This is a genomic window from Acinetobacter sp. V110_1 (assembly GCF_031798975.1).
GTDB lineage: Bacteria > Pseudomonadota > Gammaproteobacteria > Pseudomonadales > Moraxellaceae > Acinetobacter > Acinetobacter nosocomialis_A.
The window spans coordinates 288,358-403,700 of record NZ_JAVQNN010000012.1; the positions used below are offsets into that span (position 1 = coordinate 288,358).

Consider the following 115,343-nt stretch of genomic DNA (forward strand, 5'->3'; position numbering starts at 1 on the left):
TTATTACACCAAATCCGAAAACTTCTGGCGGTGCTCGCTGGAACTACCTTGCAGCTTGGGCTTGGGCAAAACATCAACCAGATGGTAACGATGCTAAAGCACAAGAGTATGTCCGCCAAATTTATAAGCACACTAAAGTTCTAGATTCGGGTGCACGCGGTGCAACCACGACTTTTGCTGAACGTGGCATTGGTGACGTATTACTCGCTTGGGAAAATGAAGCTCACTTAGCTGTTCGCGAGCAACCGGGCAAATTTGAAATTATTACCCCGTCTCTTTCGATTTTAGCTGAACCACCAGTTGCTGTTGTTGAGAAAAACGCTGCCAAAAAAGGCAATCTCACCATCGCTAAAGGTTACCTTAACTACTTGTACTCACCTGCTGGCCAAGAAATTGCAGCACGTAACTTCTACCGCCCTCGTAATGCAGCTGTACTCAAAAAATACAGCAATGTATTTAAGCCATTGAAACTCGTAACAATTGATAAAGAGTTTGGCGGTTGGACAAAAGTGCAAAAACAACACTTTGATAATGGTGGTGTTTTCGATCAAATCGTGAAAATCAATAGTGCAGAGAAGTAATTCTTTGTACTAACGATAAGGAGAACAGACATGACTCACTCTGTAATTGTTCCAGGTGTAGGTGGAAGTGAACATCAACATTGGCAATCTTGGTTGCAGCGTCAACTCGTGTCTAGTTCTCGTGTTGAGCAAAAAAACTGGGATAGACCCGTATTAAGTGAATGGATTGAGCAATTTGTTAAAACTGTTCAAGCAGTACAAGCACCTGTGCAAATTGTTGCGCATAGTTTCGGTTGCTTAACAAGTGTTGCTGCTTTGGCTGAGCATCCTGAGTTACAAGCGCAAGTTAAAAAACTAATTTTGGTTGCTCCTGCAAATCCGGCACGTTTTGGTGAAGCTGGTTTTGCCCGCCATAGCTTGACTGACTACAAAGATTATTTTCATCAGTTAAAAATTAATGTGCCTACAACGCTACTGATTAGTGAAAATGATCCTTGGTTAGATTTTTTTGATGCTTTACAACTTGCTAAAGCGTGGCAATTAAACCCAATTAATCTTGGCCAAGTCGGTCATATTAATGTTGCTTCTGGTTTTGGCCCATTCCCTGATTTACTGAACTATCTACTTCCTGAAGACTCGATGTGTAGCCACTCATCTATTGATCCGGTAAAGACACATTTCTCTTTGAAATTTGCTTAATACCCAGCTTTATACCGCACCGTTTATCTTTATTTATTCGCTTACTGGTTTCAGCAGGCTTTTCTCTTTGAGGAAATATCATGTCGCAGCGATCCCGAGTGCTGCCTGGGTTTGGTCTATCATTGGGCTTCACCCTCGCCTACGTTTCTTTTATTGTGCTTATTCCATTAGCCGCAGTCTTTATCAAATCATTTGGAATCGGATGGGACGGACTATGGGAAATTTTAACCTCTGAACGTATTTTAAAATCGCTTCAACTCAGCTTTAGTTCAGCTTTAATTGCAGCGTTTATTAATGTTGTTTTCGGACTACTTTTAGCTTGGTGCCTTGTCCGTTATAACTTTCCCGGAAAACGTCTGGTTGATGCTTTAGTAGACTTACCTTTTGCACTTCCAACAGCAGTTGCAGGTATTGCGCTTACTTCGCTTTATGCCCCTACAGGCTGGATTGGTCAATATTTAGAACCACTCGGTATTCATGTTGCTTATACACCGATCGGGATTACGCTAGCTTTAGTATTTATTGGTATTCCTTTTATTGTTCGAACTGTTCAACCCGTACTAAGCGATATCGAAACCGAGCTTGAAGAAGCTGCTTCTGCACTTGGAGCAAATCGCTGGCAGACGATTACTAAAATTATTTTGCCAATATTACTACCTGCTCTATTTACAGGCTTTGCTTTAGCATTTGCTCGTGGCGTGGGTGAATATGGTTCTGTAATTTTCATCGCAGGTAACCAGCCGTTTAAAACAGAAATTGCCCCGCTCATGATTATTTCTCGCCTTGAAGAATATGACTATGCAGGTGCAACCACCATTGCAGCGGTCATGTTAGTTCTCTCTTTCATTATTTTATTTGCTATTAATTTACTGCAAGCCTGGGCAAACCGTCGTACAGGGAGAAATATCACATGAACCTACATACCGACAGCAATGCACTTGCTTTGAAGCTACAGTCCCGTGATGCGACTCGTGAACCGACTTGGGTACGTTATACGCTCATTACTGTTGCACTGATTTTCTTTCTTAGTTGCTTAATGCTGCCTCTTATTCTGGTTTTTGTTGAAGCGTTTAAACAAGGCCTTGAAGTCTATGTTCAGGCTTTAATTGATCCAGATACGTTGTCAGCGGTGAAATTAACATTACTCACCGCAGCGATTGCCGTACCGATTAACGTGATATTTGGTGTTGCCGCTGCATGGGCTGTTTCCAAGTTCCAGTTTAAAGGCAAAGCAATTTTAACCACTATTATTGATATGCCTTTTTCAGTTTCACCTGTTATTGCAGGTTTAATGATTGTACTGATTTTTGGTGCTCAAGGTTGGTTAGGCGGCTGGTTAATGGACCATGACATTAAGATTTTATATGCCGTGCCCGGAATTGTTTTAGCGACCATCTTTATTACCGTTCCCTTTGTTGCACGTGAGTTAATTCCTCTTATGGAAGCTCAAGGAACAGAAGAAGAAGAAGCTGCGATTGTACTTGGTGCCTCAGGCTGGCAAACCTTTTGGAAAGTCACTCTGCCTAACATTAAGTGGGGTTTAATTTACGGCGTGATTTTATGTAACGCGCGTGCAATGGGTGAGTTCGGTGCAGTATCGGTAGTTTCTGGCCACATCCGTGGTGAAACCAATACCCTGCCACTTCATGTTGAAATTTTATATAACGAGTACACCTTTAGTGCAGCCTTTGCCGTGTCCTCATTACTTGCTTTCTTAGCCTTATTAACACTGGTATTGAAAACTTGGTTAGAACTACATCAAGACAAACCAGAACCGCATTCAACTGATTCGTAAGGAATGAAATCATGAGTATTCAAGTTAAGAATATTGAAAAACACTTTGGTGCATTCCATGCGCTTAAAAATATTTCCCTAGATTTTCCAGAGGGTGAACTGGTTGCGCTACTCGGACCATCTGGCTGCGGTAAAACGACACTACTTCGTATTATTGCTGGCTTAGAGTCAGCCGATGGCGGTCAAGTGTTACTTGAAGGCGAAGATGCAACCAATGTCCATGTTCGCGAGCGTCAAGTTGGCTTTGTATTTCAGCACTATGCTTTATTCCGTCATATGACTGTATTTGACAATATTGCTTTTGGTTTACGTGTTCGCCCTCGTGCAACCCGTCCTTCGGAAGCTGAGATTAAAAAACGTGTTACTCGTCTGCTTGACCTAGTTCAACTGGGCTTTTTAGCAGACCGCTACCCTGCTCAGCTTTCTGGTGGTCAACGTCAACGTATTGCTTTAGCTCGAGCACTCGCTGTAGAGCCTCGTGTGCTATTGCTCGATGAACCATTTGGCGCACTGGATGCCAAAGTCCGTAAAGAATTACGTCGCTGGTTACGCAACTTGCATGACGAATTGCATATCACTTCAATTTTCGTAACCCATGACCAAGAAGAAGCTCTTGAAGTGGCTGACCAGATTATTGTGATGAATAAAGGTAACGTCGAACAAATTGGTTCACCACGTGAAGTCTACGAAAAACCTGCAACACCATTTGTATTTGATTTCTTGGGTCAAGCAAATCGTTTTGAAGGTGAACATGCCGGCGGTATTATCCGTATTGGCAATGATCGTATCGAATTACCGACTACAGTTCAGGCACCGCAAGGAAAAGTGATTGCTTTTGCACGCCCGGATGAGTTACATATTCATTCGCAACCACAGGCAAATACAATTGAAGCAACTTTTGTACGTGAGGTCTGGATTGCTGGAAAAGTAGTGGCGGAATTACAAGATCGTAATGGACGTTTAATTGAGATTGCTCTGAGCAGTGAAGCTGCAAAACAACATGCATTTAAACCAAATCAAACTGTTTGGGTGAGTGCATCTCAACTTCATCTATTTGCAGATCAAGTTGCTTAAGGAATTATTTGGTGAGGAGCCATCTCGCGGAATTTAAAGCCGTTCCTCACCTCTTTCGAGGAAAAGTGTAAATGAACTTTCAACAATTAAGAATTATCCGAGAAACAGTACGCCAAAACTTTAATTTAACGGAAGCATCTGCCGCGTTATACACCTCTCAATCAGGTGTAAGTAAACATATTAAAGATTTAGAAGATGAATTAGGTGTACAACTTTTCGTTCGTAAAGGTAAACGTTTACTTGGTTTAACTGAACCGGGCCAGTCGCTACTTAGCATTGTGGAGCGTATGCTTGTAGATGCTGAAAATATTAAACGTCTTGCCGATGACTTTAATAAAGTAGATGAAGGTACGTTAACAATTGCGACAACGCATACTCAAGCACGTTATGTACTACCACCGATCGTCAATCAATTTAAAAAGCTGTTCCCTAAAGTACATTTGATTTTGCAACAAGCCAGCCCTGTAGAAATTGCAGAGATGCTTTTACAAGGTGAAGCCGATATTGGTATTGCGACAGAATCTTTAACAACTGAAGAAAACTTAGCAAGCATTCCCTACTATCAATGGCAGCACAGTATTATTACACCGCAAGAACACCCACTTGCCAAACTAGATAAGATTGATCTTGACGCTTTATCTGAATATCCACTGATTACTTATCACGGTGGTTTTACAGGTCGTTCTAAAATCGATAAAGCATTTGAAGATGCTCAAATCGATGCTGATATCGTAATGTCTGCTCTTGATGCTGATGTTATTAAAACGTATGTAGAACTTGGTATGGGCGTCGGAATTGTCAACGATGTTGCTTACGATGCAGAACGTGACTATCGTTTAAAGCAAATTAAAACTGATATCTTTGGTGTTAACACCACATGGATTGCTGTTCGTAAAGGTCATCTCTTACGTGGTTACGGTTATGAGTTTATTTCTTTATGCTCACCTGATGCCGACATTAAAGCATTGAAAAAAATTGCTTATCCAGATGAATAAAAATTAAGAACAGAATAAAAGAGCTAAATAGCTCTTTTATTTATTTTATTAAATACAAAAAAAACGAGCCGAAGCTCGTTTTTTCTTTAGGATCTTACCAGAAGAAGTTCACACCAACTTTACCCACTGGTAACCATTTGTATTTGTCATCGTTAGCAATTTTACGAGCTTCCGCATTTACTGCTTCTTCAAGTGATTGGTCACCAGTCGTAACTGCTGAACCTGTTGAAACAAGCTTAACTGTTGGGTTACCAGTATAATAAGCGCCTACTTCACCAAATACACCCCAGTTTTTATTGATTTTAGGTGCAAAACCAAAACCTACGTATGGAGCAATATCATTTTTATATGACATTTGACCATTAATTTTTACACCATCGGCACCCGCAATAAAGTCTTGGTTATTTACACGGAATGAACGAGTCGCATCAACGTTACGAGTTAAATCATAATCGTTATCAAGGTAAGCCGCCCCAGCAGCTACATATAAGCCTTGAGCCCAACGGTTAGTACTTGCACCCCATGGACGAATTTCAGCATTTAAATAAACGTTGTTATTATCCATATCAAGGTCATATGTTGAACCATTGACTTTTACATCATCAGACCAAGAAATATCACCACCGTTATAACCCAATGCTAAACCAACGTATGGGTTTGCTTGCCATAATAAAGCACCACCGTAGCCTGTAGTACCAACTTCAGCACGAGCGCCCACTGGAATTAATTGGTTTTTATCGAATGCATAACTGTCATGAACAACAGCTTCATCTGCCATTGCAGCACTAGCAGCAAGTAAAGCTGTAGTTGTCACTAAAACACGTAATACTTTCATCGTTTTCTCCTCAAGAAAAGGCTCTGTTTTTAATTTATTCAGCTTGTGACAAAAATTATATTCAAGAGCATAGATTCTTTTTTATACAAAAACTGCTAGATTTCTGTTATTTTTTGATACAAATTGAGTTAAATTTTTATTTTCAAATCATTTTTGTGTAAAAAACACTTGATTATCTAATAAGCTTTTCCACTTTAACTCTCGCTTTAAACGTAACACGTTTTTTCAAAGATTCTTGTCACAAATTAGTGTAAAATCTTTAAAATTTTTTATGGAAGGAAGATCATGTCTCAGCTTTCTACGATCATTGAGCAAGCATTTGAAGACCGCGCAAACTTTACTGCAGCAGATTGCTCAAGCGAAATTCGCCAAGCTGTTGAAGAAGCAATTGCTGGATTAGATAACGGTACACTTCGTGTTGCAGAAAAAATCAATGGTGAATGGGTTGTTCATCAATGGTTAAAAAAAGCTGTTTTATTATCATTTAAACTAAATGATAATAAACCAATCGAGTCATGTGATCTTCGTTTCTACGACAAAGTTGAAACTAAATTCTCTGGTTGGACTGAAGAGCAATTTAAAGCTGCAGGTGTTCGTGTTGTTCCTCCTGCTGTGGCTCGTCGTGGTAGTTTCCAAGCTAAAAATGTGGTGTTAATGCCATCTTATGTCAACATTGGTGCTTATGTAGATGAAGGCACAATGGTTGATACATGGGCAACTGTAGGTTCATGCGCTCAAATCGGTAAAAACGTTCACTTGTCTGGTGGTGTTGGTATCGGTGGTGTTTTAGAGCCATTACAAGCTAACCCAACTATTATTGAAGACAACTGCTTTATCGGTGCGCGTTCTGAAATCGTTGAAGGCGTTATTGTTGAAGAAGGTTCAGTCATTTCAATGGGTGTCTTCATTGGTCAATCAACCAAAATTTATGACCGTGAAACTGGCGAAATCCATTATGGTCGTGTTCCTGCTGGTTCAGTTGTTGTACCAGGTAACATCCCATCTGCTGACGGTAAATACAGCTTATACGCTGCAATTATCGTGAAAAAAGTTGATGCACAAACACGTGCAAAAACAAGTTTGAACGATTTGTTACGCGCTGACTAATTTGTTATAACTCTCTTGCGGAGCTTTAATCGCTCCTCATCTCTACGATCAAACTGATCGTAGAGATTTTATTTTTTATATAGTGTGGTATTTCTAGAATGGCTTCCTTACGTTCCTCTGCAATTCCTGTCTCTGACCCTGCGTCTGGTTTACGCATTACCGAGATTTTTTACTCGTTGCAGGGTGAAGCAAATGCCTCTGGTTTACCGACTGTATTTATTCGTCTCACAGGCTGTCCTTTACGTTGTACATATTGTGATACCACCTATTCTTTTGAAGGTGGCGAGCGTTTATCACTCGAGCACATTATTGAAACGGCTGAAAAATATCAAACGCCTTATATTTGTGTGACTGGTGGTGAACCCCTAGCACAGCCAAATTGCTTAATTTTATTACAACGTTTATGTGATGCTGGCTTTGACGTTTCTTTAGAAACCAGTGGCGCTCTTGATGTATCAAAAGTGGACCCACGTGTTTCTAAAGTTCTCGATTTAAAGACTCCAACTTCTGGTGAAGAACACCGTAATCTCATCAGTAATCTTGACTACTTAACTTCACATGACCAAATCAAATTTGTGATTTGTAATCGTGAAGACTATGAATGGTCAAAACAACAAGTTGAACAATATCAACTGCAGACCAAAGTCAGTACCGTTTGGTTCTCCCCTGCCTTTGCAGTTGAAAAAGGTGCTGTTGGCCTGCCACGTTTAGCACGTGATCTGGCACAGTGGATACTGGACGATAAACTGCCTGTACGTTTCCAGCTACAGTTACATAAACTGCTCTGGAATGATGAGTCAGGTCGTTAATCGTTCAATAAAATAAATCATTCCGAATATGGAGAAAAATATGCGCCCTCGTGCCATTGTTTTACTTTCAGGCGGCTTAGACTCAACCACTTGCCTAGCTTGGGCACAAGCGCGCTATGAATGTATCGCTATTAGCTTTATGTATGGTCAACGCTCAACCACTGAACTTGATGCAGCCAAAGCATTAGCTCAGCGTGCAGGTGTTGAACATCGTGTAATCAATATCGATTTAGCCAATTTAGGTGGATCTGCACTTACAGACCATAACATTGCTGTACCAGAACAATTACAAGAAGGCATTCCTGTAACTTATGTACCAGCACGTAACACAATTTTCCTTTCATATGCCTTAGCTGCGGCTGAAGTATTCAATGCTGAAGCGATTGTGATTGGTATCAATGCTGTTGATTATTCAGGATATCCTGATTGTCGCCCAGAATTTATTGATGCTTTTGCCAATATGGCTCGTTTAGCGACCAAAGCTGGCGTTGAAGGAAAACCACTTAAATTTGAAACACCCCTGTTACATTTATCCAAAGCGAATATTATACGTTTAGGGATTGAACATGGCGTAGACTATAGCCAAACGGTATCTTGCTACCAAGCAGATGCTCAAGGACGTGCGTGTGGCAAGTGTGACAGTTGCCGTTTGCGTAAAGAAGGCTTTATCGATGCCGGCGTTACCGATCCAACACGCTATATACCGCAATAAGTAGGTAAAATTTATGAAGTTGTTAAAATCAAATCTTATTCTTTCATCTTTATTCTCAGCAGCTGCACTTATGGCTGGTTCTGCTCAAGCAGCTGAAAACCCAGTTCAAGCAGCATATAAAAGCACTAACGTTAAAGGTGCATTAATCAACGTTTGTAAAGACCAAACTGCAAAAGGCGGTAAATTAAGTTCAGCTGAAGTTAGCAAATTCTGTAGCTGCCAAGTTGATGCTCAAGGTAAAGTGACTGAAGCACAAAAATGGGAAATCCAAAGTGCAATCAATGCGAAGAAAAGCCCAAGCTCTTTAGCTTTTGTACAACAACAAAACCGTGACCTTAAAGCATGTTTCGGTCCTCAGTTAACAACTAAGCTTGAAAAATTAACTGAAGAAGCAATGAAAGCAGCTCAACAACAAGCTCCTAAAAAATAAGCTTTTGTTGCTCCAAATTAAGCCTGCATTTATGCAGGCTTTTTTATAGCTCTGCTAAAATGAAACTGATCTCATCATTCGAAATAAACCATGCAAGAACAATGGAAAACCAACGCAACAGATAAACGATCTATTGTCTCATTTAGTGGAGGCAAAGACAGTTCTCTTGCTCTCTACCATGCTATGAAAACTGGCAAGGTAATTGGTTTAATCGTTATGTTAGAAGAGCATGGTCAACGCTCTCGTTCACATGCGATGCCACTTGATATTATTCAGGCGCAAGCACAAGCAATTGGCTTACCTGTATTTATGGCTTCGTCTAGTTGGAATGACTATGAAACTAAATTCATTAGCTTATTGAGTGAAGCTAAACAAAAAGGTGCCGAAGTACTGGTTACAGGTGATTTAGATATGCCTGAACATGGTTGTTGGCATGACCGTGTCACTCAAACAGTGGGGCTTAAATTAGGCATGCCACTCTGGCTGCGTCCGCATCGTGAAGTGGTTGAAGAGTTCATTCAACTTGGATTTAAAAGTGTAATTGTCACTGTTAATCTTAAACTAGGAATGAAAGTAGAAGATTTAGGTCAAGTTCTATCTTTAGAATATATCCAAGAGCTTGAGAACCGTGGCATTGATCCATGCGGTGAAGGCGGTGAATTTCATACCACTGTCATTGATGGTCCAATTTTTAACAAAGCTATTCCTGTAAGAAAACTCGATATTGTTTATCATGAAGAATATGCTTTTCTACCACTTGAATTAGATCAAATTTAACTTTTAAAGGATAAGAAATGTCTGAAAATATTCAACTGCCAAATCAGGTTTTCCCAACTACACACGGCGAAGTTAATTTAGCTGAAGTCGACAATGAATGGCTGATTATTTACTTCTACCCTAAAGATTCAACTCCAGGCTGTACTACACAAGCTGTCGGTTTTTCTTGTTTAAAAGACCAGTTTGATACTTTAGGTGCTCGTATTTACGGTGTTTCGCGCGACTCTGTAAAAGCCCATCAAAACTTTACAGAAAAGCAAGCACTAACCATTGATCTCATTAGTGATAAAGAAGAAGTGCTCTGTAATCACTTTGATGTGATTAAAGAAAAGAATATGTATGGAAAAAAAGTAATGGGTATTGAGCGCTCTACTTTCATTTTCCATAACAAAACTTTAGTTAAAAGCTACCGTAAAGTAAAAGCTGCCGGCCATGCAGAACAAGTTCTAGACGACTTAAAAGCATTGCAATCAGCTTAATAAACTTATGTAATCAAAAGCGAGTTTAATACTCGCTTTTTTACACGCACATAAATTGCTCATTCATTTTAATTTGGCGTATGATAAAAATATTAAAATAATTCGAATAATGGCATAGCGATGAATCTACTAAAAGTTTGTACTTTATTACCTTCTAGCCTTGTTATTGCTGCTTGCTCCGTTAACTCATCAAGCAGACCTCCTCCCCTTAACTCATCTACCCCACAAGTTCAAAAATCATCTATAGAAATAAGCTGCCAAGATTTACAAAACCCTGCCTATCAACAAGCTATTCTTAATACAATTAATCAAATTCGCCAGCAATCACGCCAGTGCGGTCAGCAATATTTTTCTGCCGCTCAACCTTTAAGTTGGAATAATAATTTATATAAAGGCGCACTTTCTCATAGCGAAGATATGGCGACACATAACTTTTTGAGTCATGTTAGCTCAACGGGTCTAGACTTAAAATCACGTTTAAAACTTTACAATACGCTTAGTAAAGCCAACGGTGAGAATGTCGCGAGTGGGCAGAAAACTTTAAATGAAGTAATGACAAAATGGCTAGCAAGCCCTCTACATTGTAGTAACCTAATGAACCCTAAGTTTACAACTTATGCAATCGCTTGTGCTTCGGATCAGTCCGCTAAACAAAAGAGTTACTGGACACAACAATTTGGTACACGTTAAAAGGAAAAAAGATGCAATCTGGTTCAATCACCCCTATTTTAAGAATTTTTGATGTCGCGTTAGCTCAATCATTTTATCTTGATTTCTTAGGCTTTCAGCTTGATTGGCAACACCAATTTGAAGATAACTTCCCGTTGTATTTACAAATCTCCAAAGATGATTGCATCATTCATCTCTCTGAGCATTTTGGAGATGCGAGTCCTCATAGTGCAATCCGTATTTATTGGGAACATATTTATGAATTACATAGTGAACTCAGTCAAAAAGATTATAAATTTTCTAAACCTCAGGTTGAAAAAACAGATTGGGAAACACTTGAACTCAGCATCACCGATCCTTTTTCCAACCGTATTATTTTTTGGGCAGATGCTTAATCATTCAGTCCGCTAATATTTGATAATGGAATACTTTCGATATGATCTTCCATTTCCCATCTTCGAACACAAATGTGAGAGCATCATAAAAATATTTAGGATGTATAACGCATTCAACATGTACTAGCGCCAACCGTTCATGAATCAAATTGATTGATCTGATTTTATCCTGTCGTGTTTGTCGCTTTGAAGCTGGAGAAATCCGACTCGCAACAATCGGAAAATATTCGACCATACTAAGCTGTAGTACGGGTTGCTCGGTTACATTGATATATATAGCATTAGGGTGAAAAACATTATTTAGAAGTTGCACATCACAAAAATACAAACCATCAAAATATTGCTCTAGTTGTTTCTGAATCTCAGTAATCGGATTATTTTGCATTTTAAGTACTCAAACTTTGTCTTTTTCGTATCTCAGAAACAGTTTCACCTGCAACACCCCAGTTATCGGTTTCAACTTCATTAATGACCACAAATGTAGTAGCCGGATCTTTATCAAGTATGCGAACCATAAGCTCCGTTGCTTCTCGAATTAACTGTTGTTTCTGCTGTAGCGAGACATTTTCTTTAGTAATTTGAATTAAGATATAAGGCATACTCACCTCCTTTTATAATTTTCTTTAATAACAAGGAGATTCTGCTGCAATAGAATCTTGAACGGTTTGACGCTCGGCAATTCTCTGCATAAAACTTGCTAAATGCATAAAGTGCTTTAGATCAAGCCCAATAAAATCAGCCCAGCGAGTAACAACAAAAAGATAAATATCAGCAATCGTAAAGTTGTTTCCTGTTAAATAATTTTGCCCCTTTAATTGTTCATCAATCTGTGAATAGTGTTTATTGAGGATGATGCTATATACACTTTTGAATTGTTCATTATAAGAGTCATTGAAAAATGGCGAATACGCTTTATGAATTTCAGAAGCAATAAAATTCATCCATGAGAGAGTCTTGTAACGATCGGTGGTATTTATTTCAGCTAATAAATCTTTTCGTGACGATTGGTCAACAAGAAATTGGCTAATTACAGCGCCTTCCGTTAACAATGAACCATCATCAAGCTGTAATAAAGGTACTTGTCCTTTTTTATTAAGTTGGTAAAAGTCTTCACCCTTTTCTGTTAAATGCTGGTGTAAATCGACTTTGATTAATTCAAATGCAAATCCCAGCTCTCTTAAAACAATATGTGGCGCTAAAGAACAGGCATTTGGTGAATAAAATAGTTTCATAAAATAACTCCATACAAGGTATGAAAATCATCTTATTGTTTACTTATATGTGCTTAAATAGCTCGGAACTCAAATCATTTTTTACATGGTGTAATAAATGGCTCAACAGCTAAAAAGAATGATGTTTAGTAGCGTAGAGCTATTTTGCTTAGTCGCAGAAAACGAAAGCTTTTCCAAAGCAGCACTTCATGCAGGTGTTAGTCCAGCAGCGGTAAGCCGTTCAATTGCCCGATTAGAAAAACATTTAGCAACACCACTTTTTATGAGAACGACTCGACAAGTACGTTTGACACCACAAGGAAAAATGTATTTTGAGGAATGTAAACAAGCATTAAATCAAATTTTAGAAGCTGAGCAACAACTTAAAAACCAAAAGCAACAACCCTCAGGTTTGATTCGCATCAGCGTACCAACACCTTATGGGCATTACCGAATATTGCCATTATTAGCAAAATTCTCACGACAATATCCTGCCATCGAAGTTGATGTTCAACTCACCAATAAAAATGTGGACTTTATTGCAGAAGGATATGACTTAGCAATTCGTGGACGACAATTTGCTGATTCGAATTTGATTGCACGTCAGCTTGAACAAGCTGAGCTAATTGTGGTGGCTTCACCAGAATACTTAAAAAATTTCGGCACACCGCAGACCCTTGACGATTTACAGCATCATCAATGCATTCAATTTGTGTTACCTAGTACAGGAAAAAATGTGCCTTGGTTATTCAATTCAAATCATCAAACTATTGAATATCAAAGCACAGGTAAGATTCGTTGTTTAGATGATATTTTAGGTACTGTCACCTTAGCAAAACATAGTGCAGGATTATTACAAACCTACCGTTTTATAGTAGAAAAAGAGCTTAAAAATGGAGAATTGCTTGAGGTTCTTACAAAACTTTCAGGAACTTCACGTCCGTTTTCTCTACTCTACCCACTCAAAAAACACGAATCTTTTCATATTCGTGTGTTTATCGATTTCTTGATTCAAGAATTAAAGCCACAAACTGATTTAATTTAAATTACTTTTATCATCTATGAGATATTTGCGTTGTAATTCAGCATAAATTTCAGTTTCTTTAAATTCATCTAAAAACTTAATCGTTCCTACAGGAAAAAATTCCGTTTGGATTTCCCCACGATAATAAGCTTCACGCATTGGCGTTGCTGAAATAGAGTCTTTTAAGCTATCCAGCTCAACCATAATCCATTCTGGAAATAACCTTAAATAATAAGATGACTCATCCTTAAAATGCCCAATCAGACCAACTTTTGAATTCGGTTCTATTACATTATTTACCAGTGATTTGACTTGTTTTACCCACTTCTCATCATTATAAACATCGACGACATGCACAAATCGAATACGCTTTTGCTCATCCGGTGAAAAATTTGACAAGATCATTTGCTCGCGCTCTACTGCTAAGAACGGATTCTTGATATTGCGCTCCATTTGAGCAGAGCCTAATGCTAAAACGACATAATGGCTTTGCTGCAAAGCAATTTCAATTGTCTGCATATGAGCCAAATGAAATGGTTGAAAACGCCCTATAAAAACAAGATAGTCAAATGTATACATAATGAGTTTTTCACTTTTTATGAACTCACCAGTTACGCTTATTACAAAAAATATGCGCCATAATGAGAACCTAAAAATCAACAACGTGGTTTAAAGCAAGGATAGTACGATGACACTTAGCTGTATTCAACAACCTCATCAACATTTACAAGCAAATTTAGAAGGTGGCGTACTCACCTTAGCCATAAATCGCCCAGAAGCAAAAAATGCATTATATGGCGAACTTTACTTATGGATTGCTCAAGCGCTTGATGAAGCTGACCAAAATAAAGATGTCCGAGTAGTCGTTTTACGCGGTGTAGAGCAAGATTTTACCGCTGGTAATGACATGAAAGACTTTATGGGTTTTGTACAAAATCCTAATGCAGGTCCAGCAGGTCAAGTTCCTCCATTTGTACTCCTTAAATCTGCTGCCAGATTATCAAAGCCACTTATTATCGCAGTAAAAGGTGTAGCAATTGGTATTGGTGTTACGATTTTATTACATGCAGACTTGGTTTTTGCTGACAACACTGCCCTATTCCAAATTCCATTTGTAAGTCTTGGTCTTTCCCCTGAAGGTGGTGCAAGTCAATTATTGGTTAAGCAAGCAGGTTATCACAAAGCAGCTGAATTACTGTTTACTGCAAAAAAATTCAATGCAGAAACTGCTCTACAAGCAGGCTTAGTGAATGAAGTCGTTGAAGATTCTTATGCATCCGCTCAGGCAACTGCTCAGCACTTAACAGCATTACCGCTTGCTTCACTAAAACAAACAAAAGCATTAATGAAGCATGATCTGGATAAGATCATTGCATGTATTGATCATGAAGCTGAAATTTTTATGCAACGCGTTCAATCACCTGAAATGCTAGAAGCTGTACAGGCATTTATGCAAAAACGTAAACCAGATTTCTCACAATTTAACTAATATCCAAAATTTGGATAAATTCAAAGGCAGGCTCTTCGTAAGGATGGCTTGCCTTTAATGCTTTCGCAACCTCACTTGCCTTTTCTTCAAGTACAATTGTTTCAACGCGCCATTCTTCAACTTGTTCGAGTTCACCCAACTCTCCAATATAAGGATCAGCGCCTTTGACTGGTTTAAACTGCCCTATCCCTTTGACTTGCCATGCGCAGTGTTCATAGTTACCTATACCCCCTGCTCCAGCAGTAAATATGGACTGTTTAGTCGACTCAAGATGTGACTCAGGTACGTAATAAATCAACTTTAACATGAGTAGAATGACTCAAAACTATTGGACTTGCTTTAAATCATACCGTTAAAAAAGCTTCTAAATCAAAGTCAGCTCATCAGTGCCAAATAATTTGCTCCAATAAAAAGAATTTGAATAGCAAGCGCCAAGCCAAATAAGCGCCAACCTCTGTCCTTTGTAGACATCGTTCCTATATGATTTTTGTTTTTCATCATTTTGATCTCCGATTTTTATCGTTGTTACAGAGAAAGCAAAAATTGAACCAACCTCAAATAAAGCATAAGGGGTTAAATAGTAAGCTGTCTATACTCTTATACGTTTTTTTAAATGCTTCAAGAGCTTCAACAATCTATACGCAACTATTAGTTTGAAGAAATTTGAAAATTCAGTAATTTATCTTCATCCCTATAATTTTAAGCATCCGATTTCTTTAAATATCTATTCTCATATATTGTCATAGCGAAAGCCAAACCACACAAAATGACAAAACCACAGGTCATTGGTATTAATGTCCCGTCATATAATTGCCCAATAATAGAGGCAAGAATAAGTGACAAAACGGAGGCCGCTGCACCAATAATGGCCGAAGCCATACCAGCAACATGCCCCATTGGCTCCATTGCAATCGCATTTAAGTTACCAAATAAAGTTCCAAATAATAAAAACAGAATACAGGCATAAAGCATAAACATCCAGAATGACACAGCCACGCCTAAAAGTTGAATTCCTAAGAAAACCAAAGAAATTAAGCACAAACCTAGAAAGCCATAAATACAAATTGGACGCATACCAAACTTCATCACAATTTTAGAGTTGGTAAATGAAGCAATTCCCATCACACCCGCAAGCACAGCAAAGTAAGCACTAAATTCTTGTCCTGTTTTACCAAACTGCTGCATAAAAATTTGTTGAGAAGTTCCCAAATAGCCGATAAATCCACCAAAGCAAAAGCCTGCACATAGTAAATAACTCATGGTGGTTTTATTACTTACGACTTCTTTAAAGCCCTCTTGAAATGCTTGTAAACGCATAGGTAAACGATTTTCTGGCAGTAACGTTTCTTCTAATCGTAAAGCGACCCATGCCCCAACGACTGTGGCATAGACCATATATAAAACGAAAATATCACGCCAACCAAAGAAATGAATAATAAGCTGTCCCAGACTTGGTGCAATCGCTGGAGCGACCATAAATACCATCATGATTAAGGACATAATACGGGCCATTTGAGCACCGCTGTATTTATCTCGCACAATCGAAATAGAGGCAACGTAAGGTCCAGAAACCCCAATACCTTGAATAAAGCGCCCTACTAAAAACCATTCAAAACTTTGTGTGGTAAAGCACAATAAACTTCCCAAAAAGTAAATGATGATCCCAGCAAATAAAATGCGCTTACGACCGATCGCATCAGATAGTGGTCCAGCAATAAGTTGCCCTATTGTCATACCGGAAAAAATACCAATAATGACCCACTGTGTTTGATTATTATTCTTTAAGTCAAAAACTCGTCCAATCTCACCTAAAGCAGGTAAGACAGCATCTATTGAAAAAGAAACAATAGACATGAGTAATGCCATCAGAAGTGCAAACTCACGGAAATGGATTTTTGATTTCATTTTTCTTCTCTACTATTTATTCTACTCACATTGTACTACATACAAATAAGCCACCTTTCGGTGGCTTATTTCACTTTTTATATTAACCAATAAACTTACGAGCGTTACGGAACATACGTAACCATGCACCGTCTTCAGTCCACTCTTCTGGACTCCAAGAGTGTTGAATTGCACGGAAAGTACGCTCTGGGTGCGGCATCATAATCGTTGCACGACCATCTTTAGAGGTTACACCAGTAATCGCTTCCGGCGAACCGTTCGGATTCAACGGATAATGTTGAGTCGGGTTACCGTGACTATCAACATAACGCAACGCAACTTGATTAGCTGCATTTAAGTTTGCAATATCAGTTTCACTCGCAACTGCACGACCTTCACCATGTGCAACAGCAATTGGTAAAATCGAACCTTCCATACCATCAAGTAATACAGAAACAGATTTTTCAACACGAACGTTTACGCTACGCGCTTCAAAAACTTCTGACATATTGCGGTGGAAACGTGGCCAGTGTTCAGCACCCGGAATAAGCGGTGCTAATTGTGACAACATTTGGCAACCATTACAGATACCTAAGCTAAACGTACCTTCACGGTGGAAGAATTGTTCAAACTGATCACGTAACTTCGCATTGAACAGAACTGATTTTGCCCAGCCACCGCCTGCACCCATTACGTCACCGTAAGAGAAACCACCACAAGTCACTAAACCTTCGAAATCACTTAGGCTTACACGACCAGCGAGTAAGTCGCTCATGTGTACGTCAATCGTATTAAAGCCAACTTTGTCAAAAGCTGCAGCCATTTCAATATGACCATTTACACCTTGCTCACGCAAGATTGCCATATTAGGACGACGGCTATTAATATACGGTGCTTCAATAGGTTCATTTAAATCAAATGTAGGTTTTGCAATTAAACCTTGATGTGATTTATCAGTAATTAAAGCAAATTCTTGATCAGCAGTTTCAACGTTATCACGTAAACGTTGGATCTGATGAGATACTTCAGACCAAGCCTGTTGTAACTCTGCACGCTCTAGTGTTAAGCCATTTACAGATAATTGATCGGTGTTATTTACGCGACCAACTACCGCAATTGCATCTTTCAAGCTAGAAGCAGCAACTTCTGCTTGTAAAGCTTCCCAATCAGCTGCTTTGATTTGAACTACTGCACCAATTTCTTCTGCAAATAAGCCCGCAGTAGTTTGGTTTTCTAATGCCACACCTAGACGTGAAGCAAACATCATTTCAGCTACAGTTGCGAGTAAACCACCATCACCGATGTCATGGTAAGCTTGAATCAAACCACGGTTATTCCAGTCTTGAATTAAAGCAAAGAACGCTTTGAAATCATCAAAACTATCGACATCTGGAGTGATTGAACCAATTGCTTTATATACTTGAGCAAGAATCGAACCACCTAAACGGAACTGACCTTTAGATAAATCAATACGAACAAGTACTGAATCTTCTAAATTCTTAAGTTCAGGCGTTAAAGTCTTACGAACATCAGCTACTGGAGCAAATGCAGTAATTACACCAGTCATTGGAGATGTTACAGCTTTATCTTCGCCGTTGTCGTTCCAAGTGGTACGCATTGAAAGTGAGTCTTTACCTACAGGAATTGCAATTCCCAAAGCAGGACACATTTCCATACCAATCGCTTTCACACCTTCAAACAATGCTTGGTCTTCACCTTTTTGACCAGCAGCAGCCATCCAGTTTGCAGAAAGTTTGATATCGCTAATTTGTTCAATGTTTGCACATGCAATATTAGTAATTGCTTCAGCAACTGCCAAACGAGCAGACGCTGCTGGATTTAGCAATGCAACTGGTGGACGCTCACCCATTGCCATTGCTTCACCAGTGAAGCCTTGTAGGCTTGTAGTTGTTACTGCTGCATCCGCAACAGGAATCTGCCAACGACCAACCATTTGGTCACGTGCAACCATACCAGTAATTGAACGGTCACCAATAGTGATTAAGAATGACTTAGAGGCAACTGTAGGATTTTTCAATACACGGAAAATCGCATCTTTCAAATCAACTTTTGAAGCGTCAAATTCGTTGCCTTTACGTTCAATTGTTTCATAAGAACGTTGCATACGCGGTGTACCACCAAGCATCACTTGCATTGGGATATCAACTGCATTGTTTTGGAACAATGGATCTTCAACAGTTAAATGACGTGCTTCAGTTGCTTCACCTAACACGGCAAATGGACAACGTTCACGAGCACAGATTGCTTCGAACTGTTCTAAAGACTCTGGACGAATTGCAAGAACATAACGCTCTTGTGCTTCGTTTGACCAGATTTCCATTGGGCTCATGCCCGGTTCTAATGAAGGAATCTTACGAAGATTAAGAACTGCACCTAACTCATGGTCATTTACAAGTTCAGGCATTGCATTTGATAGACCACCCGCACCAACGTCGTGTACAGAAACGATTGGGTTGAAGTCTTCTAAGCGCCAGCATGTATCGATCACTTCTTGACAACGGCGCTCCATTTCTGGGTTTTCACGCTGTACAGAAGCGAAATCAAGGCTTTCACCCATTGTACCGCTGTCTACAGAAGATGCTGCACCGCCACCAAGGCCGATTAACATTGCAGGGCCACCCAATACAATGAGCAAGTCACCTGGTTGAATCGCATCTTTTTCTACATGGTCAGGACGAATGTTACCGTAACCACCAGCGATCATGATTGGCTTATGGAAGCCCTTCACTTCACCATTTACGTTTTGTTCGAAAGTACGGAAATAACCATTTAAAGCAGGACGACCGAATTCGTTGTTAAATGCCGCGCCACCTAATGGACCTTCAATCATAATTTGTAATGGCGATGCCATACGTGAAGGTTTACCGTAGTTTTCTTCCCAAGGTTGTTCAAAACCAGGAATATTTAAGTTAGAAACTGTAAAGCCTGTTAAACCAGCTTTTGGTTTACCACCACGACCAGTTGCACCTTCATCACGGATTTCACCGCCTGAACCAGTAGCAGCACCAGCAAATGGAGAAATTGCTGTTGGGTGGTTGTGAGTTTCAACCTTCATTAAAATATGAGCGGCTTGGCTCTTATACTTATAAACAAAATGACCGTTTTCATCTGCTTTTGGATAAAAACGCATAGTGTCATAACCAACAATTACAGAAGCGTTATCTTTGTATGCTGATAACACATCAGTTGGTGATTCTTTATAAGTATTTTTAATCATTTGGAACAATGATAATGGTTGTTTTTCACCATCAATTGTCCATTCAGAACCGAAAATTTTATGACGACAGTGTTCAGAGTTTGCTTGTGCAAACATCATTAACTCGATGTCATTTGGATTACGGCCAAGTCGAGTGAACGCTTCAGTTAAATAATCAATTTCTTGTTCAGATAACGCAAAACCAAATTCGTTGTTGGCTTTTACTAAAGCTTCTTTACCTTCACCCAAGATATCAATTGAGTTTAAAGGTTTTGGAGCTGTTTCTGAAAAGAGCGCTTTTGCATCATCAATTTGAGCAAAAACAGTTTCTGTCATACGGTCATGAAGTACTTGTTTTACTTCATTAGAAATTTCAGAAACACCTTTTAAGGTAAATAAAAGACCACGTTCTAATCGGTGAACTGGCGTATTACAGTTCTTGAAAATATCAGTTGCTTTAGAAGACCAAGGTGAAATAGTACCCACACGTGGTGTTACTAAAATCTGAATCTCATCACTTGCAGGTTGACGAAGTTCAAAAGACTCACCGTCATTTAATAATTGCAAAGCAGATTGATGTTGCTGCTCGTTGAGCGCTTGATCAAACAAATAGACCCATTGGCTGTCAAAAGATTGAACAGAACTAATTGACGATAAACGTGTTAATAGTTGAGCTTTCTTAAAAGAAGAATGTGCTGCTGCACCGGCCACGATAAACATGTTGATTTTGGCTCCACGGGCAGGTCTTGTGAACCTTACCGCAATGTGACTTTAGAGAGAGCGCATATTCTACTGTGTCTTGCTAAAATCAGCTAGATGTAGAATCAGTATTCTGTAACCTAATTCTGCAAGAAGTGATGTGTTTTTTGTTCAAAATCATTTTTTTAAGGATTATAGGTAAAAATAAATTGTTTCATGTTTATTCAATAACATAATAAAACCTGAACTAAGACAAACCATGTCGCACCACGCTAGTGCTTTTAAGTTTTTTTTGGCATGATCAGGCTTTATAGTTTTGAATAATGATAAATGGAACAAATGCGTTGGTTAGAACTGCTTTCTGCGGTTCGTTTAGGCAGTAAAAAAAGCAGTACAGAGTTGGCTCGTAGCCCATTTCATAAAGATTATGACCGCATTATATTCTCGCAAAGTTTTCGTCAGTTAAACCGTAAAACTCAAGTTCACCCTCTAGCACAGCATGACGGTATCCATACTCGTTTAACTCACTCCCTTGAGGTTTCCTGTATTGGCCGTTCCATGGGTATGCTTGCAGCCGAAAAAATAAAAGATGAATTGCCCGTTTGGATTTCTCCTGCCGATGTCGGCGCAATTATTCAAGCAGCTTGCCTTGCTCACGATATTGGTAACCCACCCTTCGGTCATGCTGGTGAATATGCTATTCGTGAATGGTTTGACGATGCATCACATAATGATTTTCTAAAAAAATTAACTCCTGAAGAAGAGGCTGATGTACGTCAGTTTGAAGGTAATGCTCAAGGTTTACGCCTCTTAACCCGTATTGACTATCATCCAGACGATGGAGGCATGCGTTTAACTTACGCGACCCTAGGTGCATATTTAAAGTATCCTTGGCTTTCAAAAACAATAGCTTCTCAAGGTGATCGTCCATCACACCAACGAGCCAAATTTGGTTGCTATCAGTCTGAAAAAGAAATTTTAAAGCAAATTGCTGAACAGCTTGGTCTCATTCAATTAGGTGAATATCACTACTGCCGTCATCCACTCACCTATTTATTAGAAGCAGCAGATGATATTTGTTATGCTCTCATTGATTTAGAAGATGGCATTATTTTAAATATGCTGAATTACCAAGAAGTTGAACCCATTTTTCTCAACTTAATTGCAGATTATGGTCAACCCGAAGAGTTGTCACAGCCAAGCAGTACATGGCAACAAAAAATTTCGGCATTACGTGGCCGTGTTATGAAACGTTTGGTCGATGAAGTCACAACAGCTTTTGCCAAGCATCAGTATGAAATTATTACAGGTCAGCTTCAAGGTAACCTTTTACAATACTGCTCGCCTGATATTGCTAAAGGGATTGAAACAGCCAAAAATCTGGCTCGTGAAAAAATCTTTGAACACCCACAAAAGTCTGGTTTAGAAATTATTGCACATCAAAGTTTACAGACGATACTAGATGCATTTGTACCATTAACCATGCCACACAAATCTTTAAGTTTTAAAGAACAACGTTTAATGTCCATCCTTCATTTGTATGGTGCTCGCTTTAGCAACAATCACTACAACAATATCATGCAGGTACTCGATATTATTAGTAAGTTCTCAGATCATCAGGCTTATAGCTTGGCGCAAGAGTTACAAGGCAATAAAATAGGTCTGTTTTAAGCTGGCTTAATATAGAAAGAAATAAAACCAGTGTCGTTTTCAATTAATGTTAAACGGCCAGATTTACAGTTATGAATAAGTGAAATTACGTTATGATCGGATGTTTAATTGGCGAAGTGTTTGCCCTAGAAGCCCCTACTGTCTTACTCAATGTAAATGGTGTGGGTTATGAAATTGATACGCCACTTTCAACATTTTGCCAATTACAAAAAGGCCAAAAAGTTACGCTATGGACGCATTTAGTTGTGCGTGAAGATGCACAGCAGCTCTACGGTTTTAGCGATGCTCAAGAAAAAACTATTTTCCGCACCTTATTAAAAGTAAATGGTGTCGGTCCGAAAATGGCATTAGGTATTCTCTCTACTTTAAGTGTTGAATTGCTAGTACACACAATTGAACATGATGATATTAATACGCTGGTCAAAGTTCCGGGCGTTGGTAAAAAAACAGCTGAACGTTTAATGATTGAACTTCGTGACCGTTTTAAAACCTTGGCTCAAGGCACTTCAACTACGGCGACCATGCCTCAAATTCAATTTGCTGCAAACTCTCCTGTTGCAGAAGCAGAAGCAGCGCTACAATCTTTAGGTTATAAGCCACTTGAAGCACAAAAAGCTGTAGCTGCGGTTAAAGCCGATTACACTGAATCAGCCGATATTATTCGTGCTGCTCTTAAATCAATGATGAAGTAAACACACCTATGCAAGACCGTCTAATCAGTGGCACAGAAAAACCTGAAGATCATTTTGATCGGGCTATTCGACCAACTTCACTTGTCGATTATATTGGGCAGCCAGTTGTACGCGAGCAAATGGAAATCTTCATTGGCGCTGCGCGTGGTCGCGGTGAAGCGCTCGACCACACACTGATTTTTGGTCCACCGGGTTTAGGTAAAACCACACTGGCTAATATTATCGCACGTGAAATGGGTGGCAACCTCAAATCGACTTCAGGGCCTGTATTAGAGCGTGCGGGTGATTTGGCTGCGATGCTCACCAACCTTGAAGAAGGTGACGTTTTATTTATTGATGAAATCCACCGTCTTTCACCAGTAATTGAAGAAATTCTGTATCCAGCTATGGAAGATTACCAATTAGACATCATGATTGGTGAAGGCCCTGCTGCTCGTTCAATTAAACTTGATTTACCGCCTTTTACCCTAGTTGCTGCAACTACACGTGCGGGCTTACTCACCTCACCACTACGTGACCGTTTTGGTATTGTGCAACGTCTTGAGTTCTACTCTGTAGAAGACTTAACTCACATCGTGTCACGTTCTGCAAACCTCATGGATGTACCGATTACAGTTGAAGGTGCAGAAGAAGTAGCTCGTCGCTCACGCGGCACACCGCGTATTGCCAATCGTTTATTACGACGTGTTCGTGACTACGCACAAGTGAAAGGTACAGGTGAAGTGACCCATGAAATGGCACAACGTGCGCTTGATATGCTTAATGTCGATAAAGCTGGCCTAGATACCCTAGACCGTCGTTATTTGAGCATGTTACTCGAGCGTTTTGATGGTGGCCCTGCTGGAGTTGAAGCGCTTGCAGCAGCTATGGCTGAAGATAGCGGTACACTTGAAGATGTGATTGAGCCTTATTTAATTCAACAAGGTTATGTCATGCGTACTGCTCGAGGTCGCATTGCAACCAACCAGTCTTATTTACAGTTTGGAATGACACCACCTGAGCCTAAAAACTAATCAAAGGAAGAGAATTTTCTCTTCCTTTTTTAATTTAACGGTTCTTCTTAACTCAAATAAAAATTGCTTTATCAATAATTTAGCCACTCCATACCTTTTAAGTCTTTCTTTATACCTTATTGATTTTTTAATATTTTTAAAAACTGAATTATAAGCAATCTAGATATTAAATCTTATGAACAATAATATTTTTAGGATAAGGACATGTATAAGAAAGCCGCTTTAGTTTTTCCACTAGCCCTCATAAGCCAGCTGAGCCTAGCAGATTGGGTCAAAGATGCCGCACAACAAAATGAAAATCAGGTCATTCAATTAAGACAACATATTCATCAAAATCCTGAACTGGGCAATATGGAAGTTAAGACATCTGCGCTTGTTCAAAAAGAATTAAAGTCTTATGGCATTCAAGTCAAAACAGGTTATGCAAAAACAGGTGTTGTAGGTATTTTAAAAGGTAATAAACCCGGCCCTATAATTGCGCTTAGAGCAGATATGGATGCGCTACCTATGGAGGAAAAAAGTGGTGTTCCATTTGCGAGTAAACAAAAAGCAATTTATCAAGGTAAAGAAAATTACGTAATGCATGCTTGTGGACATGATGCCCATACCGCAATGCTATTAGGTGCGGCAAAAATTCTGGCTGCCAATAAAGATAAAATATCAGGTACGGTTGTCTTTGTTTTTCAACCTGCGGAAGAAGGTGGAGCAGATATAGACAACTTCACACAAGGTGATCAAATCGGCTCCAGAAAAATGATCGCAGATGGAGCATTTAAAGACTATAAACCTGAAGCCATTTTTGGAATACATGTCATCTCTGGTATGCAAAGTGGCCACCTTTATTATAAAGATGGCGCTATTTTAAATAGTGCAGACCACTTACGTATTCAGGTCAACGGCAAGCAGGTACATGGTTCTACCCCTTGGTTAGGTAGAGATCCGATTTATGCATCGGCACAAATGATTAATAATTTACAGAGCCTTATTAGCCGGAGAACCGACCTTACCCAAGGTATGGGCGTAGTGAGTATTGGTAATATTCAAGGTGGTACAGCAGGAAATGTGATTCCCGAACAGGTCAATATGGTTGGGACTATTCGTTCTAATAATGAACAGATACGGGCAAATATCTTAAAAAGTTTACCAGTCATGATAGAACACGACGCTCAAGCCAATGATGTGACTGCTAAAGTTGAAATTGCACCTTATGCTCCAGTGACTATGAATGACAAAGCACTGACTCAGCTTATTCAGCCAACTTTAGTCAAGGTTGCTGGAGACTCAAAACTTCATGTTTTAGATCATAATGCAAGCGCAAGTGAAGATTTTGCCTATTATGGAAAATTAATGCCGTCATTCTTTGTTTTCTTAGGTGCAACACCAGAAAATCAGGACTTAACTCAAGCTGCACCAAATCATAGTCCTTATTTTATTGTAGATGACAAGGCCTTAAAAACAGGAACCGAGCTGCATGTAAGATTCGTATTAGATTATCCGAATATATCAAAACAAGTTCAAATCTCATGGAAGCCCTCTTAAGTCAAAAGCATGCTAGCCATAAGATGTACCGTTTTTAGATTATAAATAGAGCAATCGCAATTGAAAGGTTGTGCCATAGGACTTAGTATGCAATCTGCTAAACTGCCCCGTATTTAAAAGCAGATGTATGACTTTGATTAGAACTGATGTTTTATTCAGCAGTCATATTTTAAATATAAAGCTCTATAGTGAACTAAAACGGAATACTCTCATGGCGAATCATTTTGAATTCAATATTCGTGTTTATATCGAAGATACGGACGCAGGCGGTATCGTTTACCACGCCAACCACATTCGCTATATGGAACGTACCCGTACAGAATGGCTCCGTGCTTCTGGCGTTGATCATTACTGGCATCAAAAAGACTACAACTTTGTTGTCCACAAAATCGACGTAAAATACATGCGCCCTATCTTAATGGATGACCTAATTACTGTTACAGCACGTGTAGTTTCATGTAAAGCTGCGTCATTTGTGTTGCAACAAAATATTTATCGTGGTGAAATCTTGCTTGCTTCTGGCGAGGTTGAGTTGGCATGTTTAAGTAAAGAACTGGTAGCTCGTCGTCTTCCAGAAGAAATACGTGATCTTATTCGTAAAGAATTGGAACAAGACTAAAAAAACAACCGGCATATGTAACTATGGCAACAAACATTGAATCAACCCTGCATATTTCTGACCTTATCTTACAAGCAAGTCCAGTCGTCCAATTGGTCATGCTGATTTTATTGTTAGCATCAATCTTTAGTTGGTACCTCATTGCCAAGTTACATATGGGTTATAAAAAAGCACGTCAAGGCGATGAACATTTCCAAAAAATGTTCTGGTCTGGTGCTGAACTTAATACCCTCTATAACAATGCACAACTCAACTCAAAACGTTCAGGCCTTGAAGATATTTTTTATCAAGGATTGAGTGAGTTTTTTAAACTTAAAAAACGTCAAGCATCTACTTCTCAAACAATTGAAGGCACCGAGCGTATTTTACGTGTAGGTTTAAGTCGTGATCAGGGTACTCTTGAATATGGTCTAGGCACTCTAGCAAGTATTGGTTCTGTTGCCCCATATATCGGTTTATTCGGTACTGTTTGGGGAATCATGAATGCTTTTATTGGTTTGGCTGCCGTTGATCAAGTCACATTAGCGACGGTTGCACCGGGTATTGCTGAAGCACTTATTGCAACTGCAATTGGTTTATTTGCTGCAATTCCTGCGGTATTAGCTTTTAACCACTTTACGGCTAAAAGCGAAAGCGTCTACTCTGACCGCGCACTATTTGCCGAAGAGATGATTGCTTTATTGCAACGTCAATCTGTGGGTTCATCACAGGAAGATGCATAATGGCCATTCAACGTTCAGGGCGCTTTGAGCGCATAAAAAAACCATTAAAAAGTGACATGAACGTCGTGCCTTATATCGATGTAATGCTAGTACTTTTAGTTATTTTCATGGTGACTGCGCCCATGATTACTAGCGGTATCAAAGTCGATTTACCTCAGGCAAATAATCGTCCAATTGAATCCAAAGATATGCCAGCCATGGTAACGATTGGTAAAGATGGCAATATTTATCTTCAATATCAAGATTATAAAGACAACGAGCCACTTTCTCGTGAAAAGCTTGAATCTGTTTTAAGTGAAGCACAAAAGCAAGCTGAGCAGGAAAACAAACAACTTACGGTTTTAGTGAATGGTGATAAGTCGCGCCCTTACGGCGAAGTCGTATCATTGATGGCAAGTTTACAAGAAGCAGGTTTAACTCAAGTTGGCCTTCTGACAGAGCCTTTAAAATAAGCTATGAACAAAAATCAAAAGCCTCCTTTTAAACAAAATGCGATTGCATTGGGCTTCACACTTGGAGTTCATGCAATTGCCATTGTCGGCTTGCTTTTTTTAGGCTTGAGTAAACCACCTGAACAGCCAAAAAAGCTGACGACTATCTTAGTTAAGCCAGAAGATTTACCACCACCTTTAGCAAAAGAAGTTGAGCAACAAACTACTGCAGAAAATCAGGCAGAAGAAGTTCTAAGCCCGATTGTGGATGAAAATGTTCCTCAAAATCTTCCAGCAATACCATCACCTCCTCCGCCAACAGCACAACATCTGGTTGCCCAAAAGCAAAAAGCTGAGCAGGCACAGCAAGCAAAATTAGCTGAGGAAAAACGTAAAGCTGAAGAAGCTGCTAAAGCGAAACAAGCTGCGGAACAGCAACGTTTGGAGGAAGCTCAAAAACAACAGACTGAGGCTAAGCGTCAAGCTGAGGCAAAAGCTGCAAAAGTTGAAGCTGAAGCAAAAAACAAACATGAACAAAGTGAGGCTCGCAAAGCTGAAGAAGCTGCTAAACGTAAAGCTGAGGCTGATGCAAAACTGAAACGTGAAGCTGAAAATGCAAAACTTCAGGCACAGCAAGAAGCAAAACGTAAAGCTGAAGCTGAAGCAAAAGCCAAACATGAAGCTCGTAAAGCAAACGAAGATGCTAAACGCAAAGCTGCTGAGGATGCGAAAGTTAAACAGCTGAAAGCAGCTGAAGATGCTAAGCGTAAAGCTGAGGCTGATGCAAAAGCTAAACATCAAAAAGCAGCTGAAGATATCAAGCGTAAAGCTGAAGCTGATGCAAAGGCTCAAAAGCAGAAAGCGACTGAGGATGCTAAGCGTAAAGCTGAGGCTGATGCAAAAGCCAAACATCAAAAAGCAGCTGAGGATGCCAAGCGTAAAGCTGAAGCTGATGCAAAGGCCCAAAAGCAGAAAGCGGCTGAGGATATTAAGCGTAAAGCTGATGCTGACGCAAAAGCGAAACAGCAAAAAGCTGCTGAAGATGCAAGACGTAAAGCTGAAGCAGAGGCCGAAGCAAAAGCTGCATCTGCTAAAAAAGCACAGGAAGAAGCTGCTCAGAAAAAGGGTGAAGCCAAAAAAATTGCATCTTCAGCGAAGCGTGATTTTGAGCAGAAAATTAGAAATGCTTGGGATATTCCAGCAGGAACATCAGGTCAAAAAGCAACTGCGCGTGTCACTCTTAGCGATAGTGGAGCTGTATTATCAGTTATTGTTAGCTCTAGCAACCCAGATGTTAAAGCCAGTGTCGAAGCAGCGATTCGTTCTGCTGCACCTTACCCTATGCCATCTGATCCTGATGCTCGACGCGAAGCAAGATCATTCAGTTCAACATTTACTGCAAAATAAGTATCTTGTTACATGCTTTAAATAGTTTAAGGCATGTAACTATGTTACAAAATCCACAGTCACAAAAATGCCTTCAATGACTTTAAACCTATGAAAACGAGCCGCAAACACATTCTAGCCTTAACGCTGCTTACAGCATTAAGTCCTCTTGCTCCAACAGCTGCCTTTGCTCAACTACATTTAGAAATTGCAAAAGCACCTGATCAGGCGCCTAAAATCGCTATTGTTCCCTTTAATAATGACAATGGACTTTATCCAATTGTTGAAACGGACTTAAACCGTTCAGGACGTTTCACAAGTTCATCGAAAAACTTACCTGCAAATGCTGCTATTAATCAAATTCAAGCATCCGATTGGCAAGCTGCTGGTATTCCATATGTTGTTACTGGGCAAATTAAGCAAACAGCTGATGGGTTTGAAGTCCATTACCAACTTTATGATGTACAAAAACAGCAATATCTTCTCAATGAGTTGTTGAATGTTCCTGCTTCACGCATCCGTCAAGCTGGACATATGGTTAGTGATGCTATTTATCAAGCATTGACTGGTATTGCAGGCGATTTTAGCGGTCGTATCGCTTATGTATTACGTAACCCGGCAACTCCTGCGGAACGTTACACTTTACAAATTGCCGATACAGATGGTGAGCAACCAAAAACTGTTCTCTCTTCACGCGACCCAATTCTGTCTCCAGCATGGACTCCTGATGCTAAAAAAATTGCTTATGTTTCTTTCGAAACTAAACGCCCAGCAATTTACTTACAAGATCTATCTACTGGAACACGTGAAGTACTTACCAGCTTTAAAGGCTTAAATGGTGCGCCAAGCTTTTCACCAGATGGCAAATCAATGCTATTTACAGCATCGATGAATGGTAACCCTGAAATTTATCAAATGGATTTATCAACTCGCCAAGTCAAACGTATGACGAATGATTCTGGCATTGATACAGAAGCACGTTACACACCAGATGGGAAAGCTTTTATTTTTACATCTGACCGTGGAGGCTCTCCTCAAATTTATCGCTATGATTTTGGAGATGGCTCAGTAAAACGCTTAACATTTAAAGGGTCGTTTAATGCTCGTGGTACTTTAAGTACAGATGGTAAAAAAATAGCACTGGTGCATCGACCAAGTGGCAGTAACTATAAAGTTGCTATCCAAGATATTAATACAGGCATTGTCAATATTCTTACCCCAACGAGTTTAGATGAATCACCAAGTTTCTCACCAAATGGGCAAATGGTGGTTTACGCAACTCGTGAAGGGAACCGTGGTTTACTGTCTATCATGTCCACTGATGGTCGTTTCCGTATGAATTTACCGAGTGAACAAGGTGAAGTACGTGAACCAGCCTGGGCACCTAAATAACTTTTTATTCCATTGATGGAGATGATGATGAAATCAATCAAATATTTGGCCCTTCCTCTACTTAGTGTAGCGCTTGTCATGACAGGTTGTGCGAGCCGTAAGCCTGCAACAACGGCAACTACTGGTACTACAAACCCAAGTACAGTAAACACAACTGGTTTAAGTGAAGAGGCCGCATTAAATGCCCAAAATTTGGCAGGTGCTTCATCAAAAGGTGTAACTGAAGCAAATAAAGCTGCTTTAGCTAAACGTGTTGTTCACTTCGATTATGACAGCAGTGATTTATCTGCCGAAGATTATCAAACACTTCAAGCCCATGCTCAGTTCCTCATGGCAAATGCAAACTCAAAAGTTGCATTGACAGGTCATACAGATGAACGTGGTACACGTGAATACAACATGGCTTTAGGTGAGCGTCGTGCAAAAGCTGTTCAAAGTTACCTCATTACAAATGGTGTAAATCCACAGCAACTTGAAGCTGTAAGTTATGGTAAAGAAGCTCCTGTTAACCCAGGCCATGACGAATCAGCTTGGAAAGAAAATCGCCGTGTTGAAATTAACTATGAGGCAGTTCCTCCTCTATTAAAATAAAATATCCCTTTAAAAAATAAACGCCCATCTATGGGCGTTTATTTTTGCTTTCTTAATTTAAGAAGATTTATTTTCCTCTTCTTCTGAATGTTGCATCGACTCAATCAAATCATGCTTATTAAAAGCTTTATATTCAGGTTTAGCTTCATAGTCTTTCCAAGCTTCCTGAACACTTTCTTTCGAAATTTCTTCTAAATTGATTGGTTCACCTGCCGTTGGGGTCGCATCAAACTTCTTAGTTGTCATTTCGATTCTCCTAAATATACATTCCTTTGCTATGCAAACAACATACCATGTAAAATGGGGCTTGTAAGCATAAATGCAACACAAATAAAGTAAGATAATTTTTATTTTCTGGCATTCTCATCTAGAATATGCCACGTATTTATTTGACTCATTTTGATGCTTGCGCACAGGAGCGTTTTTTTATGTCCAACCTCACATTGTCCCAATTTTTACAACAACAAAAAGGGAACCTAACACCTGAGTTGGCCCAAGTCATCGACACCATTGCTAAGACTTGTAAAACCATTGACCAAGCCCTACAAAAAGGTGCTTTGGCTGGAATTTTAGGTAGTGCAGGTAATGAAAATGTTCAAGGTGAAACACAGAAAAAACTTGATGTGATTTCTAATGACTATTTAATTGATGCTTTAAAAGTTCACCCTCATGTTGGTGGTCTTGCATCTGAAGAACTTGACGACTTTACACCTGCGCAAGAAAACGGCGAATACTTGGTATTATTCGACCCATTAGATGGTTCAAGTAACATTGATATCAACATGTGCGTAGGAACAATCTTCTCGATTCTCCCTGCAAAAAATGCAGTGACACAGTCACAAGATTTCATGCAAGCAGGAACTCAACAGGTTGCTGCTGGTTATGTGTTATATGGCCCATCAACAATGATGGCTTTAACCGTTGGAAACGGTGTAGCTTTCTTTACTTTAGACCCAGAAACTCAAACATTCTTACTTACTACAGAGAATGTTCAAGTATCAGCAGACACTCAAGAGTTTGCAATTAACGCATCTAATCAGCGTCATTGGGAACAACCAGTAAAGCAATATATTGAAGAGTTACTTGCAGGTAAAACATCTGTACGTGAAAAAGATTTCAATATGCGTTGGGTAGCGTGTATGGTAGGCGATATTCACCGTATTTTATGCCGTGGCGGTATTTTCCTTTATCCATATGACTTAAAAGACCCGAAAAAAGCAGGTCGTTTACGTTTAATGTATGAAGCTAACCCAATGAGTATGCTTATTGAACAAGCAGGTGGTTCATCAACTACTGGCCGTGTTCGTATTTTAGATATTGAACCTACTGAGCTTCACCAACGTGTTCCTGTAATTATTGGTTCTAAAAATGAAGTTGAACGCGTAACAAGCTATCATTAATAATTTAAATTATAGAGGGCGTCATATAGTATGATGACGCCCTTTTGGATATATCCTTATGGCGGTTATTTTTTTAGAATCAAAAGACAATGCAAAAATTAAACATTTGCGTGGTTTAATTGAACTCAATAGCGCCCGAAAAAAGCATCAGCAAACAGTTCTTGAAGGTACTCATCTTTGCCTAGCTTGGTTACAACAACAGAAAAAGCTCTTTTCGTTGTTTACGACTGAACAGGCGTTGGAACATGACGATTTAAAGAAAATTATCGAACTTCATCAGGGTCATGTTTTTATTATTAGTGAAGTTCTATACAAAGACTTAAGTACCTTAGGTAATACGCTTCCTTGTTTGGCTATTATTGATTTACCTAAAACAGCATCAACGATTGATTATAGCTTAGACACTCTAATTCTCGAAAATGTACAAGACCCAGGTAACGTAGGTACATTATTACGTTCAGCAGCAGCAGCAAATATTAAACAAATCATTTGTACTCAAGGTTCTGCCTCACTTTGGTCTCCTCGCGTTTTAAGAGCAGGTATGGGAGCTCATTTTAGTTTACATTGTTTTGAAAACTTTCAATTGACCGATATTCTTCCTAAATTCGATATTCCTGTTTTCGTTACAAGTTCTCATCGCTCAACCAGTCTTTATTCAAAAGATCTTTCAAAGCCATGCGTTTGGATTTTAGGCAACGAAGGACAAGGCGCAAGTGATTATGCTTTAGAGCATGCGCAGTCGGTGACAATACCGCAGCCCGGTGGTCAAGAGTCATTAAATGTAGCAATTGCAGGATCTATTTGTTTTTTTGAAATGGTTCGCCAACGCCAATAAAACGTTAATTTATTTTACATCGCTCATATTTGTGAAAAAAATCATTTACACTACTAAAAAATAGCCGATTGTTGTCAACCTCCCACCTCTTTTCAACGTTATATAAGAGATATATTGAAGATAAGGTGGGTACGTCCAATGACAGGATTTTCCATCTCCATGGATTTAGCACCGAAAAAGTCTCGATCGGAAGCATCTAGTGTTCATGCCAGCACGGCTGAACAACGCCTAAAGGTTTTTATGCAAGATGTTACTGGTCGTGCTTTGGTGATGATGGAGAGTGCTACCCAAGGTCAACAAGGCATTGCCATGGACTTGGTTCAAGAAGCATTTATTGCTTTACACAAGTCTTACGCCGATCGAAGTACTGAAGAATGGTATCCGCTGTTTTATACTATTCTAAACAACAAACTTCAGGATTGGCGCCGCAAAGAAGCACGTCGGGCAAACCCATTTTCATTCTTCAAAAAAGTTAGTCTAGACAATGATGATGAAGAGATCATTGATATTGTCGATGAAAAAGCAATCAATCCAGCAGATTTTCTAGATCAAGCAGTAACCATAGAAGAGATTCAGGAAGCGATTGCAAAACTACCTGTTCGTCAACAACAAGCTTTCATGTTACGTGCGTGGGAAGGTTTCGACACCCATACTACAGCACAAATTATGAACTGCACTGAAGGTAGTGTAAAAACCCATTATCATCGAGCAATTCAGGGACTTAGAGAGTACTTAGCGCATTTAAATCCCATGGGAGGTTCCAATGAATCATGATGATTTCACTAAAAAGGTGACGTCTAAACTCGATAGTTTAGCCCATCACCATAAAAATAAAACAGTGGTGATGAATCATGTGCTTGACCATATCCAACAAAAACCAGCCTCTTTTTATAGTGTCTGGAAAATGACTGGTTTTGCACTTGCTGCAGCGATTACGGGTTTTGTTATTTTACCCAATTCGGTAGATATGATGGATAAGCCACAAAATCAAGTTGTTGTAAATCCTAAATTATCTCCACAAATGGTGGAAGATTTAGAAATGCTGATGGTGTTGGGTGAGGATAAAGTTCAACATGGTAGCTAAAAAGTTAGCACTTATCCTTTGTTCATTAAGTTTCCTGCAAACCAGTTTTGCGGGTTTTGAACGCTTTTGGATTTTTTCTAAAGATGCCAATACTCAAGTAGACGATACTTGGAATGCTCTATCTGAAGAAGAGCAACGAGCAGTAATTAAACGTTATCAAAGTTTAAAAGAATTGCCACCAAACCAAAGCGCTAACTTGCAACAACGCATGGATTGGTTCAACCAACTTCCAGATGCAGAAAAGCAAAAAATGCGCGAAGCTTGGCAAAAAATGAGTACACAAGAGCGTAATGATTTACGTCAGCGTATGTTAAAAGCAAGTGCTGATGAAAGAACTGCTATACGCGAAGAATATATCAATAAATATTTAGAGCACTAAAAAATCACTTTTTAACAATGTGCTATTTAAACATCTAATAACAAATAAAAAAGCCTCCGATGGAGGCTTTTTTATTTTGCTTTTACTTACGATAACGTCTATAAGCAATCAAACCTAGCAGTGATGTAAGAGAGAAGATTCCGATACTTCCTCCACCGCCACCACTTCTAGAATCATCGGTTGTAGTTGCTGTGCTTACTAAGTTAATTGTTCCCGCTTTGGCTGAAATGGTTCCATCTGCGTCATAAACATAGTAAGTCAATGTATCATTGAAAGTATTAAATACATTTTTTGCTTGAATATAGATGTTGCCACCATAACACGTATTTTTACTATCTTTGCCTGGACATGGACCTTCCCGATCAGCTTTGACTACCGTAAAAATTCCATCTTTTGATGTTTTACTCGGTAAGTAAATTGGTAGCTCAGCACCTTGATCATTTACCCAAAATGAAGGTTTATTAGGTTTAGTACTAAGTGTATTAACGGGTCCATCACCATCATCATTTGCATATTTAAGTAAATTTAGTGGAATAATTTCATTAGCTAAGTATTTAAAGCTTATCGTACCATCTCCTGAAACAGGGGCAATATTTGCAAATTTCGCTTTAATCAACCCGCTACTCAGTTCCTCCCCAGTTTTAGTAGTAATTGTATATTTACAAAATTCATATGTTGTATTTGAAGTAACATCATCATCAACACGATAAAAGAGAATTTGCTGTACTGTCGGATTCCACTCACACCGCTGATTTTTCTTAGTCTCAGTATCTGATGTTAAATCTTCTACTTTCTGTCCAACACCTAGTGGTTCTGCTTTAACACCATAATCAGTCGTATTAAAAAACTTTAATACATGATTCGCGTCTTCACTTGGCAGTGGAAAACCATAGTTTTTTAAATCTATATAGATAGCTCGATATTTTGTATTTACATGAGTAGTATCATTCTTAAATTTATCAAGTAAATCCTTAAATTCAGCTAAACGAACTTTATAATAAACAATAAAATTTGATGGTGTAGTTGGATCTTTTAGCAAACCATCATACAAATCGTAACTTTTCTGAAAAGTATCTAATAAAGTCGTAAATGAGATATTGCCTAAACCTTCTAAGTCACCTGCTGTAAGCTTCATTAATTCAATTGAACCAATATCACAACTATTTTTAATGTTGCCTAGCGTTTGATAATAATACGTATTACTTACTAATCTGGATAATCCACGTTGGTCTTGATTTTGACATGTACCCTTATTTTCCGTATCTACATCGATCAAATCTGTTGCTGAGAAATTATTTTTAGGGTAATAAATTGGTAAAAAACCATTATTCTCATTAGCTTCTTTTAAAGGCTCTAATAAAGTACTAAAGACTTCATTTTTTATATCAATATTTGTATTGCCTGTAGGAATTAATTCTGTAGGTACATCACATTTTGGACTATTACCTGTTAAGTTTAATGCATTAAATTTCAAATTTAATCCAGTATCTTTTTCTGCTGCCGCCGCTCCTAATAAGTATCGACATGCGTAAGTACCAGTATTAAATGCTAATATATTAAAATTTAAATCTTTTTTTCCTAATTTATCATATAGGAAAGTTGTATTTGCAGAGTTCTCAACTATTGTATTGTTTTGCAATGCTAAACTACTAGATGAGCTTAAATTACTAGTTTGATTCTGTGATGGATCAGCATCTCCAGTAAATTTAAGAATACTACCATTAGTAAGGCTGGCTATATTTTTCGCAATTGTATTATTCGTAAAAGTCGCTGTAGGGCTACCACAAAAGTCAAAAGTACTTATAGAATCTGTTGCCCCATTATCTATAAAGCTATTTGAGTCAAGCAATAAAGTACGTGCGCTGTATGTATTATTAAACATACAACTCATTGCAAGAATACTACCTTCAATAGAAGACTTACCATTGCCTTGGATCAAAGAATGATTCATCGTTAAACTAGAATTACTTCCTCCAAGATAAATTGCTCCACCTTTAGGAGCTTGCGAATTTAGAATCTGGCTATTTTTTAGAGTTATATCCGCACCAGCATAAATTGCACCACCTTGTTCAGTACTTTTGCCATTTTCTAAAATGATATTAGTCAACGCTAAAGGTTGTTGGGAAACAGCTGTATTAAAGATACGTGATTTTCCACCAGCATTTATATGGGTTTGAAGCGGTTTTTGAGCTGGATAGTCATTAGTTAAGACCCCTTTTCGCTCCCAATCTGTTGCCTCTTTACCAATGATATTTAAAGCAACTTTAGGAGTTAACTCTTTATTTAAAGTATAAGTACCAGCTTCGAGTTGAATTGTATAATTCTTATCAATTGCGGGAACTTCACATCCTCCATAAGATTTTCGCATTTCTGCTGCTGTAATAGCTTCACGTAAAGAACATGCATTCATGTTCTCATTATCTTCATCATCAAATGTTGTAACTTTTATTGTGGTTTGAGCCATTAAAGGCATTGCTGCGATAACAGCAATCACACCTAGTGCTTTTTTATAATTCTTCATAGTCCTCATCCCTGATTATGACTTGAAACGGCGTAATGCAATTAATCCAAATAACCCTAAAATTAATCCACTACCAACACTTCCCCCTCCACCTGTGCTCACAGACTTATCTTCGATGCCAGATACAGGTTCTTGGACTACAGTGGCAGGAATAGTAATATATTGGAAATCTGAACCATCATTAAATCTTGATACACTCGTAACAACTTGAATTTTAAAAATGTCTGCACCATGCCAATTTCCATTTGGTGTGTAAACAACATTTCCATTCTGATCTAAAGTAACAGTACCTTTAGAAATTGGTGTATCAGTACTTTGTATAACTTTAAGACATCCAGGTTGCCATTCTTTACCATCAGGACGGTCACCAAATAAACGTTTACATGTAGCAGGAGTGACCAAATCTGCTTCACTCAAAGAGCCTAAAATACTAAATTTTGCAACTTGACCATATTTAATATCTTGGCCAACTGGAGCAATTTGGTTATCTAAAATATATTCAATTGCACCTAAATCACAAAGTTCATCGTAACCACTACGATTTTTACCACGTTGATCATATCTTTCACAGCTTGCTAAACCAATTGAAGAACCATCACTATAAAGACGTCCTTTATTTATGATTAATGAATCAGATAAACTTTGATAACTTTCAAGTAAACGTGGTCTAAAGAAACCGAGAAAACTATCTTTTGGCGTATTGTAAGGGCATAATAATCCAGTCGGAGAGGTTACATCACATACACCTTCATCACTATCACCCGCAATCAGCTTCTCACTCGCGGGATAAAGAATATTAGGGAGCTTTGCAGTAGCATTACGATTACATTCTGCTGTAACTAAATTACTTTGTATGACGGCCTTGTCAGTCGTACTTACCTGACAATTAACAGTATTTCCTACTAATATACTATTTGAAACCGAGGCATTACTTTGTGGAGCATCTAGAAATAGCCCTTTATCATTTTTAATCATTGTAATGTTATTAACAAACATTCCGTCTCGGATGTTCGCAATAAAACCACCTTTATTATGAAAAATTGTACTATTACTTATACCAATTGCTCTGGAAGTTAAATATCCTCCCGTACTTTCATCGGCAAATTTAGTTTGTGTATAAAGTAAAGCATTATCTGCCGTTGTAACTTCATTATCACGTATTACAGATTGAGTAATAAAATAGAGCGGCATTTCACTATATAGAACGCCACCTTGAGCTGCTTTATTATTCTGAATTAAATTATTGATAAGCGTAACTGCACCAGCAGTATTTGTCGTATTAGATAAATTACCTGCGTTATAAATTGCACCACCTCGTGTTGCATAACCATTTATCAAACGTGAATTTCGAATAATTAATTGTTCATGGTTATAAATCAACCCGCCTTCTAATGCTGTCGTGTTAGGACCTGCACCTTGTAAATTAAGATCGCTTAAAGAAACAGAAAAAGATGCTTTTTCAACATTCTCATCATCAATCTTAAATAGCTGATCTGTACCCACCATTTTTATTGTCGCGTTATGCGAACCTGGTTGATCGTCTACTAAAGTAGAATCATTTTTTGCTGTACTAATGGTAAGAGGAGCTGTAATCGTTATTCGGGTATTTAATGCATATTCTTTATCACGCTGTAAAATAATATTTGATGAAGCATCTTTATTTCCACAGCCATGGTAACCATTTGCATATTTTTCTACATCAGCTGCATTAGATGAACCACGATAATTTAGAAACTGTACAGCTTCTCGTAGCGTACATACCGTATCATCTTTATCTTCATCAACTAAGCTTGTGACTTGAATATCAGCAGAATAAGCGTGCCCAGCAGCAGCCAATAATGCAAAAGCAATGCTCCGTTTGAGCATACCCTTCTCCTTACCTATTTTTTTCATTTTTCTTTGTCAATATTGCAAAGTTTCCACTTTTGCAAACGCATCCTTTGTGCGTACTTTGTCACAGGAATCAGAATTTCTCAAGATGTTTTGATCGGTCTATAGCGTCATTTTAGATAAGTAGCTTTATAAATATTTGGACAATTAAACATCTATTGATATATGGAAATTTCACTTATGAAAAAATTTAACATTTCACTCTAAGGCTTAAAGAATAAGTATTTAATAGTTCTTATTTTATTTTTATATTAGAAAACCGAACTTAGCCTAACCAACAAAAAGACAGAATATAAGAAGTGTTTATTGTTGGTATTCATCAATCAAAGCATAGATCTGTCTTAAAGTTGCATTTGAAAGCTTAGTCTTCTCACCTTTAAGAAGTTTCTCTAGTTGAGCTACGGTCTGCAATAATACAGAAGCCTGATGAGGTCCATGTAAAAGTAAATAATCTACAATCTGCTGATCGAAATGGATACCACGTCTCGCCATAACAGAAGTGACTAAAGCATAGCGGTCCGCATATAAACTTCCACTTGGCACTTTTACGCTGACTGCTTGAGTAAGACGTGATTGTAAGTCTGGCAGCTCCAGTTTTAATTCAATCGGTGCAACACGTGAAGAAAATACAAGTTGCCCTTCATGGTTATTCATTAAATGAAAAACCGCTTTTTGCCAGTGCGGCACACCACTAATAGATTCAATGTCATCTAAAGCAACTAAATCATAGTGCTCTAAACAGGTAATTGCCTCTATGGGAGCATCAAGAAGTTCTAGCAAAGAAACTTTAATCGCAGACTTACCCACTTCCAAATAAGAATCACAAATCGCCGAAAGCAAATGACTCTTACCTGTTCCTGCACCTCCATAGATATAAAATCTATTTACTAGACCCGCATGTAGTTGACGCACTGCATCGACTACATGCCCCCAACCTGGTCCCGAAAAATCACTGATTCGGGCATCAAGTTGAGGTTCTATATCCAGTTGGAGTTGACGCATATAATGAATTGGCCTTGAAATTATTTCTGATCTGAAAGATTCGGTGTATCTGTATCTTGCTGTGTTTTAACTTCAAGATCAAGTTTAGTATTTCCAGTTTCTACATGAATTTGCTGAATATTACCCTCTTGTACAAATAATTCCGAATACGCGCCATAAAGACTACTTTTTTCATAGTTATCTCTTAGATGTTTTAAGAGTACAACAATGACGGCAGCCACAGGTAATGCAATGAGCATTCCTAAGAAACCTGCAAGTTGGGCACCTGCCAATACAGCAAATACAACCGCAACAGGCGAAAGACCAATTTTATCACCGAGTAGAAAGGGTTGTAGAATATAGCCTTCTACTGCTTGACCAATCATAAAAACCACACCAACGAGTAGTAAGTGGGTCCAGTCCAGTCCAAACTGGAACAAACTTGCAATAACGGCTGCAATAATACCGACAGCAAATCCCAAATAAGGAATAATACTGGCAAGGCCAGCCACCATCCCAATAATAAGTCCGACCTCTAGCCCAATTAACTGTAAACCTACGGCATAGACTACGCCGAGTAAAAGCATAACGAGGAACTGACCTTTAACAAATGCTCCTAAAACGCTATGGCACTCACGAACGATTTGTAAAGTAGTCTCTTCATATGGTCGTGGAATGAGACGACGTAAGTTCAGTAACATACGGTCCCAATCAAGCAAGAAATAGAAAGCAATAATTGGAATTAAAACAATTGTTCCACCAATCTGAATAAAATTCAGACCTGATTGTGCAAGCTTTAATAAAACAGCTTGAATACTATCGGCACTGTAATTGGTCTGAACATAATCCATGACCGCTTTGGACATTTGATCGGTATCAATTTCCATTTGCTGAACATGGAATGTTGAAGAAATCCATGGTAACAGCTCTGCATTAATCCAATGAATTCCGGCCGGTATACTATCTCGTGCATAAACAAGTTGTTTCCAGATGAGTGGAACCAAATACCATAATGCGACAGTCAAAGTTACACCAATACCGATAAAAACAATGCTAATTGCCAACCAACGAGGTAGCTTAATTTTGACTAGAACATCGACCAGTGGACTAAATAAATAAGCCAGGAAAAAAGCACCAAGAAATGGAATGACCACAGGCTTGAGCAAGTATAATACCCATACCAGCAATACAATACCTGCGAGTAAGAAAATACGGCGCAGTATACGATCTTGCATAAAATATAGCCTTTTTTGATTTAATCGTTATAAATGGAAAAATATTTTTATTAAAGATAGCATTTTCGAGCATAAATAACATAAGAGTTTCGTATATTCAGGTTATAATCTGCCGCCAATGCGGAGACTTCATTTATGAGCAACTCAACTTCTACCCCAAATACCGGTTTAAGCTACAAAGATGCGGGTGTTGACATTGAAGCGGGCGACGCACTGGTCGATCGTATCAAGTCAGTCGCTAAACGTACAACTCGTCCAGAAGTAATGGGCGGACTTGGTGGCTTTGGTGCACTATGCAAAATCCCTAAAGGTTACGAAGAACCTGTTTTGGTTTCAGGAACTGACGGCGTAGGTACTAAATTACGTTTAGCTCTTAACCTTAATCGTCATGACACAATCGGCCAAGACCTTGTCGCGATGTGTGTTAACGATCTTTTGGTTTGTGGTGCAGAACCATTATTCTTCCTCGATTACTATGCTACTGGTCACTTAAATGTAGACGTAGCTGCCAATGTAGTTACTGGTATCGGTAAAGGTTGTGAACTTGCAGGTTGTGCACTTGTAGGTGGTGAAACAGCTGAAATGCCTGGCATGTATGAAGGCGAAGATTACGATCTTGCTGGTTTTGCCGTAGGTGTTGTTGAGCAAAGTAAAATTATTGATGGCTCTAAAGTAAAATCTGGTGATGTACTTATTGGTGTTGCATCAAGCGGTGCTCATTCAAATGGTTATTCATTACTTCGTAAAATTTTAGACGTTAAGAATGTAGACCTAACTCAAGTGATTGATGGCCGCCCTCTTGCAGATGTTGCAATGGAACCAACACGTATTTATGTAAAACCAGTTCTTGAGCTTTGCAAACAAGTTGATGTACATGCTATGGCACACATCACTGGTGGCGGTTTACCGGGTAACTTACCACGTGTATTACCAAATGGTGCTCAAGCTGTAATTAATGAAGCTTCTTGGGAATGGCCAGAATTATTCAAACTTCTACAACGTGAAGGCAATGTAGAACGTTTTGAAATGTACCGCACCTTTAACTGTGGTGTAGGTATGGTGATTGCAGTTGACGCAAATGATGCAGAAAAAGCAATTGAAGTGCTTAATGCTCAAGGTGAAAAAGCTTGGAAAATCGGACATATCCAAGAAAATGCTGAATCAGTGGAAGGTGCAGACGAAAAAATTCGTGTGATCTTTGAATGATGAAAATTGCTGTTCTAGTCTCTGGGAACGGCAGTAACTTACAGGCCTTGATAGATGCACGTCTATCAGGGCAAATTGTAGGTGTATTGTCCAATAAAGCCGATGCTTATGCCCTAGAGCGTGCTCAAAATGCCAATATCGCAACAGCGGTAATCTCGCATAAAGACTTTCCTAGTCGTGCCGATTTTGATGAAGCGATGCATCAGCAACTTATGAGGTGGCAAGCTGACATCGTTATCTTAGCTGGCTTCATGCGTATTTTAACTGCAAACTTTGTCGATAAATGGCAAGGTAAAATGCTCAACATCCACCCTTCGTTATTACCTGCTTATAAAGGTGTTAATACACATCAGCGTGTATTAAATACAGGTGATCGATTGCATGGTTGTACAGTTCACTTTGTAACTTCTGAACTTGATGCTGGTCAAGCAATTGCTCAATCTGCGATTGAAGTCAAAGAACATGACAATGTTGCCTCTTTGGCAGAACGTGTACATAAACTTGAGCATTTCATTTATCCTCAAGTTGCAGAGTGGTTATGTAATGGCCAACTGACATGGAAAGATGGACAAGCCTATTTCCGTAATCAAATTCTTGAACACCCTATACGTTTTGCATCTTGGTAAAAGCTTTGCTCAACTTAAATTAAAAAAGGACATGCATGCATGTCCTTTTTTAATGAAAGTCTTATTAGTGTGAATTGCTATGAATAAGCTTCTTAATATAATTCACTGTCTCAATCGGATGCTCTAGAGGGAACATATGCCCTCCTTCAACGACACTAAATGGAATTCCCATTTTACGCTTTGCCATTTGAGGGAAACCTCTTTTTAAGAAGGCACTTTCTTTTCCTACAACTAAATGTACAGGCATTTTTGGTTTTGGCATAGGTAGCCACCACCAAGAAGGATTTTTACGGAAAATCGCAACTTCATCTTCACGAGAAATAGTGAGAGTTACGCCGCCACGTACCGAATCTTCTTTCAAAGCATAATCAATATAAGCTTGAAAGCAGTCTTCATCAAAGTCTTTATAAAAACCTTTTGGACGTAACAAAGAAGCCGCTTGCTCACGTGACTCCCAATGTTCACGACGACGTGCAGATAAACCTGCAGGTGTCATGTCATCAACTATCTTGGGTTTAAACAGTTTTGCCATATGAAAAGCAAAAGAGTATCTACCCAAAATAAGAGGTGGATCTAACATTATCACTTGTGAAAAAAGCTCAGGGCGTTTAAAAGATGCCATTAAGGTTAAAACTGATCCCAGCGAATGCCCAAGTCCAATCACCTTTCTCCCTTTAGCTTGACGTACAATACTATCAATCACCTGATCAACTAAAAAAGGCCAATGATCGGTAATTGGATAACGTTTGTCAGGACCAATGAGTGGAACATAAATGATGTCATACTCATCTTTTAATTGATCAAACAATTTTTGATACACCATAGATGGCACACCGTTGGCGTGCGCAAAGTGTATAACCGGTTTTACTGACATACCGTTATCCTGATTTAAATTATTGTAGCTTGGCGTTCTGACTCGTCTCTAAACGTTGAGCAACCGACTCACTTAAGCCTTTACCCATTTCTGCACCCATTCGACCAAGAATAGATTGTAATGGGTTACGTTCAATCGTGTAGTCAACTTTATTATCAAGCTTCAGTTCACGCATCAAGCTCGTAATGTTACCTGAGCGGTCAGCAACACCTAACTGGATTGCTTGTTCACCAGTCCAGAAAAGACCAGAGAAAATAGCAGGGTCATTCGATTTTAAGCGTTTCCCGCGTCCTTCTTTAACTGCATTAATAAAATGAGTATGGACATTATCGAGTACAGACTGAATATGTTCTCTTTGTACAGGATTAATCGGTTTTGTCATACTTAAAATGTCTTTATTGGTGCCCGCTGTCAAAGTACGGTCTTCAATTCCGAGTTTTTGAGCTAAACCAGTAATGCCATAGTTCGGCATAATGACACCAATTGAACCGACCAAACTTGATGGATTCACAATAATTTCATCAGCAGCAGAAGCAATATAATAAGCACCAGAAGCACCCATATCACCAATTACTGCATAGACTTTCTTGTCAGGATGTTCTTTTTTCAAATAGCGAATTTCTTGCCAAATTTCATCCGACTGAACAGGAGAACCGCCAGGAGAATTAATATTAAGTGCAATTGCTTTACTATTTGAAGCTTCAAAAGCACGTTTAAGCGCTTTATTCGTATCTTCACTATTTACTGCTTGATTACTTGAAGCATCAATGGTTCCAACAATATCAACTACAGCCAGATGAGCACTGCTACTACTTGCTGCTGAGCCTTCTTTGCTGGTTGAGCAACCCTTGCCCATTAACACAACAATAAATAATAGATAAATAAAAGTAAGTGTTTTAAAGAATATACCCCAGCGACGACTACGGCGTTGTTCTTCTACAGAAGCCATTACAGCTTTCTCAAGGATTTGCCATTCTGGTCCGTTCTGTTTAGGGGTTATAGGTTCATTTTGTGGTTTTGGTGGCCAATCGGACATAAAATTCCAATCCAAATCAATCGAAATGATGTCATTATATACGTTGATTTGATAAAAACTGTCTAAATAATATGATTTCATTTATAATATTTTTGTCTTTTTTATTTGTTGTTCCCTCCTTACCTTACTGCTATAGATGACTAGACCAGATTCAAAAAGCATGAACTATCAATTACTCAAAACATTTAGCCGACTACCTATTCAATTTGGGCGCTCTATTGCTCGTCTATTGGCTGGTCTTGTAAATACTTTAAAAATTACTAAAACCTCAAAAAGTATAGAACTTAACTTAAGGATTGCTCTACCCCACTTAACACCACAACAACGTATAGCAATTACAGAAAAGGCTATACGTAATGAATTAACCTCATATTTTGAATTTTTAAGTATTTGGGGTTCATCGAACCAAGAAAATATTTCTCGTATTCATCGTATAGAAGGCGAACAATACTTTCATGATGCTTTAGCAGCGAAGAAAGGTGTTGTACTCATTGTTCCTCATTTTGGTACATGGGAAGTAATGAATGCATGGTGTGCCCAGTTCACATCAATGACTATTTTATATAAACCAGTCAAAAATGATGATGCTGACCGTTTCGTACGAGAAGCTCGCAGCCGTGAACAGGCGAATCTCGTCCCGACCGATGAAACTGGCGTAAGACAAATTTTTAAAGCACTTAAACAAGGTGAAACTACAGTAATTTTGCCGGATCATACTCCGAATGTAGGTGGAGATATGGTGAATTATTTTGGTGTTCCACTTGCTTCAAGTAATTTAAGTGCCAAGCTCATCCAAAAAACTAAAGCGAAAGCTTTATTTCTGTATGCGATCCGTAATGAAAATGACGGGTTTACCATGCATATTGAACCTATGGATGAGAAAATCTATGAAGGCTCTGCTGACGATGGCACTTATGTCATCCATCAAGCAATTGAGCAGCTCATTCATAAATATCCAGAACACTACCACTGGAGCTATAAACGCTTTAAAGCAAACCCAGCTTTAGATAATGTTTATAATGTTGACCCTTCAGAAGCGATTAAAACTGTGAATAGACTCAAAGCTGAAGCTTTAGAGAACTCTACGCAACCAGATCCGCTCAAAACGTCGGTCGTGTAAAACCATTTTGTGATTTTCCAGAACAAAACTTAACTCCCCTTGCTCTACTGTACTTTTAAGTGGGATATGAAGGGTTTTTAAACGATTGATAACCTCTTGGCTAGGATGGCCATAACTGTTATCAAACCCTGCTGATGCAATTGCCAGTTTTGGTTGTAGGGTTGCAAGAAAATCATAAGCCGAACTGTGTTTGCTTCCATGATGCCCTAATACCAAAACATCTACTTTTAAGCTTGGATAGTCTTTTAACAGCTCGTATTCTGCTTCCCAGCCCGCATCTCCCATAATCAGAAAATTTTGGTAATCACTGACTCCTTTGAAATGAAGATATATCACACAGGAATATTGATTCTGTTGAGAAGGTACAAAAACTAAATCTTTTTGTTTAGGCCATAAAACTTGAATATCTAACTCAGGATATTGCCATTGTTGACCTTGATGGCAATATTGAAATGACTGCTTGAGAGTATTTGAAGATTGCTCATTTGAGAGAACCTGCTTTACAGGAATCTCCTGCTGAATGGCAGGAAAAGCCCCACTATGATCTTGGTCAAGATGAGACAACACAACACGATCTAACTGTTTTACACCTTGTTGGCGTAAAAATGGGACTACAACATTTTTGCCAATACTAAAGATCTTTTCATCGTAAGAGCCACCTGTATCAATTAGCCAGTTTTGTTCAGGATGTTCTAAGAAAATAGCCTGCCCCTGTCCAACATCTAAAATATGAAGCTGAATTTGCTGGTTCGTTTTATTCACTACAATTAGGGGTAAACAACAGAGTAATCCCCATATTTTTGGGAAAACGCCTTTAGGCAAAAATAAAATAAGGATACCTAAACTAACTGTAAATAGAGCTAGTAGCGTCAAGCTTATACCCTGTAATGGTAAAGAGATTTTTTCTAATAAGCCCAAACAACTCAGTAAGATACTGAGTAAAATATCATTGAAATGAAAAAGCATATTTCCAAATGGTTTTACTACAAACCATGCACAAGCAGCCAAAATATTTAATGGGACAATAACACTACCAACAATAGGCACAGCAATAATATTGGTTAATGGAGCAACCCAAGAAATTTGTTGAAAGAAAAGTAAGGTTAAAGGACTCAATGCAATAAATATTTTGCCTTGAGACTCAATTAACACCTTACTCATAAAAATCAGTTTTGAGCTTAAGCTTAAAAAATGTTGCTCAGGTAACTGCACTATAGTTTGGTAAATTCTTAATAAAATAAAGCATGCCCCATACGACAGCCAAAAACCTGCAGAAAGGACACTAAACGGGTCCATTAGTAACAGTAGACTTGCGCTATATACCAGTAATGCAAATGGTTTAAGGGGTTGTTTTAATACTAGGAAAGAAATAAATATAAAGACTGACAACAATGTCCGTAGTGCAGGAATTTCAAACCCCACAAAAGCTGTATAAATTAAAACACCGAGGCAGCATGGCATAGCCATCAAAACCTGTTTCGGTTTCCATAAATAAATTTGAGGATAATAACGGCAGATGAGTTGATGACACACCCAAGACAATATGATGGCAAAAATAAGTACATGTGGACCCGAAATCGCCAATAAGTGAGCAATTCCTAATTGTTTAAATTGTAGTTGAGTTTCATCTGATAAAAGACTTTCATCACCAGTCAGCAAAGCTAAAAGTAGGCCCTTTTGCTGTAATGAAGAATTGTGTAATAGATGCCTAAAAGTTAAGCGAAGCTTTTCTATATTTAAATGAAATCTATTAAAAAAGGACTGCTGTCCTCTTAAATGCTGTTGATATCCCAATCGATATATTTCATCAAGGCTTAAAGGCTCAATATGCTGAACAATAAAACCAGACATTATATTTCGCTGAACAAACCACTTTTCCTGATCAAAAGCTCCTGCTGTGGCATAACTATGCGCAGGTTTTGTTTTTCCAAATAGTCGATAGTAATGACCTAATTCAAGTTCTGGATTACCCTTCAACACACCCTGATTATTATTTTTTAAATACAACAGCCAATTTACTGGTTCTTTAGTCAGATTTAATACTTGTGCATTTTGTTGAACTTTATTGTCTTTTTCTTCACTGAGTTGCTTTATATAAACAATAATATCGAGATTCTTTGAATCCGTTTCTCTTTGTTCTAAACGCTTAATCAGTGCTTTCTCGGCATATTGATATCCCACAGTAAATAGACTGACTGTACATAACAGGCAATACATTGTCTTTAAAAGTGGTCGACCAACAAATACTGGTCGTTTAAAAAGATAAAAAATAAAGCCAAGTAAAAGTAGAACCTTAGCTACTTCTCCATATTGCATGATTAAAGGTAAATTAATACCCATTAATGCAATACCGCCAACCCACCCCAATAGAATAATTTTAAACATTCAAAATCTTGTCATTATCATTTTAGGGGCAAAATTAAAGCCCAACTGAGTGGGCTTTAACAATGTGATTTAATGACAATTTTTTAAGAACCATTCACCCACAAACCATCTTCCATATGCAAGATAGAGTCTGCTGCTTGAGCTAATTGCTCATCATGGGTCACAATAAGCATTGCCATGTTTAGTTCTTTCTTAAGATCAGTCAGTAACTCGAAAATACCCACAGCTGTTTTACGGTCCAAATTACCTGTTGGTTCATCAGCTAGAACGACCGCAGGCTTAGTCACCAATGCTCGAGCAAGAGCAACACGTTGCCGTTCACCACCTGAAAGCTCACCTGGTTTATGGTCCATACGGTGAGATAGCCCAACGCGATCTAGCAAATATTCAGCTTGTGCCTTGACCGACTTATATTGGCTATCTGGTCGAAGCATTAAAGGCATCGCTACATTTTCAAGCGCACTGAACTCTGGCAATAAGTGGTGAAACTGATAAACGAAACCTAAATACTGGTTACGTTGAAAACCACGTTCCGCTTCACCTAAGTTATCAAAGCGCTGACCATTTAAAAATACTTGTCCTTGTGTAGGCTGATCTAAGCCGCCAAGTACATGTAATAAAGTACTTTTACCTGAACCACTCGCACCCACAATAGATACAAACTGTCCTGCTTCAACCTGTAAAGAAAGACCTTTAATGACTTCAACCTTAGATTTACCATCATCAAAATGCTTATAAATATCTTTTGCTTCTAGAACGACTTTACTCATAACGCAATGCCTCGGCAGGTTGAACTTTGGCTGCACGAAGCGCCGGATAAATAGTTGCCAAGAAACTTAAGAGTAAAGAAACAATTACGATAATTGTGACGTCTTGCCATCTTAAGTAAGAAGGTAAGTAATGTACAAAATAGGCGTCGAACAAATTAAGTCCAAGCACATTATTAAACCAAGAAATAATATCGCTAATTGTAAGTGCCAAAATTACACCTAAAACCGTACCCGCAACTGTACCAATTACACCAATCACGGTACCTTGCACCATAAAGATTTTAGTAATCATGGAGGGTGACGCACCTAAGGTACGCAAAATTGCAATGTCGGATTTTTTATCGGTTACAACCATGACCAAAGACGAGACAATGTTAAATGCAGCAACCACAATAATCAGTACGAGTAATAAACCAACTAATGTTTTTTCCATTTGAATAGCATTAAACAAATTACCATGGGTATAGGTCCAGTTCGTTGCGTAGAAATTGCTTGGTAAGTTTTTCACAATATCATCGGCAACTTGAGGAGCCGCAAAGATATCATCCATTTTCAAACGGACGCCTTGAGCACCATCAGGTAAACGCAATAAAGTCGATGCATCATATAAAGCAATGTACCCGACCATCGAGTCCACTTCAGCGCCGACACTAAAAATACCAACCAGTTTAAAGCGTTTAAAACGAGGGACAACACCTGCTGGAGATGGCGTTGCTTCTGGTAACACCAATGTCACACTGTCATTTAAACGTAAACCAAGTGAATCGGCCATGTCTTTACCAAGCACGATACCAAATTCACCCTTTTTAAGTGAGTCGAGGCTACCGGCAACAATATGATTTTGAATGATAGAGACATTCTTTTCATATTTAGGGTCAATACCCGTTACCATAATACCGGCCACTTGCCCTTGAGCAGTTAACATACCTTGCAATTGGGTAAAAGGCGCAACTCCAGTCACATGGGGATGATTTTCAACTCGTTTAACCAGCTCAGGCCAATCCGTAAGAATTTGCGTCGATGAAACTGTCGCTTGCGGTACCATTCCCAAAACACGATTTTTCAATTCGCGGTCAAAACCGTTCATTACAGAAAGTACCGTAATCAGTACAGCGACACCAAGTGTCAAACCGACCATCGAAACCAATGCAATAAAAGAAATAAAATGATTACTGCGTCGTGCGCGAGTATATCTCAACCCTATATACAGTGAGATTGGTTTAAACATACCTTCTAAATCCAAGGTGATTGATGGAAAATAGAGAAGTGTGATCTACACTTCTTATTAGCCATATCGTTAGATGCTGTATTAAGGTTTAAAAATCAGTAAGTTCTGACCTATCCTTAACAATCCTAATATTATATTGCTGCGCTATTTTCTACTACTTAAGATATGAGATCAATTTGATCATGCATTTAGCTACGAATTAGAACAATTTAATGAATAAGCTCAACAAATTACCCTCATCTTCTCCTATTTAGATTTAATATGTTGGGCAAAATTACGGTTTGCTTGAATGTCTTTATAGAAATACAGGAATAGACCAAACAAGATAATAAATGCCCCCACAAAAACCATCATTGAAAGATGCTCATGGTTTAAAACAGCGCCAATCACCATAGCTAACATAGGCGTAATCACAGTTGTAAGCGATAAGGTAGTTGCTTTGATATTTTGTACAAGTTTGAAATAACAGAACATGGCAACGAGTGAAGCCATCAGAACTGTATAAATTAAAGCAAATAAAGATTTAGCTTGCGGTAAGTGGCTCGGTGCATATTGCCAAATAAATGGGATAAGACAGCTCGCCAAAAGTGATGAAACCAAGATTGAACCAGTTGCTTGAGCCATGGGCTGAACTTGGGCATTCACTTTTTTTACCCAAAAAATAGAAAATGAATAAACAAAAACACTGATCAACATTAAAACAATGCCAAATGGATGCACGTGCTGACCTGATCCATTTAAGCAAATAATTGCGAGGCCACAAACAGCAATCGCCATACCGAACCACTGTAATTTATAAAGATGCTGACCAAATCCAAAACGTCCAATGAAACCCGCCATAATAGGCGCCAGACCAAACATCAAAGCGATCATGCCTGAACTTAAATACTGGGTCGCAGCATAGGTAAAAATTTGAGAGCCAATTAAGCTAAAGGACCCTGCAAAATAACTATGGAGAGCTTGTTTATGAATGGGAAAAGACGTTTTTAGAATAAGTAAAACTATAACCGAAAGAGGTAAAGCAATATAAAAACGTAAGAGTAAGGCCCACATGACATGTAAGTCAGACACGCTCCATACAATGGCTAAAGGTGTCGTTGCCCAAATAAATACAAGCAAGACATAAGTTGAAGCCAAGTTAGTCTGAGATGGCATAAGAGGCTCACTAAGCTGTTTTACGTTTTTGCTTTAAAATTGTTTGATCGAGCGCACTCGAAAATTCACGTTTATCTCGTTCTGAAATTGGAGGTGGGCCACCCGTCTGGACTCCTGCACCGCGGAGCGTATCCATAAAGTCACGTAAGTGCAAACGAGCCTTAACATTTGCAGTGGTATAAATTTCACCGCGTGGATGAATCGCAATACCGCCCTTTTCAATAACTTGAGCAGCAAGCGGAATATCTTGCGTAATGACAATGTCATTTTCAGACATGCGATCTACAATTTCCTGATCGGCCTGATCGGCTCCACTTAAAACCTGTATTGATTTAATACGTACCGACGGGGTAATTCCGACATTTTGATTGGCTACAAAAATCACTTCTAACTGATAACGATCTGAAGCTCGTAAAATGACTTCACGCAAAATTTTAGGTAATGCATCTGCGTCTACCCACAGCTTAAATGGCAGCACGTTATTCTCTATTTCCACTAAAAATCTAAGTCTAACAGATGCATTTCACTAGAGAATAGCGCTAAATATAAAACTTGTTTTCTAAATTTAATTTTAACAATACCTTAACAGTCAGTCATATTCGCTCTTAAAAATGAGTGATTTTCCCCATTAAAAGGCTTTTTAATAAGTAAATATGTGCTTTTACAAGAGAATTTACATATGTTGACTTGAAAAATAACAATTACCCTCGATTTAATATAACAAGTGAGATAAACCCAACATCAATCGTACTTATGAAAAATCAAAACAGTCCAGAAGTTATTACGGTAAACGACCAAAATTTTGGTAGTCATGGAGAGCATTGGAATCTACTGACCTCCCATCCAGAGACAGATGTACCAAAATGGCTTGGATTGGCGCTTGATGCTCCTGTAATGCCAATGGGTTTATGCCAAAATGAAGATGAAATGGATCAATCTTTCTGGCTGATTCAAGGTCCTCAAGGGCAAAATGTCACTATTAACCAAATTATTGCGGTTGAAAATCAAAAACCTCGTGCTTTAAAAACAGCATTCCCTAGTTTTGAAAGTCCTTATCAATATAATGCGCAAATTGAACGCATCATTACTTGTGACTCAGCAACTCAGGCAGTATTAAGTTTAAGATTAAATAAAAATACGACTGTTTATGCATTTGATAATTTATTTAGTGTTAATCGTTGTCAATATGACAAAACCCAAACTTACCAAGTTCAATTTAATGCATGGGCTTATGAATTAGAATCAGTACCTGCTGGTGAAACAATTGTTGTAGATGATCCAGCATCAATTAAGCATCACCGTGCACTAAATGCAATTTTAACTGAACATAATGGAATTGCACCTGAAAACCTACAAGAACTCATTAATGAATGGCAGCCAAAAACTGAGGAAGATCAAGAACCTGTAACGGTTGATTTTTCAAAAATGGTTGCATATTTATATGGGGAAAATCTTGGACAAGAAGATGAAGCGTGGTTCCAAGGTAATATTGTCGGTAAAACTTCAATGACATTTATGGGTGCAGAATATACTCTTTATGATGTTACTTTAGTTTTGGAAGATGATCTTCCTGCCATATTAGTGCGCATTGCGACCCAAAATGATTTGTACAAAAACTTTAATATTGGTGAATATATTCGCGGTAATATCTGGATTCAGGCGAATATTTATGCTAAAAATAGTGAAACTAATTGAATTTCACTAATATTTTAAAAATTAGGCTATTTAATGAAGATTATACCTGAACAAACCACCAGCCTCATTCAAACTAGTAACCCGCGTATAAGGGTCGATACTGGTGCGTTTTGCTTTTTTGTTTTAGGTATGTTCTTAGCCGCGATGATGATCCATCAATTTGGTTTCGTCCCTTTTTAATGAATAAATTGCACAATAAATAAAGCCCTCTTTCGAGGGCTTTATTATTTGATTTACTTAACCATTACGTTTAGCAAAATCATCCATAAAACGGATAAGCGCTTGAACGCCTTCTAATGGAACTGCGTTATAAATACTTGCACGCATACCACCAACTGAGCGGTGACCTGCCAAGTTCAATAAATGATTTTCTTCAGCTTCTTTCAAGAATTGCTTTTCTAAAGCTTCATCTGCCAAAGTAAATGGTACGTTCATAATTGAACGGTTTGGAATAGCAATCGGATTATTATAAAAATCGCTTGAATCGATATAACCATAAAGTAACTGAGCTTTTTCAAGATTAACTTTATGAATAGCGTCTACCCCACCCTGCTCTAGTAACCATTCAAATACTAAACCAGACAAGTACCAAGCATAAGTCGATGGTGTATTTACCATAGAGCCATTTTTCGCTTGGTCACCATATTTTAAAATACTTGGAATTTCTGGTTTAGCTTGGTCGAGTAAATCATCACGAACAATAACGATTGTTAAACCAGCAGGACCAATATTTTTTTGTGCGCCAGCATAGATTAAACCAAACTTGGTCACATCTAATGGAGCAGATAAAATACTTGATGAATAGTCACAAACAAGTGGTGCTTTAACATCAGGAATACCTGCAAACTGTAATCCGCCAATTGTTTCATTATCTGCGTAATGAACATAAGCAGCATCGTCAGATAAGTTCCATTCGCTTTGATCAGAAATTGCGAACTTACCATCTACTTTAATGCCTGCTTCTACAGCATTAATGTTGCCATAACGTTTTGCTTCTTTTAACGCTTTTTCAGACCAAATTCCTGTATGGATATAATCTGCTTTGTTATTTTTACCAAGCAGATTTAAAGGAATTGCTGAAAATTGTAATGACGCACCACCTTGTAAAAACAGCACTTTATAGTTTTCAGGAATATTCATAAGCTTACGCAAGTCTGCTTCAGCTTTTTCAGCTACCGCAACATAGTCAGCACTACGGTGACTCATTTCCATGATGGATAGACCTTTACCTTGCCAATCCAACAATTCTTGTTGAGCTTTTTCTAAAACGGCAGTAGGTAATGCAGCAGGACCAGCACAGAAATTGTACGCGCGCATGATTTTTCCCTTGTAAAGTGAAACACAATAAAAAAAGGCATTTAACCACAGATTGCTTAAGCTTGCAGCAGCTTCTCTAGTAAATATTTCAATGCTAGGGCGTATTTAGGTTTATTTTTTCAATAACTATTTTATTTATTTGTTTGCTTTCACTTATTTTTTTATAAGTTTTACTAAATAAAGTTCAACTTGACTTGTGAATAGAGTTTCCCATACTGTGCTGAATATATAAAAACTTGCTGTATGATTTTCCATCACGCAAAATAAACTCAAAATCATTTTGTGCTTTTATACAATTGTATAATAAACAATATGATAATTGAATTTAATAACAAGAAATTTAAACTATAAGGGATGATCAAAAATTGTTATATAAAATGCCAACACATCAGTATCGACAGTCTAAACGCCCTTTTTTCTTTAAACCCAATTATCTCGCGTTGGTATTGGGAGTATTTATTGCAACGCCTATTTATGCACAAAGTTTAAGTTATGCTGAAGCAGAACAACAAGCTTTAAAAAGCTCATATAGCACTCAAGCCAACCAAGCCTTACAACAAGCCTCTCAATTAGAAGCTGAAGCAGTCAAAGGTTTAGGGTTACCTAGAGTTGATTTAAACGTTCGAGCATACGCATTTCATAGTGAAACCGATGTGCCGCTGGGTGCTTTTAAACAAAAGCTTGAGAATGATTTAAGCCAAGGGCTCAATGATAAGCTTTCACAGTGGAACAATGTCATTCCATCCGATGTTTTGGGACAAGTTCAGGAAGGTTCAAATCAAATCATCCATGACGGTATAAATCGTTTTCCAGACTACGCCAATTTAACTGTAGAAGATCAGGTCGTACGCCCGTCTATTTCGGTTGTCATGCCACTCTACACAGGGGGCTTAACCACTAGTGCAAAAAAGATAGCCAACATTCAGGCCCAGCGCTCTCAGCTTTCAAGCCAACAACAACAAGATATCCAGCGGTTTGAAGTCGTACAAAGTTATTTTAATGTGCAGTTACAGCAACAACTGGTCGCGAGTAGTTTATTTAACTTTAATGCAATGCAAAAACATTACAGCAATGCGCTAAAGCTCGAACAGCAAGGTTTTATTAGTAAAGGACAACGCATGCAATTTGAAGTTGCCCGTAATAATGCAGAGCGAACTTTACAGAATGCACAAGCAAATCTGAATGCCAGTCAATTTAGTTTAAACAATCTTCTGCATCAGCAAAGCAATCCTGACTTAAGTACGCCTCTGTTTGTAAATACAGTTCGTAACCAATCTTTAGAAACACTGCTAAGTAGTTACGCTCAAAAATCGAGCCTTGTGCAAAAAATGCAGTTAGATACTCAATTAGCTAATACAAATATTCAAGCTCAACAAGCAGCAAAGAAACCAAGCCTATTTGCTTTTGGTGAATATTCACTAGATGAAAAGGAAAACTGGATTGTCGGTGTGATGGCAAAGTACAACCTGTTTTCGGGTGTAGATAAAAATAAGAATATTCATGCTGCCGAATTAAAACGCTATGCTTCAGAACTCATGACTGAGCGAACGAAACAGGAAATTGAAGGATTATTAAATAAGTCATATAACGAGCTCAATTCCGCACAGCAAAGTCACACGCTATTGCAAAGAAATATCAGTGCAGCTCAAGAAAACTTACGTATTCAGGAGCTTTCTTTCCGTGAAGGTATGGGAACAGCCACCCAAGTCATTGATGCACAAAATGCATTAAGTGCTCTAAAAACAGAAATGGCTTTAAATGCATATAAATATGTCATGTCACTTGCAACCTTATTGCAAAGCCATGGTTCTATGGACCAGTTTAAAGCTTATGTGACTCAACCACACACTGACTATATCCGTTAATAGGGGCATTAAAATGAATCAAGAATCATCTTCTTCTCAGCAAGATTCACCTGTTACGGATACAGAGCAAACAGGTCAAGATCAACCGAGTAATCAAACTGACAGTACTCAAGAAGTAGAGTCGAATAAAAGTGATACGCAACCACCTAAAAATTCGAAAATTAAACTAGTTATTGGCGTGGTCATTATTGCTTTGTTGGGTTTGATTAGTTTCGGTTTGTGGAAAAGCTATCAACCCAAGCCTATTGAGTTACAAGGCAGAGTTGAGGCTGAAACTCTTCACGTCAGCACTAAAGTACCAAGTCGTATTGAAGAAATTTATGTCCAAGAGGGTCAAAAAGTTTCTAAAGGACAACCCCTTGTTCGTTTAGTCAGCCCAGAAATTGAAGCTAAAAAGCAACAGGCCTTAGCAACCTTACAATCAGCTTTGGCATTTCAATCTACGGTAGACCGAGGCTCTCAACAGGAAAATATCGATACTCTTTATGCCAACTGGCAAAGTACGAAAGCTCAAGCAAACCTTGCAAAAACCACTTATCAACGTGGTGAAAATTTATATAGACAAGGTGTCATTTCACGTCAAAGACGAGATGAGATGTTAGCAGCACAAACTTCTGCTCAAGAGCTAAGTGAAGCATCTTATCAACAATATGCACGAGCAAAGCGCGGAAGTACCAGCCAGCAGAAATCTACAGCAGATGCACAAGTTGATATTGCTAAAGCAGCAGTCAGTGAAGCCCAAGCACTTGAAGCAGAAACCCGTTTACTCGCTCCTATTTCGGGTACAGTTTCCAAAACGTATGGTAAGCCTTCCGAACTGGTTGCGATGGGTGTACCAGTTGTCAGCATTTTAGAAGATGGTGATTTATGGGTGAGTTTAAATGTCGGCGAAAATCAATACGCTTCTGTTTATAAAAATAAAACGCTAGAAGGATTCATTCCTGCGCTGAATCAAACCGTGATGTTTAAAATAAAAAATATTGATGCAGAAGGTGAATTTGCCACGATTAAAACCACTCGTCAGACTGGCGGTTATGATATTCGCAGCTTTAAATTACATCTGGTGCCTGAGCGTCCTGTCAAAGACTTAAAGGTTGGCATGAGTGTTCTATTTAAAATTAAAGAAGAAAAATAAAGCATGTTTGCCAGTATATTACGTGAACTAAACTATCTAAGAAGCAATAAATGGGATTTGTGTATGGTGACACTCATCCCTGCTTTTATCATTTTTCTGTTTAGCAGCATGTTTTATGCAGGTAAGGCTGAACATTTACCTATCGCAATTATTGATCAGGACCAAAGTGAGCTGAGCCGTAATATTGAAAAGTATCTTTCGTTAAATCATACGGTAGATGTTAAAACAATTACGGCAAGCTCGACAGAAGCTGAGAAACTACTCAATGAAACCAAAATTTGGGGGTATGTTTTTATTCCGGATGGTGCCGAAAAACGTTTTGTAAAAGCTCAGGATGCTCAAATCAGCATTGCATTTAACCAATCTTTTTTTAGCGTAGGAAATACGATTTCCTCTGCCATGTTGGTCAGTACACTGAATGCTTTAGCAGACTATGCAGGTCAGAGTTATTTAGCAAATAATATCCCATATTTAGATGTTCCTACAGCGCACGTCAAAATTTCAACGCTTTATAACCCAAGCATGAGCTATGAATTTTATTTAGAACCTTTTATGGTTCCTGCTGTTTTGCATCTATTACTCTGTTGTTGTGTGGCTTTTGCTATTGGACAAGAGCTTAAACGCGGCACATTAATCCAGTGGGTTAACCGTGAAAATTTTATTCGCGGCTTACTGGCTAAAAATTTACTTTATAGCTTTATTTTTTGTCTCTGGACTTGGTTATGGATGTTTTGGCTCGTTGATATTCGCGGTTGGTTTGTCGCAGGTTCGCTCAGTTTCTTATTAGTTGCCCAGTTCTTGCTTTATTTTGCTTATGCACTCATTAGTAGCACCGTCATTCTTGCCACCAAAAATTTAAGTAAAACTTTTGGTTTTATTGCGGTATACGGCGGGTCTTCTTTAAGTTTTGCAGGGGTTACTCTGCCTTTAAATAATGCACCAATTTTCACTAAATTTTGGTCTTTAATTATTCCATATACACCTTATGCAAAGCTCCAAACCGAACAATGGGTGATTGGAAGTCCACTTTTTATTTCAATGACACCCTTTTTAATACTGATTGGATACTGCCTTATTTATTTCATTTTGAGTTCCTTGCTGCTTAAAAAACTAGTTCGGGGGACAGCGCAATGAAAGAATTCTTAAAGGCTTACGGACAAACATTTAAAGATATTGTTAGTAACAGTTCGGTTTTCACGACACTGATTTTATCAGTCATTCTTTATAGCTTTTTTTATCCAACCGCCTATAAAGCTGAACGTGCCGAATCAATTCCAATTGTCATTGTTGATGAAGAACAGAGTCTTTTAAGCTCTCAAATTATTGGACAAACAAGCAATAGTCCGCACGTTAAAATTGTTGATGTCACTGCTAATTTTCTCGAAGCCGAACAAATGGTTCGCGAGCAAAAAGCAGATGGTATTTTGCTTTTACCCAACAACTTAACACAGAGTCTACGCCGCGGGGAAACTGGTGGAATTGGCTTATACTTAAGTACAACCAACTTTTTAAAAACTAAAGAAATTGGATTAGGTCTTGCTACATCTATTGAGGCCACATTAAAAGAATATGTTGAAAAATTTGGCGAGCGTACACATTTCCAACCTGCCCTTTCTATTCATCAGGTTCCTTTATTTAACCCCCTTTCAGGTTATGGAAGCTATATTTTTCCAGCAGTTGCAACACTCATTATTCATCAAACGATTGTATTAGGTTTAGCCATGCTGATTGCAAGCTACCGCGAACAGCATGAAAAAATTACCTCCATTCGCTTTGCTGGAATTTTTGCCAGTCTGTTTACTATTGGTTGTTTAAGCAGTTTTTACCTTTTTGGTTTTACCTTGTGGTTCAACGACTATCCACATGGTGGAAATTTTATTGGTTTACTCGTCGCGGTTCCGATTTTTATTAGTTGTGTGATTGGATTAGGCATGTTGATTGGCTCACTTTTAGACATGCCTGAACGTGCCGGACATATCATTGTATTTAGTTCAGTTCCGCTTTTCTTATTAACTGGTACCGCATGGCCCCACCATGCCATGCCTGAATGGTTACAATGGTTTGCTTGGTGCTTACCCTCTACACACGGTGTACAAATGTTTGTACAGCTTAATCAAATGGGTGTTCCTTTAAATGTTGTGATTCCTAAATTGATTTTTCTTGCAACAATTGGAATCATTTTTTTAATTATTGCCCATTCACGTTTAAAAAATTCCAAGTAAATTTAAGGGTAAATGAATGTGTATAAATTATATTTTTATTTACTATAAAATCTTATAGTTAAAGCTTATTTCTTAAATAATTGACCAAAAATTTATAAAAAAATAAATAAATTCAAAGTATTAATTTGTATCAATTGTCATGAAACCTTAAGAAAACTTTAAGTTGAAATTAAGAAATTTTCTCCATAGTAATTAGTATAGTTTTTCAGCAGCTAAGCAGAATAGTTCTGCAATCCTGCCCTATGGTGGAATTTGGATATGGCAAAAGTGTGTTATTGCGCAGATGACTTTGCAATGAATGCAGAAATATCTGATGCAATTATTCATTTAATTGAACAAGGTGCACTTCAAGCAACCTCATGTATGACCCAATCTGAACTATGGGAAACTGCTGCTGCCAAATTAAAACCGTTTAGCGATCAAGTTGATATCGGTTTGCATTTAAATCTTACCCATGCTTTCGCTTCAGGTAATACTGTTTTTTCCTTACCCATGCTGATTTTACGTGCATGGTCCTCAACTCTAAATCGTGAATCAATTACCCAATGTATTGAAGAGCAATGGGATTTATTCGTTTCAGTCATGGGAAAGCACCCAGATTTTATTGATGGACATCAGCATATTCATCAATTTCCATTCATACGCGATATTTTGCTGCAATTGTTAAAAGAGAAAAAATTTACGGGTTGGATTCGAAATTTACAGTACCCGATAGATTTACCTCACTATCGTTTTAAGACTCGCTTGCTATCTGCACTGGGTTCTAATTCTTTAGCAAAAGCATGTCAAACATATCATTTTAATCAAAATGACCAATTTGCCGGTATCTATGATTTTAAGCAAACTGACTATGGCGAACTGAACCAGTATTGGCTTGCACATGCAAAAGACCATTTACTGATTATGTGCCATCCAGCGCTTGCAGAATCAAATGATCAAGATCCGATTCAACATGCCCGAATACAAGAATATGAATATTTCAGTTCGGATCAGTTTCAACTTGATTGTCAGCAATATGGTATCCAGCTCACTAGACTAGGGGCAATGCAATGAACACAAAACCATTTTTATCCTGCGTTGTTCCAGCCTATAACGAAGCAGAAAATTTAAAAACTTTTATTCCTGCTTTAGCAAATAGTCTAAAACAGCAAAATCTTAGCTTTGAAATTATTGTGGTAGATGATGGGAGTAAAGACGACACCATTCCTATTCTACAAACAATGATTGATGATTACCCATTGGTTGTGCTTGAACTTTCACGCAACTTTGGTAAAGAAGCAGCTTTAAGTGCTGGTTTAGATCATGTGACAGGTGAAGTTACCCTACTGATTGATGCTGATTTTCAACATCCATTTGAAGCAATTCCAACCATGATTAACCTTTGGAAAAATGGTTATGACATGGTGTATGGTATTCGCAATCGTACTACAGAATCTTGGCTTAAACGTGTGTTAACCCAAGGTTACTATCGTATATTAAACTTAAGCTCTCCGATCGATATTCCAGAAAGCGCTGGCGACTTCCGTCTACTAGATGCAAAAGTTGTTGAGGCAATTAAACAATTGCCAGAAAAAAACCGCTATATGAAGGGTCTTTATGCTTGGGTTGGATTCAAAAGTATAGGCGTTAATTTTTCTGAACAAGAACGTCAGCACGGCCGTTCTAGCTTCAACATAAAATCTCTATTTAACTTGGCTATGTCAGGTTTAACTGGGTTTTCAGATTTACCTTTACGCATCTGTATTTATTTAGGTGCAATCCTAGCTTTAGGTGCTATGGGTTACGGCGTATGGATCATCATTAAAACGTTAATTGAAGGAATTTCTGTTCCAGGTTGGGCAACACTTGCAGCTGGTATGACTTTACTTGGTGGTATACAGTTGTTGTTCCTTGGTATTGTTGGTGAATATGTTGGCCGTATTTACGCGGAAGTAAAAAACAGACCAAAATACATTGTTGCATCTGAACATTCTCGTATTAAACAAGAAAAATCTATCACAAAGTCGGAAAACACTTTCTCAAGTTTCTAACATGTTTGCTCATATTCTTCAGCTCACGCGGTTTGCCACTACTGGGGCCGCAGCAGCACTTACTCACTATAGTGTAGCCATGCTTCTTTTTCAGAAGCATGTTGCACTGCAATATGCCAATTTACTTGCATTTTTAGTCGCCTATTGGGTGAGCTATTTCGGGCATCGTATTTTTACGTTTAAAGCACAGCATCTTGATCATCGTCAGACTCTACCAAAATTCACATTGGTTGCAGGTTTAGGTTTTTTATTTAATGAAAGTTTTCTTTTACTCTCAAACCTCTATTTTAACATTCCTGTTTCAACCTTAGTGTGTATTGCAATTGTTCTGACCTCTGTCGTGACTTTTTTGCTTAACCGTTTTTTTGCATTTCAACATTAAGGATTGTGTATGCAGCAATGGCTTCGTAATTCCAAATTTTTATTATTTTTTTTACCGTTTTGGTTACTTCTTCTTTCCTGGATAAGACCTCTATCTGTACCTGACGAAGGCCGCTATGGAGATATTAGCCGAGCTATGGTCGAATCTGGAGATTGGTTAACTCCACGAATCGATGGTTTGCCATTCATGCATAAACCTCCACTCCTACACTGGTTAAGTTCTATGTTTATGGAGCTTTTTGGTGTACATGTCTGGGTGTTACGGTTAGTACCTGTGTTAGCTGGTACCCTCATGTTAGTGGGTCTATTCTTATTTGTAAAAAAGCATATTTCGGAAGGTGTAGCACAGCTTACGGTTATTATTTTAGCGACCAACCTGCTTTTCTTTGGTAGTAGCCAGTATATTAACCATGACTTATTAGTAGCATCGGGGATTACATTAAGCGTTTTATGCTTTGCTGATTTCACCATTTCTGCACGAAAATCTATTTTATTTTTAGGTTATGTCGCTGGTGCAGCCGCTTTTCTAAGTAAAGGTCTTATTGGCGTTCTCATTCCAGGTATGATCCTGTTACCGTGGTTACTCTACACAAAACAATGGAAGAAAATACCTTCACTTCTTAATCCATTGGCTATCTTGCTATTCTTACTTATTGTTAGCCCATGGTTGTACGCAGTACAAAGTAAATATCCTCAATTTTTACATTATTTCTTTATTGACCAACAATTTAGTCGCTTCAGTTCTAAAGAATTTAATAATAAGCAACCGTGGTGCTTCTATCTGCTTATTTTGTTTGTCGGTTCTTTGCCTTGGTTTTTTGCGAGTAGATTTGAATCTATTAAGACCGTCTTTAAAGATTATAAGCAATCGGGTATATTTGCCCTGCTTGTATGGTGGTTTATTTCTGTTACGGTTTTCTTCTCTATTCCGCCTTCTAAACTAGCGGGCTATATTTTACCTGCTGTACCACCCCTTACTATTTTCTTGGCGCTTGTGATTAACAAAGTTCTTGAAAGCAGTTATAAAACCAAATTACAGGTATGGGGTACTCCTGTATTTATTATGATTCTTGGGATTGGTATTGTGGCTACCCCACATTTTCTCCGTGCGGATCAACCATTTTTTCAACATCAAGCCATATTCATTTACACCATTGGTACACTGTTAATTGTACTTCCACTGGTTTTAGTATGCTTATATAAAAAGCAGAAAGTGAGCTATTTAAACTATATTTTTATGAGTTTAATTGTTCTATGTAGTTCGGTTCCTTTTGCTGTTCGTATTTTAGATACTAAAAATAATGTGGGCCAAACAGATTTTGCTGATCACATCACCCCATCTACAAAAATAGTTTTCTACAATTACTATTTTTATGATGTGCCTTTCCTTTTACAGCTTAAACAGCCTGTGTATATTGTAAATGAATGGGATAGTGTTCATTCAGATAGCGCTTCTTTAGAAATTAAAGATGGCTTGTTATTTGAGCCGCAACTTAAAAAGTATTTGTGGAGCGAACAGCAGCTCAAAGATGCTCTGGTTCAAAAGCAAGATTTGATCGTGGTCAGTCAGCCAAATAATTTTGCAACTAAAGACCCGTCAGTAAAAACTTTGCATTACAGAAACTATGATGTGTTTATTTTCCATTCAGCAAAATAAATAAATCAGAAATAAAAAAGGAAGCCTAAGCTTCCTTTTTTATTTTAAAACGTTTTAATCTTCAGAAGTATCTTCACTATTAGATACAACTTCTTCGCTATCGGTTTCAGTCGTATCTACTTCGCCTTCAAGAAGTTCTTCTTCATCTTCTACAGCTTCAATTGAAACTACGCCAACAAGAGTTTCTTCTTCACTTAAACGGATGAGACGAACACCTTGAGCATTACGACCTGTCATTGCAACTTCTGCTGCACGCGTACGAACAAGCGTACCACCATCAGAAATCAACAATAACTCTTTCGTTTCATCAATAGAAACTGCACCAACTAGCTCACCGTTACGTTCACTTGTTTTAATTGCAATAACGCCCTTACCACCACGTTTTTTGGTCGGGAAGTCATTTACAGGAGTACGTTTACCGTAACCGTTGGCACTCGCACACAGGACTTCACCAGTCTCAGGTACAACGACAAGCGATACGATGCGGCTTACTAGACTTGAATCTGCTGAATCATCATTATCATCTGATTCATCGTTTTCAACTTCTGCATCTTCTTCGCTTAAAGTACTGCTTGCAAAGCTCACGCGCATACCACGTACACCTTTCGCTGTACGACCCATTGCACGTACGTCAGTTTCAGCAAAACGAATTGCTTTACCTTCGTTAGAGAACAACATGATTTGCTGATTACCATCAGTAATCGCAACACCAATTAAGGTATCTTCTTCATTCAGTTCAATAGCACGTAAACCATTTGAACGAATGTTTGCAAACTGTTCTAACTCAACACGCTTAACCGTACCCGAAGCTGTCGCCATAAACACATAGTGGTTTTCTGGGAACTCTGTTAACGGCAAGATAGCAGTGACTGTTTCTGTTGCATCTAAAGGTAACAAGTTCACGATTGGACGGCCTTTTGCCCCACGTGATGCTTGAGGAACCTCAAATACTTTCAGACGGTACACTTTACCCACGTTGGTAAAGCAAAGTACAGTCGCGTGGTTCGATGCCACAATCAGATGTTGAATAAAGTCATCATCTTTCATAGAAGTTGCAGACTTACCACGTCCACCACGGCGCTGTGCCTGATAGTCTGAAAGTGGTTGAGTTTTTGCATAACCCGTTTGCGAAACAGTTAATACCACTTGTTCTTCTGGAATTAAATCTTCACGGCAGAAATCGACACGAGATTCAACAATTTCGGTACGACGTGCATCACCATATTGTTGTAATACTTGTGCTAACTCTTCACGAATAACACCCATCAACAAGTTGAAGTCATTTAGAATAGCTGTAAGTTCAGCAATTTGACCCAAAATTTCAGTATATTCTGCGTGTAACTTGTCTTGTTCTAGACCTGTTAAACGGTGTAAACGTAATTCTAAAATTGCGCCTACTTGTGTCGGAGATAGACGATAAATTGAATCGCTTAAACCAAATGGACGATTTGGATCTTCACCTTCAATTTCATCTGGACGAACAGAAATAGCACCTGCTTTTTCAAGTAATGAAATAACACCACCACCTGCCCACTCACCAGCAAGTAAACGCTCACGCGCTTCAGCAGGGTTAGCAGAAGTTTTGATGGTTTCAATAATTTCATCAATATTGGCTAAGGCAACTGTCAAACCTTCCAAGATATGACCACGTTCACGTGCTTTACGTAATTCGAACATGGTACGGCGTGTCACAACTTCTTGGCGGTGACGAATAAATGCCGCAATAATATCTTTCAGATTCATCAATTTTGGTTGTCCGTTGTCTAGACACACCATGTTGATGCTGAATGAGTTTTCAAGCTGGGTATTTAAGAATAAGTTATTTACAACGACTTCTGCGTTTTCACCGCGTTTTAAGTCAATTGCAATACGCATACCGTCTTTATCAGACTCATCACGAAGCTCTGAAATACCTTCAAGTTTTTTCTCTTTAACTAACTCAGCAATACGTTCAATCACTCTTGCTTTGTTTACTTGATATGGAATTTCAGTAAAGACGATGGTTGTACGACCTGTCTTTTCATCTTCTTCGAAATGGTATTTACCGCGAATGTGTAAACGACCTTTACCGGTACGGTAGGCATCAACAATACCTGATTTACCGTAAATAATACCGCCTGTAGGGAAGTCAGGACCGGTAATGTATTCCATCAATCCTTCAATTGAAATATTCGGATTATCGGCATAAGCCAAACAAGCATTCACAACTTCTGTCATGTTGTGTGGTGCCATGTTGGTTGCCATACCTACGGCAATACCAGCAGCACCGTTAATTAACAAGTTTGGAACGCGTGTCGGAAGTACCTGAGGAATACGTTCCGAACCGTCGTAGTTATCTTCCCAATCAACTGTGTCTTTTTCTAAATCTGCAAGAAGCTCATGTGCCAGCTTAGTCATACGGACTTCGGTATAACGCATCGCCGCGGCACTATCACCATCGATCGAACCGAAGTTACCCTGACCATCAACCAATAAATAACGTAAGCTAAAGTCTTGAGCCATACGAACAATGGTTTCATAAACAGCTGAGTCACCATGCGGGTGATATTTACCGATTACGTCCCCAACGACACGAGCAGATTTCTTGTAGGCTTTGTTATAGTCATTGCCCAATTCGTGCATGGCATAAAGCACACGACGGTGAACAGGTTTAAGACCGTCTCTCACATCCGGCAATGCACGAGATACGATTACACTCATTGCGTAATCTAAATATGAATGCTTGAGTTCGTCCTCAATGGCAATCGGTCGGATTTCCGATACGCTCATGCATACTCCTTCTTACAGATAGATATTTCTATCCGTTTATATGTCTTGATCTTGCAAAAAATTTAGTTCCGGAAAGTGAACTAAAATCGAAAAAAATATAGCTGTATACTATAGCATAAATTGCTCGCTAACTGGGAGTTTAGCGATCTTAAAATAGCATTTTTTTACAATAAAAATTCTATTAGAATTAATAAGTTAAAATTATAGGTTTCTACTTTTAAATGTATTCTTTAAAACTCAATTATTCGATCAAAATATAAACAGCATGAAAGTACTCTTTTTAGAACACATTTCATCTATTTAAAGAATCAAACTTTTCGTCTTAACTCAACTTAGCAATATTTGAGCTAAAGATTCCAAGACTATTTTTCAAATTCATTGCTCTTTTTTTGAATAATCAATTTGAACTTATCATTTTACAGGACGGTATTGAGCCGGTATCCATTGATATCCCTTTGAGCTTTTACCAATGTGTCCAATGCCAGGAAAAGCGATATGTGCTGCCCCCACCCACCATTGGTTTTTATAGGCTTGTTCAAAGATACTCTTACGAACAGCTATAGCCTGATTCGAATGAGTATCGGGTTTGTAGCTTGCTTCAGGATAAGGAAATTGGACTGCACCGTAATGCACCACATCGCCTAGACCTAAGAACTTTTGACCGTTTTGTCCATCTACTAAGTATGAAGAATGACCTTCCGTATGACCATGAGTCACGATCAGTTGAACATTCGGTATGTTAAAAGTGGCTTTGGTAAAAGCAACTAGTTGCCCTGCCTTTTGGTATGGCTGCAAGGCATCACGCGTCATTTTAAATATTGGTTTAAAAAAAGCGGTGGCTTTTGCTTCATTTGCAGATGATGTCCAAAAGTCGACATCTTCTTTCGCCAGATAAACTTTCGCATTTGGATAAACCATTTTGCCATCAAGTGTAATACCGCATAAGTGATCAGGATGGGCATGTGTAATTAAGATGGTATCTATTTGTTCAGGCTGTACGCCTGCTTTCTTTAAATTTTCAGGCACATGGCCCAAGGTAGGCCCAAAACATTTTGCAGTGCCAGCATCAATTAAAATATTTTGAGTAGGTGTTTGCACAAGATAGGCAGAGAAATCCGTGACAATCTGATTATGCTCATCTACAGGAACAAAATTTTCTGCAAAGAGTTGATTGGCTTTTTCAGCCGAAATGCCCAGTAAGTCACTACGAGGCAATCCTAGTTCGCCATCAAACAGAGCCGTTACTTTAAGGTTTCCAATCGGTTGCAAAAAATAACCATCTACCTGATGTACGCTTGGCTTTTGTTCAGCATGAATAAGCGTACCCGCACTCAGGAGCAATAATATCGTAAGTGATTTTAATGATTTCATCATAGAGGCCTTGGTATTTTAATACTTTAACTCTATCGACTTTTATTAGTTTAAATCGCTCAATAAGCTATAAGAAACGCTCAAATTGACTTATTCGGCAGCTAGAACAGCTGGATCTATACCATAACGCTCTATAAAGCGATCACGAAAAATAGCAACAGACTGGTATCCAGATTTGGCTGCAATGGTTTTCATGGGTAGTTTTTTGGAATACAACAACTCAAGTGCATAAGTAAGACGTGCATGCGTAATCGTTTCTCTTAAGGTCGTATCTTCATGGCTAAGCTTGCGGCGAAGTGTTGCACTGCTCAAACCTAGTCGCATTTCAAACTCACTAGACTGCCAATGATGCTGTGGATTCTCTATTACCCAATCGTGAATGATTTTTGTCAATTTAGGTGGCGGTACAATTAGCACATCTGAACAATGCTGTTGGCATAACTGTACAAGCATAGCGGTAATACATAAACGTGCTTTCACCACATCATGATTAAACAAAGCCGTTTGCCACTCGGTTAAAGAGGTAGCGAAATCATCAATTGAAAACTTTAATATTGCTTCGGTTTTGTCGACTACAGGCTTCGCCCAAATCATTTGTGCGGCTTGAATGACTTCGTCACACATAGGCACCAGAATAGTGAGATATTCACCCGTTATAGGGTCAGGCAAATTAACTGCATCGATAACCGTATCGGGTTTTATAATATAGAGATCGCCGGCACTAAAATTGATTTGTTTTGTTTGAAGATTTAATTGTTGTTGCCCATATAGAATAAATCCCATATGCAACTGGCTAACTTTAATATTGGAAAGGCCATGCTGATTTTTAGACCGAATACATAAATAATCTCGTGCCATATCTGCCCGCGCCAATCTCACCAATGACTGGTGCAATTGATGAGCTTCGATGGAAGCGGAATAATTAATATTCATAATAATGATCTAAACAAAAAAACGCCCTTGACTATTTATAGCACAAGGGCGTTTTTCGAATAAGTGACAAGCTGTAAATTACAACTTGCTTACTAACTCAGGTACTACAGCGTTCAAATCACCAACTAACCAGTAGTCAGCAACGCTGTTGATTGGCGCTTCTTCGTCTTTGTTGATTGCAACAATAACTTTAGAATCTTTCATACCAGCTAAGTGCTGGATCGCACCAGAAATACCTACAGCAATGTAAAGCTCAGGTGCAACGATTTTACCAGTTTGACCCACTTGGAAATCGTTAGGTACGAAGCCTGCATCAACTGCTGCACGTGAAGCACCTTGTGCAGCACCAAGCTTGTCAGCTAATGGGTCAAGTACTTTGTGGTAGTTCTCACCAGAACCTACACCACGACCACCAGATACAACAATACGAGCAGCTGTTAATTCTGGACGATCAAGTTTAACGATTTCTTCAGATACAAACTTAGAAATGCCTGCGTCTTTTACTTCGCCAACTGTTTCAACCGCAGCAGAACCACCTTCCGCAGCAACTGGATCAAATGCTGTACCACGAACAGTACCAACAATGATTGCTTCGTCAGATTGAACAGTTGCAATAGCGTTACCAGCATAGATTGGACGCTTGAATGTATTCGCAGATTCAACAGAAATAATGTCTGTGATCATGCTTACATCAAGAAGCGCAGCAACACGTGGAAGAATGTTCTTACCAGTCGTTGTAGAAGCAGCTAAAACGTATTTGTAACCTTTAGCCAAGTCAGCAACTAAGCCAGCTACGTTTTCAGCTAATTGGTTTGCATAAGCAGCGTTGTCAGCAAGTAATACTTTGCTTACACCAGCAACTTTAGCAGCAGCGTCAGCAACTGCTTGAGCGCCTGAACCAGCAACTAATACAGTAATATCACCACCGATTTTTTGAGCTGCAGCAACAACGTTTAAAGTAGCACCGTTAAGTGTCTGGTTGTTGTGATCAGCGATAACTAAAATACTCATGATTTTATCCTTCCGTATTAGATCACTTTCGCTTCATTTTTCAATTTTTCAACAAGCTCATCTACAGATTTCACTTGTACGCCAGCTTTACGTTCTGCTGGAGCTTCAACTTTAACAGTTTTAAGCTTAGTACCAGCTGTAACACCGTAATCAGCAGGAGATTTAGTATCAAGCGGTTTTTTACGAGCTTTCATGATGTTAGGCAATGCAGCATAACGTGGCTCGTTTAAACGCAAGTCAGTTGTAATAATTGCAGGAAGCGCAAGTTCAACAGTTTGTAAACCACCGTCGATTTCACGAGTCACTTGTACTTTACCGCCATCCACTTTCACTTCAGAAGCAAACGTACCTTGACCAGCACCTAATAATGCACCAAGCATTTGACCTACTTGGTTAGAATCATCATCAATTGCTTGTTTACCAAGAAGGATAAGTTCTGGTTTCTCAGCATCAACAACACCTTTTAAGATTTTAGCAACTTCTAGAGCGCCAATTTCATCAGTGGTTTCAACTAAAATACCGCGGTCTGCACCCAAAGCCATTGCAGAACGGATTTGTTCTTGAGCTTCTTTAGGACCAATAGAAACAACAACGATTTCTGATACTGTTCCTTTTTCTTTTAAGCGAACCGCTTCTTCCACTGCGATTTCACAAAATGGGTTAATTGACATTTTAACGTTGGTAAGGTCAACCCCACTATTGTCCGGCTTAACACGAACTTTAACGTTGGCATCAACCACACGTTTTACAGCAACAAGAGCCTTCATGTAATCCTCGGCTGTTCTAGCAAAAGTAAATGTTGAGAAAAGTATATTAACTCTTCAATTCAAATTTTTTAGGTACCCTATCTTGCAATGTGTTTGGCATTTCGGTCAAGTCACAATTTTCTGGAACAGTACAAAAAAAATGAAATCATCAGTTCATAAAAAAAATTTCACAGCTGACTCGCCCTTATTTTATTCTTTTTAAAGTCTATTTTATACATTGATTTTTATTATCTTTTTATCTTATTTACCTTATTAGTCAGAAACATAAGCGCCTTATAAATGAGTCAAATTTTGTCGTTTTTAGGCCATATATGCCGACAAAATGTGCAAAGTTCAAAATGGTCAATTGGGTAATTTCACATATTTCTTTTAAACAAATTTGTAAAAAAGTACAAATGATCTCTACATTCATCTGATTCAGTGCAATCAAAGTCGCGTATTGATAAATAATTTATCTTAAATGACTTAATGCTTGGTCGCTCGCGGATGAGCCTGATCATACACTTGAGCCAAATGATCAAAATCGATATGCGTATAAATTTGGGTAGTCGATAAGTTGCTATGGCCTAACATTTCTTGAACTGAACGCAAATCACCACTACTTGATAACATATGGCTGGCAAAACAATGTCGAAGTAAATGCGGATGTAAGTCGACATTTACACCTGCTCGTTGTGCCTGAAGTTTTACACGCTTCTCGATTTGCCGTGGAGTGAGTACACCACCACGCTGTGAAATAAAAACAAAAGCATTTTGGTCAAAATGACCTTTCCAGATTTTATAAATTTTAAGCCAGTTCAATAGACTTTCTTTTGCCTTTTTCCCAAATGGGACAATACGGGTTTTATTTCCTTTACCCGTAATACGAACAAGATGACGATTAAAATCGATATCTTTAATTGTGAGGCCTTGTAGTTCTGCGAGTCGTAAACCACTTGAGTAAAGTAGTTCCAACATGGCTTTATCTCGCAACCATAATTGCTGATCAACCGGTTTTTCCGGCATAGGTTGATCTAAAATTTGATTAACCGTTTCTATATCGATCATACCCGGCAAAGGCCGAGGCTGGCGTTTTAACTTAAAATCGTCAGTAGGATTAATTTCTAGATATTTGCCCTGTTCAGCCCATTTCATAAACTGACGAATAGAAGTGAGGTGACGCTGCATACTACTTGGGCTTAACTGGTCTTGCTCAACACGTTGAGCTAGATATTCACGTAAATCTGAAGCTTCAACATTTTTTAAATCAATTTTTTTTGAGTCACAGAACTCAAGAAAGCTTTTCACATCTCGCTCATAAGCCGTAATTGTATGCTCAGACTGATTTTGAATTTTTCTTTCTTTTAACCACATCGAGAGCAGTTGTAATGCAAAATCCAAATTGCTCTCCATTTATTTGCCCATTTTTTTGAGTGTACCAAAAACTATTTGATCATGAAAATTTCATATCGCACAGCATAATGAATCTAACTTATATATTACAATTTATACCAAGTATTCATTGGACCTTGCTGCCATGACCACCGTACTCATTCCTTATTTAATTGCCATTACTTTACTTACGCTTACTCCCGGCTTAGATACGACTTTAATTATTCGTACTGCTACACTTGAGGGTAAATCTAAAGCGTTCCAAGCAGCTCTTGGAATTAGCCTTGGCTGTATTGTATGGGGAATTGTCGTGGCCTGCGGTTTAGGTGCTCTACTTATGGCATCTGACTTAGCTTTTAATCTATTGAAATGGATGGGTGCCGCTTATTTAGCATGGCTGGGTTTAAATATGATTTTAAAACCACGTAGCCAACTTGCAGACATACAAGAAAATAATCCAAATCGCTCTACCTCAGAGAATTGGTTTGTTAAAGGTTTCTTTGGCAATTTACTCAATCCCAAAGTAGGTATTTTTTATATTTCATTTCTTCCCCAGTTCATTCCTGCCCAAGCATCGGCTGTCACTTGGGTAATGGGACTTGTGATGATTCATGTCGTGATTGGAATAATATGGTCAACTTTATTAATTTTAGCCATGCAGCCACTTTCACGTTATCTAAAACAACCTAAATTTGTGAAATATATGGACCGAATTACAGGCAGTATTTTTGTGTTGTTCGCATTGAAATTAGCTTTGAGTAAAAGGTAATAAAATCAAAAATTATTGTACATATAAAAGTAAGCCCCTTTTATCACTTTAACTGATGAAAAGAGGCTTCTATTTAGGCCATGCGATTAACCTTGGAAATAACGTAAATCCAAACGCCCATCATATACATGGGTTGTTGGACCAGTCATCCAGACCACATCACCTTCTTGCCATTCAATTTGTAACTTACCACCAGCAAGTTCAACTTCTACAGAGTTCGCAAGTAAACCACGGCGCATACCACTTACCGCAGCAGCACATGCTCCTGTACCACAAGCAAGTGTTTCACCAACACCACGTTCAAATACACGTAAGCGAACATGTTTATCATCAATCACTTGCATAAAGCCGGCATTCACACGTTCAGGGAAACGTTTATGTGATTCAACTTGTGGGCCAATACCTGCTACATCAGCAGTGAGTACATCTGGAACAATAGTGACCGCGTGTGGGTTACCCATGTTGACTACGTCAATACTAATGTTTTGGTCATTTGCCAACTCAAGGGTATATAAAGCTTCTGGCTCTTCGGCAACAAATGGAATTTCATTTGGTAGAAACTTTGGGTAGCCCATATTTACGCGCACCCAACCATTTTGCCCAAGCTCAGGCTTTACAATACCTGCTTTGGTTTGTACGGTAATGTTGGTTTTATTAGTTAAATGACGTTCATGTACAAAACGCGCGAAACAACGTACGCCATTACCACATTGTTCAACCTCAGAACCATCGGCATTGAAAATGCGATATTTAAAGTCAGCTTCTGGTAAATCTGGTGGTTCGACAATTAAAAGCTGGTCAAAGCCAACACCAAAGTGTCGATCTGCCAAACGTTGAATGGTTGCTGTATCTAAATAAGCTCTTTGGCTAATTAGATCAACCACCATGAAATCATTGCCCAAACCATGCATTTTGGTAAATTCTAATAACATCTCATTTACTCCTCAGGCAATAAACGTTCTTTTTCCCAAAGCGATTCAACCGTTTCACGTTCACGAATTAAATAGCTCTTTTCACCTGATACCATGACTTCTGCTGCACGGCCACGCGTGTTGTAATTTGAACTCATGACAAAACCATAAGCCCCTGCGCCGAGTACAGCCAACAGGTCATTTTCTTGTAGTGCGAGTGAGCGGTCTTTACCAATAAAGTCACCTGTCTCACAAATCGCCCCAACTAGGTCCCATACTTTTTCTTCAGTATCGGTACGTGGCACAACAGGCTGAATATCCATCCAAGCTTCATATAAAGCAGGACGAATCAAATCATTCATTGCTGCATCAATAATCGCGAAATTACGATGTGTCGTTGGTTTAAGCAAATCAACTTTAGTTAAAAGTACACCCGCATTTGCACTGATGCTACGGCCCGGCTCCATATAGACTTTTAAGCCTAACTTTTCTAAAGCAGGTTTCATGGAGTTTGCATATTCTTCAACACTTGGCGGTGTTTCATCTTTATAACAAACCCCTAAACCACCACCGATATCGATATGTTTAAGATTGATGCCTAGTTTTTTCAACTCATCGATCATCACAATGACACGGTCTAAAGCATCAACAAACGGTTTAGTTTCAGTGAGCTGTGAACCAATGTGACAATCAATACCTACAATTTCAAGATTAGGTAAAGAAGCCGCGTATTGATAAGTTTCATAAACTGTATCACTTGGAATACCAAATTTATTTTCTTTTAAACCAGTTGAAATATAAGGATGCGTTTTTGCATCAACGTCTGGATTTACACGTAATGAAATCGGCGCTTTCTTGCCTAAACGAGCTGCCACTTTTTGAAGGCGGTCTAATTCGGCATAAGACTCTACGTTAAAGCAAGCAATACCTACATTGAGTGATGTTTCAATATCTGCTTCGGTTTTACCTAAACCTGAAAAAACAACTTTAGATGCATCTCCACCCGCTTTTAAAACGCGAGCCAGCTCACCACCAGATACAATATCAAAACCCGCACCAAGTTTTGCCAAGACACTAAGAACAGCTAAATTTGAGTTAGATTTCACCGCAAAACAGATTTGATGATCAATAAAGTCAAAAGCACGGTCCATATCCAAGTAATGTTTTTCAAAAGCTGCTTTTGAATAAACATACAAAGGTGTGCCAAATTGCTGCGCAAGCTGCTCCATAGAACATTGCTCTGCATGCAATACTCCATTAATGCGAGTGAAACTCATGAATGTGTCCTTATTTCAAAGCTTAAGGTGATGTAGTTTGGTTTTGGGCTGATGATGACTCGACTGGCTGTTCAGACTTTTCATCCTTTTGCACAGCTGGTTTTGATTCTTTATTACGATAAAGCAAGTATTTTGCACGGTTGTCATAATTTGGATCAGAAGGTAGCTGCAATGCTCCTGACTGACCGCAAGCTGTAAGCAAAATACTGCTGCTCAATAAACTGATGAGGCAAATGACACGAAGCATCTGAGCACCTGATTTAAACAATTCGATGCAGTATACCGTGATCATGCAAGCGGCTAAAGAGTAAACTTGAATAGAAAAACAATATGCATAAAAAACGCCAGCTTTTCAGCCAGCGTTTAGTCATAAGCAAATCAATTTAATTACTTTTTATGCCGTGGTTTATAGAAGAAGAAATAACCAATGATCAAGATAACAAACCAGATTGGGCTGACTTTCAGAGCTTTAAACGTGTCTGGCTCTAAAGACAACACGTAAATCATGCCCACAAAGAAAATAATCGTGATCCAACAGGTAAATAAACCACCCGGCAATTTAAATGTTGATTTGGCATGCAGTTCAGGGCGTGTCGTGTAATAACGAATGTAGCTCCAGATAATCAGTAACCACACGCAAATGAACAAAATGGTTGAAAGCGTTGTTGCAAGTGTGAAGGCTTCAACTGTATTTGGTACAAAATACTGTAATGCCGCACCTAACAATAAACACGCAGCAGAGAAATACAATGCATTTGCAGGTACTGCACGTCTGTTCAATTTACCAAAAGCTTTCGGTCCTTGATCTTCACGAGATAAACCAAACAACATACGGCTTGTTGAGAATACACCGCTGTTCATTGACGACATCACTGATGACAATACCACTAAGTTCATCAAGATTGCTGCTGCTGCAATACCTGCTTGGCTAAACAAGTTTACAAATGGACTGATCGCCGGATCAATTCTATTCCACGGCGTTACCGACATTACAATAAGCAATGCCAATACGTAGAAAATAATGATACGAACTGGAATTGAGTTAATCGCTTTAGGCAAGTTGCGCTCAGGATCTTTGGTTTCAGCAGCCGTTGTTCCCACAAGCTCTACACCCACGAAAGCAAAGATTGCGATCTGGAAGCCAGCCAAGAAACCATGCACCCCTGTTGGGAAGAAACCACCATTTGCCCACAAGTGGGTAAATGAAGCCACCTCGCCCGTACTAGAAGTAAAGCCAGTAAAGATCATCCATAGACCCACTGCAATTAAAATAATAATCGCAAGAATCTTAATAAGCGCAAACCAGAACTCTAACTCACCAAATAGGCGTACAGTTAATAGATTCAAGCCCATAATAAATACAATAGCGGCAACGCTAATCATTGCACCTTCCATTGGTGAGAAAGGCTGCCCGTTATTGAAGAATTGTAAGTAGTAGATAATTGCAGAAAGATCGGCGATACCAATCGTGATCCAGCACAACCAATAGGTCCACCCCACAAAATAACCTGCCCATGGGCCAATTAAATCTGTGGTGAAGTCAATAAATGATTTATAGGTCAGATTTGACAGGAGTAATTCGCCAAGAGCACGCATGACAAAAAACACCATCACACCAATAATCAAATAAATGAATAAGATAGATGGGCCGGCAAGACTAATCGTTTTACCTGACCCCATGAATAATCCAGTACCGATGGCACCACCAATTGCAATCAGCTGTAAATGCCGATTGGAAAGACTACGATGGAGCTCACCTTGTTCATGAGGGTCGCTCAGATTTTGATTCGACATTTTATGAATACACTCCAGTAATTTTTTTAGTCCGTTAGCTAAATTCAAATCAAAAAGACGATATCGCACCATTTGCAGGTATCTTTTTAAATGTATATTTTTTGACAACTTTTCAGCTAACCAATTTTTGTCTGTATGGCTGATAATTTCAAGATACATACAATTAAATCCGATAATACGCACAAGAACATAGCAATACAACGCACCTTCCAGTCTACAAATAAGACTTGAACCACTTTGATTTTTCAATTAAAAAAGGCAATCTGATCGATTGCCTTTTTATATTTTGCTTCTAAGTTATTTATTCTTGGGCAAAATTACGTTTTATTTTTGACTTATAAAAACCAAAGTAACCAATTGCAAGTACAAGGAACCAGATTGGGCTAACCATAAGCGACTTAGCTGTATCTGCTTCAAGGCTTAAAATCGCAATCGTAAATAAGAAGAAAGCAATAACGACATAACTCATCGCTACCCCACCCGGCATTTTAAAGTTCGATTTTTCATGCAGTTCAGGAGATAACTTACGGTAGCGGATGTAACACACCAAAATCAAAATCCATACCGTTAAGAATAAAATGGTGCATAACGTTGTTGCCAAGGTAAATGCTTCAATGGTATTTGGCACAAAATATTGTAATAAAGCACCGCCCATAATACAGGCACAGGAAAAAATTAAACCATTTGCCGGAACTGCGCTTTTAGTCAGCTGACCCAAAGTTTCAGGTGCCTGACCATCACGCGATAAGCCGTACATCATTCGGCTAGTTGAAAAAATACCGCTGTTCATCGAAGACATCACCGATGACAACACCACCAGATTCATAATAATTGCAGCAGTTGGAATACCTGCCATTAAGAATAATTCAACGAATGGGCTACGATCTGCTTTTACCTGATCCCAAGGTGTTACAGACATCACCACCATTAATGCCAATACATAGAACAAAATGACGCGAATCGGAATTGCGTTAATTGCTTTAGGCAAATGTTTATGTGGATCTTTAGTTTCAGCGGCTGTAGTTCCGACCAACTCCACCCCAATAAAAGCAAAGATCGCAATCTGGAAGCCCGCAAGGAAACCATTTACCCCATGAGGGAACATACCGCCATGATTCCAAATGTTAGAGATAGCAGCAACAGAGCCAGATGGTGATTGGAACTTGGACACTACCATGTAGATGCCGGCAAGGACTAAAGCAATAATGGCAACAATTTTGATAATCGCAAACCAGAACTCTACTTCGCCAAATAGACGAACCGTTAATAAGTTTAAAACTAATAAAAAGAGAACACAGCCCGCACTAATCATGGCCTGTTCTATTGGACTAAAACTGACTCCATTGGGTAGCCAAAAACTCAAATAGCTCGTTACCGCGGTTAAATCTGCCATACCTACGAGCACCCAACTTACCCAGTAGGTCCACCCGACATAAAAGCCAGCCCAAGGGCCAATCAAATCATAAGCCATATCGACAAATGACTTATAATTTAGGTTGGAAAGTAAAACTTCTCCCAAAGCACGCATAAGAAAGAAAATCATGGTGCCAATAATTAAATAGATAAATAAAATTGACGGCCCCGCCAATGAAATAGTTTTGCCCGACCCCATAAACAGGCCTGTTCCAATGGCCCCTCCAATAGCGATCAATTGTAAATGGCGATTGGTCAGCTTGCGCTGTAAGTCGCCAGCATGATCATGATGCTGAAGATTAGACATAGGTAAATATCCTAAAAATTTCCCACCTTAGCTAAAGCAAAATACATTCCAATATTTTTGGACAACGCATGAAAAATAGGCCTTTGAAAAATGATCGGGTTCTGCCTACGTTCAGGGTGTCGTTTTGCTATACTCTATTTTTACTGATTATGAAGTTATCTAACCGAAGTCGAATATGAGCAAAGTCAAAACTGTTTACCGTTGCGAACAATGTGGTGCTGATCATCCTAAATGGGCCGGTCAATGTTCAGAGTGTGGTGAATGGAATTCTCTGACTGAAGTCAAACTTGAACCTACTACAGCCCATCGCGCTCGTCCTAAAATTGGTGGCTATGCAGGCCAAGTTGCCAATATCACAACACTTAATAAAGTCTCGGTTTCTCATGAAACCCGCTTACCTACAGGTATTAGCGAGTTTGACCGTGTACTTGGCGGTGGTTTGGTCACAGGTTCAGTGGTACTCATTGGTGGTGACCCAGGTATTGGTAAATCGACTATTCTTTTGCAAACCGCAACCCACATGGCAAGTGCAAAAAGCTCTGCACTTTATATTACGGGTGAAGAATCGTTATCTCAGGTGGCCTTACGTGCTCAGCGCCTTGACCTGCCGACAGACCAGTTAAAAGTCATGGCTGAAACCTGTGTTGAGCGAATCTGTGAAGTTTTAGAGCAAGAAAAACCTGTTGTTGCAATTTTGGACTCAATCCAAACGCTTTACACAGAAACGCTCCAATCTGCACCAGGTGGTGTCTCACAAATTCGTGAATCTGCTGCGTTATTAACCCGTTATGCCAAAAATAGTGGCACGGCGCTATTTATTGTTGGTCACGTGACCAAAGAAGGTGCACTCGCAGGTCCACGTGTTTTAGAACACATGGTGGACTGTGTACTTTATTTTGAAGGCCAGTCCGACTCACGTTATCGTATGATTCGTGCTGTGAAAAACCGTTTTGGTGCAGTCAACGAACTTGGCGTATTTGGCATGACCGATAAAGGTTTACGTGAAGTAGCCAACCCGTCTGCTATTTTCTTAAGTCGTTACGATGAAGCGATTCCCGGTTCAATTGTCATGATTAGCCGTGAAGGAACTCGCCCTCTTTTGGTCGAAGTCCAAGCTTTAGTTGATGATGCCCAAGGACAACCACGACGCGTCGCTCTTGGTCTTGAACAAAACCGCTTAAACATGTTGCTTGCTGTAATGCACCGTCATGGTGGTGTGCAAACCACAGGACAAGATGTCTATGTCAACATTGTCGGTGGTTTAAAAATTACTGAAACAGGTTCTGACTTAGCTGTTTTACTTGCCTGTGCTTCGAGTTTACGTACCAAAGCATTACCACAGCAACTTGCAGTTTTTGGTGAAGTTGGACTTTCAGGTGAAATTCGCCCTGTACCAAATGGACAAGAGCGCTTAAAAGAAGCGGCAAAACATGGCTTTAAATATGTCATTTTACCTAGAGGCAACGCCCCACAAAAAGCGATTCCGGGGGTTCAAGTGATTGCTGTTGCTCGCTTACATGAAGCGCTGACCGAAGCGATGCAGCTCAGCGATGAATTGACATAAAAAAACATATTTTTATAGTTGAAATTTAGTGTAAATGGCTGCATAAATACTATTACAAATTAATTTTAAACAGGAATTTCCTATGGAAGTACACCAGCGCGGCTTGATAACCGGTATTTTAATGGCTGCTTTGGCAATTTCTCCTCTTGCTGAAGCAAAACGTGCAGGTGGTGGTAAAAGCCACGGCATGGCACGCTCTACCACTTCAAGCCAGTCATATCAACAACCTCGTCAAGTGGCTCCAGTTCAACAACCTGCTACAGCACCTCAGAGATCTGGTCCGGGTGTTGGTTCAATGGTTGCAGCTGGTGTAGCTGGTGCTGCCGTAGGTGCTGTTGCAGCACATGCTTTAGCTGATGACAAACCAACATCAACTGAACAACGTGTAACCCAGCCTGACAACGAGCAACAAGCTGCTCAACAGCAACAAGAGAAGAAAGGTGGTATCCCAGGTTGGTTATGGGTATTACTTGCTGCTGCTGTTGCCTTTTTTGTATTCCGCAAATTTGGCGGGAAAAAAAAATTAGCAGCAAATAATCCTTACGCTCCAAACAGCAATGGTCAAAACACATTTGGCCGTTCAGCTGCGCCAACTAACTCAAACGACAACACCAATATTTTTGGTCAGTCTGTTGGTGGTGGTACAGCAACTCAAGCTCCGTTTGGCGGTGCAACAACAAGTAATGGCAATCAGTTACCAGATGGTAGCGAACCTGCTTCTTTCTTACGTGTTGCTCGTCAGCGTTTTAACCACATTCAGTCAATTAACAGTGCAAGTAACATCGAAGAAATTCGTCGCTATTTAACACCTGAACTTTATAACTCTATGTATAACGACATCATGGAGAATCAAGATCAGGACGTTGCCGAGTTTAGTAACTTAAATGCAATGGTTGTAGACAGTGCGACTGAAAATGGTCAATACATTGTGAGCGTACGCTTTACAGGTACAGTAAGTGAAGATTTAAATAGCTTGCCACAGCCATTTACTGAAATCTGGCACTTTGTAAAACCTGTTGGCTCTCAGCAAGACTGGGTTGTTGCAGGTATTCAACAAGCTTAATTTAAATAAGCTCCAAATAAAAAAGCCACAATATGTGGCTTTTTTATTTGCTCGCCCTCAGGCAATTTCAGCTGGAAATGCGATGACTTTTTCAATTTTAAGTTGATCGGTTGCGACCATGAGTAATCGGTCAATTCCTAAAGCAATTCCTGAACATTCAGGCATATGAGGCAAAGCTGCTAACAAGTGCTCATCTAATGGCATGACATGCAGCCCTTGCTTAGCCCGCTCTGCATTATCTGCTTCAAAGCGTGAACGTAACACCTCTGCATCGAGCAATTCATCGTAAGCATTGGCAAGCTCTAAGCCTTCAATATAAACCTCAAAACGTGCTGCGACCTCTTCCCCATCTTCATCTACTTTCACTTTTGCCAAAGACGCCATTTCTGGTGGAAAGTCAGTTAAAAAGACAGGCGCATCAAAACCTAAACTTGGCTCAACAAAATGAGAGAACAACAAATCCATATAAGCTAAGCGGTCATCACCTAGATCTAGATTTAATCCCACACGATTTGCAGTATCTTTGAGTTGCTTTAAAGTCGCTTGCAAAGGGTTAATGTCCAAGCGGTCCTGAAAAGCATGTTTATAACTTAAAATAAACGGACGAACTTCCCCAAAACGATGCTGCAAACAGGTTTGTAATAAATCGGCTGTTTCATGCATTAACGCTTTTAAGTCCAAACCCGGACGGTACCATTCGAGCATGGTAAATTCACTATTGTGTTTACGCCCGTGTTCATCGTCTCGGAAAACCTTACAGATTTGATAAATCGGCCCGCTACCACTTGCCAATAAACGCTTCATGGCAAACTCTGGCGAGGTTTGTAAATATTGAGTCTGCAACTTGCCATGAATATGACGCAAAGTCTGAACCGAAGCCAAATGCACATCGGTAACGCCTGCTTGTGAAACGATTGGCGTTTCGACTTCCATGACATCACGTTCTGCAAAGAACTGGCGAATTTGAGTATAAAGCTTAGCACGAGCCTTTAAAGCATCAATTGAACAAGTAGGTTGATAACTTAAACTCATGCCTGTGGTCCCCCATGTGCTGCCCATTCACGGCGCAGCGGATAATTCTTACGTAATAAATCAAATGCTTTTTGCTCTACTTTACCGTCTTTAACGCAGGCACGGATATTGGCATCATCTTGAGCAATATCATAAATTTGAGCTAATTTTTGCTTTAAAACCGCTTTTAAATCATGTCCTGAAAAATAGTCTTCGCATGTAGGTAACTGAGTCTCGAAACGCTTATTAATGTCGTATCCAAACTTTTGGCAAAACGCTTCATAAATCATTTGCGTACCGCGAGCCTTACCTTCCAAGCTATAGCCTGCAATATGCGGTGTCGCCAACGCCAACATATTGAGAAGTTCTTCTGATATCACTGGCTCATGTTCAAATACATCAAGCACCACTTTTCGCTGGGTACGTTGAATGTCTTGCATTAAAGCAGCTTCTTTCACGACTGGACCACGAGCGCTATTAATTAAAATGGTGTCAGATTGAAGCGCTGCAAAAGCATTTTCGTCAAACAGATGATATGTCGCATGTTCACCGTTTTTGGTGAGCGGTACATGAATTGAAATGGCATTGGCTTGTTGCAATAAGGTTTTAAAGCTTACATTTTCAATTGAATCTAATTGCACATAGGGGTCAAAACCCATGACGTTCCAGCCAAGCAACCGAGCCATATGAGCCAAACGTTTACCTACGTTGCCAAGACCAACGATGCCTAGCGTAAATTTTTCTTGTTGTTCTAAAAGGTTCACATCTAAATGCAGTAAAGCAGTAATGACATATTCAGCAACCGCCTGTGCATTACAACCTGCTGCATTGGCCCATGTAATGTCATGTTTTTCTAAGGCTTGAATATCTAAATGATCGGTTCCGATTGTGGCACTACCCACATATTTTAAAGCGGTGTTTTGAATTAAACTTTCGTTCACTGCGGTGACTGAGCGAACCAATAAAGCTTCAGCATCTTTCACATCTGCGTGCGTTAAGGTGCGTCCTGCATGGTGTTGAATATCGCCAAATTCTGAAAAAAAGTAATCGGTAAATGCCAAGTTTTCATCTGCGACGATTTTCATTGTCTGCAACTCATAGCTTATAAAAACGTTATTATCCTTTGAGTTGTAGCAAAGCACAATGTTCGGGGCGTTAAATTACAACAAGGTTTCTAAGCGTAGTTCATCTACAAACCACCACCAAAATAAAAATAAGCCATCACCGCAAGAGTGAGCCACATTAAAATAATAAGTACAGCAACCAAATAATTTCGTGGCCCTTTTTCATGTTCTTCTAGCCATTCATTAGCTTGCTGTTCCGCATCGAAAATAACCTGTTGAGGCGTAAAACGAAGCGCTAACCAAATGAGTATGGGTAAAATGATGGCATCATCTACAAAGCCTAATATAGGAATAAAATCTGGAATTAAGTCGATGGGACTAAAAGCATAAGCCACAGCCACGACCGCAATCACTTTGGGTAACCACGGCATTTGAGGATGCCTTGATGCGAACCAAAGCATAATAATTTGTTTTTTTAGACGTTTTGCCCATTCTTTTATTGATTGTACCCAAGACATTTGGACAGACTCTGAACCTTTAGAGTTTTATAATAATCTATAAAATCTATCCTTAGCTTAAAAGCAACAGAAATGTCAGATGATCTTCGTTTTAAGCCCATCATATTGAACGATATATTTTAAATTTCTGTATATAAAACAAACCTGTCTCCCCTACAGAAACTTGCCAATGTGAGGCCAGATTGTTTGGCTAAGTGAATGGCCATACTGGTCGGTGCTGAAATTGAAGCGAGTAAGCTAATATTCAACTGGGCACATTTTCGTATCAGTTCATAACTTGCCCGACTGGTCATCACCACAAAACCTAAACTGGTGTCGTAGTTTTCTTGCGCCAAATAACCAATTAGTTTGTCTAAGGCATTATGGCGGCCAACATCTTCAAATAATGCCACGATTTGACCATCAACCACCCACGCTGCGGCATGTGCGCCACCTGTTAAAGCGGTAATTTCTTGCTGGGCTTTTAAATGGGAAATGGCACTCGGAATTTGCTCAAGCCAATTTTTTGATGCATGCGTTGTAATTTTCGGAACATCTAACTGAAACTGCTCTAAGCTCTCAATTCCACATAACCCACAACCTGTACGACCTACCATCATACGGCGGTGTTCTTTTAATGCGGCAAATGCTCTCGATGAAATGGTCATTTCCACCGTAATGCCCAATTCATTTTGATGTACATCAAGTGCATATAGCTCTTTTAAACTGGTCAAAATACCTTCTGAGAGACTAAAACCTTTGGCAAATAATTCGACATCGGTTGGTGTCGCCATCATCACCGCATGTGAAATACCGTTATACACCAAGGCGATTGGGTACTCTTGCACAATATGATCTAAAACATTTTCAGATTCGGTTTTGTTAAACCGCTGTACTTGTAATGTTTCAACCCCATAAGAATGTGGTGTCAAAATTATTTCCTTTATTTCAAAATGGCGCTTATTTAGAGCGCCATTTATTTGAATTACATTTTAAATATCGTCTTAGATTTAAAGGCTGCTGACTTTTCTATCTGCATCTTCAGGGTCAACAGCTGTTGCCAAGTTAAAATGCTCAGGTGCATTTCCGGGATGCAAAATCACAGGAACACTTTTTGATGCCGGAATCTTGGCATATTTATCGTGACTGCTTAAGGCCACTAAAGGATTGGTTTCCGGATAATAAGCGGCCAAGCTGCCGCGCGGAATGTTATACGGCACAATACGGAAGCTGTGCACAATGCGCTTCACGCCATCTGAGAACACACTTTCAATATCGACCCACTGGTTGGCTTCAAAGCCCGCTTCATCAATATCGGCTTGATTCATAAACAACACACGGCGCTGACCAAACACCCCACGGTAACGGTCATCTAGACCATATAGCGTCGTGTTGTATTGGTCATGAGAACGCGTGGTCATTAAGGTATATACCTTACTTTCGGTATATGCCGCAGCGTACTGATTTTCCTTATCGGCATAAACCTCACTGAGCGGTGTAATCATAAACTGCGCTTTACCACTCTTGGTATTCCAGATGTGCTGATTGGCTGGATGCTCTAGGTGGAAACCGCCCGGTTTATAAACACGTAAATTAAAGTCATGGAACTCATCAAATACATCGGCAATTGAGTCACGAATACGATCATAACTTTCGATGTACCATTTCCATTTAATCTGACTGTCTGGAAGTACTGCTTCAGCCATTCTTGCTACGATATCCGGTTCCGACAATATGTTTTTAGAAATTGGTGTATTGCGCCCTGCCGACAAGTGAACATTACTCATGGAGTCTTCAACCGAAATCGCTTGTGGGCCATGAAGCTGCTCATCAATTTCGGTACGGCCTAAACATGGCAAAATAAGTGCATCTTTACCACACACCAAATGGCTACGATTTAATTTCGTTGCGACATGAACAGTTAAATCACATTTTCTAAGCGCTTCTTGAGTATATGGAGTATCTGGTGTCGCGACCGCAAAGTTTCCGCCCAAACCAATAAAGACTTTGACCTCGCCCTCAGCCATAGCTTTAATGGTTTCGACCACACCATGCCCATTTTTTCTCGGTGATTTAATTCCAAATACGCGGTCAATGTTATCGAGTAATTTAGGGCTAGGCAGTTCATTAATACCCATGGTTCGGTCGCCTTGCACATTACTATGCCCACGAACCGGACAAAGCCCTGCACCCGGTCTACCAATTTGACCACGCGCCAACAATAAATTTGCCAGCATATGTACGTTAGCGGTTCCGTGGCGGTGTTGGGTAATCCCCATACCCCAACAGAAAATGGAGCGCTCTGACTCTAAAAAGAGTTTAGAGAGTTTTTCTAAATGTTCAGGTGACAGACCTGAGTGCTTATAAATATCTGCCCACTCAGTTCTTTCCACCTCGGCAATCATTTCATCGAAACCAACAGTATTCACCGCAATAAAGTTTCGGTCAAAAACGCTTGGTTTACCTGAGGCAAGTGCTTTTTTATCCCACTCATTTAAATGCTTTAACATCCCTAACATGAGTGCATAGTCACCACCAATTTTAGGCTGGAAATAATAACGACTAATTGGCGTACTGCCGTTGGTCATCATTTCAAGCGGTGCTTGCGGGTCTTGGAAACGCTCTAGGCCTCGTTCTTTAATCGGGTTAATTGCAATAATGTTGCCGCCGCGTTTAGACACTTCACGCAAAGTACCTAACATACGCGGATGGTTCGTGCCGGGGTTATGCCCAAAACTAAAAATAGCATCGGCTATATCGAAGTCATCTAGGGTGACTGTGCCCTTTCCTAAACCAATCGAGTCGAGCAAGCCAACACTTGTGGTTTCATGACACATGTTCGAACAGTCTGGAAAGTTATTTGTACCGAAGCTTCGCACAAATAATTGATATAAAAATGCGGCTTCGTTACTGGCACGGCCCGACGTATAAAATGCCGCTTGGTCTGGGTTATCTAGCGCATGTAAATGTTGAGCAATGAGCTTAAATGCATCATCCCACGAAATAGGCACATATTTATCGGTTGCAGCATCATAACGAACTGGGTCGGTTAAGCGGCCTAGGTCTTCTAGGAAAAAATCGCTTTGTTCTGACAGCCAACTGACGGTATGCCCTGCGAAATATTCAGGAGTAACGGTTTTACTGGTTGCTTCAAAGGCAACCGCTTTGGCACCATTTTCACAGAAGTTAAATGCGTGAGTGTCTTTCTTTTCTGGCCATGCACAGCCGGGACAATCAAAACCTGTCGGCTGGTTAATGTTGAGTAAGGTAATTGAGCCTTTGCCTAAAATATCTTGTCGCTTTAGGTTTCGAGCAACACTCAGCAGTGCGCCCCACCCGCCAGCAGGATGAGTATATGGCTCAATTCGCGCAAAACTATTATTTTCCTGTATGTGCTTTTGTTCTTCTGAATTATCCACTTTTTCATCCTCTTATCTTTTTTACACTCAACAGGCTCAGTAAAATCACAATTTAATTATGGTTTTATCAAAACTACCCGCTGTTTAACCATGAGTAGAGTCTGCTTTTTATATTATTGCCACTATGCTAAAAGCCGGCTCAACCGTTCTTATAATATGTGCCATATTATTTACAATTACAATCATTCAGCCCAAGCACATTATTTATATAAAAACATATAAAACAATGAGTTAAAAATTTAGTTGCTGTAATTTTTACAGATAAAAACATTATTGGGTTTCATTTTTAACAGTTTGAAAGCGTTTTAAAATTGACACTTACATGTGTTTATCTCTGGTTTTTTGGCATTAAGCAGTATAAAACAATGAGAAACTTATCTTTATTAGAGCATTTATGAAGGTTGTGATCGCCCCTGACTCATTTAAAGACAGCTTATCTGCTTTGAAGGTAGCGCAAGCCATTGCCAAAGGGTGGCAAAAAGTTTTCCCCCATGCAGAAACTGTTTTATGCCCAATGGCAGATGGCGGTGAAGGAACCATCGTAGCTGTTTTAGAAGTCTGCGAAGGTCAATGGCGTGAAAAAACCGTGGTTGGGCCATTAGGTCAGCCTGTTCAAGCCAAATGGGGATGGTTAGAACATCAAAAGATCGCCATCATTGAAATGGCTCAAGCAAGCGGCATACAGTTAGTCCCACCGTCTGAGCGTGATGCTTGCCACAGCACAACCTTTGGCACAGGGCAGCTCATTTTAGATGCTTTAGATGCAGGTGCAAAAGAGATTATTTTAACTGTGGGCGGCAGCGCCACCAATGATGGCGGCACAGGTTTACTCAGTGCTTTGGGTGCAGTTTTACTCGATACTAACCAAAATGCCTTACCCGCCGGTGGACTTGCTCTAAGCAACCTATCCAAAATTGATTTAACACATTTCGACTCACGCATTCAGCACACACGGTTTTTACTGGCTGCCGATGTGACCAATCCACTCTGTGGCCCAAATGGTGCATCACATATTTTTGGCCCACAAAAAGGGGCTTCCCCTGCTCAAGTACAGTTACTCGATGCAGCGGTTGCACATTTTGCCGATGTCTCAGCGGAGCTTTTAGGTTTTGACAAACGAAATGAAGCAGGTTCTGGTGCTGCTGGTGGCTTGGGTTTTGCCGCCAAAAGTTATTTAAATGCAGACTTTAAAGCTGGCGTTAAAGTGGTGGCTGAACTAAACCAACTTGAACATAAAATTGCTAACGCAGATTGGGTAATTACGGGTGAAGGTAAATTTGACCAGCAAACTTTAAGTGGCAAAACTGTTTTTGGGGTGAGCCAAATTGCCAAAACACATAATGTTCCTGTGATTGTGATTGCTGGGACTTTAGGCGAAGGATACCAAGCGCTTTATGAACATGGCGTTACAGCTGCTTTTTCACTCGCCAATGGCCCCATTACATTAGAACAGGCCTGTGAACATGCAGCAGAACTTATTTATGAAAGAACTGTCGATATTGCGAGATTAATTCAATGTAGCCAAACCAGCTTAAAGGATAAAAAAGCTTAATCGGCTAATTTTAAAAGACTCTCTTTACAGCTTTCTAATATTTCATCGCTAAGGTTTGATTGGTCTGGGCATGCGCGAGACAAGGCAATTGCCCCTACAGATTGGGCAAGAATATTAATAGCTTGCTTTCTCAACTCTGGTGTTTCCAAAGAAACTTGTTTGGCTCGTTCGTTCATAATGAACTGAATAAGTTGCTCAATGCCTTCTTCAAATTCGACTTTTACTTCGTCTGGCTGTCTTGCGGCATCACAAGATAGCGCTGTTAAGGTACAGCCCAAATCTCGATTATCTCGATGAGTGCGGGACACATAAAGCTGAATAAATTGAGTTAAGTTTAAACCTTCGATTCTTTTTAAAACCTGCTCAAGCCCATGTTTAACGGTAATTGAGACAAGGTCAGTCTTCGAGCTGAAATGTTTATAAAAGCCGCCGTGGGTAAAACCTGCGCTAGACATTAACTCGGCAATGCCGACCCCATCGTAGCCTTTGCTACGAAACAGCTGAGTCGCCTTTTCAACAATTTTATCTCGGTTTTCTTTTACCTGAGTTTTACTGACTTTCATGTTGGCGTACCCACTTTTATTTACCCGACTGGTCACAATTATACATTGATTATGATTGACATCAAAAATTAGTTATTTTAGATTATGATCATCATCTAAAAATTAAAGCGTGGAGACATCACATGTCAGCTCAGTCAAAAGTACTTATTACAGGGGCTTCGTCAGGGATTGGTTCTGTTTATGCAGACCGATTTGCGCAACGTGGTCACAACTTAATCTTGGTTGCACGAGACACAACCCGTTTAGATAAAATCTCAAAAGATCTTCAAGAAAAATACGGTGTACAAGTCGAATTTATTCAGGCCGATTTATCAAAGGATCAAGACATCACTAAAATTGAAAAGGTACTTAAAAACGATGCCGATATTGAAATTTTGGTAAATAACGCAGGTATTACACTAAGCGGGAACTTTTTAGCTCAGGATATTAAAGAAATTGAAACACTCATGACTTTAAATATGACTGCGGTGGTTCGGTTGTCTCATGCAGTTTCTGAGCAACTTGTGCGTAAAGGTAAAGGCTCAATTATTAATTTAGGTTCTGTGGTTGGGTTGTCCCCTGAATTTGGCTCTACCATTTATGGGGCAACTAAGTCCTTCATACATTTTTTTAGCCAAGGTTTACATTTAGAGTTAAAAGATCATGGCGTACATGTTCAAGCCGTATTGCCTTCTGCCACTAAAACCGAAATTTGGGAACGTTCAGGCATCGACTTAAGCCAAGTTCCGCCATTAATGGATGTCAATGATTTGGTCGATGCTGCTCTAATCGGCTTTGATCGCAAAGAAACAATTACAATTCCTGTGCTTAAAGACGAAAATCAATGGAATAATTTTGAAAAATCACGTATCACTTTACTACCAAACTTTTCTTCGGCTGAAGTAGCTCAACGTTATAAAGCTAACTAGTATTGCTACCCACCTCTTAAGTAGGAAAATCTTATGAATGTTATTGATGCTCTCCGTAAGCGCCGTGCAATTAAACGCTTCGACCCTTCTTTTGAATTATCTGAAGATAACAAAAAGCAGTTATTACAAGAAGTTTTAGCAAATGCACCAAGTGCTTTTAACTTGCAACATTGGCGTCCAGTGATTATTGAAGACACTGAGTTAAGACAAAAAATTCGTGCCATTGCTTGGGACCAACCACAAGTTACAGAAGCATCTTTACTGATTGTATTATGTGCAAAAGTAAATACATGGGAAGTTGATGCCAAACGTGTATGGGATGGTGCGACTCCAGAAGTTCAAAATATTATGGCTAGTGTAATTGACCAGTATTATCGTGACCGCCCACAAACCCAACGTGACGAAGTAATGCGTAGTGCGGGCATTTTTGCTCAAACCCTCATGTTACTTGCTCAAGAACACGGTTTAGATAGCTGCCCTATGGATGGTTTTGACTTTGACGCAATGGCGAAGCTCATTAACTTACCCGAAGACCACGTAGTATGTTTAATGATTGCAGTTGGTAAGTCAGCTTCTGAACCTTACCCACGTGTGGGTAAACTTCCTTACGACGATGTGATTATTCAAAATACATTCTAAGTCGTTATTCAAATTTTAGGCTTTCATCCTATTTGTTCTTTTTATTATAAATAGCTGGAAGCCTTTAATTTGGAATTTATTATAAAGTGGTCTTTAGTTTCTATTTAAACTGCTTTAAAAAGCGCACTAATAATCTCTCATTTTCATCGGCCTGATCTGATATTAAAAGCTGAAGAATTGCGCCATCAATCATATATAAAAACAGTCTGGCATCAGTAAAAGAAACATCAGCTTTGAGTAATCGAAGTTGGCTATAAATTTCATTGGTCAGCCATGTTCTGTACCTCACCGCAGTTTGATAGGCATTTGGATAACTATTTTTAGTTTCAAAAATGGCCTTAAATAATAAGTAATACTGCCCTTCTAAGTTGGTATGTAATTCATAAAGATTCGTAAGTTTATCGATTGTGCTTGTGTCATGGTCGTACTCCACCATTACAACCACTTGGTCTTGCAGCCGTTCTTTTTGCACAATTAGACAGATATCAATGAAGCGTTCTTTTGAGTGAAAATAATTATAAAACGTCATTTTATTCACTTCTGTTTCTCTCACAATTTTGTCGACGCCGACCATGTGAAAGCCACCGTAGTGGAATAAATCGATCCCTTTTTTGATAACCTCAAAAGCACGTGTTGGGAGAATTAAATTTGGCATAGTTTTACCGTTATAAAATTAAATTTTTGTTGTATATAAATGAGATATAAAAGCCTTTTACTTTTTAAAAGCTGAAAAAAAGGCGTAGCAAAGCCTATAAAGACTGTGCTTGGCACATCTCAAGTTTTATTGTTGCTGCAAGTTTTTAGTCGTGACGATTTAAAGCCTAATCAGCCGCATGGCGATCAAACCCGTTAAAAACTAAGTCGTGTTGTTATAGCGTTTGGCAAAGGTTGCCAAGAAATAATGGATGTGCAAAGCCAACTCCTTTTTATTGGGAGTTCTGCCAGACATTTATAGAATTATGGTGGCAGAACGAGAAAGGGTTAGCAGACTAGTATTATCTCAAACTAGCACACCCGTAGGTGTCCCTTCCCCGTCCTACCGCTACGGGAAAGGAACGAGTGGCTACCACATATGAGTATTCCTCAGAAGGAATGGCTCTGATGCGGGAGATAATATACGGTCTGCTAAAACCGACTGGCAATGTAGGCCAGCAGGCAAAGAATAGTGCCCAACCCTTTTGCAGTCAAGCACACAAAATGACATTTGTTTTAAATTAGATCATTAAAAAGTAAGGATAAATAATAGGTGAGTTATTGTTAAATGGGGGTTTATAAAGGTATGAAATTTATATCGATATATTAGTTTAAGTAGGAAAGAATAGAATATATAAAAGGGATATAGAGAAAACTTCCACCCTATGACAGACTCTTTGTATAAGGTATATTCTATTAATTCTAAGTGAAGTGAATAATATGAAATGAATGATGCAGAGAAGTTTCAGCTCAAACTGGAATTAACATTAAACTTAAAAACTGCTCAAGACATTCAAAAATGGGCTATAGATAAATTAGACAAAAACCCAGCAGATCTATTAGCTTTAGACATTTGTTTTTTCTCTAAAGATGAGGAAATCTTAGATTATTTTAATAATATTAGTATTACTGAAACTAATGTAGAACCTACTCTTAAGAAAAAAATTCTTTATGAAATATTAAAAAAATATACAGAGATAACGCCCTCTATCGGATATTCAATAGAATTCATTTCTAATTTATTTGCAATATTAATAAAGATATCTAGATTTGCTGAAGATGAAGATCTATACGATTTTATGAATTATTATGATGATGAGTTATATCTGGCTTTAGAAGGTATAGCTAAATTAGAGCTAGAAGAGATATGGCCTACCTTCTTAAATGATCTTAAAAATTGGCTTTCATTACAATGTTAGCTTCTTTCATAGAATAACTGCTCTTAGAAATTAGTCTCACTTAAGGAGGCTAGATCGTATCTTTCTAATAATTTTCCAATTCAAGCTCTAAATCATTTAGTACCTGTTCTATCTCTGGAGTTACACCATTATTTAAAGGAGTATAAAAAATACCTATTAATACCTCATCATCTTTTAATGTAGGTAACAATTCATTCATGAAGTCATCTAAAGAAATCAGCTCAGCTTCATATCCTCCCCATTCATGCTCAGCACATAACTCGGCATACTCTTTCGCGGGCCATACAGGAAATACTTTTTGATTATCCTCTGTTCCAGCCAAAGCCCATCCATCCTTGTATAAGCCCCAAACTTCTTGCGTATCGGCAATAACTTTTATGAAATGCTTATATCTTTTAGCACCTTCTAATGCAATTACAGCATCTATTTGCTTTTGACTAATTTTCATAATTTTGAACCTATAATTTATTAAAAATTAATCAAACATTACCAAACGAACCAAAACCATCAGTATAACCACCATATTGAGTAGCGATATTATTTAGATCTTCTTCGAATTTTATAATGTCATCATAAAATGGAATCATTGTATTCGTACAATAACAAGTCCATTCCTTAGTAACATCATCTTGCTCAACGCTGGCTTTACAGCCTAATCTTTTAACCTCTGTAGAAATCTTTTCTCCAATCTCTTCTGAAGGTATTGCAATAAAGAAATCTATTTCCATCGGCTTTGTTAAATCAAACCCATTTTTCTTAAATGCGCTTAAAGCATCCCCTGTTGCATCATTAGGAAATTGGCTCATTTGATTCTCTATTTTTACTAATTTTGGTTCTTTGAGATTATCATCTTTCAAAAGATTCTTGAGAATCCTTAATAAAATATTAGTAATAGATGTAGAACTAAAAATTTACTAAAACTATCTCAAAATTGGAACCAAGGTTTCTTTGGTGCAACCCCAGTATATGCAGGACTAACTTTAATTGACCCCTGACCTTTTTCGCATTCTTGAACACCCCACTCACTCGGTCGAAAACGAGCATTAGCTCCATCTGGCTCAGGTTTACCAAATTCTTTTGCAATATCATGATCAATAAGTGGAATTTCAAGTAGCACGATGTCTCCACGAGAACAAGCGATGGTAGGACGTTTCGTATCGTAAACCCATTTACCATAGCCATTTTCTTCCTTAGCATCAAAGCGCATAACTGGACCTATTTGCTGATCCCATGCCAATTCCATTCGAGGAGGCTCCATCGCAGTTACCCACATTCCTGCGACTTGTACAGGATGAGGAAAACGTACAGCCTCTAATCCACGTAAGCTAAAGGGTACTTGTAGCTCGCCGTTGTCAAAAGCATCGTAACGACTAATTAAACTCCCTTTAGGAATCAACAGTTCGCCATATTGTGCATCTTGAGATAAAACGAAATGGCTGCGACGTTCCTTGTAATGCTGCTTAAGAGCAATCTCATACTTTACCGATTCAGTCATATAAAATAAATAACCTGCCCACAGGTCACATATTAATGCCACTAGCGTAATAAATAATGTTTTTTGAGAAAAAAACCTCACAGGCTTTTGAGCCTTCTTTCGCCAAAACAATAGTGCTTTCACCACTAAACCTAGTGTTAGTACAACACCAATCAATGGAGCAATAAACAACAGAAAAATTGCAAAAACCGAGAATGTCTGTACGGGTATCATAATTGTTAAATCTTTAACTTCATTTTTTCAAAGGTGGGTCGCCAAGAAAATTGTATATATGTGTATTAAAAACAAGCCTTATAATTCACAGACACTATTTTATAGCCTTAGCATTTTCACACACTAAATTAAGCATAGCTAAATCATTCTCACCCGTAGCTTTCATTACTTCACTCTTTTTATCGCTCTTGTACTTAAGTTCACCATTATTTTTATCACCAATCATAAAGTCTAAAATCTGTATCGTCTTGTGTGAACAGTCAAAAGCCATATGAAATTGTGCGATATTATTTTTATCAAAATCACCTGTATAAAACTTTGTTTCAGGTACGCCAACTAGTTTTCTGGTAGCAGTAATTTTAAATTTACTTTTACTCGGCAAATAAAATTCGATTGAATCTAGTTCAAAAGCATAAGCGATATCTTCTAGTTGATAATAAACTTCTTCTGCTTGAATACTATTTGAAAAAGCTGCACAGGTAGCGAAAATTAAGCTTAAAATTGTTTTTTTCATTTACTAAAACTCATACATAATTTTTTGTTGCCTGATTTTATATAAATGAAAGGTCTATGAATATAAAAAACATTTGTTATTAAGTGATATATACAGTTATATCCTTTGAATAAAAGTATCCCCCTTCTAAAAGAGGTTTATATGTTGGAGATAGTAATCATCTGATAATCACTCTCAATTTTTATTATTGAGTTGATTATCAATGTCGCAATTTTTCTGTGGTCATGTTTCTGATCACTTCTATTTGCACGTTTGATTATTATCAAGGCTTCAACATGAATCTTTCAAAGTTCGAACAACGAACTCTCCATGTCCTTGCCAAAGGCGGACATATTAAATACCAACGTAATACATCAGGCACAGTCTATTTTGTTGAATGCTATACACGAGAAGGTTTCGTGCTATCTGATTGTTCCTTAGATGTATTTAAAAAGCTAAAAGCAAAACGTTTAATCAAGTCTAAAAATAGCCAGCCTTATCAAATTACATTGTTAGGGCTCCAGACTGTCCGCCCTCAACTAGACAATCGTTGATATAAGTTGCTATTTATTAAGAGAAAGAAAATATGAATATTATAATTCGAGATGAACAACCCGAAGATATTAAAAATATCGAAGCGTTGACGAAAGCCGCGTTCTTAAATGAAGAGCATTCTAGTCATACTGAACAATTTATTGTGAATAGCCTTCGGGAACATAAGCAACTCACGATCTCTTTAGTTGCTATAGAAGGTGACTTAATTGTAGGTCATGTGGCTATTTCACCAGTTACAATCACGTCAGGTGAAACTGGTTGGTATGGTCTAGGCCCTATTTCTGTATGTCCAAAGAAACAAGGAATTGGCATAGGTTCTCTTTTAATGAATGCAGCTTTGCAAAAGTTAAAAGAGTTGGGCGGAAAAGGTTGCGTTCTATTAGGTGATCCAAATTATTACAGTCGATTTGGTTTTAAATCATACCCAGATTTAAATTTACCTAATGTACCGAATGAATATTTTCAAGCTATAAGCTTCACTAATCATATTCCCTCAGGAGAAGTTACTTATCATGAAGCATTTATGGCAACTGAATAAATAAGTTCGCTTACAACACATAATAAAAAAGCCTCTGTTTATAGAGGCTTTTTATTAACTTAACATCGCAAATTTATATAAAACATTAAAAAAATAAATAATTACGCATCTTCATAAATTCATACATTAGCTTTAAATCAACTTTAATTTCTAAAATTAACAATATTTTAGTCTTCACAATCAACTTTTTTATGCATCAATAAAAAAGCTAAACTTTTATCAACCAAATTACCTGATAGAGCCTCTTTTCTACTATCCATAGTTAAATTTATAGATGTTTTCATAAAAAAATTCCCAAGTGAAATGCATAGCAAAACTAAGGCTATATAAATAAAACTATTCTTAATTTTTACAAAATATACAATTAGAGAAATAATTAAGAAAACAATTAAAAAATTAATTAAAAAATTATTAATAAAAATTAAATAATTATTAATTCCGTTAAATTCTACTAACCAAACTTTAAATAATTTAAAAGATGTATGCGTGCAATACAAATCTACAAATGAAATTGAGAGCAATACTAAAACTGAAATGATTAGACTAAATAAAGCTTTTTTTAACATTAGGTTTCTGCTCTTATTCCAATACCAAAAGTTTGTGTTTCATCTTTATTCTCTGCTGACATAAATTTAAATCCTCCGTCATACCATAAAAACACTGAATCACTACCATCTACAGCGCAGGCATTTGTACAACCATGTTTAATAAAGGTATCTCTAAAGGTATCAAAAGAAACCGATCCTACACCATGCTCTTGAGCAATCACCACAATATCAGCAGTAGGTGTAAATCCTATTCCTCCTCGCCCTGTTCTATTGTCTAAACGTGAAAGCGCAGCATATCTATTATTATTTCTTTGAGTCAAAAAAGGTTTATGGGCAGGTAGAGGCTCTCCTGTTAACTTCGCATTTGGTAATTCTTTACTATATAAATTACCATCACCATATTTTAGCCCTTTAAAAACCAAAGGACATAATCCACCAATACCCGTGTAATAACCCCGATTTTTTGTTAAATCTCCTTGTCCCATAAACCATGTATAATCTAGTTTTTGAGCAATATAAAACATATTAGGCGCGCTATGACCATGTAAAGCTCCGGTACCTAATAATGCAAAACCTTCATTTAATGTATCAGCACTTGGAACTGGATCGTGTCCAACAAATGCATCCGCTTTTCCTGAATCTGTTAAACCATACCAACAACCATTTATACACACCGTTAATTTCGCTTTTGATTGTGCTCTTTGCACAGTTGCACTAAAAAGTTCTTCACCATCGCGGACAATAGGAGTTAAGCGAGATTTTCCTGTAATTTTAATAATATGAAGGCCATTTTCCTTTTTATATTCTACTGGAGACATCGTTATTCCTCATTTAAAAATCTACTTTCAAATTTAACCTTTTACTCAATAAATACTTCTGACTTTCATAATCCCAATCCAATTGGTCAATATAATCCAAAATGAGGCTATACCTAAAAACACCTTGCATAACAATAACATCAGATTTATTTTTACTTGAAAACTGTTTCTTATGCTCAGTTAAAGCTTCATTCAGTATTTCAACTTGTTCAGAAATTGAATCAATTCCTTCTTTATTTGTATGAAATTGTCTTAAATTTTTTTCTAAATTCAATGATTCCCCATTAATTTCAATACTTTTGACTTGGGGTATATTTTTAGGAGGAATAAAGTAAGCCACTCCATTTTCACTAATCCATACTTCCTTTAATGGAGTTCCATTAATCATCAATTTATCTGTTGAATTTATTTTTTTCCCATCTAATCTCTCTATCCGAGCAAGAACTCCCGTTATAGGAAAGTGTATATTTGGTGTGATTTTAGCTTTAGGAGTTAACTCATCTGATGGTAGTAAATGCTGTATATGAGTACTCTTTAAACTAGCCACAGATGGCCCAGAAAAAATATGCTGTCCTGCAAATACTTTAAATTCTTTTGGTGTTTTTATAGTAATACCATCAGAGGAAATTATAATTTGTGAACCACCCGCCATGACTCTGCCATTTATATTATTATAGATAAAATCAATCTTAGCATAACTTAATTATCTTTATAAATATGACTTTTCTTATTGCTGTTCAACTAAAAGATAGTATTGTTGTTGCAATAGACAATAAATATTTAATTTTAAAATATAAAAGCTTAGATCAATATAAGGAATATTTGGACTCTAAACTATATACATGGCACAGTGGGTTTATTACTGGTGTAGGTGAGCATTATGTCATTGATAAAGCAGTTCATCTTTTCATTAATAATTTTAACTCTGAAATTGAAAAGCTTCCCATATGTTTAAATATTTCAAAACAAGTTAGAGAAATGGAAATAGGATGCCATGAACAGATTCAATTATCTAAAATCCTGTATTCTAGTTATAGTAAAAATGGAGCAAAACTTTTTTCTGTAGAACCAACTGAAGAATCAGGTATCTATCAAACATCAGAATTTAGAGAAAATGATCTCATCATTTGGCTCTTTAATCCTAATATTCAAAATATTTCGGAAAATTTAAGAAATCTTTATACTAATCCACGTCCTCGTGCTTCATTTGATCGTATAGAAGATTGGGTTGATTACTATATTTCAGAAATTTATATAAAACAAAGTCATGTAGATTCATTAATGAGCCGTAGTTTTGATATCTTTTTCCAAACAAAAGATCAATATTTTTATAAACATATTGAAAATGACCAAAGTACCATAATCGAATTAAATGAAATTTCTAATAATATTGACTCTATTTAATATAATAAGATTTATATGTAATACAAAAAAAGCCCCTGTTCTACAGAGGCTTTTTTTCAATTCAACAATTAATTATTTATGAACCCAAGGCACAGCCGGTGAACCAATCCAAGCAGATTTAGCCGGAATATTTTCACCTTTCATCACCAATGTTAATGGACCTAACACGGCATGATTGCTCACGTTGGCGTTATACAAAATAATACTGCGTGTATTTACCACAACATCGTTACCAATATTCACTTGTCCGATTTTCATAATACGGTCTTCAAACAAGTGAGTTTGTGGGCCCGAGAAGCTATTAAACTCAGCACGGTCACCAATGCTTACACAGTCAAACTCAGTGATATCAGCCGTATCCATATAGACGTCTTTACCAATACGAACACCTAAAATACGCAAGAAGAATGGCAACATTGGCGTTCCTCTTAAGTAGTTTAAGAAGTTAGGAATCGCAACTGACTCATATAAGCTCGTGATCCCTTCACTTAACCATACAAACATGGTCCACATAGGAGCTGAACGTGGCTCATAACGACCAATCAAAATCCACTTCAATAGCGCAACAATAACGAAGCAGCCTACGCCATAGAGCAAACCAGCAAGCGTTAAAGCCAACAAACCAGTTGGAATGTTGTATTTGTTAATAACATCAATAATCTCAAGCACGATCATATAACCCACACCAATCGCAAGAGCAGCAGGTAATACAACACGAAGGCCTTCAATAAAACCACGCATTAAACGGCGTTTGATACTTGGTAAGAATGTTAAATGATCTGGATATTTCTCAGCAGCTTCACGTGCAGGTAATAACAATGGTGGCGAACCAAACCAAGTTTGACCATCGTACATTTCAACGTTATCAGGTGTTTTAGATTGCACACCAATCAAGACATTGTCTGGCAACACAGTACCATCAGCAATATACGCACTGTTTCCGACAAAACTACGGTTACCAATAGTCGTAGATTTTAATGTCATCCAGCCGCCTTTGATTTCTTCATCACCTAGCATTACAGCATCGGCAATAAAGCTTTCTTCACCCAAAGTCAGCATTTCTGGAATAACACCGTTTGCGGTAGAAATTTCAGTATTTTTACCTACTTTTGCACCGAGCATACGGAACCATGTTGGCGCATAAATGGTAGCAAACAAGCCATGTAAAGTTTGTAAGCTTGTCTCTAAAATTTGAGATGCAAACCATTTACGATAATACGTACCACCATGAACCGCATACGTTCCTGTTTCAAGACGAGGCAATGCAACTTTACGAATGACTGAAGAAATCACAGCAGTAATCATCATCATCATTGCACTAGCTGGAATCGCTAAAATGAAGTAGTACAGTGCGATTTGTAAATGTTCATTCGGGTTAATATTAAATACGTTTGCATCTAACCAGTCGACCAAAAGGAAGCTTGGGAAAATTGGAATAAAGAACAAACACGCAATAATTAACGCACTAATTCCATAATATGCATATTCTGCAATTTTACGAATAAACGATAATTTTGGACGCTCTGGTAATTTATCGTGATCGTCTACATGTCCGATTTTCTTCGCAGGTGTACCATCCCAGATTTCTCCAGCTGGCACCACTGTGTCATATTCAATTGAAGTTAACGCATTTACATGAGCTTGTTTTTCCAACACTGTATTTTCTTCTAATACAGCATAAGAGCCCACATAACTGTCTTCTTTTAAGTGAATTGAACCTAAAACCAAGTGACCATGTTCGACTTTGGCATTCTCTAAGTTTACTTGAGAGCCAATGCTCACCCCATCTTCAACAGTAAGTAAAGACGGCATACGAATATGCACTGAACTAATCGTCACGTCATGGCCGATTTTCGCACCAAGCGCTTTCAAATATAAGTTAAGTAAAGTCGAGCCTGACAAAAGATAGACTGGTGAAATGTTGCTAATACGGTCTGCTAACCACCAACGGAAATAGGTTAATCCCCATAATGGATATTGCCCTGCACCAACGCCCATCATTAATAGTCGTTTTACAGAAATTGAAACAACAAAACTGGCAATAATTACGCTGATGTAAACCAATAAAGACATCGCGATTGCATTCGGAATACTGTCTCGTGTTCCACCAGTAAAATAATGATAGGTAAAGAATGGCGCTAACCACTGCAAGATATTAATCGAGATTAAAACTGGAATGGTAACGAACTGTGCAATACCACATAACCACTTATAAGTTTGGTTACGAGGGTTATCTTGTCCAATCTGGCTATCAAACACAGTCGGCGTTGGTTGCTCTAGCATGAGTGCTGCAATCGCACCCACCCTTCTCGCTTGATATAAGTTTTGAATAGTCAGATGGCTATATTCTGGGTGTTCACGCAAGTTCGATATTAAAACAGCTGCTAAAAGTGAATGGCCGCCTAAATCGTCAAAGAAATCTGAATCGAGTTTAATCGGCATGTTTGGGAACAAGCGATTCAAAATACCAAATAAGATTTCTTCTGCTGGGTTTTGCGGTTGGTCAGATTCACTACGGTCAATCACACTCGTAAGTGGACGTGCTTTTAAAGCTTTACGGTCAATTTTTCCTGACAATAAACGCGGAACTTCTTCAATAATCTCAAAACGGTTTGGCACCATATAAGGTGGTAAACGTTGGCTTAGATTATGACGAAGTTCTTTAATTTCGATTGCTTTCTTTGCATCAATTTCTGGCGCAATAAACGCAATAAGCTGATCAATACCGTCTTCTGGACGAAGAATAACTGCCGCAGTACCAATACCTTCAATATCGCAAAGCGCAGCTTCGATTTCACCAAGTTCAACACGGAAACCACGGATTTTGACCTGATCGTCCGCGCGTCCCAAGCAATGTACTTGACCAAACTCATCAATTTTAGCTAAGTCGCCTGTGCGATAGAGCGATTGTTCATCTGGACCGTCTGCCCACGGGTTTTGAATAAACTTATCAGCGGTTAAGTCAGGGCGACCTAAGTATCCTTCTGCCACACTTGGGCCAAAGATACAGAGCTCACCTGTTTCACCTTGCGGCAATAATTCTCTTTCAGCGTTAATGACCAACATGCCATAGTTTGGTAAAGGCTTACCAATCGTGACGAGTTTGCCACGCTCTAACGCCTCAAGGCTGGCAGTAACCGTAGTCTCAGTTGGACCATAAGTGTTAAACATTTTGTGATGAGGTAATGCCCAACGGTCAACCAGTGAATCCGGGCACATTTCCCCACCTAAGTTAATAATTCTTAAGTTAGGTACATCTTCTGGAAATAAAGCAAGTAATGTCGGTACAGCATGTAATACTGTAATTTGTTCTTGCTTTAATGTTTGGCATAAACGTTCAGGATCACTCACAAGCGACTTAGGTGCAATCCATAATGTTGCGCCAACCAAGTAAGAAAGCCAAATTTCTTCAAACGACATATCAAAAGCAACAGAAAAGCCTTGATAGACTTTGTCTTGCTCTTGAATACCCAAAACATTATTTTCACTACGTAAAAAGTGACAAATATTTCTTTGGGTAATCACAATCCCTTTCGGCTTACCCGTTGAACCTGATGTATAAATAATATACGCAGGTTGTTCTGGAGTCGTTTTAGCTAAAGGAATGTTTTCACTGAGTGGCTTTTGTAGTTCGGTATTGGTCCACTTTGTTTGTGGTACTTCATCTAAATGCGCATACCATTCATCTGTAGTAATCATCCCTACAGCGTCGGCATCTTCAAGACAAACCGCAATACGGTCCGCTGGCGTATCCATATCAAAAGGAAGCCATGCTGCACCACTTAAACAAATCGCCAATTGAGCTTTTAAAAGCTCGATACCACGAGGCAACCATAAGCCAACAATATGACCAGGTTTTACCCCCCTTATCGTCAAATGCTGAGCCATAATTAAGGCTTGCTGATATAACTCACCATAACTCAACGTTTTATCTGCTTCAATTAAAGCCGTTTTATCAGGAAGAGTTTGTGCAGTATGGACAAAAATATCGGCCAAGACTTCATGCTGCAAAAATTCCGGATGATACTTTCCACGAATAATATTATTCGTGTTTGTTACAAACTGGTTCATTTTTATACTCTCTTTAATTTTCTGATTTGGCTCAAATGAAGTCATGTTTGTTTTTCTGACCCATTAAAGAAATCAAGATATGTCATAAATTAAATAATTGAACTTAAATCAAGATTAAAGTTTTAGTTTTGAAGTCTATTTAATAATATATAAATTCCGATTGTTTAGGCTCATATTTTCTAAAAAAATTAAGCTTTTAGCTGCAATGTTTGAATTTCACCATCACCATTAGGATGAAAAACGTACAAAACTAGCGAAGTAAAAACCTATAATTCACAAGATTTATATAACTCTAATTTTAATAAAACTAATAAATGCTATCCGGTATACAAATTCTCCATATTTTAAACTTAATTGATTCGTTCTGAACATTTAAAAAGCCCCAAAAAATTGAAGATTCTATTTAAATTTTTAACGGATGTTTGATTATTAACAATATATTAAAGTCATTATGAGTCATTTCTATTTATCTTATATTTTTATCTGTATTTTTCTAAAAACTTATCCAATCGCATAGCTCAAACTTATAGTTGTTTAATACTGCTCACCCCTAAACTTTTTTGCGTTAAAAGTATGGCGTGTTTATAGGAATAAGTCCTTGCATGCTGAGCTGTGACTAGCTGTTCCGTTTAAGCATGTCGAAGCCCATTCATTTATAATATATTCAAAATGGACTTAAAACTTAAATAGTGGGAATGATATGAGCCAACACATAATAAACCCAGAAGACATTCCTTTAGCATTTCAAATTGCTTGGAATAATCATGATATGAAGGCCTTTGCTGCTCTTTTTCATCAAGATGCGACTTTCGTTAATCGTTTTGGCCATTACGTTAAAGGTGTTGATGAAATTGTTGCACTTCATCAGCCTATTCATGACACCATCTATAGCGACTCAACACTAGAGAATGAACTCATAGACATTACACCTATGAGTGATGATATCTGTATTTCACACTTTTGGAGTCGCTTAACTGCGAGCGTAGCTCACCCTCAGGGCCCCCATCAAATTGATACTCTCATTCTTACTGTACTCACCAAGAAGAACAATTCTTGGTACATTCAGGCGCTTGAAAATGTGACTTTAACAAACCCTCGAACGGGAGAGACCATACTTAGAAATATATAAAAGAGCGTAAGATTATTTTTAGTAATTTATATGCATAAAAAAAAGCCCTTGTCATTAACAAGGGCTTTTTAAGAATTTTGGCGGAAGCGGTGAGATTCGAACTCACGGAGGACTCACACCCTCGTCGGTTTTCAAGACCGGTGCATTAAACCGCTCTGCCACGCTTCCAACGAGCGCTATAATATAAACAAAAATGCAAATTGGCAAATCTTTTTATTTAAGTTTCTATCTGAATGCTCAAAATAAAAACAAAAAACCTTTAATTTTGAATTTTTATCTACCTATTACTACTTTTATGCCTAAACTTATTTTTATTTGGGAAGTGTTAATTGTCTTTAACTATCCTTCATGCTTCACATAACTATATGATACTGGTCTATCTTTTTGATAACATAGTCACAAAGATAAAAAAGCTTTACGCTTTACTCAGGGTATTCTTCCCTTTTCAATTAACGATAAGTTTTAATTCCTGATGTGGTTTCTAACGAAACTATCTATATGAAGAAAGTTTGAGCTATATGACGAACCGCAAACTATTAACGGCTGAAGGCTATCAACGATTACAAGATGAGTTAAACGATCTTGTAAGAAAAGAACGCCCAGAAATTACCAAAATTGTGTCTTGGGCAGCCAGTCTTGGCGATCGCTCAGAAAATGCAGATTATCACTACAACAAAAGAAAGCTACGTGAAATTGATCGTAGGATTAGATACCTCACCAAACTTTTTGAAGTTGCCCAAAAAGTAGAATATCGGCCGGAACAAGATGGTAAAGCCTATTTTGGAGCTTGGGTTGAATTAGAAAATAATGAAGGCGAAACTACTAAATTCCGTATTGTCGGCGATGAAGAAATTTATGGTCGCAAAGACTATATTTCTTTGCAGTCACCTATGGCTAAAGCTTGTTTAGGTAAAGCCGTAGATGATGAAATACAAGTTCAAACACCTAAAGGGAAAATGATTTGGTACATAACAAAAATAAGTTATCAGTAATTAATTCAGAGTATTCATTTTATTTTTATTACAACCAAAATTATAATATTAAAAATATATTAATATGCAAATTTATACATATTATTTTATATAAAATCAGAAACCATTAAATTTAAAAAGTAAATAAAATGCCATCGATAATTGATCAAAATTAAAACACAATTATTTTTTATATAAAAAGAGATTACTACTCATGAAAGGTATAAAAATTTCTGCAATATCTACTTATCATCCAAGAACAATTAGAAATAATGAATATTTTTTAAATAAATTTGAAGATAAAGACAGTTTAAATAGAATTTTTGAAAAAGTAGGAAGAAATAAAAGACATGTCATTATTAATGATGAAGAAAATGCGCTCACAATGGCAGTTAATGCATCAAAACAATTATTAAAAGATTATAACATTTCACATGACAGCATTGATATTATTATATTTTCTTCTACAACATTAGAATATCTATCTCCAACTAATGCTTTACTGATTCATTCAGAATTAAATATTAAAACTGACTGTATATGCTTTGATATAAATGCTAATTGTTTAGGAATGTTCGTTGCTCTTGAACAAGCATCCGTTTTGCTCGCATCAAAAGAAAGTTATAAACGCGCACTGGTGATTGGGTCTGATCATCTAACAATGCTTGGAGATGAAAAACAGGTGATTCCTTCAACAATTGTCGGAGATGCAGCAGCAGCAATAATACTAGAAAAAAATACCGATGATTCGGGCATTATTGACAGGATGTACCAAACAGATAGTAGTTTTTGTAAAACTATTGTTTTTCCTCCTCATGGCCTAACGAATTATCACAGTAAGGAACAAAAAATTCATTGGGCACCATTTACTGGTTTAGAAAGTGTGGAATTCGCGGCAGATGCACTAGATAAATTATTGAAGAAAAATAATTTAAACATTGAAGATATTTCTTGTTTTTTACTATCCCAATTTACGAAGTCAAATATTGATATTCTTCAAGATAAAATCAATATTCCCTCTGAAAAAATTGAATACATTGGAGATCAATATGGATATACAGGAGTAAGTAGTTTTTTTATTGCCTACAAAAAAAGGTTAGAAAAATCACTTATAAATAAAGGTGATATTATTGTTTTTTGGTCTTTAGGAGCAGGTTACCAAACTGGTGTAATGCTATGGAAGATTTAATAAGATATAACTGATAAAATTATTACTTTAGCTAAAAGATACTTTTTCTAATGGTATCTTTTAGCTCTAATTTAAATGTAAACAAATTAAATAGAACTAAAAATCACTAAATTATTTTATTTTTTCAGTTATTTAATCTATATCAGTTACCTAGTATATAAATCAAATTTCACGTTGTAATAACATGATGGCTACAAAATGTAGCATTTCATACCCGATTTTCTCACACCATAAGTGTATAAATTTTCTTCCTTAATAAATTCATGGTGTTATGTTGATATATCCGATATTTAATTGTTCAAAATTTGACAAACTTTTTTTTGAATATTATGATGCGCGCATCTTAAATGTTGAGTATTTTTTAACCCAACCCAAAACTATGTAGATTTTCTACACAGTCTATTTTTTTCATTTCATGTCATTTTGAATGACGTCATGACTGCCCACCCCTTATTGAATTTATCAACTTTTAGAAGTTATGGCAGCTTTTTGTCTGGCTTTTAGGGCATAAATTATCTGTAGCGGAGACAACATGCACAGTAATTCAAGTTCTGGGTCGAGGCTTTGCCTTAACTCTTTATTTTCTTCTCTCCCATTGAAAGTTCTTGCACTCAGCACTATGTTTTTTCCCTTTCATAGTATCAATGCAGGAAAAACCCTACAGTACAATACTGTAGTTAACACAAACACATTAACCGTAGTTGCTGTAGAAAGCCCAACTACTGTTTTTAAAGAAGATCAATTTTTACATGGCTTCGGTTATGACTTGGCTCGTAACTATGCGCAAAGCTTAAATGTAAAGTTGGACTTCAAAATCGTGGCAGATAACGCCACTGCACTCAAATGGGTCCAGCAAGGTAAAGCAAATCTTGCCATGACGACCGCAGGCTTAAGCTCAATCGAGAGCAAAGGTTTAATGTCTTTTTCTGCAAGTTGTGGTGATATCGTAAATTTGCAAAAAAATGGATTAAATCCTGATTTAAGCTGGGTGTTTAAACAAGCAGATGATCCTCTTACACAAACTGCCAGTGGTTTTGTTTGTCAAAGCAAGCAAAATGGTCTGACTCAACAACTGGCTTCATTTTATAATCGTAACGTTGTAAAACCTGAGTCTTGGTCTACGATTCAACGTGATTTAAGTACACGTCTGCCCATTTACAAAGCTAGCTTCAAACAAAGCGCAGCAAAGTATGATTTAGATTGGCATTTGCTTGCAGCAATGAGCTATCAAGAGTCATATCTCAAGCCAGAGTCTGTTTCACCAACAGGCGTACGTGGATTAATGATGTTAACCAACAGTACAGCTCGGGCAATGGGTGTAAGTAACCGTAGCGATCCAGCGCAAAGCATTCAAGGCGGTGCGAAATATTATGATCTCATGTTAAGTGAGTATGGTGATATTCCCTTCCCAGATCGTAACTGGTATGCCCTTGTGGCTTACAATATGGGTCCGGGTGCAGTCAACCAGATCCAGAAACGCTTACAGACTCAAGGAAAAGATCCGAACCAGTGGGTTAACCTCTATGAGTACTTACAGCGTAATCAAATGCGAAATGGTCGGTACAAACAAGCGGTACAGTATGTGACCCGTATTCGTGCTTATCTTGAGCACATTAAAACGGCACAACCTCGAATCAATATCTAATTTTTATTATTTAAAAGTTGATAAATTCAGTGTTTGTACAAATAAAAAGCTTACCTCTTGGGGTAAGCTTTTTATATGAATTCTTTTTAACTTAAGCTGTTGTTTGTTCTAATACTTTCTTGAACAAATCTTTTTGTTCTTGGCTTGGTTTAGCTGTTTGCAAAGCCATTAACTGAGACATATCGCCTTGAACTTTAATTTTACCAGTCATAAATGCTTGCATAGCTGCAGCCATATCAAACTCTAAGAATACTTTACGTAAAGTTTCAGCATCCATATTTAAAGTTGTTTTGGCATTTGAAGACAAACCTTTTTGGATTTTACCCCCATCTAAAGCTAATTCGGTATTTCCAGAAGCATCTGTAACTACTAAATTAATTGCCAAATTCGCAAGAGCTGGTGGCAAATTAAGATCACCTGCTTCAGCAGTTAATTTTTCGACAGTCGCAAACCAATCATCAGTTAAAAATGCAGGCATGATTCTTCCTCAAATTTATTTGTTCAATTTCTCTAGTTAGTTGTCTATCCAGACAACATCATATGAAGCACTTCTGCTTGTGCGTTGTTATAGCATGTAATTTTAAGGTTGGGCTATGACTTTTTGTACGGAACATTCATTTTTTAGTGTTTTGATACATTAAAGGCACTTGTTTATAAAGTGCCTTTAATTGACTTACTTAATCGTTTTATTCAGCAGCAAAACTTAAGTTCACTACATCTAAACGTTTTTTAAGTTCTTCAGGGTCTTTAAAGTCGATCTCGCGCTGAGAATCTAGCGCTTCAAAATCAAACAAATCACGGTCCGCTAACTGAGACGGAGATACGTTTTGTAAAGCACCAAAAATGCTGTGTAAACGTTTCGGATATTGTTTATCCCACTCACGTAGCATTTCATTAAGCATGGCACGTTGTAAGTTCTCTTGTGAACCACAAAGGTTACACGGAATAATTGGGAACTTACGTAATTCGGCATATTTGATAATGTCTTTTTCTTCAACATAAGCCAAAGGACGAATCAAAATATTCTTCTTATCTGACGACAAAAGCTTAGGTGGCATTGCCTTTAAGCTGCCGCCATGGAACAAGTTCAAGAAGAAAGTTGCAATGATGTCATCACGGTGATGGCCTAACGCAACTTTAGTGGCACCAATTTCTTGAGCAAAGCCATAAAGCGAACCACGACGTAAACGTGAACACACTGCACAGTATGTTTTACCTTCAGGTGTTAAACGCTTGGTAATGGTATAAGTGTCTTTTTCCAAAATGTAATATGGAATGTTATTTTCTTCCATATAACGTGGTAAGACATCTTCAGGAAAGCCCGGCTGCTTTTGGTCAAGGTTAACCGCAACAATGTCAAAGTTGATCGGTGCAATACGTTTGAACTGCAACAAAATGTCGAGCAAGGTATAACTGTCTTTACCACCAGACACACACACCATGACCTTGTCACCATCTTCAATCATATTGAAGTCACGAATGGCATGTCCAACTTGACGGCGAAGCTTCTTAAGCAAACGATAATAGACCGAGCTTGTTGGAAGTTCAGGCTTAAAATTAAATCCTTCGTTGGACTCAACTGGCGCGTACATAGACGAGATATACCCATAAATAAAAATACCGCGCAATTTTATATGATTCGGACGGGAATCGCATCAAAAGAATAGTTTCAATTCTTGAAGTCGTCATAATGCTCAGGCATGATGCAAAAGCCGTGCTCCATTTTGACCGATGAGTTCATTTTTTGCGCAAAATGCTTACTTTTTGGACTTTTCCACAGTTTTCCACAAAACCTGTGGATAAAATTGTGGATTTCTTCGTGCTTGACAAACTGTTTTCACCTTCTGTTAAGGGTTTTATTTAAATTGATCATTTTTTGACCAATGATTTTTACCTTTAATTTTCAAATAGTTATTCAAGTCAATAGAATCATTTTAAAAATTTTTTTTAATTTTTTTTGATGATCATTCGAACAAAACAGCTTGATTTTTTAAAACAGCCAAAATAAAAAAAATTACACAAAACTTCTTTCTGTAATATTTTTTGATAAACTCTTTGACAAGTTTCGAATACCTTAAAATTGTGAAAAACATAAAATGAAAAATTCGGTTCAATATCTTTTTTCTTGTTTACTGGGGATGACCACTTTTTCGGTAGGTATAACGCCGACTTTTGCGGGTCAGATGTACGTTTACCAAGACAAAAATGGCAGTACTTTACTGACTAACCGTAAAAGCTATGACAATTCACTCAAGAAAGTAAAAGTGACTTACTATCCAGATAGTAATATTCATAGTTATACAAACTGGGGCGCTTCAGAAGCTTCTGTCCTACCGAGCTATAGCAGAAATAAAAATGCGTTTGACCATATTATTAAACAGGCCGCACAACAGCACGGTGTATCCGAAGGTTTAATTAAGGCAGTCATGCATACCGAATCTGGTTTTAATGTGAATGCTCACTCTCCAGTAGGTGCTCAAGGCCTAATGCAGCTGATGCCTGCAACTGCTCGCCGTTTTAATGTATCTAACGCCTATGATCCTCAGCAAAATATCTTTGCTGGTGCGAAATATCTAGGTTGGTTGCTCAAGCGTTTTAATGGCAATACGCAAATGGCGCTTGCTGCCTATAATGCTGGTGAAGGTAACGTAGATAAGTATGGTGGTATCCCTCCATTTCGTGAAACCCAAGATTATGTTCGCCGTGTAACCAGTCGATATCAAAACTTATATTCTTCTGGGGTAAGCCTTTCATCGTTTAGTAACTCAAATATTTCTGCTCAAGCAGTAAATCCCCCTGTTTCGCCACAAGCCACCACACCTCAACAAGTATCGGCTAAACCTGTTAAATACTCTTCTGGGCGCCAAATCGTGACATTGTCAGATGGCACTTATACAGATGCTCCGACGGGCACTTATGTCACCAATAACGCAACAGCAATTGCGCATATTAGAATCGAGTAAAGTTTAAAACCGTATGCATCGCGGTTAAGCTTTTAACAAGGCCCATTGTCTAAAAATTGTAATGATCTATTACCCCTACCCGAGTGTTTAGACGGGCCTTATAAATAACTTGTTTAATTTAAATACATTCTTTCACAGGAAAGAATGTATCGATTCCTTATTTTTTCCTTGAATTTTTCCCCTAAGCGCCGCATATTAGCTGAGTGATTTATAATTTATAAATCAGATAATATTTTATTTATAAGAGGATTTTCTCAATGATGCGGATTGGTTTGTTTTTGCTTACCAACCTCGCGGTACTGGTTGTAGCTGGCATTATTTTGTCACTCTTCGGTGTCGGTAGTTACCATGGCGCGGGTGGCTTGAATCTAGGCAACCTTTTAGTCATCTGTTTTGTGTTTGGTATGGTGGGCTCTTTAGTCTCTCTATTTATGTCCAAATGGATGGCTAAGAAAACTACTGGTACAGAACTGATTGACCCAAATGCTCCTCGTAACCAAGCTGAAAGCTGGTTATTGCAAACAGTCGCTGAACTTTCTCAACGTGCTGGTATTAATATGCCAGAAGTTGGTATCTTCCCTTCATATCAGTCTAATGCCTTCGCAACAGGCTGGAATAAAAATGATGCCTTAGTTGCCGTTTCAAGCGGTCTACTTGAGCGTATGAACAAAGATGAGCTACGTGCAGTACTTGCGCACGAGATCGGCCACGTTGCAAATGGTGACATGGTTACTCTCGCACTCATTCAAGGTGTAGTAAACGCCTTTGTGATGTTCTTTGCTCGTGTAGTAGGTGACTTTATCGACCGTAATGTTTTTGGTCGTCAAGACAACGAAGCCCCTGGTATGGGTTATTTCCTCATTACGATGGTTCTAGATATCGTGTTCGGTATTCTTGCTTCCGCTATTGTGATGTGGTTCTCTCGTTACCGTGAATACCGTGCTGATGAAGCCGGTGCACGTTTAGCTGGTAAACAAGCAATGATTTCTGCTTTATTACGTTTACAGGCTGAAACAGAGTTACCTGACCAAATGCCAAAAGAAATGAAAGCGTTCGCTATTGCGGAAGGTAAAGAACAAGGCTTTAGTTTAGCTGCTTTGTTCCAAACTCACCCATCAATCGAACAGCGTGTAGCAGCTCTACATCAGTTAGATTGCCCATAATACAGTAAATAAAAAAGCCTCCTTTTGGAGGCTTTTTTATTAGGCTGAATGAGCAAGTCCCCAAAGAAAACTGATTCCCCACCACATTGCAAAACCAATCAAAATAAGCACAAACACCCCCAATAAATCGGGTATATGTAGCCATAGCCAACTCACAACAGGGTTACGCCAGAAAGCTGACTGTTGCTGCTTCTTTTCAAGCTTTTCATGTAAATACGGATGGACAACATGCATATCACTTTGAATCGCATATTCTTCACGAATGTGGGTATGGACGACGTCTAACGCTTTTCTGCTAGGACGTATAAAAATATCGAAAATAGTCCCAGCAACTGGAACACAACCCACCACAGCATCGACTACAGCCAATTTTATAACGGGAGTGAGCTTATGCTGCGGTACACCAATTTGCTTGGCTTTATATATGGCATAGCAAGTCAGGACGAAACCCGCTACATCACCCGCAATAGGAATGGTACTTAGGGCCGCATCGGCCCCAATACCCTGCTTTGTAAAAGGAATACGGACTGCGCTATCCATCATGGTTGCGAATTTAGCCAGATCTCGTTCTAATGCGATGACCTGTTGCTGTGTTAATTTTTTTTCTTGAGGCATCTAAATCAAATATATGAAGAGAAGTTAAACTTAATATACTTGATTTAATGCCTGTTTTTAAATTGTTTGTTTTTAACTCGAAGCTTTCGATTTAAACAGTGAGCGTAATAACACATACATAACCGGAATAAAGAATAAAACCAGCACAGTACCAAACATCACACCACCTAAAATACTAATACCAATTTCTTGACGGCTAACCGCACCAGCGCCCTGTGCAAACACAAGTGGAATCACACCAGCACCGAAGGCTAAAGAAGTCATTAGAATCGGTCTTAAACGCAAGCTCGCGCCTTCTAAAGCAGCCTGAATAGCATTCTTTCCTTTCTCTTGGGCTAATGCAGCAAACTCAACAATTAAAATTGCGTTTTTACATGACAATCCAATCGTGGTTAGAAGTGCAATTTGGAAATACACATCATTTGGCAAACCAAAGATATAAGAGAAAATGACACTTCCCCCTACACCTAGCGGAATAGAGGTCATCACGGCAGCAGGAATGCTCAAGCTTTCGTATAACGCCGCTAAACATAAGAAAATAAAACCTGCCGAAATCAGATATAACCATATCGCCTGATTTGTCGACTTCTGTTCTTCAAAAGACAAGCCCGTCCAAGCCAAACCAATATCTTTTTGCTGGTTTACGAGTTGTTCTACATCTTTCATAGCCTGACCAGAACTGCTATTACTCGCAACATCTGCCTGTAACTGTAAAGCACTATATCCCATATAGCGTTTTACAATTTCCGGTGCCCCGCCCCAGCTAAAGTTCGCAAATGAGCTAAAAGGCACCATTTCATTTTGGCTATTACGCACAGACCAATTATATAAATCTTCAGGTTTAGATCTGTACTCGGCATCACCTTGAATCATGACACGTTTAATACGGCCCCGATCAATAAAGTCATTTACGTAAGTTCCACCCCATGCGCTCGACAAGGTATTATTAATTGCCGAGAGTTCCAAACCATTTGCCAAAGCCTGTTTCTGGTCAATTTTGATATTCAGATTCGCTTTACTATTGGTAGACTGCTTATCAAAGTTTTCGAAAGTTGAATAGTTTTTACTTTGAGCCTGTAACTGACGGAACATACCATCTAAGAAGTTTTGCCCTTGACCATTTAAATCTTGAATCCAAAAATCCAGACCATCAGTTTGCCCCAAACCATTTACTGATGGTGGTAAGGTCACGTTAATTTGAGCATTATTAAAATTTCTGAAATATTTCATTGCACGCTTTTGTATAGCGTCAGCCGAGTCCTCTTTAGCCGTACGTACATCCCAAGGTTTTAAAGCAATAAAGCCTTGCGCTAAGTTTTGCCCTGTACCGGCATTATTTCGACCATAACGAATTAAAACCAGATCAACATTCTTATCTTCTTTACTGAGAAAATACTGGCGCACTTGCTCACCAATTTTTTTACTCTCAGACATTGGAGCGCTATCTACTAGCTTAATTTGAACGCTTAAAATGCCTTGGTCTTCTTTAGGAATAAATCCGCTTTTCAAACCACTATAGAACAGCGAAAAAATAGCAATCAGCGCCACAAAAATCACAATAACCGATTTACTGTAGTGAATACTCGTCTGAACAAGCTTGATATATTTATTTTTAAGTTGATCAATTTTTTGGTTAAACCACACTGCCCAACGCATAGGTTCAGGGTTTGGTTTTAAAATTAATGCACATAATGCAGGCGTTAAAATAAGTGCAACCGTAAGCGATAATGCCATAGCAGCAACTAAAGTAATGGAAAACTGACGGTAAATCACGCCAATTGAGCCACCTAAAAAAGACATTGGTATAAAAACAGCCGTTAAAACCAATGTAATGCCGACTAAGGCACCACTAATTTCACCCATTGACTCAATTGCAGCTTCTTTAGGGCTTAAGTGCTGTTCATGCATGAGCCGCTCAACGTTTTCGACCACCACAATTGCATCATCGACTAATAAACCAATGGCGAGTACCAGTGCAAATAACGTTAATGTGTTAATACTAAACCCAAGTACATATAAGACAGCAAAAGTTCCTAAAATAACAACTGGAACGGTAATACTCGGAATAAGAGTGGCGCGCCAGCTTTGTAAAAACAGGAACATCACCAAAATTACTAAAATAATAGCTTCTACAAGGGTCTTTACAACTTCCTTAATTGACTCTTGAACAAACGGCGTATTATCTCGCGGATAAACGATTTTATAGCCTGCCGGTAGTTTCGTTGAAAGCTGATCTAAGGTTTGATGGATGAGCTTAGAGGTTTGAATCGCATTCGCACCTGAAGATAAAGAAATACTTACACCCGCGGCAGGATAACCGTTAATCGTATTAAAAGATTGATAGTTCTCTGCACCAAGCTCTACTCTTGCAATATCTTTTAAGTAAACATAACTCGCCGTTTTATTCGACTTTACGACAATATTTTTAAAGTCCTCAACTGTTTTGAGTCGAGAACCTGCGGTCACTTTTGTATTTAAATATTGACCGTCAATGACTGGTAAATCACCAATCGCACCTGCGGCAACTTGGGTGTTTTGGGCAGTGATGGCGCTCGCAACATCACTTGGCATTAAATTATATTGCTTTAACTTGTCTGGATTTAACCAGATACGCATCGCATATTGTGAACCAAATATATCTGTTTCACCCACCCCTTCAATACGGTTTAAGTTATCAACGACATGCGTAGTTAAATAGTCTGACAGCTCGATGTTTCCGGTTTTACCAGTTGAGTCATATAAGCCAATCACCATAAAAGTATCGC

Annotated in this window: 111 protein-coding genes, 1 tRNA gene and 2 pseudogenes (2 of these 114 only partly in view); 61 read left to right on the plus strand and 53 right to left on the minus strand. The window is 38.4% G+C overall.

Annotated elements, in window-relative coordinates:
• The 6 genes from RMA95_RS01795 to RMA95_RS01820 form a co-directional block, all read left to right on the plus strand.
• Positions 1-581: the 3' portion of a sulfate ABC transporter substrate-binding protein gene (locus tag RMA95_RS01795; RefSeq protein WP_311069423.1), read on the plus strand. It extends 427 nt beyond the left edge of the window; the window shows 581 of its 1,008 coding nt (coding positions 428-1,008); its start codon lies off the left edge, out of view; it ends in the stop codon at positions 579-581.
• Positions 582-611: 30 nt separating this feature from the next.
• Positions 612-1,220, plus strand: a complete 609-nt coding sequence (locus RMA95_RS01800; protein WP_263614358.1) for an alpha/beta hydrolase — start codon at positions 612-614, stop codon at positions 1,218-1,220.
• Between the two features lie 80 nt (positions 1,221-1,300).
• Positions 1,301-2,134 (plus strand): sulfate ABC transporter permease subunit CysT, encoded by an 834-nt coding sequence (cysT, locus tag RMA95_RS01805; RefSeq protein WP_191011998.1) that lies wholly within the window; start codon positions 1,301-1,303, stop codon positions 2,132-2,134.
• Positions 2,131-3,015: a sulfate ABC transporter permease subunit CysW gene (cysW, locus tag RMA95_RS01810; RefSeq protein WP_002052783.1), complete on the plus strand. Its 885-nt coding sequence runs from the start codon at positions 2,131-2,133 to the stop codon at positions 3,013-3,015. The genes cysT and cysW overlap by 4 nt, the downstream gene beginning before the upstream one ends.
• 11 nt (positions 3,016-3,026) lie before the next feature.
• Positions 3,027-4,088: a sulfate/molybdate ABC transporter ATP-binding protein gene (locus tag RMA95_RS01815; protein ID WP_002052588.1), complete on the plus strand. Its 1,062-nt coding sequence runs from the start codon at positions 3,027-3,029 to the stop codon at positions 4,086-4,088.
• A 71-nt stretch (positions 4,089-4,159) separates the two neighbouring features.
• A complete protein-coding gene (locus tag RMA95_RS01820; RefSeq protein ID WP_263614360.1) occupies positions 4,160-5,083 on the plus strand; it encodes a CysB family HTH-type transcriptional regulator in 924 nt (307 codons plus the stop codon).
• A 94-nt stretch (positions 5,084-5,177) separates the two neighbouring features.
• Here the strand turns inward: RMA95_RS01820 and carO are convergent, their stop codons facing one another.
• Entirely contained in the window at positions 5,178-5,918 is a 741-nt protein-coding gene (gene carO / locus RMA95_RS01825; RefSeq protein ID WP_311069424.1) for an ornithine uptake porin CarO type 3, read from the minus strand.
• 285 nt (positions 5,919-6,203) lie between these two features.
• Between carO and dapD the strand changes: the two genes are divergently transcribed.
• From dapD to RMA95_RS01865, 8 genes are all read left to right on the plus strand, one after another.
• Positions 6,204-7,025: a 2,3,4,5-tetrahydropyridine-2,6-dicarboxylate N-succinyltransferase gene (gene dapD, locus RMA95_RS01830; RefSeq protein ID WP_002052807.1), complete on the plus strand. Its 822-nt coding sequence runs from the start codon at positions 6,204-6,206 to the stop codon at positions 7,023-7,025.
• 98 nt (positions 7,026-7,123) lie between these two features.
• A complete protein-coding gene (gene queE, locus RMA95_RS01835; protein ID WP_311069425.1) occupies positions 7,124-7,834 on the plus strand; it encodes a 7-carboxy-7-deazaguanine synthase QueE in 711 nt (236 codons plus the stop codon).
• Between the two features lie 40 nt (positions 7,835-7,874).
• Positions 7,875-8,546: a 7-cyano-7-deazaguanine synthase QueC gene (gene queC / locus RMA95_RS01840; RefSeq protein ID WP_001247780.1), complete on the plus strand. Its 672-nt coding sequence runs from the start codon at positions 7,875-7,877 to the stop codon at positions 8,544-8,546.
• A 13-nt stretch (positions 8,547-8,559) separates the two neighbouring features.
• Positions 8,560-8,976: a hypothetical protein gene (locus RMA95_RS01845; RefSeq protein WP_263614363.1), complete on the plus strand. Its 417-nt coding sequence runs from the start codon at positions 8,560-8,562 to the stop codon at positions 8,974-8,976.
• Between the two features lie 90 nt (positions 8,977-9,066).
• Positions 9,067-9,753: a diphthine--ammonia ligase gene (locus RMA95_RS01850; protein WP_311069426.1), complete on the plus strand. Its 687-nt coding sequence runs from the start codon at positions 9,067-9,069 to the stop codon at positions 9,751-9,753.
• Positions 9,754-9,770: 17 nt separating this feature from the next.
• Positions 9,771-10,232, plus strand: coding sequence for a peroxiredoxin (locus RMA95_RS01855; RefSeq protein WP_263614365.1), 462 nt, complete (start codon positions 9,771-9,773; stop codon positions 10,230-10,232).
• Between the two features lie 120 nt (positions 10,233-10,352).
• Positions 10,353-10,922, plus strand: a complete 570-nt coding sequence (locus RMA95_RS01860) for a CAP domain-containing protein (protein ID WP_263614366.1) — start codon at positions 10,353-10,355, stop codon at positions 10,920-10,922.
• 11 nt (positions 10,923-10,933) lie between these two features.
• Positions 10,934-11,296 (plus strand): glyoxalase superfamily protein, encoded by a 363-nt coding sequence (locus RMA95_RS01865; protein WP_004699925.1) that lies wholly within the window; start codon positions 10,934-10,936, stop codon positions 11,294-11,296.
• Between the two features lie 4 nt (positions 11,297-11,300).
• Here RMA95_RS01865 and RMA95_RS01870 read toward each other — a convergent pair whose 3' ends face one another.
• Genes RMA95_RS01870 through gstA form a run of 3 tightly spaced genes read right to left on the minus strand, consistent with a single transcriptional unit; the run spans position 11,301 to position 12,528 of the window.
• Positions 11,301-11,681 carry a nuclear transport factor 2 family protein gene (locus tag RMA95_RS01870; protein WP_263614367.1) on the minus strand — a complete coding sequence of 127 codons (381 nt, stop codon included), beginning with the start codon at positions 11,679-11,681 and terminating at the stop codon, positions 11,301-11,303.
• Between the two features lies 1 nt (position 11,682).
• Positions 11,683-11,895 carry a 4-oxalocrotonate tautomerase family protein gene (locus tag RMA95_RS01875; RefSeq protein WP_263614368.1) on the minus strand — a complete coding sequence of 71 codons (213 nt, stop codon included), beginning with the start codon at positions 11,893-11,895 and terminating at the stop codon, positions 11,683-11,685.
• A gap of 24 nt (positions 11,896-11,919) precedes the next feature.
• Positions 11,920-12,528: a glutathione transferase GstA gene (gene gstA, locus RMA95_RS01880; RefSeq protein WP_263614369.1), complete on the minus strand. Its 609-nt coding sequence runs from the start codon at positions 12,526-12,528 to the stop codon at positions 11,920-11,922.
• 97 nt (positions 12,529-12,625) lie between these two features.
• Between gstA and RMA95_RS01885 the strand changes: the two genes are divergently transcribed.
• Positions 12,626-13,552 (plus strand): LysR family transcriptional regulator, encoded by a 927-nt coding sequence (locus RMA95_RS01885; RefSeq protein ID WP_200027199.1) that lies wholly within the window; start codon positions 12,626-12,628, stop codon positions 13,550-13,552.
• On the opposite strand, the gene RMA95_RS01890 is transcribed toward RMA95_RS01885, so the two are convergent.
• Entirely contained in the window at positions 13,544-14,110 is a 567-nt protein-coding gene (locus RMA95_RS01890; RefSeq protein WP_311069427.1) for a nicotinate-nicotinamide nucleotide adenylyltransferase, read from the minus strand. The genes RMA95_RS01885 and RMA95_RS01890 overlap by 9 nt on opposite strands.
• A 109-nt stretch (positions 14,111-14,219) precedes the next feature.
• Between RMA95_RS01890 and RMA95_RS01895 the strand changes: the two genes are divergently transcribed.
• Positions 14,220-15,020, plus strand: a complete 801-nt coding sequence (locus RMA95_RS01895; protein WP_311069428.1) for an enoyl-CoA hydratase — start codon at positions 14,220-14,222, stop codon at positions 15,018-15,020.
• Here the strand turns inward: RMA95_RS01895 and RMA95_RS01900 are convergent.
• The 4 genes from RMA95_RS01900 to purL all read right to left on the minus strand — a co-directional run bounded on the left by RMA95_RS01900 (position 15,013) and on the right by purL (position 20,841).
• A complete protein-coding gene (locus tag RMA95_RS01900; RefSeq protein WP_311069429.1) occupies positions 15,013-15,327 on the minus strand; it encodes an NGG1p interacting factor NIF3 in 315 nt (104 codons plus the stop codon). The genes RMA95_RS01895 and RMA95_RS01900 overlap by 8 nt on opposite strands.
• Before the next feature lie 68 nt (positions 15,328-15,395).
• Entirely contained in the window at positions 15,396-15,521 is a 126-nt protein-coding gene (locus RMA95_RS01905; protein ID WP_311069430.1) for a KGW motif small protein, read from the minus strand.
• A gap of 198 nt (positions 15,522-15,719) precedes the next feature.
• Positions 15,720-16,925 (minus strand): multidrug effflux MFS transporter, encoded by a 1,206-nt coding sequence (locus tag RMA95_RS01910; RefSeq protein WP_311069431.1) that lies wholly within the window; start codon positions 16,923-16,925, stop codon positions 15,720-15,722.
• 82 nt (positions 16,926-17,007) lie between these two features.
• Complete coding sequence (gene purL / locus RMA95_RS01915) at positions 17,008-20,841, minus strand: phosphoribosylformylglycinamidine synthase (RefSeq protein ID WP_311069432.1); 3,834 nt, start codon at positions 20,839-20,841, stop codon at positions 17,008-17,010.
• A 309-nt stretch (positions 20,842-21,150) separates the two neighbouring features.
• Here purL and RMA95_RS01920 point away from each other — a divergent pair, with 309 nt between their 5' ends.
• The 10 genes from RMA95_RS01920 to pal all read left to right on the plus strand — a co-directional run bounded on the left by RMA95_RS01920 (position 21,151) and on the right by pal (position 30,876).
• The gene (locus tag RMA95_RS01920) at positions 21,151-22,491 is read left to right on the plus strand and encodes a deoxyguanosinetriphosphate triphosphohydrolase (RefSeq protein ID WP_311069433.1); all 1,341 of its coding nucleotides are present in this window, start codon (positions 21,151-21,153) and stop codon (positions 22,489-22,491) included.
• A gap of 92 nt (positions 22,492-22,583) precedes the next feature.
• The gene (gene ruvA, locus RMA95_RS01925) at positions 22,584-23,183 is read left to right on the plus strand and encodes a Holliday junction branch migration protein RuvA (RefSeq protein WP_016140261.1); all 600 of its coding nucleotides are present in this window, start codon (positions 22,584-22,586) and stop codon (positions 23,181-23,183) included.
• 8 nt (positions 23,184-23,191) lie between these two features.
• A complete protein-coding gene (gene ruvB, locus RMA95_RS01930; protein ID WP_311069434.1) occupies positions 23,192-24,196 on the plus strand; it encodes a Holliday junction branch migration DNA helicase RuvB in 1,005 nt (334 codons plus the stop codon).
• 204 nt (positions 24,197-24,400) lie between these two features.
• Positions 24,401-25,735 (plus strand): M20 family metallopeptidase, encoded by a 1,335-nt coding sequence (locus tag RMA95_RS01935; protein WP_311069435.1) that lies wholly within the window; start codon positions 24,401-24,403, stop codon positions 25,733-25,735.
• A 211-nt stretch (positions 25,736-25,946) separates the two neighbouring features.
• The gene (gene ybgC, locus RMA95_RS01940; protein WP_004699892.1) at positions 25,947-26,354 is read left to right on the plus strand and encodes a tol-pal system-associated acyl-CoA thioesterase; all 408 of its coding nucleotides are present in this window, start codon (positions 25,947-25,949) and stop codon (positions 26,352-26,354) included.
• 23 nt (positions 26,355-26,377) lie between these two features.
• Entirely contained in the window at positions 26,378-27,076 is a 699-nt protein-coding gene (gene tolQ, locus RMA95_RS01945) for a protein TolQ (RefSeq protein ID WP_311069436.1), read from the plus strand.
• On the plus strand, positions 27,076-27,528 hold the full coding sequence (tolR, locus tag RMA95_RS01950; RefSeq protein WP_002052868.1) for a protein TolR: 453 nt from the start codon (positions 27,076-27,078) through the stop codon (positions 27,526-27,528). The genes tolQ and tolR overlap by 1 nt, the downstream gene beginning before the upstream one ends.
• A gap of 3 nt (positions 27,529-27,531) precedes the next feature.
• Positions 27,532-28,914, plus strand: a complete 1,383-nt coding sequence (gene tolA, locus RMA95_RS01955) for a cell envelope integrity protein TolA (protein ID WP_311069437.1) — start codon at positions 27,532-27,534, stop codon at positions 28,912-28,914.
• Positions 28,915-29,004: 90 nt separating this feature from the next.
• Positions 29,005-30,285 carry a Tol-Pal system beta propeller repeat protein TolB gene (gene tolB, locus RMA95_RS01960; RefSeq protein WP_311069438.1) on the plus strand — a complete coding sequence of 427 codons (1,281 nt, stop codon included), beginning with the start codon at positions 29,005-29,007 and terminating at the stop codon, positions 30,283-30,285.
• 27 nt (positions 30,286-30,312) lie between these two features.
• Positions 30,313-30,876, plus strand: coding sequence for a peptidoglycan-associated lipoprotein Pal (gene pal / locus RMA95_RS01965; RefSeq protein ID WP_311069439.1), 564 nt, complete (start codon positions 30,313-30,315; stop codon positions 30,874-30,876).
• A gap of 57 nt (positions 30,877-30,933) precedes the next feature.
• Here pal and RMA95_RS01970 read toward each other — a convergent pair whose 3' ends face one another.
• A complete protein-coding gene (locus RMA95_RS01970; protein ID WP_002052586.1) occupies positions 30,934-31,122 on the minus strand; it encodes an NF038105 family protein in 189 nt (62 codons plus the stop codon).
• 182 nt (positions 31,123-31,304) lie between these two features.
• Here RMA95_RS01970 and RMA95_RS01975 point away from each other — a divergent pair, with 182 nt between their 5' ends.
• The 5 genes from RMA95_RS01975 to RMA95_RS01995 all read left to right on the plus strand — a co-directional run bounded on the left by RMA95_RS01975 (position 31,305) and on the right by RMA95_RS01995 (position 34,574).
• Complete coding sequence (locus tag RMA95_RS01975) at positions 31,305-32,276, plus strand: class 1 fructose-bisphosphatase (protein WP_311069440.1); 972 nt, start codon at positions 31,305-31,307, stop codon at positions 32,274-32,276.
• Between the two features lie 58 nt (positions 32,277-32,334).
• The gene (locus tag RMA95_RS01980; protein ID WP_151749563.1) at positions 32,335-33,111 is read left to right on the plus strand and encodes an RNA methyltransferase; all 777 of its coding nucleotides are present in this window, start codon (positions 32,335-32,337) and stop codon (positions 33,109-33,111) included.
• 159 nt (positions 33,112-33,270) lie between these two features.
• Positions 33,271-33,885 carry an RNA polymerase sigma factor gene (locus tag RMA95_RS01985; RefSeq protein WP_000362317.1) on the plus strand — a complete coding sequence of 205 codons (615 nt, stop codon included), beginning with the start codon at positions 33,271-33,273 and terminating at the stop codon, positions 33,883-33,885.
• On the plus strand, positions 33,875-34,195 hold the full coding sequence (locus RMA95_RS01990) for a hypothetical protein (RefSeq protein WP_002052599.1): 321 nt from the start codon (positions 33,875-33,877) through the stop codon (positions 34,193-34,195). Before RMA95_RS01985 ends, RMA95_RS01990 begins: the two co-directional genes overlap by 11 nt.
• Positions 34,185-34,574, plus strand: a complete 390-nt coding sequence (locus RMA95_RS01995) for a DUF3106 domain-containing protein (RefSeq protein ID WP_022575263.1) — start codon at positions 34,185-34,187, stop codon at positions 34,572-34,574. Before RMA95_RS01990 ends, RMA95_RS01995 begins: the two co-directional genes overlap by 11 nt.
• 82 nt (positions 34,575-34,656) lie before the next feature.
• Here the strand turns inward: RMA95_RS01995 and RMA95_RS02000 are convergent, their stop codons facing one another.
• The 4 genes from RMA95_RS02000 to cxpE all read right to left on the minus strand — a co-directional run bounded on the left by RMA95_RS02000 (position 34,657) and on the right by cxpE (position 41,201).
• Positions 34,657-37,095 (minus strand): CSLREA domain-containing protein, encoded by a 2,439-nt coding sequence (locus tag RMA95_RS02000; RefSeq protein WP_311069441.1) that lies wholly within the window; start codon positions 37,093-37,095, stop codon positions 34,657-34,659.
• 15 nt (positions 37,096-37,110) lie between these two features.
• Positions 37,111-38,961 carry a rhombotarget A gene (rbtA, locus tag RMA95_RS02005; protein WP_311069442.1) on the minus strand — a complete coding sequence of 617 codons (1,851 nt, stop codon included), beginning with the start codon at positions 38,959-38,961 and terminating at the stop codon, positions 37,111-37,113.
• A 327-nt stretch (positions 38,962-39,288) separates the two neighbouring features.
• Positions 39,289-39,987, minus strand: a complete 699-nt coding sequence (gene hda, locus RMA95_RS02010) for a DnaA regulatory inactivator Hda (protein ID WP_001249536.1) — start codon at positions 39,985-39,987, stop codon at positions 39,289-39,291.
• A gap of 20 nt (positions 39,988-40,007) precedes the next feature.
• Positions 40,008-41,201 (minus strand): chloramphenicol efflux transporter CxpE, encoded by a 1,194-nt coding sequence (cxpE, locus tag RMA95_RS02015; protein ID WP_263614386.1) that lies wholly within the window; start codon positions 41,199-41,201, stop codon positions 40,008-40,010.
• Between the two features lie 135 nt (positions 41,202-41,336).
• Here cxpE and purM point away from each other — a divergent pair, with 135 nt between their 5' ends.
• A complete protein-coding gene (purM, locus tag RMA95_RS02020; protein ID WP_000071984.1) occupies positions 41,337-42,407 on the plus strand; it encodes a phosphoribosylformylglycinamidine cyclo-ligase in 1,071 nt (356 codons plus the stop codon).
• On the plus strand, positions 42,404-43,033 hold the full coding sequence (purN, locus tag RMA95_RS02025) for a phosphoribosylglycinamide formyltransferase (RefSeq protein ID WP_311069443.1): 630 nt from the start codon (positions 42,404-42,406) through the stop codon (positions 43,031-43,033). Before purM ends, purN begins: the two co-directional genes overlap by 4 nt.
• A gap of 64 nt (positions 43,034-43,097) precedes the next feature.
• On the opposite strand, the gene RMA95_RS02030 is transcribed toward purN, so the two are convergent.
• Together RMA95_RS02030 and sppA are read right to left on the minus strand one after the other, a co-directional pair.
• The gene (locus tag RMA95_RS02030) at positions 43,098-43,907 is read right to left on the minus strand and encodes an alpha/beta hydrolase (protein WP_311069444.1); all 810 of its coding nucleotides are present in this window, start codon (positions 43,905-43,907) and stop codon (positions 43,098-43,100) included.
• A gap of 19 nt (positions 43,908-43,926) precedes the next feature.
• A complete protein-coding gene (sppA, locus tag RMA95_RS02035; RefSeq protein ID WP_233929962.1) occupies positions 43,927-44,943 on the minus strand; it encodes a signal peptide peptidase SppA in 1,017 nt (338 codons plus the stop codon).
• A gap of 136 nt (positions 44,944-45,079) precedes the next feature.
• Here sppA and RMA95_RS02040 point away from each other — a divergent pair, with 136 nt between their 5' ends.
• Positions 45,080-46,063: a lysophospholipid acyltransferase family protein gene (locus RMA95_RS02040; RefSeq protein ID WP_311069445.1), complete on the plus strand. Its 984-nt coding sequence runs from the start codon at positions 45,080-45,082 to the stop codon at positions 46,061-46,063.
• Here the strand turns inward: RMA95_RS02040 and RMA95_RS02045 are convergent.
• The 3 genes from RMA95_RS02045 to RMA95_RS02055 form a co-directional block, all read right to left on the minus strand.
• Positions 46,016-48,448, minus strand: coding sequence for a DNA internalization-related competence protein ComEC/Rec2 (locus RMA95_RS02045; RefSeq protein ID WP_311069446.1), 2,433 nt, complete (start codon positions 48,446-48,448; stop codon positions 46,016-46,018). The genes RMA95_RS02040 and RMA95_RS02045 overlap by 48 nt on opposite strands.
• Before the next feature lie 83 nt (positions 48,449-48,531).
• Positions 48,532-49,218: a lipoprotein-releasing ABC transporter ATP-binding protein LolD gene (lolD, locus tag RMA95_RS02050; protein ID WP_311069447.1), complete on the minus strand. Its 687-nt coding sequence runs from the start codon at positions 49,216-49,218 to the stop codon at positions 48,532-48,534.
• A complete protein-coding gene (locus tag RMA95_RS02055) occupies positions 49,211-50,446 on the minus strand; it encodes a lipoprotein-releasing ABC transporter permease subunit (RefSeq protein ID WP_311069448.1) in 1,236 nt (411 codons plus the stop codon). Before RMA95_RS02055 ends, lolD begins: the two co-directional genes overlap by 8 nt.
• 136 nt (positions 50,447-50,582) lie before the next feature.
• Between RMA95_RS02055 and RMA95_RS02060 the strand changes: the two are divergent.
• Positions 50,583-50,663 (plus strand): annotated as a pseudogene (locus RMA95_RS02060) (PilZ domain-containing protein); the annotation flags it as partial.
• A 29-nt stretch (positions 50,664-50,692) separates the two neighbouring features.
• Here RMA95_RS02060 and RMA95_RS02065 read toward each other — a convergent pair.
• Positions 50,693-51,601 carry an EamA family transporter gene (locus RMA95_RS02065; RefSeq protein ID WP_311069449.1) on the minus strand — a complete coding sequence of 303 codons (909 nt, stop codon included), beginning with the start codon at positions 51,599-51,601 and terminating at the stop codon, positions 50,693-50,695.
• Positions 51,602-51,611: 10 nt separating this feature from the next.
• Positions 51,612-52,097, minus strand: coding sequence for a YaiI/YqxD family protein (locus RMA95_RS02070; RefSeq protein WP_079377047.1), 486 nt, complete (start codon positions 52,095-52,097; stop codon positions 51,612-51,614).
• A 257-nt stretch (positions 52,098-52,354) separates the two neighbouring features.
• On the opposite strand from RMA95_RS02070, the gene RMA95_RS02075 reads away from it, so the two are divergent.
• Both RMA95_RS02075 and RMA95_RS02080 read left to right on the plus strand, forming a co-directional pair.
• Positions 52,355-53,296, plus strand: a complete 942-nt coding sequence (locus RMA95_RS02075) for a hypothetical protein (protein ID WP_304456461.1) — start codon at positions 52,355-52,357, stop codon at positions 53,294-53,296.
• Between the two features lie 33 nt (positions 53,297-53,329).
• Positions 53,330-53,476: a hypothetical protein gene (locus tag RMA95_RS02080; protein ID WP_019457296.1), complete on the plus strand. Its 147-nt coding sequence runs from the start codon at positions 53,330-53,332 to the stop codon at positions 53,474-53,476.
• Positions 53,477-53,533: 57 nt separating this feature from the next.
• On the opposite strand, the gene serC is transcribed toward RMA95_RS02080, so the two are convergent.
• Positions 53,534-54,613: a 3-phosphoserine/phosphohydroxythreonine transaminase gene (gene serC, locus RMA95_RS02085; protein WP_311069450.1), complete on the minus strand. Its 1,080-nt coding sequence runs from the start codon at positions 54,611-54,613 to the stop codon at positions 53,534-53,536.
• 377 nt (positions 54,614-54,990) lie between these two features.
• Here serC and RMA95_RS02090 point away from each other — a divergent pair, with 377 nt between their 5' ends.
• From RMA95_RS02090 to RMA95_RS02125, 8 genes are all read left to right on the plus strand, one after another.
• Positions 54,991-56,478, plus strand: coding sequence for a TolC family protein (locus RMA95_RS02090; RefSeq protein WP_311069451.1), 1,488 nt, complete (start codon positions 54,991-54,993; stop codon positions 56,476-56,478).
• A 13-nt stretch (positions 56,479-56,491) separates the two neighbouring features.
• Positions 56,492-57,613: an efflux RND transporter periplasmic adaptor subunit gene (locus RMA95_RS02095; protein ID WP_311069452.1), complete on the plus strand. Its 1,122-nt coding sequence runs from the start codon at positions 56,492-56,494 to the stop codon at positions 57,611-57,613.
• Between the two features lie 3 nt (positions 57,614-57,616).
• On the plus strand, positions 57,617-58,747 hold the full coding sequence (locus RMA95_RS02100) for an ABC transporter permease (protein WP_200000182.1): 1,131 nt from the start codon (positions 57,617-57,619) through the stop codon (positions 58,745-58,747).
• Positions 58,744-59,835, plus strand: coding sequence for an ABC transporter permease (locus RMA95_RS02105; RefSeq protein ID WP_311069453.1), 1,092 nt, complete (start codon positions 58,744-58,746; stop codon positions 59,833-59,835). The genes RMA95_RS02100 and RMA95_RS02105 overlap by 4 nt, the downstream gene beginning before the upstream one ends.
• 258 nt (positions 59,836-60,093) lie before the next feature.
• On the plus strand, positions 60,094-60,888 hold the full coding sequence (locus tag RMA95_RS02110; protein WP_311069454.1) for a ChbG/HpnK family deacetylase: 795 nt from the start codon (positions 60,094-60,096) through the stop codon (positions 60,886-60,888).
• The gene (locus RMA95_RS02115; protein ID WP_311069455.1) at positions 60,885-61,865 is read left to right on the plus strand and encodes a glycosyltransferase family 2 protein; all 981 of its coding nucleotides are present in this window, start codon (positions 60,885-60,887) and stop codon (positions 61,863-61,865) included. Before RMA95_RS02110 ends, RMA95_RS02115 begins: the two co-directional genes overlap by 4 nt.
• A gap of 1 nt (position 61,866) precedes the next feature.
• Positions 61,867-62,247, plus strand: coding sequence for a GtrA family protein (locus RMA95_RS02120; RefSeq protein ID WP_311069456.1), 381 nt, complete (start codon positions 61,867-61,869; stop codon positions 62,245-62,247).
• Between the two features lie 9 nt (positions 62,248-62,256).
• A complete protein-coding gene (locus RMA95_RS02125; RefSeq protein ID WP_311069457.1) occupies positions 62,257-63,903 on the plus strand; it encodes a glycosyltransferase family 39 protein in 1,647 nt (548 codons plus the stop codon).
• Positions 63,904-63,957: 54 nt separating this feature from the next.
• Here the strand turns inward: RMA95_RS02125 and gyrA are convergent, their stop codons facing one another.
• The 6 genes from gyrA to xerA all read right to left on the minus strand — a co-directional run bounded on the left by gyrA (position 63,958) and on the right by xerA (position 72,107).
• Positions 63,958-66,672: a DNA gyrase subunit A gene (gene gyrA, locus RMA95_RS02130; protein ID WP_311069458.1), complete on the minus strand. Its 2,715-nt coding sequence runs from the start codon at positions 66,670-66,672 to the stop codon at positions 63,958-63,960.
• A 411-nt stretch (positions 66,673-67,083) separates the two neighbouring features.
• Entirely contained in the window at positions 67,084-68,043 is a 960-nt protein-coding gene (locus tag RMA95_RS02135) for an MBL fold metallo-hydrolase (RefSeq protein ID WP_311069459.1), read from the minus strand.
• A 90-nt stretch (positions 68,044-68,133) separates the two neighbouring features.
• Positions 68,134-68,976 carry an AraC family transcriptional regulator gene (locus RMA95_RS02140; RefSeq protein WP_311069460.1) on the minus strand — a complete coding sequence of 281 codons (843 nt, stop codon included), beginning with the start codon at positions 68,974-68,976 and terminating at the stop codon, positions 68,134-68,136.
• 78 nt (positions 68,977-69,054) lie between these two features.
• Positions 69,055-69,987 carry an electron transfer flavoprotein subunit alpha/FixB family protein gene (locus tag RMA95_RS02145; RefSeq protein WP_272409704.1) on the minus strand — a complete coding sequence of 311 codons (933 nt, stop codon included), beginning with the start codon at positions 69,985-69,987 and terminating at the stop codon, positions 69,055-69,057.
• A gap of 17 nt (positions 69,988-70,004) precedes the next feature.
• Positions 70,005-70,754, minus strand: coding sequence for an electron transfer flavoprotein subunit beta/FixA family protein (locus RMA95_RS02150; RefSeq protein ID WP_000646180.1), 750 nt, complete (start codon positions 70,752-70,754; stop codon positions 70,005-70,007).
• Positions 70,755-71,219: 465 nt separating this feature from the next.
• Positions 71,220-72,107: a site-specific tyrosine recombinase/integron integrase gene (gene xerA / locus RMA95_RS02155; protein ID WP_311069508.1), complete on the minus strand. Its 888-nt coding sequence runs from the start codon at positions 72,105-72,107 to the stop codon at positions 71,220-71,222.
• A gap of 163 nt (positions 72,108-72,270) precedes the next feature.
• Between xerA and RMA95_RS02160 the strand changes: the two genes are divergently transcribed.
• Positions 72,271-72,894, plus strand: a complete 624-nt coding sequence (locus RMA95_RS02160) for a LysE family translocator (RefSeq protein WP_311069461.1) — start codon at positions 72,271-72,273, stop codon at positions 72,892-72,894.
• Between the two features lie 86 nt (positions 72,895-72,980).
• Here the strand turns inward: RMA95_RS02160 and dapF are convergent, their stop codons facing one another.
• The 5 genes from dapF to RMA95_RS02185 all read right to left on the minus strand — a co-directional run bounded on the left by dapF (position 72,981) and on the right by RMA95_RS02185 (position 78,596).
• Positions 72,981-73,826, minus strand: a complete 846-nt coding sequence (gene dapF, locus RMA95_RS02165; protein ID WP_263614409.1) for a diaminopimelate epimerase — start codon at positions 73,824-73,826, stop codon at positions 72,981-72,983.
• A 5-nt stretch (positions 73,827-73,831) separates the two neighbouring features.
• On the minus strand, positions 73,832-75,082 hold the full coding sequence (gene lysA / locus RMA95_RS02170; RefSeq protein ID WP_311069463.1) for a diaminopimelate decarboxylase: 1,251 nt from the start codon (positions 75,080-75,082) through the stop codon (positions 73,832-73,834).
• A 22-nt stretch (positions 75,083-75,104) separates the two neighbouring features.
• On the minus strand, positions 75,105-75,329 hold the full coding sequence (lptM, locus tag RMA95_RS02175) for an LPS translocon maturation chaperone LptM (protein WP_004699798.1): 225 nt from the start codon (positions 75,327-75,329) through the stop codon (positions 75,105-75,107).
• Positions 75,330-75,469: 140 nt separating this feature from the next.
• A complete protein-coding gene (locus RMA95_RS02180) occupies positions 75,470-76,876 on the minus strand; it encodes an amino acid permease (RefSeq protein ID WP_263614411.1) in 1,407 nt (468 codons plus the stop codon).
• A 301-nt stretch (positions 76,877-77,177) separates the two neighbouring features.
• Positions 77,178-78,596, minus strand: a complete 1,419-nt coding sequence (locus RMA95_RS02185) for an amino acid permease (RefSeq protein WP_311069464.1) — start codon at positions 78,594-78,596, stop codon at positions 77,178-77,180.
• 175 nt (positions 78,597-78,771) lie between these two features.
• Between RMA95_RS02185 and radA the strand changes: the two genes are divergently transcribed.
• Together radA and RMA95_RS02195 are read left to right on the plus strand one after the other, a co-directional pair.
• Positions 78,772-80,160: a DNA repair protein RadA gene (radA, locus tag RMA95_RS02190; protein WP_304402689.1), complete on the plus strand. Its 1,389-nt coding sequence runs from the start codon at positions 78,772-78,774 to the stop codon at positions 80,158-80,160.
• An 82-nt stretch (positions 80,161-80,242) separates the two neighbouring features.
• Positions 80,243-81,223, plus strand: a complete 981-nt coding sequence (locus tag RMA95_RS02195) for a TIM44-like domain-containing protein (protein ID WP_311069465.1) — start codon at positions 80,243-80,245, stop codon at positions 81,221-81,223.
• A gap of 57 nt (positions 81,224-81,280) precedes the next feature.
• On the opposite strand, the gene epmA is transcribed toward RMA95_RS02195, so the two are convergent.
• From epmA to RMA95_RS02220, 5 genes are all read right to left on the minus strand, one after another.
• Positions 81,281-82,255, minus strand: a complete 975-nt coding sequence (gene epmA / locus RMA95_RS02200; protein ID WP_311069466.1) for an EF-P lysine aminoacylase EpmA — start codon at positions 82,253-82,255, stop codon at positions 81,281-81,283.
• Positions 82,252-83,319 carry a 4-phosphoerythronate dehydrogenase gene (locus tag RMA95_RS02205; RefSeq protein ID WP_311069467.1) on the minus strand — a complete coding sequence of 356 codons (1,068 nt, stop codon included), beginning with the start codon at positions 83,317-83,319 and terminating at the stop codon, positions 82,252-82,254. Before RMA95_RS02205 ends, epmA begins: the two co-directional genes overlap by 4 nt.
• Positions 83,320-83,423: 104 nt before the next feature.
• A complete protein-coding gene (locus tag RMA95_RS02210) occupies positions 83,424-83,816 on the minus strand; it encodes a YkvA family protein (protein WP_209045448.1) in 393 nt (130 codons plus the stop codon).
• A 119-nt stretch (positions 83,817-83,935) separates the two neighbouring features.
• Complete coding sequence (gene fdhD, locus RMA95_RS02215) at positions 83,936-84,727, minus strand: formate dehydrogenase accessory sulfurtransferase FdhD (protein WP_263614416.1); 792 nt, start codon at positions 84,725-84,727, stop codon at positions 83,936-83,938.
• A gap of 78 nt (positions 84,728-84,805) precedes the next feature.
• Positions 84,806-87,214 (minus strand): FdhF/YdeP family oxidoreductase, encoded by a 2,409-nt coding sequence (locus tag RMA95_RS02220; RefSeq protein ID WP_311069468.1) that lies wholly within the window; start codon positions 87,212-87,214, stop codon positions 84,806-84,808.
• Positions 87,215-87,608: 394 nt separating this feature from the next.
• On the opposite strand from RMA95_RS02220, the gene RMA95_RS02225 reads away from it, so the two are divergent.
• Positions 87,609-88,766 carry a glycerate kinase gene (locus RMA95_RS02225; RefSeq protein WP_311069469.1) on the plus strand — a complete coding sequence of 386 codons (1,158 nt, stop codon included), beginning with the start codon at positions 87,609-87,611 and terminating at the stop codon, positions 88,764-88,766.
• Here the strand turns inward: RMA95_RS02225 and RMA95_RS02230 are convergent.
• A complete protein-coding gene (locus tag RMA95_RS02230; RefSeq protein ID WP_311069470.1) occupies positions 88,763-89,329 on the minus strand; it encodes a TetR/AcrR family transcriptional regulator in 567 nt (188 codons plus the stop codon). The two genes, RMA95_RS02225 and RMA95_RS02230, sit on opposite strands and share 4 nt — an antisense overlap.
• Before the next feature lie 122 nt (positions 89,330-89,451).
• On the opposite strand from RMA95_RS02230, the gene RMA95_RS02235 reads away from it, so the two are divergent.
• Together RMA95_RS02235 and RMA95_RS02240 are read left to right on the plus strand one after the other, a co-directional pair.
• Positions 89,452-90,237 (plus strand): SDR family oxidoreductase, encoded by a 786-nt coding sequence (locus RMA95_RS02235; protein ID WP_311069471.1) that lies wholly within the window; start codon positions 89,452-89,454, stop codon positions 90,235-90,237.
• Between the two features lie 33 nt (positions 90,238-90,270).
• Positions 90,271-90,876: a nitroreductase family protein gene (locus RMA95_RS02240; RefSeq protein WP_311069472.1), complete on the plus strand. Its 606-nt coding sequence runs from the start codon at positions 90,271-90,273 to the stop codon at positions 90,874-90,876.
• Positions 90,877-90,976: 100 nt separating this feature from the next.
• Here the strand turns inward: RMA95_RS02240 and RMA95_RS02245 are convergent, their stop codons facing one another.
• Positions 90,977-91,531 carry a TetR/AcrR family transcriptional regulator gene (locus RMA95_RS02245; protein ID WP_311069473.1) on the minus strand — a complete coding sequence of 185 codons (555 nt, stop codon included), beginning with the start codon at positions 91,529-91,531 and terminating at the stop codon, positions 90,977-90,979.
• Positions 91,532-92,294: 763 nt separating this feature from the next.
• Between RMA95_RS02245 and RMA95_RS02250 the strand changes: the two genes are divergently transcribed.
• Positions 92,295-92,768 carry a hypothetical protein gene (locus RMA95_RS02250; RefSeq protein ID WP_311069474.1) on the plus strand — a complete coding sequence of 158 codons (474 nt, stop codon included), beginning with the start codon at positions 92,295-92,297 and terminating at the stop codon, positions 92,766-92,768.
• 64 nt (positions 92,769-92,832) lie between these two features.
• Here the strand turns inward: RMA95_RS02250 and RMA95_RS02255 are convergent, their stop codons facing one another.
• The 4 genes from RMA95_RS02255 to RMA95_RS02270 all read right to left on the minus strand — a co-directional run bounded on the left by RMA95_RS02255 (position 92,833) and on the right by RMA95_RS02270 (position 94,990).
• Complete coding sequence (locus RMA95_RS02255) at positions 92,833-93,216, minus strand: DUF2750 domain-containing protein (RefSeq protein WP_016804761.1); 384 nt, start codon at positions 93,214-93,216, stop codon at positions 92,833-92,835.
• Between the two features lie 31 nt (positions 93,217-93,247).
• Complete coding sequence (locus RMA95_RS02260; RefSeq protein WP_311069475.1) at positions 93,248-93,574, minus strand: ribonuclease E inhibitor RraB; 327 nt, start codon at positions 93,572-93,574, stop codon at positions 93,248-93,250.
• 119 nt (positions 93,575-93,693) lie between these two features.
• The gene (locus tag RMA95_RS02265) at positions 93,694-94,434 is read right to left on the minus strand and encodes a hypothetical protein (protein WP_311069509.1); all 741 of its coding nucleotides are present in this window, start codon (positions 94,432-94,434) and stop codon (positions 93,694-93,696) included.
• 136 nt (positions 94,435-94,570) lie between these two features.
• Positions 94,571-94,990, minus strand: coding sequence for a hypothetical protein (locus tag RMA95_RS02270; RefSeq protein WP_311069476.1), 420 nt, complete (start codon positions 94,988-94,990; stop codon positions 94,571-94,573).
• A 275-nt stretch (positions 94,991-95,265) separates the two neighbouring features.
• Between RMA95_RS02270 and RMA95_RS02275 the strand changes: the two genes are divergently transcribed.
• Together RMA95_RS02275 and RMA95_RS02280 are read left to right on the plus strand one after the other, a co-directional pair.
• Positions 95,266-95,523, plus strand: coding sequence for a YjhX family toxin (locus tag RMA95_RS02275; RefSeq protein ID WP_004885596.1), 258 nt, complete (start codon positions 95,266-95,268; stop codon positions 95,521-95,523).
• 32 nt (positions 95,524-95,555) lie between these two features.
• Complete coding sequence (locus tag RMA95_RS02280; RefSeq protein WP_311069477.1) at positions 95,556-96,062, plus strand: N-acetyltransferase; 507 nt, start codon at positions 95,556-95,558, stop codon at positions 96,060-96,062.
• A 167-nt stretch (positions 96,063-96,229) separates the two neighbouring features.
• On the opposite strand, the gene RMA95_RS02285 is transcribed toward RMA95_RS02280, so the two are convergent.
• The 3 genes from RMA95_RS02285 to RMA95_RS02295 are packed head-to-tail and all read right to left on the minus strand — an operon-like array spanning position 96,230 to position 98,080.
• Complete coding sequence (locus tag RMA95_RS02285) at positions 96,230-96,628, minus strand: hypothetical protein (protein ID WP_311069478.1); 399 nt, start codon at positions 96,626-96,628, stop codon at positions 96,230-96,232.
• Positions 96,628-97,428, minus strand: coding sequence for a hypothetical protein (locus RMA95_RS02290; RefSeq protein WP_311069479.1), 801 nt, complete (start codon positions 97,426-97,428; stop codon positions 96,628-96,630). Before RMA95_RS02290 ends, RMA95_RS02285 begins: the two co-directional genes overlap by 1 nt.
• Positions 97,429-97,441: 13 nt before the next feature.
• Positions 97,442-98,080: a hypothetical protein gene (locus RMA95_RS02295; protein ID WP_311069480.1), complete on the minus strand. Its 639-nt coding sequence runs from the start codon at positions 98,078-98,080 to the stop codon at positions 97,442-97,444.
• 65 nt (positions 98,081-98,145) lie between these two features.
• Here RMA95_RS02295 and RMA95_RS02300 point away from each other — a divergent pair, with 65 nt between their 5' ends.
• The gene (locus RMA95_RS02300; RefSeq protein WP_311069481.1) at positions 98,146-98,832 is read left to right on the plus strand and encodes a hypothetical protein; all 687 of its coding nucleotides are present in this window, start codon (positions 98,146-98,148) and stop codon (positions 98,830-98,832) included.
• Positions 98,833-98,904: 72 nt separating this feature from the next.
• Here the strand turns inward: RMA95_RS02300 and posA are convergent, their stop codons facing one another.
• Positions 98,905-102,903 (minus strand): delta-poly-L-ornithine synthetase PosA, encoded by a 3,999-nt coding sequence (gene posA, locus RMA95_RS02305; RefSeq protein ID WP_311069482.1) that lies wholly within the window; start codon positions 102,901-102,903, stop codon positions 98,905-98,907.
• A 655-nt stretch (positions 102,904-103,558) separates the two neighbouring features.
• On the opposite strand from posA, the pseudogene RMA95_RS02310 reads away from it, so the two are divergent.
• Positions 103,559-104,032 (plus strand): annotated as a pseudogene (locus tag RMA95_RS02310) (SgcJ/EcaC family oxidoreductase).
• A 78-nt stretch (positions 104,033-104,110) separates the two neighbouring features.
• On the opposite strand, the gene RMA95_RS02315 reads toward RMA95_RS02310, so the two are convergent.
• Positions 104,111-104,200, minus strand: a tRNA-Ser gene (locus RMA95_RS02315).
• Between the two features lie 350 nt (positions 104,201-104,550).
• Here RMA95_RS02315 and greB point away from each other — a divergent pair.
• The 3 genes from greB to RMA95_RS02330 all read left to right on the plus strand — a co-directional run bounded on the left by greB (position 104,551) and on the right by RMA95_RS02330 (position 107,837).
• Positions 104,551-105,024: a transcription elongation factor GreB gene (greB, locus tag RMA95_RS02320; protein ID WP_311069483.1), complete on the plus strand. Its 474-nt coding sequence runs from the start codon at positions 104,551-104,553 to the stop codon at positions 105,022-105,024.
• 193 nt (positions 105,025-105,217) lie between these two features.
• Complete coding sequence (locus RMA95_RS02325) at positions 105,218-106,192, plus strand: 3-oxoacyl-[acyl-carrier-protein] synthase III C-terminal domain-containing protein (protein ID WP_019456589.1); 975 nt, start codon at positions 105,218-105,220, stop codon at positions 106,190-106,192.
• A 532-nt stretch (positions 106,193-106,724) separates the two neighbouring features.
• Complete coding sequence (locus RMA95_RS02330) at positions 106,725-107,837, plus strand: transglycosylase SLT domain-containing protein (RefSeq protein WP_311069484.1); 1,113 nt, start codon at positions 106,725-106,727, stop codon at positions 107,835-107,837.
• A 91-nt stretch (positions 107,838-107,928) separates the two neighbouring features.
• On the opposite strand, the gene RMA95_RS02335 is transcribed toward RMA95_RS02330, so the two are convergent.
• Together RMA95_RS02335 and ttcA are read right to left on the minus strand one after the other, a co-directional pair.
• Entirely contained in the window at positions 107,929-108,315 is a 387-nt protein-coding gene (locus RMA95_RS02335; protein WP_004699680.1) for an SCP2 sterol-binding domain-containing protein, read from the minus strand.
• Positions 108,316-108,523: 208 nt separating this feature from the next.
• On the minus strand, positions 108,524-109,429 hold the full coding sequence (gene ttcA / locus RMA95_RS02340; protein ID WP_107972573.1) for a tRNA 2-thiocytidine(32) synthetase TtcA: 906 nt from the start codon (positions 109,427-109,429) through the stop codon (positions 108,524-108,526).
• A gap of 504 nt (positions 109,430-109,933) precedes the next feature.
• On the opposite strand from ttcA, the gene RMA95_RS02345 reads away from it, so the two are divergent.
• Both RMA95_RS02345 and htpX read left to right on the plus strand, forming a co-directional pair.
• Positions 109,934-110,800, plus strand: coding sequence for a lytic transglycosylase domain-containing protein (locus tag RMA95_RS02345; RefSeq protein WP_263614433.1), 867 nt, complete (start codon positions 109,934-109,936; stop codon positions 110,798-110,800).
• 257 nt (positions 110,801-111,057) lie between these two features.
• On the plus strand, positions 111,058-111,963 hold the full coding sequence (htpX, locus tag RMA95_RS02350) for a protease HtpX (protein ID WP_004699673.1): 906 nt from the start codon (positions 111,058-111,060) through the stop codon (positions 111,961-111,963).
• Positions 111,964-112,002: 39 nt separating this feature from the next.
• On the opposite strand, the gene RMA95_RS02355 is transcribed toward htpX, so the two are convergent.
• Together RMA95_RS02355 and RMA95_RS02360 are read right to left on the minus strand one after the other, a co-directional pair.
• Entirely contained in the window at positions 112,003-112,578 is a 576-nt protein-coding gene (locus tag RMA95_RS02355; protein ID WP_151685767.1) for a DUF4112 domain-containing protein, read from the minus strand.
• A 72-nt stretch (positions 112,579-112,650) separates the two neighbouring features.
• Positions 112,651-115,343, minus strand: the 3' portion of a protein-coding gene (locus RMA95_RS02360) for a multidrug efflux RND transporter permease subunit (RefSeq protein ID WP_311069486.1). It continues 403 nt past the right edge of the window; the window shows 2,693 of its 3,096 coding nt (coding positions 404-3,096); its start codon lies beyond the right edge, outside the window; its stop codon occupies positions 112,651-112,653.

Coding starts and splice junctions, on each gene's coding strand:
- RMA95_RS01800 (WP_263614358.1), top strand. CDS start 612: ATGACTCACTCTGTAATTGTTCCAGGTGTAGGTGGAAGTGAACATCAA.
- cysT (WP_191011998.1), top strand. CDS start 1,301: ATGTCGCAGCGATCCCGAGTGCTGCCTGGGTTTGGTCTATCATTGGGC.
- cysW (WP_002052783.1), top strand. CDS start 2,131: ATGAACCTACATACCGACAGCAATGCACTTGCTTTGAAGCTACAGTCC.
- RMA95_RS01815 (WP_002052588.1), top strand. CDS start 3,027: ATGAGTATTCAAGTTAAGAATATTGAAAAACACTTTGGTGCATTCCAT.
- RMA95_RS01820 (WP_263614360.1), top strand. CDS start 4,160: ATGAACTTTCAACAATTAAGAATTATCCGAGAAACAGTACGCCAAAAC.
- carO (WP_311069424.1), bottom strand. CDS start 5,918: ATGAAAGTATTACGTGTTTTAGTGACAACTACAGCTTTACTTGCTGCT.
- dapD (WP_002052807.1), top strand. CDS start 6,204: ATGTCTCAGCTTTCTACGATCATTGAGCAAGCATTTGAAGACCGCGCA.
- queE (WP_311069425.1), top strand. CDS start 7,124: ATGGCTTCCTTACGTTCCTCTGCAATTCCTGTCTCTGACCCTGCGTCT.
- queC (WP_001247780.1), top strand. CDS start 7,875: ATGCGCCCTCGTGCCATTGTTTTACTTTCAGGCGGCTTAGACTCAACC.
- RMA95_RS01845 (WP_263614363.1), top strand. CDS start 8,560: ATGAAGTTGTTAAAATCAAATCTTATTCTTTCATCTTTATTCTCAGCA.
- RMA95_RS01850 (WP_311069426.1), top strand. CDS start 9,067: ATGCAAGAACAATGGAAAACCAACGCAACAGATAAACGATCTATTGTC.
- RMA95_RS01855 (WP_263614365.1), top strand. CDS start 9,771: ATGTCTGAAAATATTCAACTGCCAAATCAGGTTTTCCCAACTACACAC.
- RMA95_RS01860 (WP_263614366.1), top strand. CDS start 10,353: ATGAATCTACTAAAAGTTTGTACTTTATTACCTTCTAGCCTTGTTATT.
- RMA95_RS01865 (WP_004699925.1), top strand. CDS start 10,934: ATGCAATCTGGTTCAATCACCCCTATTTTAAGAATTTTTGATGTCGCG.
- RMA95_RS01870 (WP_263614367.1), bottom strand. CDS start 11,681: ATGCAAAATAATCCGATTACTGAGATTCAGAAACAACTAGAGCAATAT.
- RMA95_RS01875 (WP_263614368.1), bottom strand. CDS start 11,895: ATGCCTTATATCTTAATTCAAATTACTAAAGAAAATGTCTCGCTACAG.
- gstA (WP_263614369.1), bottom strand. CDS start 12,528: ATGAAACTATTTTATTCACCAAATGCCTGTTCTTTAGCGCCACATATT.
- RMA95_RS01885 (WP_200027199.1), top strand. CDS start 12,626: ATGGCTCAACAGCTAAAAAGAATGATGTTTAGTAGCGTAGAGCTATTT.
- RMA95_RS01890 (WP_311069427.1), bottom strand. CDS start 14,110: ATGTATACATTTGACTATCTTGTTTTTATAGGGCGTTTTCAACCATTT.
- RMA95_RS01895 (WP_311069428.1), top strand. CDS start 14,220: ATGACACTTAGCTGTATTCAACAACCTCATCAACATTTACAAGCAAAT.
- RMA95_RS01900 (WP_311069429.1), bottom strand. CDS start 15,327: ATGTTAAAGTTGATTTATTACGTACCTGAGTCACATCTTGAGTCGACT.
- RMA95_RS01905 (WP_311069430.1), bottom strand. CDS start 15,521: ATGATGAAAAACAAAAATCATATAGGAACGATGTCTACAAAGGACAGA.
- RMA95_RS01910 (WP_311069431.1), bottom strand. CDS start 16,925: ATGAAATCAAAAATCCATTTCCGTGAGTTTGCACTTCTGATGGCATTA.
- purL (WP_311069432.1), bottom strand. CDS start 20,841: ATGTTTATCGTGGCCGGTGCAGCAGCACATTCTTCTTTTAAGAAAGCT.
- RMA95_RS01920 (WP_311069433.1), top strand. CDS start 21,151: ATGGAACAAATGCGTTGGTTAGAACTGCTTTCTGCGGTTCGTTTAGGC.
- ruvA (WP_016140261.1), top strand. CDS start 22,584: ATGATCGGATGTTTAATTGGCGAAGTGTTTGCCCTAGAAGCCCCTACT.
- ruvB (WP_311069434.1), top strand. CDS start 23,192: ATGCAAGACCGTCTAATCAGTGGCACAGAAAAACCTGAAGATCATTTT.
- RMA95_RS01935 (WP_311069435.1), top strand. CDS start 24,401: ATGTATAAGAAAGCCGCTTTAGTTTTTCCACTAGCCCTCATAAGCCAG.
- ybgC (WP_004699892.1), top strand. CDS start 25,947: ATGGCGAATCATTTTGAATTCAATATTCGTGTTTATATCGAAGATACG.
- tolQ (WP_311069436.1), top strand. CDS start 26,378: ATGGCAACAAACATTGAATCAACCCTGCATATTTCTGACCTTATCTTA.
- tolR (WP_002052868.1), top strand. CDS start 27,076: ATGGCCATTCAACGTTCAGGGCGCTTTGAGCGCATAAAAAAACCATTA.
- tolA (WP_311069437.1), top strand. CDS start 27,532: ATGAACAAAAATCAAAAGCCTCCTTTTAAACAAAATGCGATTGCATTG.
- tolB (WP_311069438.1), top strand. CDS start 29,005: ATGAAAACGAGCCGCAAACACATTCTAGCCTTAACGCTGCTTACAGCA.
- pal (WP_311069439.1), top strand. CDS start 30,313: ATGAAATCAATCAAATATTTGGCCCTTCCTCTACTTAGTGTAGCGCTT.
- RMA95_RS01970 (WP_002052586.1), bottom strand. CDS start 31,122: ATGACAACTAAGAAGTTTGATGCGACCCCAACGGCAGGTGAACCAATC.
- RMA95_RS01975 (WP_311069440.1), top strand. CDS start 31,305: ATGTCCAACCTCACATTGTCCCAATTTTTACAACAACAAAAAGGGAAC.
- RMA95_RS01980 (WP_151749563.1), top strand. CDS start 32,335: ATGGCGGTTATTTTTTTAGAATCAAAAGACAATGCAAAAATTAAACAT.
- RMA95_RS01985 (WP_000362317.1), top strand. CDS start 33,271: ATGGATTTAGCACCGAAAAAGTCTCGATCGGAAGCATCTAGTGTTCAT.
- RMA95_RS01990 (WP_002052599.1), top strand. CDS start 33,875: ATGAATCATGATGATTTCACTAAAAAGGTGACGTCTAAACTCGATAGT.
- RMA95_RS01995 (WP_022575263.1), top strand. CDS start 34,185: ATGGTAGCTAAAAAGTTAGCACTTATCCTTTGTTCATTAAGTTTCCTG.
- RMA95_RS02000 (WP_311069441.1), bottom strand. CDS start 37,095: ATGAAGAATTATAAAAAAGCACTAGGTGTGATTGCTGTTATCGCAGCA.
- rbtA (WP_311069442.1), bottom strand. CDS start 38,961: ATGCTCAAACGGAGCATTGCTTTTGCATTATTGGCTGCTGCTGGGCAC.
- hda (WP_001249536.1), bottom strand. CDS start 39,987: ATGCGTCAACTCCAACTGGATATAGAACCTCAACTTGATGCCCGAATC.
- cxpE (WP_263614386.1), bottom strand. CDS start 41,201: ATGCAAGATCGTATACTGCGCCGTATTTTCTTACTCGCAGGTATTGTA.
- purM (WP_000071984.1), top strand. CDS start 41,337: ATGAGCAACTCAACTTCTACCCCAAATACCGGTTTAAGCTACAAAGAT.
- purN (WP_311069443.1), top strand. CDS start 42,404: ATGATGAAAATTGCTGTTCTAGTCTCTGGGAACGGCAGTAACTTACAG.
- RMA95_RS02030 (WP_311069444.1), bottom strand. CDS start 43,907: ATGTCAGTAAAACCGGTTATACACTTTGCGCACGCCAACGGTGTGCCA.
- sppA (WP_233929962.1), bottom strand. CDS start 44,943: ATGTCCGATTGGCCACCAAAACCACAAAATGAACCTATAACCCCTAAA.
- RMA95_RS02040 (WP_311069445.1), top strand. CDS start 45,080: ATGACTAGACCAGATTCAAAAAGCATGAACTATCAATTACTCAAAACA.
- RMA95_RS02045 (WP_311069446.1), bottom strand. CDS start 48,448: ATGTTTAAAATTATTCTATTGGGGTGGGTTGGCGGTATTGCATTAATG.
- lolD (WP_311069447.1), bottom strand. CDS start 49,218: ATGAGTAAAGTCGTTCTAGAAGCAAAAGATATTTATAAGCATTTTGAT.
- RMA95_RS02055 (WP_311069448.1), bottom strand. CDS start 50,446: ATGTTTAAACCAATCTCACTGTATATAGGGTTGAGATATACTCGCGCA.
- RMA95_RS02065 (WP_311069449.1), bottom strand. CDS start 51,601: ATGCCATCTCAGACTAACTTGGCTTCAACTTATGTCTTGCTTGTATTT.
- RMA95_RS02075 (WP_304456461.1), top strand. CDS start 52,355: ATGAAAAATCAAAACAGTCCAGAAGTTATTACGGTAAACGACCAAAAT.
- RMA95_RS02080 (WP_019457296.1), top strand. CDS start 53,330: ATGAAGATTATACCTGAACAAACCACCAGCCTCATTCAAACTAGTAAC.
- serC (WP_311069450.1), bottom strand. CDS start 54,613: ATGCGCGCGTACAATTTCTGTGCTGGTCCTGCTGCATTACCTACTGCC.
- RMA95_RS02090 (WP_311069451.1), top strand. CDS start 54,991: ATGCCAACACATCAGTATCGACAGTCTAAACGCCCTTTTTTCTTTAAA.
- RMA95_RS02095 (WP_311069452.1), top strand. CDS start 56,492: ATGAATCAAGAATCATCTTCTTCTCAGCAAGATTCACCTGTTACGGAT.
- RMA95_RS02100 (WP_200000182.1), top strand. CDS start 57,617: ATGTTTGCCAGTATATTACGTGAACTAAACTATCTAAGAAGCAATAAA.
- RMA95_RS02105 (WP_311069453.1), top strand. CDS start 58,744: ATGAAAGAATTCTTAAAGGCTTACGGACAAACATTTAAAGATATTGTT.
- RMA95_RS02110 (WP_311069454.1), top strand. CDS start 60,094: ATGGCAAAAGTGTGTTATTGCGCAGATGACTTTGCAATGAATGCAGAA.
- RMA95_RS02115 (WP_311069455.1), top strand. CDS start 60,885: ATGAACACAAAACCATTTTTATCCTGCGTTGTTCCAGCCTATAACGAA.
- RMA95_RS02120 (WP_311069456.1), top strand. CDS start 61,867: ATGTTTGCTCATATTCTTCAGCTCACGCGGTTTGCCACTACTGGGGCC.
- RMA95_RS02125 (WP_311069457.1), top strand. CDS start 62,257: ATGCAGCAATGGCTTCGTAATTCCAAATTTTTATTATTTTTTTTACCG.
- gyrA (WP_311069458.1), bottom strand. CDS start 66,672: ATGAGCGTATCGGAAATCCGACCGATTGCCATTGAGGACGAACTCAAG.
- RMA95_RS02135 (WP_311069459.1), bottom strand. CDS start 68,043: ATGAAATCATTAAAATCACTTACGATATTATTGCTCCTGAGTGCGGGT.
- RMA95_RS02140 (WP_311069460.1), bottom strand. CDS start 68,976: ATGAATATTAATTATTCCGCTTCCATCGAAGCTCATCAATTGCACCAG.
- RMA95_RS02145 (WP_272409704.1), bottom strand. CDS start 69,987: ATGAGTATTTTAGTTATCGCTGATCACAACAACCAGACACTTAACGGT.
- RMA95_RS02150 (WP_000646180.1), bottom strand. CDS start 70,754: ATGAAGGCTCTTGTTGCTGTAAAACGTGTGGTTGATGCCAACGTTAAA.
- xerA (WP_311069508.1), bottom strand. CDS start 72,107: ATGTGGTTAAAAGAAAGAAAAATTCAAAATCAGTCTGAGCATACAATT.
- RMA95_RS02160 (WP_311069461.1), top strand. CDS start 72,271: ATGACCACCGTACTCATTCCTTATTTAATTGCCATTACTTTACTTACG.
- dapF (WP_263614409.1), bottom strand. CDS start 73,826: ATGTTATTAGAATTTACCAAAATGCATGGTTTGGGCAATGATTTCATG.
- lysA (WP_311069463.1), bottom strand. CDS start 75,082: ATGAGTTTCACTCGCATTAATGGAGTATTGCATGCAGAGCAATGTTCT.
- lptM (WP_004699798.1), bottom strand. CDS start 75,329: ATGCTTCGTGTCATTTGCCTCATCAGTTTATTGAGCAGCAGTATTTTG.
- RMA95_RS02180 (WP_263614411.1), bottom strand. CDS start 76,876: ATGTCGAATCAAAATCTGAGCGACCCTCATGAACAAGGTGAGCTCCAT.
- RMA95_RS02185 (WP_311069464.1), bottom strand. CDS start 78,596: ATGTCTAATCTTCAGCATCATGATCATGCTGGCGACTTACAGCGCAAG.
- radA (WP_304402689.1), top strand. CDS start 78,772: ATGAGCAAAGTCAAAACTGTTTACCGTTGCGAACAATGTGGTGCTGAT.
- RMA95_RS02195 (WP_311069465.1), top strand. CDS start 80,243: ATGGAAGTACACCAGCGCGGCTTGATAACCGGTATTTTAATGGCTGCT.
- epmA (WP_311069466.1), bottom strand. CDS start 82,255: ATGAGTTTAAGTTATCAACCTACTTGTTCAATTGATGCTTTAAAGGCT.
- RMA95_RS02205 (WP_311069467.1), bottom strand. CDS start 83,319: ATGAAAATCGTCGCAGATGAAAACTTGGCATTTACCGATTACTTTTTT.
- RMA95_RS02210 (WP_209045448.1), bottom strand. CDS start 83,816: ATGTCTTGGGTACAATCAATAAAAGAATGGGCAAAACGTCTAAAAAAA.
- RMA95_RS02225 (WP_311069469.1), top strand. CDS start 87,609: ATGAAGGTTGTGATCGCCCCTGACTCATTTAAAGACAGCTTATCTGCT.
- RMA95_RS02230 (WP_311069470.1), bottom strand. CDS start 89,329: ATGAAAGTCAGTAAAACTCAGGTAAAAGAAAACCGAGATAAAATTGTT.
- RMA95_RS02235 (WP_311069471.1), top strand. CDS start 89,452: ATGTCAGCTCAGTCAAAAGTACTTATTACAGGGGCTTCGTCAGGGATT.
- RMA95_RS02240 (WP_311069472.1), top strand. CDS start 90,271: ATGAATGTTATTGATGCTCTCCGTAAGCGCCGTGCAATTAAACGCTTC.
- RMA95_RS02245 (WP_311069473.1), bottom strand. CDS start 91,531: ATGCCAAATTTAATTCTCCCAACACGTGCTTTTGAGGTTATCAAAAAA.
- RMA95_RS02250 (WP_311069474.1), top strand. CDS start 92,295: ATGAATGATGCAGAGAAGTTTCAGCTCAAACTGGAATTAACATTAAAC.
- RMA95_RS02255 (WP_016804761.1), bottom strand. CDS start 93,216: ATGAAAATTAGTCAAAAGCAAATAGATGCTGTAATTGCATTAGAAGGT.
- RMA95_RS02260 (WP_311069475.1), bottom strand. CDS start 93,574: ATGAGCCAATTTCCTAATGATGCAACAGGGGATGCTTTAAGCGCATTT.
- RMA95_RS02270 (WP_311069476.1), bottom strand. CDS start 94,990: ATGAAAAAAACAATTTTAAGCTTAATTTTCGCTACCTGTGCAGCTTTT.
- RMA95_RS02275 (WP_004885596.1), top strand. CDS start 95,266: ATGAATCTTTCAAAGTTCGAACAACGAACTCTCCATGTCCTTGCCAAA.
- RMA95_RS02280 (WP_311069477.1), top strand. CDS start 95,556: ATGAATATTATAATTCGAGATGAACAACCCGAAGATATTAAAAATATC.
- RMA95_RS02285 (WP_311069478.1), bottom strand. CDS start 96,628: ATGTTAAAAAAAGCTTTATTTAGTCTAATCATTTCAGTTTTAGTATTG.
- RMA95_RS02290 (WP_311069479.1), bottom strand. CDS start 97,428: ATGTCTCCAGTAGAATATAAAAAGGAAAATGGCCTTCATATTATTAAA.
- RMA95_RS02295 (WP_311069480.1), bottom strand. CDS start 98,080: ATGGCGGGTGGTTCACAAATTATAATTTCCTCTGATGGTATTACTATA.
- RMA95_RS02300 (WP_311069481.1), top strand. CDS start 98,146: ATGACTTTTCTTATTGCTGTTCAACTAAAAGATAGTATTGTTGTTGCA.
- posA (WP_311069482.1), bottom strand. CDS start 102,903: ATGAACCAGTTTGTAACAAACACGAATAATATTATTCGTGGAAAGTAT.
- greB (WP_311069483.1), top strand. CDS start 104,551: ATGACGAACCGCAAACTATTAACGGCTGAAGGCTATCAACGATTACAA.
- RMA95_RS02325 (WP_019456589.1), top strand. CDS start 105,218: ATGAAAGGTATAAAAATTTCTGCAATATCTACTTATCATCCAAGAACA.
- RMA95_RS02330 (WP_311069484.1), top strand. CDS start 106,725: ATGCACAGTAATTCAAGTTCTGGGTCGAGGCTTTGCCTTAACTCTTTA.
- RMA95_RS02335 (WP_004699680.1), bottom strand. CDS start 108,315: ATGCCTGCATTTTTAACTGATGATTGGTTTGCGACTGTCGAAAAATTA.
- ttcA (WP_107972573.1), bottom strand. CDS start 109,429: ATGTACGCGCCAGTTGAGTCCAACGAAGGATTTAATTTTAAGCCTGAA.
- RMA95_RS02345 (WP_263614433.1), top strand. CDS start 109,934: ATGAAAAATTCGGTTCAATATCTTTTTTCTTGTTTACTGGGGATGACC.
- htpX (WP_004699673.1), top strand. CDS start 111,058: ATGATGCGGATTGGTTTGTTTTTGCTTACCAACCTCGCGGTACTGGTT.
- RMA95_RS02355 (WP_151685767.1), bottom strand. CDS start 112,578: ATGCCTCAAGAAAAAAAATTAACACAGCAACAGGTCATCGCATTAGAA.